The 89,526-nt window shown below is 47.5% G+C and carries 90 protein-coding genes, 3 tRNA genes, 1 pseudogene and 1 CRISPR repeat array (1 of these 95 cut by a window edge); of the genes and pseudogenes, 42 read left to right on the top strand and 52 right to left on the bottom strand.

Annotated features, from left to right (window positions below; genetic code table 11):
• A pseudogene (locus QFX30_RS03430) lies at positions 1-214 on the top strand (citryl-CoA lyase); the annotation flags it as partial.
• A 206-nt stretch (positions 215-420) separates the two neighbouring features.
• Here the strand turns inward: QFX30_RS03430 and QFX30_RS03425 are convergent.
• The 5 genes from QFX30_RS03425 to QFX30_RS03405 form a co-directional block, all read right to left on the bottom strand.
• Positions 421-1,332 carry a PhoU domain-containing protein gene (locus QFX30_RS03425; protein ID WP_300488222.1) on the bottom strand — a complete coding sequence of 304 codons (912 nt, stop codon included), beginning with the start codon at positions 1,330-1,332 and terminating at the stop codon, positions 421-423.
• Positions 1,322-1,936: a hypothetical protein gene (locus QFX30_RS03420; RefSeq protein WP_300488219.1), complete on the bottom strand. Its 615-nt coding sequence runs from the start codon at positions 1,934-1,936 to the stop codon at positions 1,322-1,324. The genes QFX30_RS03425 and QFX30_RS03420 overlap by 11 nt, the downstream gene beginning before the upstream one ends.
• A gap of 111 nt (positions 1,937-2,047) precedes the next feature.
• Positions 2,048-2,845 carry a metallophosphoesterase gene (locus QFX30_RS03415; RefSeq protein ID WP_300488216.1) on the bottom strand — a complete coding sequence of 266 codons (798 nt, stop codon included), beginning with the start codon at positions 2,843-2,845 and terminating at the stop codon, positions 2,048-2,050.
• Between the two features lie 26 nt (positions 2,846-2,871).
• Positions 2,872-2,944 (bottom strand) — tRNA-Thr (locus QFX30_RS03410).
• Between the two features lie 36 nt (positions 2,945-2,980).
• A tRNA-Leu gene (locus tag QFX30_RS03405) sits at positions 2,981-3,063 on the bottom strand.
• A 105-nt stretch (positions 3,064-3,168) separates the two neighbouring features.
• Here QFX30_RS03405 and QFX30_RS03400 point away from each other — a divergent pair.
• From QFX30_RS03400 to QFX30_RS03380, 5 genes are all read left to right on the top strand, one after another.
• The gene (locus QFX30_RS03400) at positions 3,169-3,339 is read left to right on the top strand and encodes a 4Fe-4S binding protein (protein WP_300488213.1); all 171 of its coding nucleotides are present in this window, start codon (positions 3,169-3,171) and stop codon (positions 3,337-3,339) included.
• Entirely contained in the window at positions 3,329-4,486 is a 1,158-nt protein-coding gene (locus tag QFX30_RS03395; protein ID WP_300488210.1) for an NAD(P)/FAD-dependent oxidoreductase, read from the top strand. Before QFX30_RS03400 ends, QFX30_RS03395 begins: the two co-directional genes overlap by 11 nt.
• Before the next feature lie 37 nt (positions 4,487-4,523).
• Complete coding sequence (locus QFX30_RS03390; protein ID WP_300488207.1) at positions 4,524-7,025, top strand: STT3 domain-containing protein; 2,502 nt, start codon at positions 4,524-4,526, stop codon at positions 7,023-7,025.
• A gap of 117 nt (positions 7,026-7,142) precedes the next feature.
• A complete protein-coding gene (locus QFX30_RS03385) occupies positions 7,143-7,274 on the top strand; it encodes a HEAT repeat domain-containing protein (protein WP_300488204.1) in 132 nt (43 codons plus the stop codon).
• Positions 7,275-7,277: 3 nt separating this feature from the next.
• Complete coding sequence (locus tag QFX30_RS03380; protein ID WP_300488263.1) at positions 7,278-8,411, top strand: HEAT repeat domain-containing protein; 1,134 nt, start codon at positions 7,278-7,280, stop codon at positions 8,409-8,411.
• A gap of 3 nt (positions 8,412-8,414) precedes the next feature.
• Here the strand turns inward: QFX30_RS03380 and QFX30_RS03375 are convergent, their stop codons facing one another.
• The 7 genes from QFX30_RS03375 to cdhA are packed head-to-tail and all read right to left on the bottom strand — an operon-like array spanning position 8,415 to position 16,472.
• Complete coding sequence (locus tag QFX30_RS03375; RefSeq protein ID WP_300488260.1) at positions 8,415-8,876, bottom strand: 4Fe-4S dicluster domain-containing protein; 462 nt, start codon at positions 8,874-8,876, stop codon at positions 8,415-8,417.
• Positions 8,877-8,895: 19 nt separating this feature from the next.
• The gene (acsC, locus tag QFX30_RS03370) at positions 8,896-10,272 is read right to left on the bottom strand and encodes an acetyl-CoA decarbonylase/synthase complex subunit gamma (RefSeq protein WP_300488201.1); all 1,377 of its coding nucleotides are present in this window, start codon (positions 10,270-10,272) and stop codon (positions 8,896-8,898) included.
• Positions 10,273-10,284: 12 nt separating this feature from the next.
• Positions 10,285-11,439, bottom strand: coding sequence for a CO dehydrogenase/acetyl-CoA synthase subunit delta (gene cdhD, locus QFX30_RS03365; RefSeq protein WP_300488198.1), 1,155 nt, complete (start codon positions 11,437-11,439; stop codon positions 10,285-10,287).
• Between the two features lie 10 nt (positions 11,440-11,449).
• Positions 11,450-12,196, bottom strand: coding sequence for an AAA family ATPase (locus tag QFX30_RS03360; RefSeq protein ID WP_300488195.1), 747 nt, complete (start codon positions 12,194-12,196; stop codon positions 11,450-11,452).
• Positions 12,197-12,213: 17 nt separating this feature from the next.
• Positions 12,214-13,596, bottom strand: a complete 1,383-nt coding sequence (gene cdhC / locus QFX30_RS03355; protein ID WP_300488192.1) for a CO dehydrogenase/CO-methylating acetyl-CoA synthase complex subunit beta — start codon at positions 13,594-13,596, stop codon at positions 12,214-12,216.
• A gap of 18 nt (positions 13,597-13,614) precedes the next feature.
• Entirely contained in the window at positions 13,615-14,136 is a 522-nt protein-coding gene (gene cdhB / locus QFX30_RS03350) for a CO dehydrogenase/acetyl-CoA synthase complex subunit epsilon (protein WP_300488189.1), read from the bottom strand.
• Positions 14,133-16,472, bottom strand: a complete 2,340-nt coding sequence (gene cdhA, locus QFX30_RS03345) for a CO dehydrogenase/acetyl-CoA synthase complex subunit alpha (RefSeq protein ID WP_300488186.1) — start codon at positions 16,470-16,472, stop codon at positions 14,133-14,135. The genes cdhB and cdhA overlap by 4 nt, the downstream gene beginning before the upstream one ends.
• 352 nt (positions 16,473-16,824) lie before the next feature.
• Here cdhA and cbiM point away from each other — a divergent pair, with 352 nt between their 5' ends.
• From cbiM to QFX30_RS03325, 4 genes are read left to right on the top strand one after another with little or no spacing between them, the layout of a single operon-like run.
• Positions 16,825-17,475, top strand: coding sequence for a cobalt transporter CbiM (gene cbiM / locus QFX30_RS03340; protein ID WP_300488183.1), 651 nt, complete (start codon positions 16,825-16,827; stop codon positions 17,473-17,475).
• Positions 17,472-17,783, top strand: coding sequence for a PDGLE domain-containing protein (locus QFX30_RS03335; RefSeq protein ID WP_300488180.1), 312 nt, complete (start codon positions 17,472-17,474; stop codon positions 17,781-17,783). Before cbiM ends, QFX30_RS03335 begins: the two co-directional genes overlap by 4 nt.
• Positions 17,784-17,812: 29 nt before the next feature.
• Positions 17,813-18,607 carry a cobalt ECF transporter T component CbiQ gene (gene cbiQ / locus QFX30_RS03330; protein WP_300488176.1) on the top strand — a complete coding sequence of 265 codons (795 nt, stop codon included), beginning with the start codon at positions 17,813-17,815 and terminating at the stop codon, positions 18,605-18,607.
• Positions 18,604-19,539: an ATP-binding cassette domain-containing protein gene (locus tag QFX30_RS03325; protein ID WP_300488173.1), complete on the top strand. Its 936-nt coding sequence runs from the start codon at positions 18,604-18,606 to the stop codon at positions 19,537-19,539. Before cbiQ ends, QFX30_RS03325 begins: the two co-directional genes overlap by 4 nt.
• 19 nt (positions 19,540-19,558) lie before the next feature.
• Here QFX30_RS03325 and QFX30_RS03320 read toward each other — a convergent pair whose 3' ends face one another.
• A complete protein-coding gene (locus QFX30_RS03320) occupies positions 19,559-20,638 on the bottom strand; it encodes a type II secretion system F family protein (protein WP_300488170.1) in 1,080 nt (359 codons plus the stop codon).
• Positions 20,639-20,649: 11 nt separating this feature from the next.
• Entirely contained in the window at positions 20,650-22,221 is a 1,572-nt protein-coding gene (locus QFX30_RS03315; protein ID WP_300488167.1) for an ATPase, T2SS/T4P/T4SS family, read from the bottom strand.
• A 41-nt stretch (positions 22,222-22,262) separates the two neighbouring features.
• Here QFX30_RS03315 and QFX30_RS03310 point away from each other — a divergent pair, with 41 nt between their 5' ends.
• Positions 22,263-23,189: a 50S ribosomal protein L11 methyltransferase gene (locus QFX30_RS03310; RefSeq protein WP_300488165.1), complete on the top strand. Its 927-nt coding sequence runs from the start codon at positions 22,263-22,265 to the stop codon at positions 23,187-23,189.
• Between the two features lie 77 nt (positions 23,190-23,266).
• Here QFX30_RS03310 and QFX30_RS03305 read toward each other — a convergent pair whose 3' ends face one another.
• The 5 genes from QFX30_RS03305 to pth2 are packed head-to-tail and all read right to left on the bottom strand — an operon-like array spanning position 23,267 to position 26,012.
• Positions 23,267-24,502 (bottom strand): tripartite tricarboxylate transporter permease, encoded by a 1,236-nt coding sequence (locus QFX30_RS03305; protein ID WP_300488258.1) that lies wholly within the window; start codon positions 24,500-24,502, stop codon positions 23,267-23,269.
• Positions 24,503-24,524: 22 nt separating this feature from the next.
• The gene (locus tag QFX30_RS03300) at positions 24,525-24,794 is read right to left on the bottom strand and encodes an elongation factor 1-beta (RefSeq protein ID WP_300488162.1); all 270 of its coding nucleotides are present in this window, start codon (positions 24,792-24,794) and stop codon (positions 24,525-24,527) included.
• A 47-nt stretch (positions 24,795-24,841) separates the two neighbouring features.
• Entirely contained in the window at positions 24,842-25,003 is a 162-nt protein-coding gene (locus QFX30_RS03295) for a zinc finger domain-containing protein (protein WP_300488159.1), read from the bottom strand.
• Positions 25,004-25,654 carry a delta 1-pyrroline-5-carboxylate synthetase gene (locus QFX30_RS03290; RefSeq protein WP_300488156.1) on the bottom strand — a complete coding sequence of 217 codons (651 nt, stop codon included), beginning with the start codon at positions 25,652-25,654 and terminating at the stop codon, positions 25,004-25,006.
• Between the two features lie 19 nt (positions 25,655-25,673).
• Positions 25,674-26,012, bottom strand: coding sequence for an aminoacyl-tRNA hydrolase (gene pth2 / locus QFX30_RS03285; protein ID WP_300488154.1), 339 nt, complete (start codon positions 26,010-26,012; stop codon positions 25,674-25,676).
• 253 nt (positions 26,013-26,265) lie between these two features.
• Here pth2 and hmtA2 point away from each other — a divergent pair, with 253 nt between their 5' ends.
• Both hmtA2 and QFX30_RS03275 read left to right on the top strand, forming a co-directional pair.
• Positions 26,266-26,472: a histone HmtA2 gene (gene hmtA2, locus QFX30_RS03280; RefSeq protein ID WP_013295109.1), complete on the top strand. Its 207-nt coding sequence runs from the start codon at positions 26,266-26,268 to the stop codon at positions 26,470-26,472.
• 176 nt (positions 26,473-26,648) lie between these two features.
• Positions 26,649-28,424, top strand: a complete 1,776-nt coding sequence (locus QFX30_RS03275) for a ribosome biogenesis/translation initiation ATPase RLI (protein ID WP_300488151.1) — start codon at positions 26,649-26,651, stop codon at positions 28,422-28,424.
• A 247-nt stretch (positions 28,425-28,671) separates the two neighbouring features.
• Here QFX30_RS03275 and QFX30_RS03270 read toward each other — a convergent pair whose 3' ends face one another.
• From QFX30_RS03270 to QFX30_RS03260, 3 genes are all read right to left on the bottom strand, one after another.
• Positions 28,672-29,829, bottom strand: coding sequence for a pyridoxal phosphate-dependent aminotransferase (locus QFX30_RS03270; RefSeq protein WP_300488148.1), 1,158 nt, complete (start codon positions 29,827-29,829; stop codon positions 28,672-28,674).
• Positions 29,830-30,093: 264 nt separating this feature from the next.
• Positions 30,094-30,798: a DNA repair and recombination protein RadB gene (gene radB / locus QFX30_RS03265; protein ID WP_300488145.1), complete on the bottom strand. Its 705-nt coding sequence runs from the start codon at positions 30,796-30,798 to the stop codon at positions 30,094-30,096.
• Positions 30,795-31,418, bottom strand: coding sequence for an L-threonylcarbamoyladenylate synthase (locus QFX30_RS03260; protein ID WP_300488142.1), 624 nt, complete (start codon positions 31,416-31,418; stop codon positions 30,795-30,797). Before QFX30_RS03260 ends, radB begins: the two co-directional genes overlap by 4 nt.
• A 52-nt stretch (positions 31,419-31,470) precedes the next feature.
• Between QFX30_RS03260 and pgsA the strand changes: the two genes are divergently transcribed.
• From pgsA to QFX30_RS03240, 4 genes are read left to right on the top strand one after another with little or no spacing between them, the layout of a single operon-like run.
• Positions 31,471-32,040: an archaetidylinositol phosphate synthase gene (pgsA, locus tag QFX30_RS03255; protein ID WP_300488139.1), complete on the top strand. Its 570-nt coding sequence runs from the start codon at positions 31,471-31,473 to the stop codon at positions 32,038-32,040.
• Positions 32,041-32,085: 45 nt separating this feature from the next.
• Positions 32,086-32,319: a DUF357 domain-containing protein gene (locus QFX30_RS03250; protein WP_300488136.1), complete on the top strand. Its 234-nt coding sequence runs from the start codon at positions 32,086-32,088 to the stop codon at positions 32,317-32,319.
• Positions 32,320-32,329: 10 nt separating this feature from the next.
• Positions 32,330-32,983 (top strand): TIGR00153 family protein, encoded by a 654-nt coding sequence (locus tag QFX30_RS03245; protein WP_300488131.1) that lies wholly within the window; start codon positions 32,330-32,332, stop codon positions 32,981-32,983.
• Positions 32,983-33,642 (top strand): DUF434 domain-containing protein, encoded by a 660-nt coding sequence (locus tag QFX30_RS03240; protein ID WP_300488128.1) that lies wholly within the window; start codon positions 32,983-32,985, stop codon positions 33,640-33,642. Before QFX30_RS03245 ends, QFX30_RS03240 begins: the two co-directional genes overlap by 1 nt.
• A gap of 115 nt (positions 33,643-33,757) precedes the next feature.
• Here the strand turns inward: QFX30_RS03240 and fbp are convergent, their stop codons facing one another.
• From fbp to QFX30_RS03180, 12 genes are all read right to left on the bottom strand, one after another.
• Positions 33,758-34,855 (bottom strand): fructose-1,6-bisphosphate aldolase/phosphatase, encoded by a 1,098-nt coding sequence (gene fbp / locus QFX30_RS03235; protein WP_300488125.1) that lies wholly within the window; start codon positions 34,853-34,855, stop codon positions 33,758-33,760.
• A gap of 98 nt (positions 34,856-34,953) precedes the next feature.
• Positions 34,954-36,096: a tRNA uracil 4-sulfurtransferase ThiI gene (thiI, locus tag QFX30_RS03230; protein WP_300488122.1), complete on the bottom strand. Its 1,143-nt coding sequence runs from the start codon at positions 36,094-36,096 to the stop codon at positions 34,954-34,956.
• Between the two features lie 25 nt (positions 36,097-36,121).
• Positions 36,122-37,366, bottom strand: a complete 1,245-nt coding sequence (locus QFX30_RS03225) for a methanogenesis marker 16 metalloprotein (RefSeq protein ID WP_300488119.1) — start codon at positions 37,364-37,366, stop codon at positions 36,122-36,124.
• Between the two features lie 43 nt (positions 37,367-37,409).
• Positions 37,410-40,106 carry an alanine--tRNA ligase gene (gene alaS / locus QFX30_RS03220; protein WP_300488116.1) on the bottom strand — a complete coding sequence of 899 codons (2,697 nt, stop codon included), beginning with the start codon at positions 40,104-40,106 and terminating at the stop codon, positions 37,410-37,412.
• 85 nt (positions 40,107-40,191) lie between these two features.
• Entirely contained in the window at positions 40,192-40,500 is a 309-nt protein-coding gene (rpl12p, locus tag QFX30_RS03215; RefSeq protein ID WP_300488114.1) for a 50S ribosomal protein P1, read from the bottom strand.
• A 50-nt stretch (positions 40,501-40,550) separates the two neighbouring features.
• On the bottom strand, positions 40,551-41,570 hold the full coding sequence (locus QFX30_RS03210) for a 50S ribosomal protein L10 (RefSeq protein ID WP_300488112.1): 1,020 nt from the start codon (positions 41,568-41,570) through the stop codon (positions 40,551-40,553).
• On the bottom strand, positions 41,571-42,209 hold the full coding sequence (locus tag QFX30_RS03205; protein WP_300488257.1) for a 50S ribosomal protein L1: 639 nt from the start codon (positions 42,207-42,209) through the stop codon (positions 41,571-41,573). It lies immediately after the preceding gene.
• A gap of 78 nt (positions 42,210-42,287) precedes the next feature.
• Entirely contained in the window at positions 42,288-42,770 is a 483-nt protein-coding gene (locus QFX30_RS03200; RefSeq protein WP_300488109.1) for a 50S ribosomal protein L11, read from the bottom strand.
• Positions 42,770-43,249: a transcription elongation factor Spt5 gene (locus QFX30_RS03195; RefSeq protein WP_300488106.1), complete on the bottom strand. Its 480-nt coding sequence runs from the start codon at positions 43,247-43,249 to the stop codon at positions 42,770-42,772. Before QFX30_RS03195 ends, QFX30_RS03200 begins: the two co-directional genes overlap by 1 nt.
• Before the next feature lie 52 nt (positions 43,250-43,301).
• Positions 43,302-43,481, bottom strand: a complete 180-nt coding sequence (locus tag QFX30_RS03190; protein WP_160323217.1) for a protein translocase SEC61 complex subunit gamma — start codon at positions 43,479-43,481, stop codon at positions 43,302-43,304.
• A 122-nt stretch (positions 43,482-43,603) separates the two neighbouring features.
• On the bottom strand, positions 43,604-44,749 hold the full coding sequence (gene ftsZ / locus QFX30_RS03185; protein ID WP_300488103.1) for a cell division protein FtsZ: 1,146 nt from the start codon (positions 44,747-44,749) through the stop codon (positions 43,604-43,606).
• Positions 44,750-44,979: 230 nt separating this feature from the next.
• Positions 44,980-45,540, bottom strand: coding sequence for a pyruvate kinase alpha/beta domain-containing protein (locus QFX30_RS03180; RefSeq protein WP_300488101.1), 561 nt, complete (start codon positions 45,538-45,540; stop codon positions 44,980-44,982).
• Positions 45,541-45,832: 292 nt separating this feature from the next.
• Between QFX30_RS03180 and comA the strand changes: the two genes are divergently transcribed.
• From comA to QFX30_RS03120, 12 genes are all read left to right on the top strand, one after another.
• Positions 45,833-46,609: a phosphosulfolactate synthase gene (gene comA / locus QFX30_RS03175; protein ID WP_300488098.1), complete on the top strand. Its 777-nt coding sequence runs from the start codon at positions 45,833-45,835 to the stop codon at positions 46,607-46,609.
• Entirely contained in the window at positions 46,609-47,391 is a 783-nt protein-coding gene (locus QFX30_RS03170) for an ATP-binding cassette domain-containing protein (RefSeq protein WP_300488094.1), read from the top strand. Before comA ends, QFX30_RS03170 begins: the two co-directional genes overlap by 1 nt.
• Before the next feature lie 30 nt (positions 47,392-47,421).
• Positions 47,422-48,123: a GTP-binding protein gene (locus QFX30_RS03165; RefSeq protein ID WP_300488092.1), complete on the top strand. Its 702-nt coding sequence runs from the start codon at positions 47,422-47,424 to the stop codon at positions 48,121-48,123.
• A 17-nt stretch (positions 48,124-48,140) separates the two neighbouring features.
• A complete protein-coding gene (locus QFX30_RS03160; RefSeq protein WP_300488089.1) occupies positions 48,141-48,818 on the top strand; it encodes a (Fe-S)-binding protein in 678 nt (225 codons plus the stop codon).
• A 58-nt stretch (positions 48,819-48,876) separates the two neighbouring features.
• The gene (locus QFX30_RS03155) at positions 48,877-49,731 is read left to right on the top strand and encodes a coenzyme F420-0:L-glutamate ligase (protein WP_300488087.1); all 855 of its coding nucleotides are present in this window, start codon (positions 48,877-48,879) and stop codon (positions 49,729-49,731) included.
• Positions 49,732-49,842: 111 nt separating this feature from the next.
• The gene (tfe, locus tag QFX30_RS03150) at positions 49,843-50,379 is read left to right on the top strand and encodes a transcription factor E (RefSeq protein WP_300488084.1); all 537 of its coding nucleotides are present in this window, start codon (positions 49,843-49,845) and stop codon (positions 50,377-50,379) included.
• 32 nt (positions 50,380-50,411) lie between these two features.
• The gene (locus QFX30_RS03145) at positions 50,412-50,897 is read left to right on the top strand and encodes a TIGR00295 family protein (protein ID WP_300488083.1); all 486 of its coding nucleotides are present in this window, start codon (positions 50,412-50,414) and stop codon (positions 50,895-50,897) included.
• Between the two features lie 115 nt (positions 50,898-51,012).
• Positions 51,013-52,458 carry a glutamate synthase-related protein gene (locus QFX30_RS03140; RefSeq protein ID WP_300488081.1) on the top strand — a complete coding sequence of 482 codons (1,446 nt, stop codon included), beginning with the start codon at positions 51,013-51,015 and terminating at the stop codon, positions 52,456-52,458.
• A 39-nt stretch (positions 52,459-52,497) separates the two neighbouring features.
• Entirely contained in the window at positions 52,498-53,415 is a 918-nt protein-coding gene (locus QFX30_RS03135; RefSeq protein ID WP_300488078.1) for a DUF5591 domain-containing protein, read from the top strand.
• 131 nt (positions 53,416-53,546) lie between these two features.
• Positions 53,547-53,840: a metal-sulfur cluster assembly factor gene (locus QFX30_RS03130; RefSeq protein ID WP_300488076.1), complete on the top strand. Its 294-nt coding sequence runs from the start codon at positions 53,547-53,549 to the stop codon at positions 53,838-53,840.
• A gap of 10 nt (positions 53,841-53,850) precedes the next feature.
• A complete protein-coding gene (locus tag QFX30_RS03125; protein WP_300488073.1) occupies positions 53,851-54,423 on the top strand; it encodes an adenylate kinase in 573 nt (190 codons plus the stop codon).
• Positions 54,424-54,513: 90 nt separating this feature from the next.
• Positions 54,514-54,587 (top strand) — tRNA-Ile (locus QFX30_RS03120).
• 7 nt (positions 54,588-54,594) lie between these two features.
• Here QFX30_RS03120 and trpD read toward each other — a convergent pair.
• Genes trpD through trpE form a run of 7 tightly spaced genes read right to left on the bottom strand, consistent with a single transcriptional unit; the run spans position 54,595 to position 61,224 of the window.
• Positions 54,595-55,647, bottom strand: a complete 1,053-nt coding sequence (trpD, locus tag QFX30_RS03115) for an anthranilate phosphoribosyltransferase (RefSeq protein WP_300488070.1) — start codon at positions 55,645-55,647, stop codon at positions 54,595-54,597.
• On the bottom strand, positions 55,644-56,441 hold the full coding sequence (trpA, locus tag QFX30_RS03110) for a tryptophan synthase subunit alpha (RefSeq protein ID WP_300488069.1): 798 nt from the start codon (positions 56,439-56,441) through the stop codon (positions 55,644-55,646). The genes trpD and trpA overlap by 4 nt, the downstream gene beginning before the upstream one ends.
• Before the next feature lie 53 nt (positions 56,442-56,494).
• Positions 56,495-57,676, bottom strand: coding sequence for a tryptophan synthase subunit beta (trpB, locus tag QFX30_RS03105; RefSeq protein WP_300488067.1), 1,182 nt, complete (start codon positions 57,674-57,676; stop codon positions 56,495-56,497).
• A 10-nt stretch (positions 57,677-57,686) separates the two neighbouring features.
• Positions 57,687-58,367, bottom strand: a complete 681-nt coding sequence (locus QFX30_RS03100; protein WP_300488064.1) for a phosphoribosylanthranilate isomerase — start codon at positions 58,365-58,367, stop codon at positions 57,687-57,689.
• Positions 58,368-58,394: 27 nt separating this feature from the next.
• The gene (locus QFX30_RS03095) at positions 58,395-59,219 is read right to left on the bottom strand and encodes an indole-3-glycerol-phosphate synthase (RefSeq protein ID WP_300488061.1); all 825 of its coding nucleotides are present in this window, start codon (positions 59,217-59,219) and stop codon (positions 58,395-58,397) included.
• Between the two features lie 4 nt (positions 59,220-59,223).
• Complete coding sequence (locus QFX30_RS03090; protein WP_300488058.1) at positions 59,224-59,805, bottom strand: aminodeoxychorismate/anthranilate synthase component II; 582 nt, start codon at positions 59,803-59,805, stop codon at positions 59,224-59,226.
• 6 nt (positions 59,806-59,811) lie between these two features.
• Positions 59,812-61,224 (bottom strand): anthranilate synthase component I, encoded by a 1,413-nt coding sequence (gene trpE / locus QFX30_RS03085; protein ID WP_300488055.1) that lies wholly within the window; start codon positions 61,222-61,224, stop codon positions 59,812-59,814.
• A gap of 97 nt (positions 61,225-61,321) precedes the next feature.
• On the opposite strand from trpE, the gene QFX30_RS03080 reads away from it, so the two are divergent.
• Positions 61,322-61,825, top strand: a complete 504-nt coding sequence (locus QFX30_RS03080) for an amino acid-binding protein (protein ID WP_300488052.1) — start codon at positions 61,322-61,324, stop codon at positions 61,823-61,825.
• 69 nt (positions 61,826-61,894) lie between these two features.
• On the opposite strand, the gene QFX30_RS03075 is transcribed toward QFX30_RS03080, so the two are convergent.
• Positions 61,895-62,143 (bottom strand): HypC/HybG/HupF family hydrogenase formation chaperone, encoded by a 249-nt coding sequence (locus QFX30_RS03075; protein WP_013295068.1) that lies wholly within the window; start codon positions 62,141-62,143, stop codon positions 61,895-61,897.
• 126 nt (positions 62,144-62,269) lie between these two features.
• Between QFX30_RS03075 and QFX30_RS03070 the strand changes: the two genes are divergently transcribed.
• Positions 62,270-63,553 (top strand): NAD(P)/FAD-dependent oxidoreductase, encoded by a 1,284-nt coding sequence (locus QFX30_RS03070; RefSeq protein WP_300488049.1) that lies wholly within the window; start codon positions 62,270-62,272, stop codon positions 63,551-63,553.
• Positions 63,554-63,601: 48 nt separating this feature from the next.
• Here the strand turns inward: QFX30_RS03070 and QFX30_RS03065 are convergent, their stop codons facing one another.
• Positions 63,602-64,651 carry a glycosyltransferase gene (locus QFX30_RS03065; RefSeq protein WP_300488046.1) on the bottom strand — a complete coding sequence of 350 codons (1,050 nt, stop codon included), beginning with the start codon at positions 64,649-64,651 and terminating at the stop codon, positions 63,602-63,604.
• A 98-nt stretch (positions 64,652-64,749) separates the two neighbouring features.
• On the opposite strand from QFX30_RS03065, the gene QFX30_RS03060 reads away from it, so the two are divergent.
• Positions 64,750-66,426 (top strand): AarF/ABC1/UbiB kinase family protein, encoded by a 1,677-nt coding sequence (locus QFX30_RS03060; protein WP_300488043.1) that lies wholly within the window; start codon positions 64,750-64,752, stop codon positions 66,424-66,426.
• Positions 66,427-66,431: 5 nt separating this feature from the next.
• On the opposite strand, the gene QFX30_RS03055 is transcribed toward QFX30_RS03060, so the two are convergent.
• From QFX30_RS03055 to QFX30_RS03045, 3 genes are read right to left on the bottom strand one after another with little or no spacing between them, the layout of a single operon-like run.
• Entirely contained in the window at positions 66,432-67,316 is an 885-nt protein-coding gene (locus tag QFX30_RS03055; protein WP_300488254.1) for a hypothetical protein, read from the bottom strand.
• Positions 67,317-67,343: 27 nt separating this feature from the next.
• On the bottom strand, positions 67,344-68,498 hold the full coding sequence (locus QFX30_RS03050; RefSeq protein ID WP_300488041.1) for a radical SAM protein: 1,155 nt from the start codon (positions 68,496-68,498) through the stop codon (positions 67,344-67,346).
• Between the two features lie 12 nt (positions 68,499-68,510).
• Positions 68,511-69,572, bottom strand: a complete 1,062-nt coding sequence (locus QFX30_RS03045) for an mRNA surveillance protein pelota (RefSeq protein ID WP_300488038.1) — start codon at positions 69,570-69,572, stop codon at positions 68,511-68,513.
• A 111-nt stretch (positions 69,573-69,683) separates the two neighbouring features.
• Here QFX30_RS03045 and QFX30_RS03040 point away from each other — a divergent pair, with 111 nt between their 5' ends.
• The 6 genes from QFX30_RS03040 to QFX30_RS03015 all read left to right on the top strand — a co-directional run bounded on the left by QFX30_RS03040 (position 69,684) and on the right by QFX30_RS03015 (position 81,258).
• Entirely contained in the window at positions 69,684-70,034 is a 351-nt protein-coding gene (locus tag QFX30_RS03040; RefSeq protein ID WP_300488035.1) for a hypothetical protein, read from the top strand.
• Positions 70,035-70,038: 4 nt separating this feature from the next.
• Positions 70,039-71,349, top strand: a complete 1,311-nt coding sequence (locus QFX30_RS03035) for a prephenate dehydrogenase (protein WP_300488032.1) — start codon at positions 70,039-70,041, stop codon at positions 71,347-71,349.
• Positions 71,350-71,549: 200 nt separating this feature from the next.
• The gene (locus QFX30_RS03030; RefSeq protein WP_300488029.1) at positions 71,550-73,739 is read left to right on the top strand and encodes a CDC48 family AAA ATPase; all 2,190 of its coding nucleotides are present in this window, start codon (positions 71,550-71,552) and stop codon (positions 73,737-73,739) included.
• A gap of 258 nt (positions 73,740-73,997) precedes the next feature.
• Positions 73,998-76,704: a CRISPR direct-repeat array (repeat unit 30 nt; unit sequence ATTTCAATCCCATTTTGGTCTGATTTTAAC).
• 628 nt (positions 76,705-77,332) lie between these two features.
• Positions 77,333-78,586: an adenosylhomocysteinase gene (gene ahcY / locus QFX30_RS03025; RefSeq protein WP_300488026.1), complete on the top strand. Its 1,254-nt coding sequence runs from the start codon at positions 77,333-77,335 to the stop codon at positions 78,584-78,586.
• Complete coding sequence (locus QFX30_RS03020; protein ID WP_367186125.1) at positions 78,561-79,217, top strand: DUF2119 family protein; 657 nt, start codon at positions 78,561-78,563, stop codon at positions 79,215-79,217. The genes ahcY and QFX30_RS03020 overlap by 26 nt, the downstream gene beginning before the upstream one ends.
• Before the next feature lie 76 nt (positions 79,218-79,293).
• A complete protein-coding gene (locus QFX30_RS03015; protein WP_300488023.1) occupies positions 79,294-81,258 on the top strand; it encodes an IGHMBP2 family helicase in 1,965 nt (654 codons plus the stop codon).
• Positions 81,259-81,323: 65 nt separating this feature from the next.
• On the opposite strand, the gene fen is transcribed toward QFX30_RS03015, so the two are convergent.
• From fen to QFX30_RS02985, 6 genes are all read right to left on the bottom strand, one after another.
• The gene (fen, locus tag QFX30_RS03010) at positions 81,324-82,310 is read right to left on the bottom strand and encodes a flap endonuclease-1 (protein ID WP_300488020.1); all 987 of its coding nucleotides are present in this window, start codon (positions 82,308-82,310) and stop codon (positions 81,324-81,326) included.
• 10 nt (positions 82,311-82,320) lie between these two features.
• Positions 82,321-82,863 (bottom strand): chorismate pyruvate-lyase family protein, encoded by a 543-nt coding sequence (locus QFX30_RS03005; RefSeq protein ID WP_300488017.1) that lies wholly within the window; start codon positions 82,861-82,863, stop codon positions 82,321-82,323.
• A gap of 37 nt (positions 82,864-82,900) precedes the next feature.
• A complete protein-coding gene (hacA, locus tag QFX30_RS03000; RefSeq protein WP_300488014.1) occupies positions 82,901-84,157 on the bottom strand; it encodes a homoaconitase large subunit in 1,257 nt (418 codons plus the stop codon).
• Between the two features lie 68 nt (positions 84,158-84,225).
• On the bottom strand, positions 84,226-85,401 hold the full coding sequence (locus QFX30_RS02995; RefSeq protein WP_300488011.1) for a homocitrate synthase family protein: 1,176 nt from the start codon (positions 85,399-85,401) through the stop codon (positions 84,226-84,228).
• A gap of 298 nt (positions 85,402-85,699) precedes the next feature.
• Entirely contained in the window at positions 85,700-86,233 is a 534-nt protein-coding gene (gene cyaB, locus QFX30_RS02990) for a class IV adenylate cyclase (protein WP_300488008.1), read from the bottom strand.
• A 3-nt stretch (positions 86,234-86,236) separates the two neighbouring features.
• Positions 86,237-86,632: a hypothetical protein gene (locus QFX30_RS02985; RefSeq protein ID WP_300488005.1), complete on the bottom strand. Its 396-nt coding sequence runs from the start codon at positions 86,630-86,632 to the stop codon at positions 86,237-86,239.
• Between the two features lie 258 nt (positions 86,633-86,890).
• On the opposite strand from QFX30_RS02985, the gene QFX30_RS02980 reads away from it, so the two are divergent.
• The 4 genes in view from QFX30_RS02980 to topA are tightly spaced (at most 17 nt apart) and all read left to right on the top strand, a layout consistent with a single transcriptional unit that may run on beyond the window.
• Positions 86,891-87,436 (top strand): TATA-box-binding protein, encoded by a 546-nt coding sequence (locus QFX30_RS02980; RefSeq protein ID WP_300488002.1) that lies wholly within the window; start codon positions 86,891-86,893, stop codon positions 87,434-87,436.
• A gap of 11 nt (positions 87,437-87,447) precedes the next feature.
• Positions 87,448-88,923 carry a phosphoserine phosphatase SerB gene (gene serB / locus QFX30_RS02975; protein ID WP_300487999.1) on the top strand — a complete coding sequence of 492 codons (1,476 nt, stop codon included), beginning with the start codon at positions 87,448-87,450 and terminating at the stop codon, positions 88,921-88,923.
• A 10-nt stretch (positions 88,924-88,933) separates the two neighbouring features.
• On the top strand, positions 88,934-89,089 hold the full coding sequence (locus tag QFX30_RS02970; protein WP_171770388.1) for a hypothetical protein: 156 nt from the start codon (positions 88,934-88,936) through the stop codon (positions 89,087-89,089).
• Between the two features lie 17 nt (positions 89,090-89,106).
• Positions 89,107-89,526: the start of a DNA topoisomerase I gene (gene topA / locus QFX30_RS02965; RefSeq protein WP_300487997.1), read on the top strand. It continues 1,716 nt past the right edge of the window; only the first 420 of its 2,136 coding nucleotides appear in the window; it begins with the start codon at positions 89,107-89,109; its stop codon lies beyond the right edge, outside the window.

Raw genomic sequence — 89,526 nt, 5'->3', positions numbered from 1 at the left:
AGGTGCCGGGGTTTTCATGATAGGACGGCTCCCCGGACTCATATCCCACGTATACGAGGAGAAGGTGCGTGAACCAGCCTTCAGAAAATTCTTCGACATCGAAGAAATACACTACGACGGCGAGGAGAAAAGAATATTGGAGACAGATTACGCATCCCTTGAAGGGGCAGAAATATGCAGGACGATGAATACAAAAGAACCCGGAAGAGAGTAGAGGAACTTAAGGGATACGCCTATTGTATAGAAAAACTTACCTTTCCTCCTACTTCTTTCCAAGTCCGCAGCTGGTGCTACTGAATAACAGTTCTGAGTAATATGAATCATAGCATATAGGCATCCATTCAGTGTCTTTACAAGTTATATGCTTCTGAGTATGGGAAGAGAGGAAAATAAGGGAATACAAAGAAATAAATTAATAAATCACATACCCTCCCTCTCACGCCTCCTGAAACGCTCAGGTGTTGTTGTTCTCGGTATATTCCTGTAATACTCCCCTGCGGTATCGAATATCTCAATTGAAATATCTGCTATTCTCTCAAAGGTCTTCACAACCCTTGAAAGGGATATGTAGTAGGTTGAGCGTTCCTTGTCCTCAAATGGTGTTTCGGCCATCTGTGTGGCCACACAGTTAAGGGCGTTCTTCTGGACCCTGTGAATATCGTCCTCAAGGGACATGAGTTTTGCCTTGAGTTCAAGTTTCTCGTTGAGGAATGCATCCATTGCTGTATTCACCATCTCAACAGCAATTGAAAACATCTCTCGGAGGTACTCCATCATCGCGGGGTCAACCTCATAGGACTCCTTAACTGCGAAGTTGGCTATTATTGCAGAGTGATCACCTATCCTTTCAAGGTCATAGGCAATCTCTGTGAATGCCATTGTCTTGCTGAATTCCGAGTAGGGATTCATTGCTATGGCTGTATCAACAGAGGACCTCACCTTCTCGTGCATGGTGTTTGTTATGTAGTCCATCTTCAGGGCCTCATTTGCAAGGTCCTCATCGTATTCCTCAAGGGACCTGAATGACTTCCTGAGCTGCTTGCAGACATGCTGTGCCATGTCCCTGAGTATCTCCTTGATGAAAAAGCTCCCTGCGTATTCCCTGGATGTAACCTCCTCCCCAAAGAGCTCCGGGAATTCCTCAAATTTCTTTATATCCACAATGTAGGCCCTTCTCACAACACCCTCCTTTATTAAGGGCTGGAGGAGTTTGGTAACATACCGTCTTGTTATTCCAAGCCTTTCTGCAATCTCATCCTGTGTGGATGGGTTCTCATAGAGTATAACATCTATGATTGACTTGAGTGTTGCATTTTTTGTTTTATTTTTCATTCTCCAACGACACCTCATCTTCCATTACAATGACAACAGATTCCCTGAGTATGGATACCGTCATGTAGAGGAGTGTAACTATGACCAGCACGGTTATCAGGATGTCGAACTCATAAAAAATCGACCTGTAGACCATTACCACGGGTGACTGAATATCCACAAGGCCCCTCAGGAGGACAATGAGGCCCATAAGTAATAGAACATGTCCATATGATTTCTTTATGGTCTCAGGTTGCAGGAGGGGGTATATACCCATAACCATGAGCCCCACCCCTATTGACCTGAAGAGGTTCCAGTCGGTTGCCTCCTCAAGGAGATAGAATATATACTGGGGTTTCCACTGGAAATTTCCAAGGAGGTATATGGCCTCAATTACAACTATTATAATGAGGGGTATTGCAAATACCACTCTGCTCTCAACCCTCTCTGTCTTAACATTCTTGAGGGGTTCCCTGAGGTAGTGGGAGAGAAGCTGATACAGCATTGAACCAAGAACAGCCCCCATGACAGTTCCGCCTACTCCCAGCTTTGATGTTGTGAATGCCACTATTCCTGAGATTATCCCTGCCATAAGTATATCAAATGCCTTGGTCAACGCTGCCACCTGCAATTCTTAATGACCAAATAAGATCATATTATGCATATTTGTTTTCTCTATTAGAGAACATTATGCGTGATGATATATATTAATCTTTTTTAAAAATGAAATTAGAGATTAAAGGGAGCCTTCTGGATGTACATATGAACATATCATGTATTCCTCATCCTCAACCTTAACAGAATAACTGGCCATTTCCCTCTTAGAACCATTCTCAGTGTTTATAAGGTCAACGGAGATCCTATCATCATTGATCCTCAGCTGGTTATGGGAGGGGAACGTCTCACCCCTCAGCTTCCTTGTTGTGGCTGTCCCTGAATTCAGTGTAACCATCCTTTCAATCATCCAGACATTGGGCACATGCTTGTGTCCATTGAGCACAAAGTCAACACCATATGAATTGAGGAGTCTGAGGAGATCGCCTGAATCCAGCAGTATGTTCCTCTCACGACCAGTGTTTGGTATGGGTAGCAGGTGGTGGTGGAAAGTAACTATCTTGCATAGGTGATCGGGAACCCTCTCAAGTTCCCTTGCAAGCCATTCAAGCTGATCCATCCCTATCTGACCATCATTTATGTCGGGTTCAGATGAATCAAGACCTATAACAGCAAATTCTGAGTCATGATGGACAAACTTCCTCTTACCTATCATCTTCTCAAAGTGCACCAGCCCAACGTTCCTTGCGTCGTGGTTACCCGGAATTATATATGTTGATGTGATTGAGCGCAGCTCATCTGCAAATGCAGCCGCAAGTTCATACTCGTGGGCATAACCCTCCGTGGTGAGGTCACCTGAAACAACTATTATGTCAGGATTCTCCTCCTGAAGCTGTACCAGAAGATTCTCCATGAGTTTGCTGGAGAAATTCTTTTCACCAAAATGTATGTCCGAAATCTGAGCAATTTTCTTCTCCATTAAAACACCTTAAAAATCAATGAAAAAGCCTTAGGGGGGATTCGAACCCCCGACCTATGCCTTACCAAGGCATCGCTCTACCACCTGAGCCACTAAGGCAACCAATTTCAATTTCAGAACAGCTAAAAACTCTAGTGCAGGGGAAGGGATTCGAACCCTCGAAGGCCTGCGCCAGAGGATCTTAAGTCCTCCCCCTTTGGCCGCTCGGGCACCCCTGCATGGTAATTGATTAGTAGTAAAAAGTCATATATTAATTTAACGGTGGCCATTATCATCACCAATAATTAATTAATAGGGTGTCCATAAATCTAGTGGGTGATTCATTGAAACACGATCCATCAAGGTGTATGCACTGCGGTGCCTGTGTGAATGTCTGTCCATCAGGTGCCCTGGAACTGGAGGATACCCTCCTTATAGGGGATGGGTGCCGGGAGTGTCTTGCCTGTGCTGCAGTCTGCCCTGTGGATGCAATGGGGTGTGAGGATGAAGTATGACCTTGTTGTCGTCGGGGGTCGTGTGGCAGGCTCCATAGCCGCATACCAGGCAGCAAAAAATGGTCTGCAGGTCCTTCTGCTCGAAGGAAACCCTGAAATAGGGACCCCCGTACAGTGCGCCGGTGGAGTGAGTGACAGTTTCTTTAAATCGACAGACATAAAACCCCTCCCTGAGTTCACATGTACAAGAATAACCGCTGCTACAATCAATGGACCATACGGTGCAAGCATAACCACCGGAAACCCGATTATAAGGGGTTACATCATCGAAAGGAAGATTTTTGATAAATATCTAGCTCTGCGTGCCGCTGAAGCCGGGGCGGATGTACTTGCAGGGTCCCGGGTAAAAGATCTAATGTTCCATGAGGGATCAGTCTCCGGTGTTAAATTCAGGGGTCCTGATGGAACCTGTGAGGTTAAATCAGGTATTGTAATTGCAGCAGACGGCATTCAGTCATGTGTTGGCCGGATGGCGGGGCTTAATACACGTTTCAGACCGGGAGAACTGTGCTCCTGTGCCCAGTATGAGGTCACCGGTTTCGATGTGGACGATGAAACCATGGAATTCTATTTCGGGAGTGTTTTTGCTCCATCAGGTTACCTCTGGGTCTTCCCAAAGGGTGATGGGCGGGCGAATGTTGGTGTGGGTGTAAGGAGAACAAGATGCTCTGATAATGGTCCGCTACACTACCTTAACAGGTTCATCTCCAGGGCAGGATGTAGCAGGCTGGAGTTCAATGCAGGTGCTGTACCCGTTGGCGGCCCCATCAGAAAGACATACACAGACGGCCTGCTTGTCGTCGGTGACGCAGCCGGTCAGGTCGATCCTCTCACAGGTGGTGGTATACACGTTGCAGCAGAGTGCGCGACGATAGCCGCGGATGTAGCGACTGACGCGATTGAATCACAGAGAACCGATGCCGCCTTCCTCTCAAAGTATGAAGACACATGGCGTGAGCAGATAGGTAAAAACCTTGATAGATCACTTAAATTTAGAAAAGTACTTGAAAGTTTAAGTGATGATGAACTGGATACACTAATAGGATCCTTTGATGGAAAAGATTTAAATTCCATCTCAAAAATATCACTTCTTAAAATACTAAGGCATTATCCTAAAATTCTAAAGATGCTCAAAAATATACTATAACCCTCCTGACTCTATTAAAAAATTTCCAGGTGATTCTTTGTTAAATGATGTCCAGAAGAGAAGACTCTATCTGTTAATCATAGCAGTTGTTGCATTCACAGTACGGCTCATACCCAGCAGAACATATTCACTGGCTGGTAACGACGCCTATGTACATCATGACCTGGTAATGAGAATAGTAAGCCAGGGTCCCACTATAATAGGCCATGATATACCTTCTCTTATGGGATTAAAAGCATATGGATACCCTCCCTTATACCATATGATTGGTGCGGCCCTTTACATGTTATTCAAAACAGAGCTTGTTTTTTTCCTCCTGGGGCCCCTTCTTGGAACCCTGGCTGTTATTGTAATGTACATGGTCGCCAATGAAGTATTTTCGAATGAGGAGATTGCTCTTCTTTCAGCATTCCTATTTTCAATGGTTCCCTCCTTTGTTACAAGAACATCAATCTTTATACCGGAATCCATGGGGCTACTTCTAACCACTGGAATCCTTTACATGATTATCAAATACATCAAAACCGTCCCTGGTTACCCGGATATTGATAAATTTGAACTTGGAGGATTTCTGAACCTTTTCAGGGGTGAATTAAAGTATATAATGTGGGCTTTACTATTATTTGGCATTTATATATTCACCCACCGAGGGTGGATTTTTCTCGCAATTGGCATTATCATCCTTCTTGCAACGTTCCTCATCCCTTCATTCAAAAAAAGACCAGTTGAATTCGGATTAGTATTTATCCTGGTAGCACTTGGAATTCTTGAATTCATAATTTTCGCTGAGAGGTTCCAGGCAGTTCCAGTTACAATACTGGGATTCCCAAAATGGATGGGTGTTCTTCAGCTGGTACTTGGACTTTACGCCGCATCCATGCTTTTGAGATCAAAGAATCCCATTCATAAATTTCTTATAATATGGGCTGCCCTATTCATGATAATAGGCACCTATTCCTTCAGGTTCAGGGATCCCTATGCAGCAATACCCCTATCTCTAATAGCAGGGTATGCTTTCAGCGAAGTTAAAATGAAACTGGACAACTCAGAAAGCCTTAAATATTATCCCCTCTTTAGATGGAACATTGGCCCGCTCATAAAGAAAGTGGTCTTTATATTCCTGATTTTAACACCTGTGATTCAGGGAGCTGCCATCGGATATGCCAGTGTAGTTACACCAACAGTCCAGCAAAACGCCGCCTTTAAATGGATAAACACAAATACACCTTCAGATGCTGTTTTCTTATCAACACTTGAAGATTCATATCTCCTAATTGGAAATACTCATCGAAGAGATGTGCTCCTCGAAAACACAGTTTATAAGGGTTTCATGGGGGATGCCCCTTCCATTGTAGAGAACATGGCAGTTAAAAATGATGTGTCCGCAATATTTGAATCTTCGCTGCCATCTGAAGCATGTTACCTGATCGAAAAGAACAACATAAGCTATGTTTACATGTCAGATGCAATGCACAAGAAGGGTCTTGGACTATACGTACCCTTTAACCCGCATTTCAAGACATGCTTTGTTTCAGGGGATGTTTCAATTTACAAGTACATAAAAAATCCTGAAATTCAATCAAACAGTTCAAAAATAGTGGTGAGCGGGAAGCACAGTGAAATCGTGAATTTCATTGAAAAGTTCTGGAACGGATACTCATACTCTGAAGCTGGTGGAATGAGCTACACTGATCCAGCAGAGGACCTCGAATTTGGAAGCCTCTTCAAGGGATCATATGATAGCAACGCCATGATTGCAGCCCTTTACATTGAACTCGGAAATATGAAAAGTGAAGAAAAACTTTCCACAAGGGGAGAATATCTCCTGAGATGGCTCAGTTACAAACAGATGGATAACGGCTCCTTCCCAGGAGGAATGCCCCCCTCTGAATACACTCTTTCCACACTACAGACCATATATCCCCTCATGAATCTCAAATCAGACGAAAGCCAGAAGATAGTTAAGAGAGGCTTGAAATTCGTCGACTCACAGGTAAATGGAGACGAAATAAACATCTCACCAGGTAAAAAATCATCCGTTTTTATTGGAACAGACTATCTCAAACTTAAAACAGAAGCCCAGGTTGCAGGTATGTACCCTTCAGGTAAAAGGGAAGTTATTTATTCCGTGATCAACAAGCAGGGCTACGATGGGGCATGGAGTCCCCGAGCATATGAAAACATTGGAATTCTTAAGGGGCTGGCACTCTACTATACCTCCACAAATGATTCAAAAACCCTTGATTCGATGAAAAAGGGTGCTAAATGGTTAAAGGACCATCAGAACCCTGATGGTTCATTCCAGGGGGACGGAAACGACAATATATACTGTATCAGCCACTACTCCGATGCTGCACTGATTTACAGCCTCACAGGTGAAAACAATTCAATGCAAAAAACCATTGAATACGTAATGAACAAAGGTGTTAAAAACGACCCCACCCCCCTCCGTTCATTCCTCACATTTATATGGGACATGAGGTTCATCTATGGAAGTGATCGTGCCCTGGGCATGGCCGAGCAACTTTTAAATGGTTAGCAAAAAATCATAAAAATTAAATACTCATTTTTTTATAAATTATCATAAGGGGGGTCTATCATTGTATTTACGGAAAATGTAGAGAGTCTCCTTCAAGAGGGGGATATTCAAAGTCTCATGGAGGCTCTTGAAAGTGAGGATTACACCGTAAGGCTGGATGCTGCCCGAGCCCTTGAAGAACTGTCAGATGAACGATCAGTTCCCGCCCTGATTGATGCACTCAGATATGAGAAATGGCAGAGGGACTAACCAATACTTGGTGGTGTTAGGGCTGCTGCAGCCAGAGCACTGGGAAATATAGGTGATTCAAGAGCAATTGAACCACTGATAAATTCCCTTGAGGATCCCGATATTGATGTGAGAATCAGTGCACTGAGATCACTTGCTTCTTTAAGGAATGAAAGGTCAGCCGATGCTGTCGAAGGATGTTTAAATGACCCCCTTGAGGATATAAGAAAAAATGCCCTCATCACCCTTGCAGAGGTGGACCCCAAAAGGGGAGTTGACCATGCATTAGCTGCACTTAATGACAGGTCATGGGTCGTGAGAAAGGCCGCTGCAAGGGTAATCAGAAGTCTGGGTGATGAAAGGTGTATTGAGGTCCTTATTGATAAACTCAACGACCCTGATCTGGAGGTCCGGCGCCAGATTGTCCTTGCAGTTGTGAGACTTGGTGAAGCAGCAGTTGAACCCCTTCTTGAAAAACTTTCTGATCCCTCATGGCAGACAAGGGCTGTCATTGTTGAAGCTCTAGGGGAGATAGGATCAAAAAGGGCTGTTCCCCACCTCAAAAGGATGGTCTCAGGAAGAAAAAGGGATGAAAACAGATATGTTCGAGGAAAGGTTGCAGAGGCCCTGGGGCTTATAGGAGATCCAGATGCCCTTGAATCACTCATAGAGGCCCTCAATGATCCCTACCTTTTTGTTAGAAGAAAGGCCCGCGCAGCGATAGACTTGATCGATGTGGAATCATACCTCAAGAGATTCGATAATGGGGAGATAAGCTTCAGGTACCCCATTTTCTGGGACCTCCTGGAGGTTAAGGATGGTGAAAAACTCATTACAGGTTCATGTAAGGAACATGGGCTTAAAATGTCCATTAAGAGAAAGGAAGCCTCTGGAGTAACTGCTGAAGAATTTTCAGATATCTTAATTGACGTTCTGAACATGAGGGGTCTTTTTAACGTCACAAGGAGCACGGTTACCGTGGACAGCGAACATGGATACATGGTAACCGGTGAAACAAAGAAAGACAGGATAGTGACATTCATCTTCAAAAAGAAGGGTTACATATATTACATATACTTCAGGGGCCCCCTTGAAAACATCACTGGCTCCTACAAATATATAAGGGTGCTGATAAACACCCTTCACGTGGAAATCTAGTGCCTAAACCTTGCCCCTGTAGATTTTCATTGTCTCCTCAAGGACCTCGCTGAACTCCCTGTGATCCCTGAGATCAGCAAGGTCATCCACAGATACCAGTTTAAGGACATTCTCCTTACATGCATCCACGCATGCAGGCAGTAGACAGTCGGCATCCATGCATAGCGTGCACTTTTCTGCTGATTTCTTTTCAGAGTCAAGGACTATCATTCCAGCTGGGCAGGCAACCATACACAGCTTGCAGAGTATGCATGCGTCCTCATCAATCACAAGCACCTCATCGTCCTCCCTTATGGCGCCAACAGGGCATATCCTTGCGCATGGGGCCTTCTCAGGATGACACTGAAGACAGAATACCGGCATCCTGTCGGCCTTCCTGACCCTTGCAACTCCATGGGTCTTTTTGCATGCATTTATGCAGTCATCGCAGCCACTGCACCTTGCAGGGTCAATGACCATCAGCATCTTCACCGGACCACCCCCTCTACTCCGATGCAAGTTTCTCAAGGTATTCAGGTAGTCCTGAGGAGTCCCTTGGCCCCACAAGCACCTTCCATCCGGTATCGTCCTCTATTTCACCACTAGCAGGTGCCGCAAGTCCGGGAATGATGAGAACCTTATCCTTCACCCTCTCCTCTATACCACTATCCTTTATAAGTTCAGCCACTGCGGTTCCTGTGAGCTGTCCTCCAGCAAGTGATACGTCCACAGCCCTTCCCTCTGTGTCAAGCACAAGGAGATATGCGGTCACATCACCAGACTTGAGGTCACCCTCCACTGTGTAGTATGTGAGTGAGAAGTTTGTTGTGAGTATCACAGGGGAATTTTCATCAACATCTCCAAACTCATATATTCCTGGATCAACAGTCTGTGGCTTCCTTGGATCAGTGTAGAGTCCCTGCCTGAGGGTGAGTATGGGCATAAGCTCCCAGATATCTGTTCCTCCTATTATAAGAATGTCAGCGTAGCGGTTCATGAGTGTGGCTGCAACAGTGGCCTCCTTTATGTTATCCTCAACCGGATCCCCTCCCGAAAGCCTTGAGAGTGCTGGTATGCCCATGATGGGGAAGCGGAAGTCCTCATCCCTTTCCTCAACTGCAAGGCGCCTTATCATGACAAAGTTGTCTATGGTGTCACCTATCCCCTCACCTGTGAATGTGCCAGGGTCCAGGATAATTTCAGTAAGGCCCATTGCCCTCAGTCTTCTTGTGAGCCTCTTCATCTCCTCAAGGTCCCCCGGTGAAAAAAGCACCAGGGGGCAGTCATATGAAATGGAAAGTTCAGCCATCTCCTGGAGGTTGTCCTTTGTAGCCGCGTACATGAGGGGCCTCTGATCCCCCAGGACCTCAAGGGCAGCCCTCATTGCCTCTGGATCGAAGGTGCATAGGACAACAGGAAAGTTGAGTTCACTGATTGCTCCTGCTGCCTCTGCAAATTTTTCAGGGCTTCCCGATTTGTTCCTGAGCGCTATGGCATCCAGGGTCAGTTCCTCACCGGTACGCTCGAATTTCAGATTCCTGATATCACTGGCCCTTTTCATGATCTCATCTGATGGTAGGTCATCTGGAAGATCAACCGCGAGGGCTGTGGGGTTGTAGTATGTGAGTTCAAACCTGTAGAGGACCTCATCACCCCCCACCACCACCTGGTTTTTTTCTGGGCCAAAGGTTATCTCTCTCACAGCTGGGGCCAGGAGGTCCTCGAGCTTCTGTCTTTCATCCCCACTGAGCTGCGGGCAGTCATCCAGTGTGAGTTCCTTTTCTATGAGTTTTGTGGCGAAGGCCATGCATGATGACTCATCACATTTACCACAGTTTGTTTTTGGAAGTAACCTGTATACATCCATGGCAGTTACCTGCAATTTAACCCCTCCTCAATATTCCAGTTCAGTTATCCATTCCCGGAGATCAGGTGTTTCGGCAGTCATGTATTCCCTTGTGAAGGTTTCCCCTATCTCCCGCAGAAGCCTCACAGATGTTGGGTGGAGCATCATGAATATATCCACACCTGAGAGCATCATTGTAAGTCCGGTTACTATCTCCCACAGAGGGCCCCTGTAGTCTGTGGGTCCCCATTCATCCTTCTTCATCCAGGCCTCCCTTGAACCCCACGCGTTGGTTGTTCCAGAGGACATTGGCATCTGCAGATCGGCATCGCCCTTGAGGGCCGCGAGCCTTGTCCTTGTGATGACGTCTATTGAAAATTCTATACCATATCCCAGTGCACAGGTCGTTGGGTCCATCACTATGTCCTCTCTGCTAAGGCCTTCCTTCATGAGGTAACGGTTGAGGGTTTTCTGCATGTTTACGTCTGTTATGGCCCATGATAGGACCGCGTGGTTGTGGTCAAGGGCTGCCCTTGCAACCTTTCTGTAGTCAAGGTCCAGGTTTGCTGATGCCAGAAGACACCTTTCGCCCTCAGCAGCCTCAGCAGCCTTTTCAAGTACCAGTGGATCCTTTTCAGGGTCCCCTGAGCCCCCGATTACCAGGGGGACATCAACGGCCTGGAGGACTTCCTCGATGTCATTGGCAGCCTCCCTTGGTGACTTGTCCATTACCTTGGGTCCTGTTCCGATGAGGTGTATTGTGACCATGTTGGCACCATAGTCCTTTACCGCCTTCCTGGCCCAGTCCCCCGGGTCCTCCATGACGTCGCTGAAGTGCTCCCTGATAGGCCTTGGAAGACCCGGCATGGGTATGTCAAAGACGTCGAATGTCACCACCGGTGGGTTTGGCTGGGGTTCCTCAAACCTGTAGAGGGCCTTCTGACCACCAAGGTAAACAGATTTCCTTGTACCCTCACCCAGTTTCACCTGGGCAACCTCACCTGGGTATGTCTTTACCGGTGGTTCAAATTCCTCCTCAGGGAGTGCCTCAACTGCCTCCCTAACCTCCACTGTTTTCTGGATGGCCTGCTGAACCACAGGCATCAGGTAGAGTTCAAGTTCGTCAACATCCATCCTGAACTCATTTATTTCGATGGATTCCGTATTCTGAAGTAATTTCAGAAGTTCCGTTAATTTATCCATAAGCACACCTCTATAGACTTAAAATTTTATCGGCAACCTTTTTTATGGCCCTGAATGCTGCTGAGTCTTCAGGCAGCTCATATAGTGACCTGCCCTCCATGTCATACCTGGAAACAAGGGGATCCTCTGGTATAACGCCTATGACCTCAAGGTCCTCGTCTATTTCAAGTTTCTCAAGGTCCCCTTCATGGACCCTGTTAAGAACCAAGAATACCTTCCTGAATTTTATCTCAAGTTCCCGTGATAGTTCAAGTATCCTTCTTGCTGTCAGAATCCCTCTCTTTGAGGGGTCGGTTACAACTATCATAACGTCAACGTTCTGGGTTGTCCTTCTGCTGAGGTGCTCAAGGCCCGCCTCGGTATCTATCACTATGTAGTCGTAGTTCTCTGCTATATTCTCGATTATCCTCCTCAGCATGGTGTTAACTGCGCAGTAGCACCCACTGCCCTCGGGGCGGCCCATGACGAGCAGGTCAAAATCATCGGTCTCGGTTATTGACTCCATTATCCTGTAGTCTAGGATATCCCACTTGTTGGCTGATGGGGGGATTCTACCCGCTGCTGTGTCCCTCTTAAGCTGTTCCCTCACCTCACCAACCGTCCCGCTTACGGGAACACCGAGGGCCTCTGGAAGGTTTGAATCAGGGTCAGCGTCTATTGCAAGAACATCCGCACCTGTAGCTGCGAGTATCCTTACAAGGGACGCTGAAACCATGGTCTTTCCTGTTCCGCCCTTGCCGCTTACTGCTATTATCACATGACCACTCAGGTTGATTATTTGCGCTTTATTATTACCTTCTCAGCGTAGATCTTTGCGTTTTTGAGGACTATTCTGAATCCGCCCGCTGCTGGAAGGCTGATCTCAGGGGATGTCATTACAGGTATTCCTTCGGTGATGGGGGCCTCCTCAGCGTAGGTTTCCTCTTTCTCAACGACTTCAGCTTCCTCAACTTCTGCTGGTGCCCTTTCAAGTACAGGGTGCCCCTTCTCCTTAAGGAACCTTCTCAGTTCCTTTATTGATGTTGCATCTTCCTCTGTGGCTATTTTATCCCGCAGGTCCTCAGGGATGAATTCAATCACCGATTCCTTGAGTTCCTTTGGCATCCAGATTACTCTTGAGTATCCACCATCCGCCTGCAGGAACTTTGGTGAGCGCATGTACTCAAGGCTGAGGCCCGAGAACCCTTCAACCTGTTTTCCGCCTGAACACTGTCCCGCCATTGCAGAGAATGGTATTCCAAGTGGGGTTTCTCCTCTGAAGTCCCTGTTCACGATGCCTATGCCGTCCAGTTCTGGTATGTAGAATGCCACCGCCTCGAAGCAGCCACATGATGTGTGTGGATACCCGAAAACACTGTGGAGGTAAACCCTCTCTGTTGTACCCTGTGAGTTCTCTGCCACTGCAGCGTTAACATTCTCATATTCTCCCTTCTCCGGGTCAATTACATCACCCTTTTGAATTTCGAATATTGGGCCGTCTGGGTCCATCTTGTATGCTGCACGGCAGTCAAACCAGTTTATGGCTCCACAGAGGGCTGTCCTGTCCGGTGTGACCACACATACATGTGTTGGGGCGAAGGACTGGCACATGAGGCACCCGTAGAACACGTCAACGTCCTCGTCTGAGAGCTCCCTTGCCCTTGAATCCCTTATCTCATACTTTTCCCTGGCTGTTTCAAGGAATTCTTTAACAGCGTCCTCATCAGTCATGATTGTCACTGATATGGATTCGATTATGGGGAACTCCTCCCTGAATAGAACCGACAGTGCCTTCCCAAGGTGTTCCAGTCTGAAGCCAGCGTCCTTTGCCTCTGTGCTTACACGGCACCATATCTGGTCCCTCTGGTTGAGGTGCATGAAGCCCTGGACGTAGTTGCAGAGTTCATGGAGCCTCCGCTCTATAACGCTTTCAAGTTCCTCCTCGAGTTCGCTTCCTGCTATCTCCACGTTTATGGCGAATGGATAGATCTGGCCCTGTTCCATTTCACTTATCTCGGGCCCTATGACCTCCACCTTTCCATCCTCAACGCTATCCTTAACCTGGACCAGTTCGGCTCCGATGGATTTGGGCCCGGCAAGTTCAACGAACATGTTTGCTGATCTTATCCGCTCCCCCTCGTGCATGGGACTTACATCAACGGGTATGTCTTCAAACATTGAATTCCTCCATTATCATCAGTCAGTATACATCTTCTCAAGGTACCTGAACCATTCATCATCATCCATGTTGGGAAATGATGCGTCTGCATTTGAGTGGAATGTCTTGCATATTGTGAGTGTCCTTATATGCGGTGCGAAGTGCTTCAGGGTTGATAGGCCCTGGGATGCTATGTAATAGATGCACCCTATGAATATGACGAGGTCATGCTGACCCTCACCCCTGAGACCCTCCCAGTTTGGGTCCTTCAGGAGGTTGGTTATCTCCACTATGCCATGGGGTTCTGATTCAACACCCGCCTCCTTCAGCGCCCTGTAGGTATCGGCAGTGGACACCACCGGGAGGTCCCAGTGCCTGATGATTTTAACTGTGTGTTCAAGTACTGGCTGGCGCTTTGCAAGGGGACCCACAACCATTAATGGCCTCTTGGCCTTTTTTATCATCATAACTGCTGTTTCAGGTGTTACCAGCATTGCCTGTTTAGGCCCTGCTATAACAGTTGGCTGCCATGGTATTATACGGTCATTCACACCGATCACCTCTCAAGGAGTGAGGGTTCCTTTGGAAGCTTCTTTGGCTTCCAGTTCTTTTCCTCCAGTATCTTCATGATGTCCCTCTTGTAGACTATGGGGATGTCCTTCTCTGTCCTTATGAACCTGTCGATGTCATCTGGAATTGTGCCAAAGTACTTTTTGTGGAGATCTATGTAGTTGCTGAGTTTCATCTGGCGACCCTTGGGTGTGTCTGTTGGCCTTATGCAGAGTTTAGCCACCATCACCGTTGCCTCCTCCCTGTTCTCTGCTGCATAGAGGAGGTGTTCTGGAGCTGGCTCCCCATCAATGACCTCACCTGTTCTGAGGTCGTTCAGTTTCCACTTATCCTCGTCATCTGCCCTTCCAAGGAACAGTCTGCGGTACTTTGATCCGTGGGGTCCCAGGACGACGGGTATTCCCCACCTGTTAACACCTGTTGCTATGGCTGCCGCCTTCTGGGAGTAGGCACCCCATGCGACGCCACATGCCCCTACACGGTTAAGTATGTAATCTGCTATCTCCTCAAAGTTCCCCTCAAGTGGTTTCTGTGCGAATATGTTGGCTATCTTTATGGCGGCCCCTGATATGTGGGCGTTTGATACGCAGGAGCCCATGTTAACAAGTCCCTTTGCATCGAACTGTCCGCCGTATTTTTCATAGAGTGTCTTTCCATCCTCGTCCCTGTATTCCCCGATGGACATTGCTCCACATCCCGTTGTGACCACGATGTAGTTCCTCTCAAGGAACTCCTTTGCCATGAGGGCAACATCCTTTCCACCCTCAGGGTAGTTTGAGCACCCCACAAAGGCCACCACACCGGGTATGTCCCCGAGGACTATGGGCGCACCAACCCTTCTTATCTCCACATCCTGGGCAGGGCCACGCCCGGCCCTTATCTTGTATTTTTCGTCCTTTACGCGCCTTTCACCGGCCTTTGTCACCATGGAGACTATTGGTATGTTCCTTTCACACTCCTGTTCGCAGCGTCCGCATGTGTAGCAGAGCTCCTCAAGTGCCATCTCCTCAAGTTTGCTCAGATCGCCCTCAGCTGCGCTCTTAACTGCATCCATGACAGGTAGGCTGTTGGGGCAGACCCTCTGGCACCAGCCGCAGTCTGTGCACTCTGATGCCATCTGGATTATCTCATCAACCTCTGGTAATTTTTTGAGGGATTTTCTGAGTGGTGCCAGTTTCATTGCAGTTTTAACTGCCACCTCACCAACCTTCTCTGGGTCGAGGATCAGTGCCCCCTCTATGTTACCGTTTATGAGGTCGTTCACGATTTTGTCGGGGTCCTCATCTGTCAGATCAGTAAGTCCAAGGCACATCTTATCGGTTGTTGCAATCACCGCTGACCTGTTTTTGAGGGCCTCCTCCAGCACGTCTGTCCTCACGCACTGCTCGTCCACCACTATCACATCGGCAACACCACTTCTTATGAATCGGAGCTGTTTTGAGAGGGGCCCGACGACCTTGGCAGCCTCGCTGTACCTTGTAACATCTATTGCTGCACAGCATATACCGCATACCTCAATTTCGTCTTCGAGTTCCCTTTCGGTGACGTAGTCCACTATATCTGCTCCAGGAAGGACGTTGTGACCTATGCAGAGTATCACGGGCTTCTCGCTGTCTATAGTGCCGAATCCCAGTTCAACAAGGGGTGCGTCCTCATCACCCTTCGGGAGGTCTAGGGCAACGATCTGGGCGATATCAGCAACCTCCCTTACAAGGTCATCCATGAGCCCAGCATGGAATGCCTTTGATTCAAAGTCCCTGCTGTCGCCCTCCTGTCCTGTGTGGCAGGCTGAGAGAAGGTGGGAAGTCTGTTCCTCGGCGTAGTCCATAACTTCCCTGAGGTCGCCCAGGGTTCGGGGCCTTCTTCCCATGACTGTCCTTGTTATGGGTGCCTCTATATCCACGTTCATGCCGAGGTCTATTTCATAGTCCTCTCCCAGTTTCTCTATGAGGTGATCCACAAGGTGCCTTGCGTGTCCCGCATGGGCGGCGGTCCCTATGAGGCATGCGAGAAGTACTATGCGTGCCTGCTGGGTGGCTGCATCTATACCACATGCTCCCTTCTTACCGAGGAGGTCACATTTACCGTAGGTGCAGAGGCAGCACATGTCACAGAAAGGTGCATAGAATGGTTCATATCTTTCAAGGAGCTTCATGTCCCATGACCTGAGGTCGGTCACATGGGGGCGGGGTTTTGGACCCCTAACCTCTTCCTCCTGAGGTTTTTCCTCACTTATAATTTCTCCTATGGATATCTGGATATTTTTAAGATCCCAGAAATCCCCTTTAAGGTTTTTGGCTTTTTTTGATTCGGGTGCCACATCCATCACCAGTATTACTAAATGCAGACTGACAATTATTAATGATTTATAATGATGGTTTTCATTTTATAAAATCAATATATAAATTTTGTGTATTTGGCCGTGGCACATAAAAACCGTGACATTTTTAATAAAGATGCTCTCCATGATTGGAGCTGTAATGGGCTGAATTTCAGATTATGCCCATGAAAATGTCCTATCAATGCAAAACCCACTTTATGAGGCCAGAAAACCGGAGTGTGTTATTACCACAATATAAATGAAGCAGAGATAGTGTAATACCCATGCCAATCTTTATATTATATGAGTCCTTGATATAATGACTGAATTAATATAAATAATAAGGAGGCGAAGAATCTTGCATATTCCAGATGGTTTCATACCATTCCCACAGTACGTTGTGTACTGGATAATAACCCTTGTAGCCCTCTACTTCAGCATGCAGTGGGCCAGAAGGGACCTTAAAGAAAGACAGATACCACTGTTTGCAGTTCTTGCAGCTGGAATATTCGCAATACAGGCGATGAACATACCGATACCCTGGGGTACCAGCGGTCACATGGTCGGAGCGGCCCTCGTTGCAATAGTCTTTGCAAGTCCATGGGCAGCTGTCCTTTTACTCTCAATTGTACTGATACTTCAGGGACTCATATTCGGTGATGGTGGTCTAACTGCGCTTGGTGCGAATATCTTCAACATGGGCATAATCGGAGGATTCACAGGTTACTACCTGTTCAGGGCACTCAGATCAGCCGGGGAAATTCCTGCAGTCGCAGTGGCATCATGGGCCTCAATATTCCTTGCCGCCATTGCCTGCGCCATAGAGATGTGGATAGCAGGTACCTTCCCGCTTGTGGAGGGACTCTGGATGATGGGGCTCTACCACGCAGTAATAGGTCTCATAGAAGCTACGATAACAGTGGTTGTTGTCCTTGCAATTGAAAACAGCCGCCCCGACCTTTTCAAGTTCAGTGAGTGGGGTGAGAAGAAGGGGGTTGCATCAAAATGAATGCCCGTGATAAAAAATTCATGACAGGGGGCATCCTGATTGCCCTCATAATAGCCATTCTGGCACCATTCCTTGCATCAGAAAACCCTGACGGACTTGAAAGCACAGCCGAGAAGGTGATGCCCAACCCTGAAACTGAACCGGTGGTTGAATCGCCGATGCCAGACTACACCATTCCTGTGCTTGGTGAAAGCAAGGTTGGCAGTTCCATAGCAATGTTTCTGGGCACTGTCATTGTGCTGGGTCTCGCCTATGGCGTTGGAGTCATACTGCGTATAAGGGAAACAGAACCTGATGAGGGGAAATAAACCCCTCATTAAATTTGTGGGGAAGCTGAATGGAAGACCTCATAAACATAGAGAGGGAAAGCCTCAAGGAAAGTTCAATACACAGCCTTGATGGGCGTGTAAAGCTTATAATAACATTTATCATAATCATCTTTGCGGTTGCCACACAGAGTATTACAACACTCATCCTCATGGAGATCTACCTTATCATCCTCATATTCCTCTCAAATGTGTCACCATCCTATGCCATTAAAAGGCTCATCCTCATACTCCCATTCGGTGGATTCATAGCACTCTTCCAGCCATTCATAAGGCCAGGGGACGTGATATGGGCAGGGCCGTTTGGAATTGACATAACCCTTCACGGAATCATCTTCGGGGCACTGCTTCTCGGAAAGGTGACTGTGAGTGTGACCGCAGTTATACTTCTCTCCTCAACAACGTCAATGCAGGAACTTGTTGGCTCAGCAAGGAGAATCGGTGTCCCCTCCGACTTTGCAATGCTCTTAAACCTCACCGTCAGGTACCTCTTCTTCTTCTATGATGAACTTGAAAGAATAAGGAATGCCCAGAAAACCCGCTGCTTTGATATCTGGAACAAAAACGTGCCCTACCAGTGGAGGCTGAGGAAAGTGGGTGAAACCATCGCCATGATGTTCCTCAGGGCATATGAACAGGGTGAAAGGGTTTATCTCAGCATGCTGAGCCGTGGCTACACACCTGAAAGCAGGATGTACACAGCAGCCTCCAAAATAGGAAGAAGAGAAGTGCTCTTTGTGGCCGCTAATATCATGGTAATTGTGGTTCTTCACATCACCCAGACACTACTGCCGGTGATGAAATGATTCAGGTGAAGAACCTCACCTACACCTACCCCGATGGAACCACAGCCCTCAAAAATATTAACATGGAAATAGGGAGAGGTGAAAGGGTTGCCGTCATAGGTCCCAACGGGGCAGGTAAATCAACACTCTTTCTGCACCTCAACGGGATACTCAGGCCATCCGCTGGTGAAATAATAATCGATGGAGAGAAAATCAATTACAGCAAATCTGAACTTATCAGGATAAGACAGAAGGTGGGTATAGTTTTCCAGAACCCCGATGATCAGCTCTTCTCCCCAACAGTGAGGGATGATGTTGCCTTTGGCCCCATGAACCTTGGACTCAGTGAAGATGAGGTCAATGAAAGGGTCAGGGAGTCACTTGAAAGGGTGGGTATGTCCGGCTATGAGGAAAGGGCACCCCACCATCTGAGCGGCGGTGAGAAGAAGAGGGTGGCCATTGCAGGGATCCTTGCCATGAAGCCTAAAATAATGGTCCTTGACGAGCCCACAACAGGACTGGACCCTGAAACCGCCGATGGGATAATCGACATACTCCTTGAACTGAGCAGGGAAGGCATAACAGTTATAATATCCTCCCACGACGTTGAAATCCTCAGCCAGTTCGCTGAGAAGATCTTTGTTCTAAACAGCGGAGAACTGATAGCCGAGGGAACACCCAGTGAAATCTTTAGAGAACCTGAAATAATAAGAAGGGCCAGTTTAAGGCTTCCCAGGACCGCTGAACTCATGAACCGCCTCAGAATGGCTGGCTTTGATGTTGATGTTAAACTGACTGTGGAGGAAGCATACCACGAACTCCTGCACCTTCTAGGTGCCGATGCATACCACAGGCTGCTTCACTTTCTGGGTGAAAAAAAACAGCACAAACTCATCCACCTCCTTGGGAATGAGAAGTACCATGAACTTCTACATGTGCTCCGGGAGCGATGAATGCTGTATCACCGTACATCTAAAGTTTTGGCTCAAGCCTCTTGATCATGAAGGCCATGAACCCCACCATCATCGGAAAGAGGAAGAGGTATATCAGTATAATGGCTATTGGTGGAAGGACTGACCCCATAACAGTGGACGCTGCCAGGAGCATTACAAGGAATATAACGGGTCCCAGAATAGCAAGGAACATGTAGATCATGGTGAAGGAGTTGAGCTTCTGGGAATAATCCTTGAGCTTCATTCTCATCTCATATGCAATATCATCTGCAATAACATTAAGTGTCTTGGATAGATCACCACCACTGTTGAGGGTCCTCGTGATCTGATATACGGCCCTCTTGAGGCCATCGGATTCTATGCGGTTACTCATCTCAATAAGGGCGCTCTCAGTGGTCTCACCATACTTGATCTCCTCAAGTGTCCTTGCGAACTCCTCAGAAAGTGCCCCGTAGCCGGACATTGCAACTGAACGCATACTATCATGGAGTCCAAGCCCTGATTTGAGTTCAGTGGCCATCTGACGGAGTGCAAAAGGCAGCTCCCTGGAAGCCTCGCTTGAACGTTTTCCCTTCTGAAGATTCGGGAGGAATATGATGATTATGGACATAAATAGAACGGCCAGCATCATTGCAAGGCCTATCTCGATCCCAAATCCAAGGATGACCATCACAACCAGCAGTACCGCCCCTGAGCCCCCGCCAAGTATCATTATGAGTTTGGGGTCGAGCTGCTCCTTCTCTTCCTCCTTCAGTATCTCCTCAAGGGACGCCCTCTGAAAGCTTTCACGGGTTGCTCTGTCCTCCCCTCTCTCTTCGAGCCTCTTATCTGCCTCTATAAGCCCCTTGAATACCTCTATCTCCTCAGGGGTCATCTTCATCCTGCTTATAACCCTCGCTGACCCCCTCCTTGAGAGAAAACCTGACCTGGGTTTTCCAGGTTCTCTCTTCAGGATCCCCCCTGGTTTTCCAATTGGGGGAGCCTTTGGCTTTATCTCACCTATCTTCTTAACGGGCTTCTGAACGCCCTCACCCACCTTCTTCGTGGATGTGAGGGTGAGTCCCCCAAGTTTATCGAATATATCCCTGATTGAGACCATTGTATCTGCCCTCAGAGTATGCTGTCAAGAACACCGTCCGGGTCCCGGTAGTACTCATTTATGTAGTGTCCCACCTCATCTATGGACCTTATGTTCTCATCGGCCAGGTATTCAAGGACGAGTCTTCTCCTTTCGATCTCCTCCTCTATCTCATTTATGCTTATGGCTCTGAGTTCAGCTATCTCCCTGAGGGTCTGACTGGCTATTCCAACGTATTCCACCTTATCTGTTACGCTGTTCCACTCAAAGACCCTGTTGAGCTGAACATTGCCCTCCTCCATGCCCACAACCTCGGCAACCTCTGTTATCCTCCTTATGGAACCCCCTTCGGGCCGGTACATCCTGTTCTGCATGATTATAAAGTCGAGGGCGGGTATCATTATCCTCGGCACGTTCATGGGGGGGTTTATGAGACGGGTTATTGTTTCCCTGGCTGTGTTCGCGTGAAGCGTTCCAAACCCACTGTGTCCCGTGTTGAGGGCTGTGAAGAGTGTTATCGCCTCTCCACCCCTGACCTCCCCGACGATCACCCTGTCGGGCCTCTGACGGAGGGAGTTCTTAACCAGAGTGTCCATGTCCAGTTCACCCTTACCCTCTATGTTTGGTGGTCTTGTCTCCATCCTCAGGACGTGGGTGTGGGGTAGCTGAAGTTCCAGTGTATCCTCAATTGTTATGATACGCTCGGTTGGGGGTACAAATGCTGATATTGTGTTAAGGGTCGTTGTTTTACCTGAACCTGTACCCCCAGCGACTATGGCGTTGCATGGCTTCACCCCAAGCCCATCAGTGCAGACCCACAGGAAGGCTGCAAGATGAGAGGACATGGTCTTGAAGTTGATGAGGTCAACAACTGTGAAGGGGTCCTTCCTGAATTTTCGTATGGTGAGTGTCGACCCGTCTGGAGATACAGGTGGTATGGTTGCATTGATCCTTGAGCCGTCAGGCAGCCTTGCATCCAGTATGGGTGTCTGCTGGTCTATACGCCTGTTCACCTGCCTTGCAATGAGGTCGATGATGGCCTTTATATCATCATCATTCTTGAAGACCACGTTGGTTATCATCATACCCATCTTCCTGTGGTAAACAAAGACGGGTTTGTTGACACCGATTACCATTATCTCCTCTAGGTCATCATCCTTGATGAGTGGGTCAAGTTCCCCGTATCCCAGCATCTCCTGGGAGATCTGCTTGGCAAGCTTATCGACATTACGAACCCCCTTCATCCTGAGAAATTCCTTAACCTCCGACATGAAGGTGGATTCATCTATCCTGAAATCCTCGCCCTTAGATACCGCAACCTCAACAAGTTTTTCACGGATCTCGTTGAGGAGTTCCCTTTCCTTCTCAGAGAACTTTGGAAGGGATACCTTGTATTTGGGTATGAGGTCTCCCTCGATGATTTCAACATCCTTTATATCGGGACCACGGGGTGCGGGCTTCGGTGCTGGCTTTTCAAGCACCTTTTCAACCTTGAATTCCGATTCCGCAGGTCTCTCCCTTTTTTCTTCCCTTGGAGTCGCTTCCTCATCCGCTGCGAATTCTCCGAGAATCTCCCTCAGAATCTCCTTCCTCTTGTCCCTCATGTTACTCATCTTTTAATATGTGGAGGATAATATTTAAGTGTATGTCAGCAAGGTGTCCCGTCTGTGGGGAGGTTTTTCGCGCACATAACAAGCATGAACTGGAAGGGTATTATGATCCCTGTGAGGGCTGTATAAACCCTGGCTTCAGGAAGTTCAGGCCCATAATGGAACAGGTGACTGAATCGGCACTTGAAGAATGTGAATGTGGCAGAAGGCACCTTGATTCTGTAATGGCACAGGTATCCATGATCCTTATAGAGAATGGGGTCATCCCAAAAAATTCCAGGTTGAGGGACGCCGGTGTTCCGCTCATAACTCCCGCATTTCCCCTTAAATCGGCCCCCTTCCTGCCCGCGGACTCACTTGTTCTCCTAACACCCGGTGCCAGTGTGGAGGCTGCAGAGCTGATAATAAACGATGTGCCTGAGGTTAAGGGTGTCATAAGGGGTGATCCCTCAGTGACACCGGGGGTTATTGATTCATACAGGATTCCAGAGGTATACGATCTTCTTGCAGGCTGTGATATGAGGTGTGACATCATAGAGACTCCTGCAGGTTCAATGTCCATATACAGGAGGCAGAGCAGGCTTCACATAGAATTTTCAGGGCGTAAAAACAAAAAAATAGAGTTTGCTGCCAGGGAAATCCTATCAATTCGTCCAGAGACTGTTCTGGACGCCACCTGCGGCCCCGGCACCCTGGGAATATTTGCACTGATGGCAGGTGCAGATAGGGTTGTCTTCAATGACATCTGGAGGGATGCATGTGAGATGACACACCTGAACCTTCAGATCAATGGCTTCAGGAAGGAAAGATTCAGAATATACTCTGAGGATATCAGAAAACTGCCTGAAATACTGGATGAAAAATTTGACCTATGTATTGTGGATCCATTTCCTGGTGTGGATGTAAAGGAGTTCCTTGATGCTGCAGGAAAACTGGCAGAGAGGATCCTGCTGATTCAGTGACCCTCAGAGACATGGAATCTCCAGAATCTGGTTGTTTTTAGGCCCATTTTTAACTGATATTATCAGATGATTGAAACTTAAATTCCCATGTAAATAACCACTGCAGGAAGCACAAGTACCCCCATGAGATGGGACTTACTTATACTTGCACAGTGGGGGATGATCCCAAAGGCAGTGGATGTAAGGAGCGCCACTGAAATGAACAGCAGATTTGCGCCCTCCATGATGGCGAAAAAGAAGATGGATGCCACAATAAAGAGCATTACACAGGCCGATACCCTTCTGTAGTTGATACCTGAGAGGCTAGATGCAAGATGATCGCCCAGCTTTATGGAGGCTACTGCAGCGGCAGAGACCGCAAGGAGAGACGCTGATATGAAGAGCATGAGATGGGCCATGGTGACATCCTGAACAATCTCTGAAATGTAGACCGCAATGCCGCTTCTGGGGTTTCCTATGAGGTAGAGTGTGAGGAGCGAGAAGAGGGCGTCTGATGTGTTCAGACCTGAAATTGCCATGATGAAATCCTCAGGTGCATCCTCACCCCCTGAACCTGTGAGGGAGGCTGCTATCATCCCGCCCTGGGCCGGTCCAAATCCCGGGAGAAACCCCAGTAAAACAGATGCCAGCCCACCTGCAGACACCGACCTCAAGGTGTTCATGCTGAACTCTGTGAAATGAACTCTGCCCTGTTCAGGAATATCTGATGCTGAATTTAAACTGTAAAGGAGGGTGCTGAGTCCAAAAAACCCTGTAAAAAGTGTCATGAGCCCAAGACCCGGTGATATGGGCGTCTGAAACATGAGCCAGCCCATTGCACCTGAGAAGAGAAAAAGCGCCGAAGCCCAGATTAAGGCCTCAAAATTTCTGCTGAGTTTTATTATCATGTAAACAGATACCAGAATTAAAATTAACCATATATGGGGTCTGAGGAAATCGTATAGTGGTGGTAAAATCAGGAAGAGTGATGGTAGGAGGATTATTGTGATGAGGATCCCTCCAACACCACCAACCGTGGCCGCCCTTATGGCCTCCCCTGCCCTACCTTCAAGCACCAGCCTGTGAGAGGGGAGGACAGAGATGGCTGTTCCCTCATCGGGTACCCCAAGAAGCGCTGATGGTATGAACTCAAGAAGGGCGTGTGCCACTGAAAGTGATAATAAAAAAACAGCGAGGAATTCCTCAGATACACGAATGTGGGTTGATGATGCGAAAATGAATGCTCCCACAGTATTAACATGGATGCCGGGAATTAGGCCCGTTAATATGCCAGTGATGATTCCAAGAAAACAGGCAAAAAGGATATCTGTTATCCCAATCACCCGGGAAGGGGAGCTACATTAACCTTCTCACATCTGTTACCTCTATGTTGCTGACACCATCAATACCCGCGAGGCTCTCCTCAGCAGCTTCGGTTCCGCCCTCGGCATCGCCCACAACAACCATCACATTGAGGGCAACGAGGCCAAATGCTATGGGCTCCTCATCTATTTTGTGAAGCTCAGTACCTTCGGGTATCCTTGATTCAATTTCCTTCTTGAGTGCCTCAAGGTCCACCTCTGGACTTTCAGGCATAACCTTTATGGTAGCCACTACATCTCCCATGAAATACCTCCACATAGAATTGGGTAATACTAATTTATATATTTTTCCTATGGTCCCTCGAATCCACAGCTACAGCGATATGTGTGTCCGAAAGTCCTGCACTTCTGGCACCTGTAGATCATCTCACCGCACATGGGGCATTCGAATTTCACATAGGTTTCAACTAGAGGTATCTCCTGTTTACAGGATGTGCATTCTATCTTTGTCATCTAATCACCTCTTATAACTGTACATATAACTTCTGAAGCACCTGCCCTTAAAATGGACAGCACCCTTTCGGGAAACTTCCCGTTTGCAACATAACAATCAGTTTTCAGTTTAATGAGAAGTTCAGGTAGTGCTTCGTCCACTGATGTCTCACCAAAAGATAGTAAGTTTTTAGCACTTATCTCATTTATAAGTTTAGCATCACTGGCAGGTGGCCTCTCAGTATATATACCATCTACATCTGTTGCTATTAAAAGTTTCGCCCCGAGCATGTGTGCTATTATGAGTGAGAGGGAATCCGAGGTCACCCTCCATGAGTGTTCCACAGGATCAGTAAAACAGAGGAGTTCAGATGGCAGGATTACAGGTGTCAGACCACTCCCGGCTGCCTCCCTGCACTCCCCAAGTGTCCTCACTGGAACAGCAGATTCACATAGATCAGAAAGCAGTCTTCCAGTAATATCCATGCAGAGTATCGCTGAATCATGGGCTGCGCTTTCAGAAAATCCTAGAATCCGGTCATAGTACCTCACTCTATCTGCAAAATCTCCCCCACCGCACACAACAGCTGTGCCCGTTCCCTCAAGGCTTTTAAGAAGTTCTGCTGCGTGTTTGGGAAATAGGCTACCCCCTATCTTAACAACCCAGTCCATAATATCACCTATTTCAGCCTCAGAGAAGTTTGAGGTCGCCTGTTATTTTATCTATCTTCTCATCCTCATCGGGCCCTATGCCCAGGCATGTGATGGTGCCTGCAGGTATCTGGGTATGACCGGCGTCCCTCACAAGATAGTATGAGATTCCAGACTCCTTCACAGATTCGTATATCTCCAGGAGCTCATCAAGGCTCTTAACTGAAACTATAACCTTCTTTGAACCATCAATTTCCCATCTTCTGATTTTATCAGGATCTGTTTTTTTGAATGAACCAATAGAAGCATGACAGGCCTGGGCTGCTATTTTACCCTTTCCCATCTTCAGATCAGACCTCACTATTATGACCTGTTTCATTTTCCCACCATCCGGGTCTATATTGGTTTATACTAATAACTGTTTCCAGCGCTAAAAAAATGAAAAGTCATCAGTGTCCATCTCATGCGCACCTCAACTGGAGGTGCCCCTCCAAACCAGAAGGTTGGTGCCAGTGTTACAGTGAAAATCTGCAAGGCTGGGAAGTAGAGAATCATGATATGGATGGAAAATAATGCCGAAAAATCGATAAATTTAAATAGTATTTGGTTAAATATAGAATTGAGGTGATATTATGGCCGAATTACCAATAGCACCAGTTGGGAGAATAATAAAAAATGCCGGTGCCCAGAGAATAAGCGATGACGCAAGGGAAACACTTGCAAAAATTCTGGAAGATAAAGGCGAAGAAATAGCAGCAGAAGCTGTTAAACTAGCAAAACACGCCGGCAGAAAAACTGTTAAAGCATCAGACATAGAACTGGCCGTTAAAAAGCTATAGATGGCCATTCTATTTTTATTTTAAAAGTCAAATTTCTGTATCCTTCCAAAGATTTCTCTGTAACCATTGACTGTTTATTACCCTTCCCATACTGAATTTCTGAGAATGATTTATTTATTACCATAATACCATAATCAACCAACCTGAATTTTCATCCTCAACTAATGGTGATAGAATTGACCAGAATTTCAATACTCGATCATGATAGATGCCAGCCAAAGAAATGCAACTACGTATGCATAGATTACTGTCCTGGAGTTAGAATGGATGAGGATACCATAACCATTGATGAGAAAACAAAGAAACCCCTCATATCTGAGGAACTGTGTTCCGGTTGTGGTATATGTACAAAAAGGTGTCCATTCAAAGCCATAAGCGTTATAAATCTTCCCGAGGCACTCGAAGACCCGGTTCACAGGTACGGACAGAACATGTTTGAACTCTTCGGCCTTCCCACCGTGACAGAGGGGGATGTGATCGGCCTGATAGGTCCAAACGGTATCGGGAAGTCAACAATCATAAGGATACTGTCGGGTGAACTCAGGCCAAACCTTGGCAACTTCCAGGACCCACCAGACTGGGATGAAATTATAAACCACTTCAGGGGATCCCAGCTGCAGAATTACTTCCGGAACCTCAGTGAAGGAAAGGTAACAGTTGTGCACAAACCCCAGATGGTGGATAAGATCCCAAAGTACGTTAAGGGAAAGGTTGAGGATCTTCTCCTGAGTATAGGCTCGAAGAGAACAGATGAAGTAGTTGAAACCCTCGAGATTGGGGAGATAATGGGTCGTGAGATATCAAACCTCAGTGGAGGTGAACTCCAGAGCGTGGCAATTGCAGCTGCAGCTCTACGTGAAGCAGATTTCTATTACTTCGATGAACCCACCTCATGGCTGGATGTGAGGCAGAGACTCAATGCAATAAGGGTCATAAGGTCCCTTGCAGAGGCAGGGAAATCCGTTATGGTGATAGAGCACGACATGGCCGCCCTTGATGCAATGTCAGACTATGTCCACATACTATACGGTAAACCCGGAGGATATGGTGTTGTATCCAACCGCCGCGGTGTCCGGGTGGGGATCAACACCTACATCAGGGGTTTCCTCAGGGAAGAGAACGTGAGATTCCGTGATCATGAAATAGAATTCAAGGTGAAACCCCCACGAGCCGAGGAGGAGGGCGAAGTCCTCGTGGAGTACTCAAAGATGACAAAGTCCCATCCAGCATTCAGTCTTCACGTTGAGGAGGGTACAGTATACCTCAACGAGGTTGTTACTGCCTTTGGACCAAACGGTATAGGTAAAACAACCTTTGCAAGGATCCTTGCAGGTGTTGAAAAACCGGATGAGGGCAAGGTCAAGAGGAAGATAAAGATATCCTACAAACCCCAGTATCTTTCATCGAATTATAGTGGTACCGTGGAGGAATTCCTGTATGAAAATGCACCCTCATATGGATCGAAGCTATTCAAAAGCGAGATCATGAGGCCATTCAATCTTGAGGAAATACTTGACAAAGCAGTTAATGAGCTGAGTGGTGGTGAGCTGCAGCGCCTTGCAGTGGCAGTTGCACTCTCCCGGGATGCGGAACTTTATGTTCTGGACGAACCAACAGCTTTCCTAGATGTTGAACAGCGTCTGCTTGCAGCCAAGGCCATAAGAAGGATAATTGAAAGCAGGAATGCGTCTGCCATGATAATTGACCATGACATAATCTTCATTGACTACATATCCGACAGGGCCATGGTCTTCAGTGGTAAACCGGGAGTTGAAGGACGCGCAGGAAGCCCCACAGAACTCAGGGAAGCTATGAATACATTCCTAAGGGAAACAGGGATAACATTCAGGAGGGATAAGGAAACAAAAAGGCCGCGTGTCAACAAGCCTGGAAGTTTCCTTGACAGGCAGCAGAAGGAGATGGGGGAATACTATTACCTGAAAACAGAATAGTAGATGAAAATCCCCCTTTCAAAATTACCATAAGAGATATCAACTAACACCTTCCATTCCTCATTTTCCCCATGAAAAACCTCTAGTCATCTATGAGTTAATCTAAGTAAAAGAGAAAAGTGAATTATCCGCCAAATCAAAGCCTCAAAAAAACCAGTTCATAAGAATAAAAACCATACTAACGAACAGTCCCGCCAATAAAAGCCCCAAAAAAGGGGGGCAGATTAAAAAACTAAAAATTGTGGAATTATGATGGTCTCAGGAACTCCATCACATCCACAAAGTTCTCAGCGAATATCTCGACCTGTTCAGTGGGTATAGAGAAACTGAGACGTATGTACCTGTCCCCGAATATTTTGCTTGTATAGGCGCCCTGCCTTACAAAGATCTTCCTCTTAAGAAGGTAGTCTGTAAGGTCAACTGGGTTAACCCCGGTTTCATGTATATCTATGGCCATCATATTACCATTTGAGGGGTAAACCGGGAGAAATGCCCCTTCAACCTCTTCAACAGCATCCTTGATGATCCTCTGGTTCCTGAAGGTCACATCCCGTATCCTGTCAACCCACCTGTCCTTTGATTTGAGGGCTGCGATTGCACCTGCCTGGGACACAACATTTGTACCGAGGTCATTTATAACGATGCTCTTCACTGACTCAACAATATCCTCAGTTGCAACAATTGCACCTATCCTGAGACCTGCCATCCCGCATATCTTGGAAAAGCTGTACACTGTAACTGTATTGTCGGGGGCGTAATCAGCCGCAAGGTGGTGTTCCCGTGCAAAGTCCCTGTAGGTTATATCGTGCAGAAGGTAAACATCATGGTCCACTGCGATGTCTGCAAATGCCTTTATCTCCTCCAGTGTATATGATGATCCCAGTGGATTCAGGGGGTCAATGAGTGAAATCATGCGGGTGTTGCTGTCCATATTCTCAAGTACAAGGTCAGGTGTCAGTTTATATCCACATTCACTGCTGTATATTGGGACCGACGTGACACTGCATGCGAATCTGCTTGCAAAGTTGTCAATTATCAGGTAACCGGGATCACATGTTATGGCATTGTCCTCAGGGTTGAGAATATCATTCATGCATAGATACAGGGACTCTGTACCTCCAGCAGTTATGAGGGCCTCAAATCCATCCCCCAGTCCCAGATCCTTCAGTACAAGTTCCTTGAGTTCCGGGAAACCCTCAGGGGGAGGATACTTGCAGTAACTACCCTCATTTATGCAATCAATCATGGCTTCCGCTATTTCAGAGTGATCATGAAGATGGTTGGTGTTCTGACCCATCCATATCATTTCTTTGTCCTTGAAGACATAGTTAAAAAACTCATTTGAAGTTTTAAAGCCGTTTGGCGGCACTTTTGCGGCTTTAGCATATTTTTTAGGAGAAATCATTTTATCACATCAGCACCAGAGTATACTAATGAAAGAGAAGAAGGCTTCTCTTATCTACCCGAGGCTGAACCTCAACCATAGGCCACACTATTACCGTGTTCTATATCATATTAAACAAACCACTTAATAAACTTTGTTCAGCACAAGAGATTCTGTAATAAAATTCAGGACCCATATCCTACCTTAAGGCGCAGATTAACCCCCCGGCGCCCCGCCAGACTATTAATAGAAGACCTATCCTGGAAAAATTAAAATCTCTCAAGCTCAGACAATACCCTCAGGAACTATCCTGAAACTGGTCCTCAAACCTTCGGGCCTGTTTCTGTGCCTTCTGAGTATAGCAACCCTCTCACCTGGCCTATCACCCATTTCAAGTTCAACAATTGTTTTGGACCAGTACCTCAGGAGGGTCCCGCCAACGGGACTCACCCTCTCCACCCCATCATCTCCCCTCAGGGAATATATTTGGTTGGTTATAACCGCTGCAAGGTCAAATCTTCTTGCCATCTGCAGAAGAAGGAAAAGCTGTCTTCCAAGATCAACATTGAAATTAGATCCGTTACCCTCCTTTAGACGGTATAGGGCCACTGCGGAATCAAGTACAACAAGGTCAACTGACTCCCCATGGTTTTTTAGGACATTCAGTGTTCTTTGAATGGCCTCACCCTGCTCTGTGAAGCTAGATGGTTCAAAAACTATTATATTATCGGCAACTCTTTCAAATGAAGATCCTGAAACCTGTCTTATTCTTTCAACAGAAATTCCGCCCTCAGTATCTATAAAAACTGTCTTTTTATCTCTCTTTGAGGTTTCAACTGCAAGTTTAATTGCGATGTTGGTTTTGCCAGAAGCTGGAGGCCCATAGAACTGGGTAATGGTCCTCCTCTCAACACCCCCTCCAAGTATGGAGTCAATGGATGAGCCAGTGGTGAGCCTTTCGTTTTCACCTAGCTCCATAAGGGTCCTCATCCTATACACCTGAAAATCCTGTGGATAACTTCAGGGTCCCCCCTACCTATCCTTAGAACAGCGGGTGGTTCAACTGTAAGATCAACAACCGTGGATGGTTCAGTGCTATCACATTCGCCTGCATCAAGCATGAGGTCAACATCCAGATCCCCAATTATATCATGGGGGTTCCCTGATGGTTGCCTACCTGATATATTGGCACTCGTGGCAGTCACAGGAAACTTTGCTGATATCCTCCTGCATACCTCATCATCAGGAACCCTTATACCCACCTTTGATGATCCTCCTGTGAGAATATCCGGCACCAGCTTCTTCTTCTCAAGTAAAACCGTGTAGGGGCCCGGTAATATCCTCCTGATTATCTCCATGGCCTGTTCTGATGGTTTTGAGAACCTTGGTATCTCAGACACCTTTGAGACACATATGGATACCGGTTTATCAGGGGCCCTTCCCTTTATCCTGAAGAGCTTCTTTACTGACTCCCCGTCAAGTGCATTGACACCGAGACCATAGATGGTATCTGTGGGATATATCACTGCCCCACCCCTCTCCATAACAGCTATAGCCTCATCAATCACCTTTTGTGAGAGGTTTTCTTTTCTTATTTTCCGGATTATCATTGAACCACCAGATCATGATCAATTTATATATGTAATCAATATAAATGAGTTCATGTTGAATCAATTCAGACCGGCACTCAGAAGGTTCATAGACCCCATCGCTGAGAAGATTACGATACCGGCAAATTATATAACGTTCACTGGTTTCCTGGTTGCATGTGCCTCGGCCGCATACTATGCCACAGGGAATATTATTAACGGTGCCCTGCTTCTTGCATTAAGTGGATTCATAGACGTCCTTGATGGGGCTGTTGCAAGGAGGAGGTTCAAACCCACCAGATTTGGTGGTTTCCTGGATTCAACCCTTGACAGGCTCTCAGACGGTATAATCATTACTGGTATAACGGCAGGGGGGTTCACAGGGATTCTCACAGGTATGCTGGCCCTCCACTCCAGCCTCATGGTCAGTTATGTTAGGGCAAGGGCCGAGTCCGAGGGCCTCGAATGCGCTGTAGGTATTGCTGAAAGGGCTGAGCGGCTCATAATACTCATTGGAGGATCCCTTGCCGGATACTTCCTTGGCTTATGGTATATGGACGCCGCCATGATAATTCTGGTCTTTGCAGGTTACTTCACGGTGATCCAGAGGATGATGTACGTCAGGAGGCAGATGAAAACATAATATGCCTCAGGAATTCCCTGATTAAGAGATTGATGAGGTGTTTAAATGGAATGCAGGGAACGCATAGAAAAGGACCTTGATCTTCTTGAGAAAAATTTAATGGAAATGGAATCCATAGAATTCAAAGGGGAAGAGAGGGCCATCATTGAGAGGGCACTGAACTACAGGGACGACTCCATCTACTACCTAGAGAAGGGGGATTACATCACATCCTTCGGGTGCATAACCTACGCCCATGGCCTTCTGGATGGCCTAAGAATGCTTCATGGAATTATATGATGGAGATAAAATGAAGTTTTTCATGAAAGAGGGCAAGGTTGAGAAGTATGGGCGCATGCACCTTGATAAGGTCATGGAATGCTACCTGAAGCTGGAGGAGCTTATGGAGGCATTTTACAGTGGTGACGGCAGAGGTGTATCCAGACTCGCAAAGGAGATAGCGTTTAGTGAGCATGAGGCCGATGAGATAAGAAGGAAAATGGAACTTGAATTCTATGAGGGGGCCTTCCTCCCCTTTGACAGAGAGGACCGTATAATGCTCGTTGAGAGCATAGACAAGGTCGCTGACGTCATTGAATCAACCGCATTCACCGTATCCCTCGGAAGGGTTTCCTTCCCCGCAGGGTTCAGGGAGGACTTCCAGAGGATGATGGATGTCACAGGAAAGACAGTTCACGCCCTTAAGGAGTGCGTGGAACTCCTTGAAAGGGACCTCGGGGAGGCCATGAGTAAGGTCCATGAAATTGAGGGCCTTGAAGATGAGGTGGATACAATTGAGAGGAAAATCATAACGGACCTCTACTCCGCCTACAGGGAGAAGGAGATGGGTGTCATAAAATTCATGGACATGAAGGAAATCACCCGGAAGATCGGGAACATTTCCGACAGGGCCGAGGATGCTTCTGACCGTGCCCTCATAATAATAGCCAAGAGAAGAGGCTGATGACCCTTAAAATGGCCGTTGAGGACCTCAGGTACCTCCTCAACAGGGGCTACCGTAAGCGTGTTGCACTGAATTTCGTTGCAAACCACTATCTTCTAGGGAAGAGGGAAAGAAATTACCTTGCAAGGTACGTATTCTCAGATGAAACCAGAAAGAGAAGACTTTCCAGACTGGTAAGTCCAGATTCCCTCAGGGGTTCAACTGTCCACATCGATGGCTACAATGTACTCATAGGTACAGAGAGCGTTCTTGGAGGTTCGGGATTTTTCATTGCCCAGGATGGGTTTCTGCGGGATTTAAGGGGTGTATCAGGGAGTTACAGGATGGGTGAAGTAACCCTGAGGGCCCTAGATGCCATAATGGATTTCCTATCAGATTCAGGTGTTAAAGAGGTGTTTTTCTACTTTGACAAGAACATCAGCCACAGTGGTAGACTGAGGCATATCGTTGAGGAACTCATGAATTCCAGAAAACTCGAGGGACGTGCTATTCTCTCATCATGCGTTGACAGAAGGCTTAAGGAAAGTGGGGGTGTTGTGGCGACAGCTGACGGTGCTGTGATCGACTCTGTGGAGATGGTGATTGACATTCCCCATGAGATACTCAAGAGAATCAACAAGAAGAATCCACATAATGAATGTGACAGGAAAGACAAGTAATTGAAAGTACTTCAAGCAATCAGCATTATGACATCATTGAGTACCGTGAAAGAACTTACTGAGCAGGAGGAATTTAAAGTCTTCACTAAAAAATGAAGATGTGGGAAAATTCCACTTACTCTATATCCTCAAATCTGTCTCCGAGTTTTTCAAGCACACCTGGAAGGGATGTGTACTCCATTTCATCTGATGGGAGCCTGTGGGGTTCGAATGGCCCGTGTCTTCTCATGTACTCTGCAATTTCAGATGCAAGCTGCCTTGAGCGGTCAAATGCTGGGTCATCAAACATGTCAATTGGGCCTACGAGTTTGCAGTCTGCGACCTGGAATCCCAGCCCTATGACCCTTGGAGGTCCGTCGAACCTGACAGGTGTTGCATCCCTCTGGGCAACAGGCATCAGTGGCCCGTTGTGTGATCCCCTCATCCAGCCACCAACAAGGTGGGGGAATGCAAAGGGCTCAACGACTTCCCCTGCTGCAGGGAATCCTGACTGTGCCCTCACAATTGCAACAGGGTCATCCTTTCCTATGTATTTGCCTGCCATGAGATTCAGTCTCTCTGTGCTCACAGAGGCTGCTATTTCTCCGTCGTCCCTTCTGTGTATCTTCTTTATCACGTAGCGGCTGATTGAACCGAGGAGTGCAAGGAGGTCGTACATCTCTTCAGGGCATGCCATTGTAACCTTCCTGTGTTCAACAACATCAAAGACCTCGAATTCGTATCCGTTGTGAAGTGTTGGATCGATAACAAGGCCGGCGGTGTTGAATGGGTCTGCAAACATTCTGAATAGGGGCAGGTTAAAGGCTCCAGGTTCTGTCTTGTCGCAGCAGAAAATTATAACAGGATCGCTTGGCCTCTCCTTAAATTCCATTTCAGCGCATCCAGGACCCATACCCTTGATGTTTCCTGAGAAGGTGTCTGAGAGGAGGTCCTGTCCTGCACCGTAAAGTTTTAAGCTTCTGGCCACTTCTGTGGCTTCCCTGAAGGCATTCCATGCTGTCTGGTGAACCTCCTCATTTTCTTCACCGTTCCTGTGGGTCATTATGAGGTCAATGTCATCTCCACAGTTGGTAATATAATAATCCTCAAGGATTCCAGTATCCCTGGCTTCTGCCAGTACCTCGTCGCACTTCTTCTTTAATGTCTCATGTGCGACTGCATGACCCGCTACGCTTCCAACGTCTGCTTTAATTACACTAATGGTTGTTTTCATATATTACACCTCCAGAAGATAGTGAGTTAATTAAGTGGATTCATTTATATAAAAAATGGGATGTGATTATTTAAAAAGTTATCCACAAATCTTCAGGGTCATTCAAGGCTTTCTGTTTCTGAAGCCGATCTGAAAATCCTCTCAATTTCATCTTCAAAGTGGATTTTTTCTGAGAGTTCCCTGATTGATGAGGGATCCGCTGCTGTTGAAGGATGGTGGGGTACAGCGCTGCATCCACCATCAGGTATAACAGAGATGTCATAGGTGCCTATCCTCTTTGCAATGGCCTCTATCTCCACCTTGTCCATGCCTATGAGGGGGCTGAGGACGGGCATCCTCACGGCAATCCTTGTGGCGAGGATGTTTGGAAGGGTCTGGGATGCCACCTGCCCAAGGCTGCTCCCATCCACTATTGCAAGCGCCCCCTCCTCCTCTGCAACCATCTCGGCGAGACGGTACATTCCAGCCTTACATAGGACGCATGTCATATTCTCAGGGGCTTCTCTCCTGCATTTTTCAAGGTAACTCCCATACCTGAAAATTCTGAGTTTGAATTCAACTCCGGCAGAATACTCCGCAAGTTTTGAAGCGATTTTCTCAACCTTATCAAGGGACTCGGGAGCTGTGAATGGTGAGTTATCGGTGTGGACCGCCACCACCTGGCATCCCCTCTTCATGAGGAGATAGGTGGCAACAGGTGAGTCTATTCCTCCAGATAAAAGGGCAACAACCTTACCCTGGGTGCCTGCAGGCAAGCCTCCCGGGCCCTGAATGACCCTGTGGTAGATGTATGTCCTGTCATCCCTTATTTCAAGGTGGATCTCAAGGTCAGGGTTTCCAAGGTCCACCGGGGCTCCGATCTCCCTGACCACAACTGAACCTGCAAAGGCTGCCATCTCCTGGCTTGTGAAGTCATGCTGCCCAACCCTTCTGCATCTTATGGCGAATGGTGTTCTCTCTGTGATGAGGCCCTCCAGTTTCAGTTCACCCACATATTCCCGGAGAGCCCCCTCTATAACATCAAAATCGGTTTCCACAGTCACGGCGGGTGAAAATGATACCACCCCAAAGATCCTTGAAAGTTTATCAAGGGCCTCATCCATGTTATCAGGGAATACGAATATTCTTCCATGCCTGATTTCTGCTCTGCAACTGAAAGCTGCCCTTATGTTGTGGAGGAGTTTTTTTTCAAATCTTCTTCTAACAGCAGGTCCCTTAATTGCAACCTCACCGTATCTCACAAGTATAACATCATATTCAAGAATACTAACACCCCCCTATGAGGAAATCGCCCTTTTCTATGAGTTCTTTGAGTTCACGGGCGAGTCTTGATGCCCTCACCCTGTCTGACTGTCTGCATACGATGGGTACTATCCTATCACCAATCCTGACCTCACCTGTATCCATCTCATACGCCCCGTAGGGACATGAGAAGGCGCATACACCGCAGCCAAAACATTTATGAAGGTCCACTCCATGGTCTATTGCATGGGTTGGGCACCTCTCTGCTGCCAGGCATGGGAGGCAGTCAGCACACCTTTCAGGGTTATAGGTGGGTCTCTCGTCACCACTCCATGTATCCGCATATGTAAGATTATGTATTATCTTTGATCGATCCCTCACGTCTGCAACTGGTAGCCCTATATCTGAATTAAGAACCAGAAGTCTCTCAAAGACCCTCTCAGATGTCACAGGCAGCGGAACTGCGATGGTGTTGAATATCTCGGGTCCTGCGGCTGTCCTGAATCCCCCAATGTAATCAGGTTTCATATCATGCAGGTCCCCGCTCAGCATGAGATTTGGTCTTTCAGGACTGCTCCTTGTACCCTCACCCAGCACGAAGCCCCTGGCACCATTTAAGAGTACCCTTGTTCCCCTCCTGATGGCCTCCATGCCGGGATCATTTTCAATGGGATTGATGTCACCGCAGCCTGAAAATGAGAGGCCCCCGCAGTGGGGTGGCATTTCAAATGCATTGAATATGGATCTTACAGGTTTATCGGATGGATTTACAAGGGCTGTGTAGTTTCTGAATGCCATCCTTGTCCCTATTATCCTCGCTGTTTCAATATCCTTCAGGGTAACTGTGGATTCAATGGAAGTTCCATCCTCTGACTTTACAGTCACATCAACCTCAGATCCGATGAGAAGGTCCCTGAGAAGAAATCCACCACCATATTCCGGGTCCCTGACGCTTCTGGCTGTCCCATAAATGAAGATGTCCACTGAACCCAGGTTTTCATTTGGACATGGGCCAGGATACGCGGGTATGCCATTCAGTTCAGCTGAAACAGCCTTCCTGAATGAACCAGGTTCAGATACCCTGAAATGCATGACCGCTGCTGTCCCGGACATTACCCCGCAGGTGGCCGCTGTTACCACGTCGACCTCATCTGCAGATGGGGCCTCATCGTTGAGGACCAGCTCCTTGAGTTCCCCGGCTGTTAAAACCGTTGCTTCACCATCCAGTATCCTCTCATTTATTTCTGAGATGGTCCTCCTCAAATTCATCACCAGACAACGACAAGAACCGTTATTTTACAGATCCTCAAATTCATCCCCCGAAGGATTCAAGTGAGGATCTTGCCTCCTCAAGGGCCTCATGGATTTTATCCTTTCCTTTACCGGCTCCCTGTGCAAGGTGGGGCTTTCCGCCACCTCCACCTCCAAGGACCCTTGCAGCTGATGCTATAACCTCATTTATCCTTAAACCCTTTTTGACAGCGTCATCAGAGGCTGCACCAACTATGTGGCCCTCCAAATTTGCAAGGACAACTGCGTCGGCTGATTCTGTGAGTTCAAGGGCCATATTCTTCATCTCATCCATGTCAGCCTCAACTGTGTCTATGATGACCCTCAGGCCGTTGAGGTCCTCCACCCTATCCCTTACCTCCAGGATTTTGAGTGAAGCCATTTCCTCCTTGAGGCGTGAAACCTCATTTCTGAGGGCCTTCCACTCTGTGAAGAATCTCTCAGAGGTGCGTGGAAGCTGTGATGGTGTTACTTTGAATACATCTGCACTTTCCCTCAGTATATCCCGGTTTTTCTGCATGAGTTCAATGGCCGATGCCCCTGCAGAGAATTCTATCCTTTCAACACCATCCTGTATGCGTTCGGTTCGGTTGATCATTATAAGGCCTATGTCCCCGGTTCTCTTAACATGGGTACCGGCACATGCCTGCACATCCACACCTGGAATCTCAACGACCCTTATCATGGAACCGGGCACAACACCCCCCTGGTAGAGTATGAATCCGTACCTTTTCTCTGCAATGTCCCTGTCCATCCATCTGACATCAAGGGGGATGTTTTTCATGACGTATTCGTTGGCCAGCCTCTCGATCTCATCAAGTTCCTCTTGCTTTATCCTCCTGTAATGTGAGAGGTCTATCCTTGAACTCTTAACACCCTTCTGGGCCCCTGCCTGCCATATGTGGTCTCCAAGGACCCTCCTTGCAGATGCAACTATGAGGTGGGTTGCTGTATGGTTTCTTGTAAGCTGAAGTCTTCTATCTGAATCAATCCGGCCCCTTACAGTTTCCCCTGGTTTGAGACAGATTTCATCGTCTGTCCTGTGGAGTACCACATTACCTATCTTCTCTGCATGCTTTATCCGAATCCTGCAGCCGTCTGATTCAATGTATCCTGTGTCAGATGGCTGACCTCCTCCTTCAGGGTAAAATAGTGTCCTATCAAGTATGACGCCGTCCTCATATACCCCCAGCAAACTGGCTTCAAATTCCAGGTCATCGGGTTGTTCATAGAAGAGGAGCTCTGTGTGGGGGTAATCAAGATGGATGTCCTCCTCTGGGGTTTCAGTTTCAGCCTCATTCATCTCTGCCACGAGGGTGTAGAAGTTGTCCGGGATTTTAACGCTGAAGCCTGATTCCTCTGCTATCTCCTTTATGGTTTCAGGAGGGATTCCATGGGAGTCATATAGTTTTATGAGGATTTCAAGGGGCATTTCGCTCTTATTATCCTTCCTGAGATATTTTATGGTCTTCTCCACAATCCTCCGGCCCCTTTTCACGGTCTTTGCATACCTGTGTTCCTCAAGGTCTATGATGCTGAGTATGTGTTCATGGTGCTCCCTTATCTCAGGGTAGTGGCCCTCAAGGAACTCCACCTGGATATTCATTATATCCTTCAGGGACTCCTTCATGCCAAGTTCCTTCATGAGCCTAAGCGTCCTCCGGATTATGAGCCTCGCAAGGTAGCCCTCCTTGACATTTGAGGGTATGACACCATCTGCAAGCATGAAGGCAAGACAGCGCGTATGATCTGCTATGGCATAAATAGACTCCATAGGGGCTGTTGCACGTTCAAGTTCAGTGGCTGAGATTCCAAGTTTATCAGCAACCCTTTTTCGAAGTTCCCTGAGATCAGCATAGGTTTCTATATCCATCATCCCGGCTACACGGGCATTTTCTGCCAGTATCTCCTCGTTGACCTCCACGCCTGTCAGTTCAATCAGCTTCTCAATTACCGGGCCAAAACATGCATCGTAGGCTGTTGGTGTCCCCTGGGATATCCAGGCAAATCTCTCAAGCCCATAGCCTGTGTCAACTATTTTGAGGGGGATCTCCTCCCTCCCACCATCCGGGAGGGTGCGGTACTGTATAAAAACGAGGGTCGCCAGCTCGACGCCACGGACACAGACCTCATAGCAGGGCCCCTCGTTTCCACCGCCCTGCCACCAGGATTCTATGAAGGTTATCTCAGATGGATCAATGCCTATATGAGTCAGGAATTCGTGGCAGTACTTTACTGTCTCCTCTTCCCAGTAAACTGTGTTATTCTCAGAGTTGAATGCATGGTGTCCGCCCATGGTGAAGCATGTGAGGTGTCTCCCTGTTCTTCCAACGTTATCAACGTCGTTGAGTCTTATTGACGGCTGTGCAACAACAAGAGGGTTTGCAGGTGGCTTCACAAGACCAGATGTCACCCATGGCTGAAAGTTGTATATGGATGCTCCCACAAGGAAGACATCGTCCCGCCAGCGCTTTGCAAGTACAGGATATCTTCTGATGGGTTCATGGCCCCTTTCAGCGAAGAACTCTATGAATTCATCCTGTATCTCGTACAGGTCATAGCTCCTCGAGGTTGCAGGATTTCCTATAAAATCGTATTCATCACAGGGGGCATCTCCACATGTGCTGCGTTCCCTTATTGACCAGAAGGTATTCCCACAGGACTCGCATTCATATTTTCTGTAACCCAGTTCTTCAAGCTGACGAGACATGGTAATCATTGAAAACAGTTTTTATAAATAGAATCAGAATCAGGAAAAATAAATTTTTTGCCATTGGTTATGGAAGAGAAAAATAGGAAAGAGTTTAACCGAAGAGTGCGCCAAGACCGGCTGCTGCTTCCTCTTCAGCTTCCTCTTCTTCCTCTTCTTCTTCCTCTTCTTCTTCAGCCTCTTCGGCTGCTGCTGCAGGTGCTGTGGCTGCTGCAGGTGCTGCGGCTACAGCTGTTGTTTCCATTGCTTCTTCAATGTCCACATCTTCAAGGGCTGCTATTAGAGCCTTGACCCTTGCATCATCCACCTCAGCGCCTGCCGCTTCAAGGACGCTTTTAACGTTTTCTTCGTTGATCTCCTTACCGGTTGTGTGCAGTAACATTGCTGCATATATGTATTCCATATGATCACCTCAAATTTTTATTTTTTAGGTTAACTATGCCAGTAAAGCGTTTATCCGAAGAGTGCGCCAAGACCAGCGGCTGCATCCTCTTCTTCCTCTTCTTCCTCTTCTTCCTCTTCTTCCTCTTCCTCTTCAACCTCTTCCTCTTTCTCTTCAGGGGCGGGTGCTGCTGCCCTTGAAGACAATTTATCCCTCAGTTCATCATCAACTGCTTCACCATTAACATCTGCAACTGCAGAGGCCAGTGCAAGCATCTGGGCGTAGGCCTTTGCAAGCAGTAAATCAGTTGTCTCTGAGGTGAGGATCGATGCATTGTATGCAAGGTTGAAGGACTTCGAAGCAGCCTTCTGAATAATCGCAGGCATTGTTTCGCGTGTGTATATAACTGCGTTAACTGATAGGTTAAATGCCTGTGAAAATGCTTTCTGAATGTCAGATAAGGTTTTTTCCTCATCTATAGTCAGGATGTCTGCTGTGTAGACTGTCTGATTTTCATATGCTGCCCTAAGGTCTATTCCAACCTCAAGTGGCTGTATATCCAGCCTTGTTAATATTCCTGCCACCTTGGGGGGTATTTCCTCCCCGGCCTTCACCACAACGTGGTCATTTGAAACCACGATCTTTCCCTTCTCGATCTTGGCGGGGATGCCTATCTGCTGAAGTTCCCCCAGGATTGGGCCAGGGGCAAAGCCTGTATCACCCTTTGGAACAACTATATCTGCCGGAGCTATAGCCCCTGGCTTGGCAGGGGCAGGGGTTTTACTGTCTTCAAGAATTTTGAAGAGTTTGAATGGGTTCATATCAGTGAATATGAGTGCAGGCTGGCCCTCCATATAATCAGAGAGGGATTCGACGTTTTCAAGTTCTTTGCCAGCTTTTTTCAGGGCAAGGCTGATCAGTGTCTTCTTTGACATTCTGATGAGTGCACTGTCACGGAGTGTCTGGCGCATCTTCTGTAGCTGTCTTGCAGGTATATCTGCAAGGTTAGCTATACCAACCACTTCATGACTTTTGATGAGGTCCTGGAGCTCCTGAACCTCCTTCTTCTTCCATTCAGCCACATGAGCCATTTAAATCACCCTCACTACTGGGCCCATGGTCGTCTTAACGTACATGGACTTAAGCTGGTTTCTGCCCTTCTCAAGTTTGCGGTCAATTGTCTGCAGAACCGCCTCTATGTTCTCGGCAAGTTTCTCATCATCCATATCCTCTGTGCCAACCACGGTGTGAATCACAGGCTGGTCCTTGATTCTCACCTTGACAGTGTCCCTGAGCCTCTTGAGTATGGGCTCCGGGTTTACTGTTGCTGGCACCGGCTTTGGCATTTTCTTTCTGGGTCCAAGAACCGGTCCAAGGAACCGTCCCACTAGGGGCATCATATCTGCCTGGGCCACAAAGAATTCGTAGCTATTGGCAAGTTTTTTTGCTTTCTTTCGGTTTTTGCCAAGTTCTTCAAGTTCATCCTTGGTTATCACAAGGTCGGCTCCAGCGTTCTTAGCCTGGAGAGCCAGTTCCCCATCGGCTATCACAGCGATTTTAACATCCTTACCGCGGCCGTTGGGTAGAGAAACTTCCTCGTCAAACCTGTTCTCTGGTTTGTTGATGTCAAGATCCTTGATGTTAAGAATAACATCCATGGACTGTGTGAAGTTTCTCGGCCTTGAAAGTTCCTTGGCCTTCTTCACCGCTTCCACAATCTCCTGTTGCATTTCTGAATCCTCCATGAACTTCAAAAAATAAGTTCATATGATGGGGTTAGTTATGTGATTCTCAAGATTTATAAATTTTTATGATGTGAGGAGGTCATCATAGACTCCCTGATCAACTTCCCTCTGAACCTCCCTGGGATCCTTGCCGTTCACTGTTATACCCATACTCACACAGGTACCCATGATCTCCTTGACTGCGCTTTTGTAGTCATTTGAAAGGAGGGCATCGAACTTCATCCTTGCTATCTTCAGCACCTGATCCATGGAGATGTCTGCTATCTTATCCATGCCAGGGTCCTGTGAACCCTTCTCAATCTTCAGTTCATCCATGATCAGGGCAGATGTTGGTGGCGTACCAACCTCAACCTCAAAGTCCCGTGTGTCGGTATCAACTATGATCTTAACCGGGACCTTCATTCCCTCAAAATCCGCGGTCTTGCGGTTTATCTCCTCAACAACCTGCATCATGTTAATTCCAAGCGGACCAATCGCAGGACCCAGTGGCGGTCCTGGAGTGGCTTTTCCACCATCAATAAGAATTTCAACGGTTTCTTTAGCCATTAATCAGCCTCCTTTTGTATTATTCTAATCTGATCACCTTTAACTGTTACAGGAATGGGCACTGCAGCCTCTATGAGTTCAAGCACAACTTCCTCTCTGGATTCATCTATACGGATAACCTTTGCCCTTTCACCCTTGAATGGGCCTGAAATCAGCTCAACGATGCTGCCCTTCTTAATGGATGATATTATGGGTTCAGGTTTGAGGAACCTCTTAACCTCCTCGAATTCTATCTCTGCTTCGCCCGCGGTTTTCCCCTCAACAACACCCCTCAGGTGGGGAACCCGTATGGTGGGGTTTCTCATGTCGATCTTCGAGGAGGACTCAACAAGGATGTAGCCCCTGAGGGACTCTGGAACAAGAATCGCGTTTATCTCAATACCACTATCCCTTACCTTCCTGGCCAGCATCCTTGCAACATTCTTCTCCTGACCCACAGAGGTCTTAAGGGCATAGATGGAATTTTTACTATCTTCCATTAAGAACACAACCTCATATATATAATTCACTGTGACTTTAAGTGAGAGTTAATCATCCTCCCAGTAACTGGGCAATTATGCTTATTATGAACCCTATCACACCTATCAATATTATACCAATACCCGTCACCTTTGACACGTTTAGGTATTCTTCCCTTGTGGGTTTCTTTGATACCTTCAATACCCTCTTTGACTGCTTGATAAAATTCAGAACAGAATCCCTGTATTTCATGATTTATCCCCGCTAATTTATAATGATTAAAAACAAGGATGATGATCGGGATGAGTAATGGAGTAATCTATTCTTCAAGATTTATAAATGTTTTCATTGATGTGGGGGTGTGTGGAAGAATATCAGAATACTCCATCTATGAATTCTTCCAGGACAGACTCATCCACAGAGTCCTTCTCCCGCTGTTTTTCCTCGAAGAACTCCTTTTCTGCAGATCCATGTGATCCGTATATGTAAGGTGACCTCACACCAGCAACAACAATCGTTGTTCTTATAACGTTCTGCAGTTCATCCTGAATTTGCGCACCCCATATTATGTTTGCATCGGGATCCAGTTCCTCGGCAACAACCTCAACTATCCTTTCGGCCTCCTGAAGTGTCAGGTCGGAGCTTCCAGAGATATTGATAAGTGCACCCTTTGCATTGGATATGTCCAGATCAAGCAGCGGGCTGTTAAGAGCCTCGTAAACTGATTCCAGGGCCCTGTCACCTGCCTCGGCTTCACCCATTCCAATCATTGCCATTCCTGAACCCTTCATTATGCTCCTCACATCAGCGAAGTCGAGGCTCACAAGACCCGGCCTGGTTATGAGTTCAGTTATCCCCTTAACGGCCCTTCCAAGGATTTCATCTGCAACCATGAATGCCTTGTTGAGGGGAAGGTTGGGTGCAACCTCGAGAAGCTTGTCATTGGGGATCACTATGACGGTATCGGCAGCACTCTGAAGTTTCTCCAAGCCTCTTTCAGCGTTTTCCCTTCTTTTAAGGCCCTCTGCACTGAAGGGCATGGTTGCAACTGCTATTGTTAATGCGCCGGCCTTTTTGGCCAGCTTGGATATCACAGGTGCTGATCCGGTTCCTGTGCCTCCCCCAAGACCGCAGGTCACAAAGACCATGTCAGCCCCTTCAAGCTCCCTTCGGATATCATCCTCGCTTTCCTCGGCACATTCCTCTCCAACCTCAGGGACACCGCCCGCGCCAAGACCACCACATACATTCCTTCCTATCAGAAGCTTTCGGTCTGCAACCGTGTAGAAAAGGTCCTGGGCATCTGTGTTAATGGCTATTGTTTCAGCGCCCTCAACCCCTATTTCACTGAGCCTTGTGACGGTGTTGTTACCCGCCCCACCGGTCCCAACAACGTATATCTTTGCCCTGCTCTTTTCGATTATTTCCCGAAGTTCCTGGTCGATTTCTGAATTCATTGAGATGGAAGATGGCTTTTCTCTTTTCTCAGATTCCCTTATGGCATCGTTAATGAATTTCAATTACTACCCCCACATTTATCTATGAAATATGATATTGTGATAATACATATTTAAAAGCAACGGTTTAAGTAGCACCAATGAACCCATGGCTCCCTATAAAAATTAAAAATCAGTTTCTGTGACCTCTGAAAATACCGGTACAATCTCGGGGCAAAATGAATTTAGGGTATGGTCACCGGGCCATGAAAATCATGAATCCAACAACCGCTCATATCATCCAGGTGACGGGACTATGGTCTTGGCATCGCAATGATTTCATGAATTCTCAGGTCAAATACGCTGTTCATATGTGCCGGTGTGATTACCATGGCCGTGTCAGCCCCCCATGCAGTGCCGCCTATGGCTATGACCTCCCTATCAACAGGTATGAGGCCGGCGTCGGCTGCCATTATCGATATCTCAACACATACCTTGAAGCCCTGTGAAACCATCCTGAGGGTTTCGGCCATCACCTCAACAGGTGTGACTCCGCCGAATTTATTTGATATCCCCCTTCCAACACCGCTGAGGGCATGTGAACCTGCATATACACTGACACCCCTTTCAATTAGTTTCTCCTTCATCCCGGGTTCAAGTTCAAGTTTGCCTTTCTCCCTGAAACCTGCATGGTGTGTTACAGAAACGATGTTTCCTTCAACCATCTCTGATAACCTGAGTGCTGTTTCACCGGATACCGAGGCTACCACAAAGTCCCTGATCCCCAGTTTATCTGCTCTTTCCTTAACAAGTTCAAGGACCCTTTCAGTGTTCTCCTTACCCGGGCTTTCAAAGTAACATATACTCTCCATCACATCTACCACCACCTATTAATTAAATTTAAGTATATACTTTAGATCCCAAATAGTAGAGGGATCAGATTGATATCCCATGAAACCTTAGTTATATTTAGATCCCAAATAGTAGAGGGATCAGATTGATATCCCATGAAACCTTAGTTATATTTAGATCCCAAATAGTAGAGGGATCAGATTGATATCCCATGAAACCTATTATAAGAAAAATTATTTATAAAGGTAGTAAACATATGAATTTAAATTAATATGCTGTTGGTGTTTATTCTGACTCAATCCAGAAGGTGATAAAATGAACGCCTTTGACTTTCTCACACCTCCAAGGCGTGGGAAACCCAGAAAAAATGGAATAACCATGGTCCTTGATAAGGGAATGGGCATTAAAACAGCCCATGACCTCATGGAGATTTCATCAGATTACGTTGATTTCATAAAGTTTGGATGGGGAACCCTCCCCCTCCACAGACGTGATGTCGTCATGGAAAAAATAGAGATGTACCGTTCATTCGATGTTGAGACCTATCCCGGGGGCACCCTATTTGAGATCGCCTACCTCAACGATAAAATTCAGGAATATTTTGATGAGGCAAGAAGCCTTGGTTTTGAAACACTGGAAATATCAAATGGAACCGTTGAGATTGAAACCGATGAAAAATGTGAACTTATAGAGAAGGCGGTCGACGAGGGGTTCCAGATCATATCAGAGGTTGGTAAAAAGGACCCTGTAAGGGACAGACTCCTCAGCCCCGAGGATCGTGTTGAACTTGTCAGGGCCGACCTCAAAGCTGGAGCCTGTATGGTGCTCATGGAGGCCCGGGAGAGCGGCCATAATATAGGTATATACGATGAGAATGGAAACGTAAAGGAGGAAGAATTCAACCACCTCCTCAATGAGCTCCCACAGGATAGGATAATATGGGAGGCCCCACAGAAAAACCAGCAGGTGTACTTCATACTGAAAATAGGACCAGAAGTTAACCTTGGAAACATACCCCCCGAAGAGATAACAGCCCTTGAAACCATAAGAAGAGGCTTGAGGGGAGATACTCTCGGAAAGGTGAATCTTTAATGATAGAGAAAATCACAGTAATCGGCGGTTATGACAAATACGGCGAGAAGGAACCGGTTGAGAAGGTTGAAATAAGAAAAGGTGAAATTTTTGGTGTGGTCGGCCCAACAGGAAGCGGTAAAAGCTCACTTATAGGTGATATTGAACAACTGGCCCAGAAGGACACCTTCTCCAAGAGAAAAATCCTGGTGAACGACAAAGAGCCAAGTTACGAGGACCGTACAAACCCTCGAAAGAAGATGGTGGCACAGCTATCCCAGAACATGAACTTCCTGGCGGATATGACAGTGGGGGAGTTTCTCAGCCTTCACGCCAAGTGCAGGGGTGCCAGTGAAAAATGTGTGGATCGCGTAATAGAACTTGCAAACACCCTCACCGGTGAACCCATCAAAAAGGAGCACGACCTCACAATACTGAGCGGGGGGCAGTCAAGGGCCCTCATGGTTGCAGATGTGGCCATAATAAGTGACTCTCCCATAGTGCTCATAGATGAAATCGAAAACGCCGGTATAAGGAAACACGATGCACTCAAGGTGCTGGCAGGACACGGTAAAATCGTCCTGGTTGTAACCCATGACCCTGTGCTTGCACTCATGACCGACAAGAGGATAGTGATGAAGCATGGTGGTATGCAGAAGATAGTTACAACAACCCCCCAGGAGAAGAAGATATCCCGTGAACTCAACAAGATAGATGAACTCATGCTCAGCCTCCGTGAGAAGGTGAGGAGGGGAGAGCTGGTTGAGAGCATAGATCTCACAGAGATAATAAAAGAAAGCTGAAAGCTGCACCAGTTACAGAAGGGAAAGGATATGAGAATGGTAATAGTTGCTGGAACGCCAGGATCCGGAAAAACAGCAGTCCTCATGCATACACTTAAGAGCCTCAAGGCGAGGGGATTCAATTCATCTGTGGTTAAAATAGACTGCCTATACACCGATGACGACAAGAAATTCGAAAAGATAGGGGTGCCCACACTTGTGGGCCTCTCAATGGATATGTGCCCGGACCACTACGCCATCTACAACATAGATGACATGATAAAATGGGCCGAGAAGAATGAATCAGACTTCCTTATCATCGAGACAGCAGGGTTGTGTCACAGGTGCGCCCCCTACACAAAGAACTGCCTGGGTGTCTGCGTTATAGACGCTACAAGCGGCCCCAACACCCCCCTCAAGGTTGGGCCCTTCCTTTCAACCGCAGATATTGCTGTGGTTACCAAGGGGGATATGATATCCCAGGCAGAGAGGGAAATATTCAGAGAGCGTATACTGGAGGTTAACCCATCGGCAAAGATAATAGAGGCAAATGGTCTCAGCGGACAGGGATGCATGGAACTTGCAGAGGAAATGATAGAGAGCAGAGAGGTTTCCCTTGAAAACGAGGAACTCCGTCACTCAGCACCCCTTGCAGTCTGCACCCTCTGTGTGGGTGAAACAAGGGTCAATAAGAAGCACCACAGGGGAATACTCAGAAGAATAGACGGCTTCCAGACCTATGAGGGAGAATGAAAAAGAGGGTCTTTCAGATGCCAGGAGACAGATCACTCAGAGAAAAGGTTACAGAACTTCTTCCCGGCTACAACTGCGGTATCTGCGGCTATGCAAGGTGCGATGAGTATGCCTCCGCACTCCTCAAGGGGCGGACAGAGATCGACAGATGCCACTTCATGTACCAGGAGCTTTTTACAGAAAACCTTCAGAAGCTCCAGGAGCTCCTCAAGGGGGAGGACCTTCTAGCCGAGGAGAAGAAGGTTGTGGGTGTCCTTGACGGTTACGAGGCAGATTTCATACTGAAGCCCCTCCCTCATGAGGGTTCATGCAGGGAGGTGCTCTTTCCATTTTCAAGGGCTGAACTTAAAAAAGGGGATATAATCCGTTACAGGCCCCTAGGGTGCCCCATAACCCACTTTGCAGAGATACTGGATGAGAACAACGGCCTTATAACGGTTCACATCGTGGGGCCATGTCACCGCCTTGGCAGAGAGGACTTTGAGTTCAGGGACATCGGGGTCTGCCTGGTGGGGGGCTTCGAGGGTATGATCGATGGGGAACTCCCCAACATCGGTGACACCGTGAGATTCCTCCCGGCCCACTGCATGATGCAGAAGGTCCACTCAGGGGTCGTGGTGCAGCTTGAAGGCAGGAGGGCCATCATAGAGGGTATAGACCTCAAGGTCTGGGCCCCGCCTGTGAAGGTCAGGTGAACCTGCCCATAAATTTCTGAATGGTCAATTGACAGGAGCATGCCTTTGAGGACAGAACATGCCCAGAGATAGATACACCACAGTACCTGTGAGGACGGACTACATAAAGCCTGGTGAGGGTTTATGGAAAATCGTGGAGATGGCAGGTGAACTGGTCATAGATGGGGATTTCCTTGTGGTCTCTGAAACCCCCATCTCGGTTGCCCAGGGAAACCTCATTGATGAATCAGAATTTGAAGCCTCCAGGACAGCCATCATTCTTGCAGACCTCTGGTCAAAGTACATCTGGGGCCATATTCTCGGACCCATTTTTGGAATAAAGGAAAGAACCCTGAGAAACCTCAGAAACCTCCCCCCCGAGGCAAGAAACCATAAGGAGGTTGTGCTCAGGTATTACGGCCTGAAACATGCCCTTAAACCGGCCTCAGAGGCTGGAATTGATTTGAGCAACGTCCCCGCCACATATGTTTCGCTTCTTCCTGAAAACCCGGAGGGTGCTGCAAAATCCATTGCAGAGGGGATTCTGAGTAAATTCGGTGTCGATGTCACCGTGGTTGTTATTGACACGGACGCAACCTACCGAATCCTTGGGAGGTATTTCACATCACTTCCCACAGCTGCACCGGGTATAATCTCAGATACCGGTTTCCTGGGTTACATTGCAGGAAGGTTTTCCAGAAAGAAATGGCCAACCCCCCTTGCCTCATCAAGGCCCGCTAACACGGAAGTGCTCCTTGAGGTGGCATCAGTCGCCGAGGAGTACCATGAAAGGCACAGTAGCAGAAAAACCGTTTATGATATGGCCAGTGAACTTGGATGTGAACCCGAAACAGTTACAGTTGAAATGCTTTCCTCACTGGATCATGTGCCGGCGGTTATTGTTAGACCCCCCACTGAAGTGAGGGACCCATGATTTTATAAAATTTTAAATAAGATTAGGCACATAAATTGAAGTGCACTCAAAAAATTTGATTGATTCAGCATACCCTGTATGCAGTTATTTCTTAAAGCTGGAGGATTTCAATTGATTGACAATCAGATGCTACAAGAGTTGATCCATGAGATTATCACTGAGGAGGAAGAGGAGGAGGCAGTGCCAGTTCTGGAATGCCTCATGAAGGGTAAGGTGACAGATGAGGAGATTTCAGAGAAAACCCAGCTTAAACTCAACATAGTCCGGAGGATACTCTACAAACTCTATGATGCGGGGGTTGCAAGCTACAAGAGAAGCAAGGACCCTGAAACACAGTGGTACACCTACACATGGAAATTTGAACCTGAAAAGGTTACAGAGATGATAAAGAGAAAGCACAGTGAAATAGTTAAAAAACTAAGGGAAGCACTGGACTTTGAGGAGAACAACATGTTCTTTGTATGTGTAAACGGTCACTACCGCTTCACCTTCGATGAGGCTGCTGAAGAGAATTTCACATGCCCTGAATGTGGCTCTAAAATGGAATTCATGGACAACTCTGAAATAATACAGCAGTTGAAGGATGAGCTGAGCCTCTACGAAAACAATGGTTTCGATAATGCACACACCCAGACTCTGAATTCATAAGAACAGCGAATTTTGATTAAAAGGGTGTTTTCTTGAGCATCCGTCTACTTAGAAGTGCTGGCTGTCCCGAATGGGTGGTGAAGCATTCACTGGCCGTTAGAAAAAAGGCTCTTGAACTGGCAGAAAACCTCCCTGTTAACATAGAACTTGTTGAAGAGGGTGCCCTTCTTCATGATATAGGCCGCTGCAGGACCAGTGGAGTTGATCATGCAGTTGAGGGGGCCCGTATCCTCAGAAAACTTGGTTACCCTGTGGAGGTCATCAGGATAGTTGAGAGGCATGTGGGCGCGGGGATACCTGATGACGAGGCTGATGCCCTGGGACTTCCGCCTGGAAACTACATGCCGGAGACCCTTGAAGAAAAGATCGTGGCCCATGCAGATAACCTCATAAATGGCTCAGATGAGGTTGGTATTGATTTTGTGATTAAAAAATGGTCTGATCGTCTTGGAAAGAATCATCCATCAATAGATCGTCTCAGACAACTTCATGAAGAACTCATGGAGATGTCACGATAGTAGGGACCTAGAGTAGCAAGCCACACATCCCCTCCGCACGTGTTTGCCAGACCATCACTATTAATTACATAAAGGCGTTATAACTTATTAAGAGCCAAGTGCAGCAGGGGTCGTTATGAAGGAACAGGACACGGAATGTTTATGCCCGGATTGCCCTAGTTATCCAGGACACGGAGAAGATGAGATACTATTCTGTGCCACCGGGAGCAGCAGATACGAGGTTAATGAAAGGGGATGTCTCTGCGCATCATGCCCTGTTTATCAGAAATATGGCCTCAGGGAACTCTATTTCTGTAACACAGAATCACTGAATGGTATCCGTATGAGGAGGAAAGATCGCTCCGAGAATCACAGGGACTACATGAACATAATCCATATCAAGGAAGCCGCAGGAACAGGTGAAGCGCCCCTGGAGTCAATGGGATCTCAAAAGAGGCTGCCTCTGGGACTCGATGACATACACTTTGTACCGGCACAGGTATCATCCATACCACTCAATGCAGAGGACCCTGTGAAAACAGGTGTTACCATAGGGAGGATGGCAGATAAACCCCTGAAACTGAGCTCCCCTGTAATGATAAGCGGTATGAGTTATGGTGCCGTATCAAAGAATACAAGGATGGCCATTGCATCCGCTGCAGCAAAACTGGGGATAGGCTTCAATTCAGGTGAGGGGGGTGTCCTTGAATATGAAATGGAGAAGGCTGGAGATTACCTCATAGTCCAGTATTCAACAGGTAGATTCGGTGTCACAGAGGATATACTTCAGAGGGCCGCCGCCATAGAGATAAGATTCGGTCAGGGGGCATACCCCGGTAAAGGAAGTTATCTGCCCCCTGAAAAAATCACAGATGATGTGGCAAGGGTTCGTGGGCTTAAAGAGGGTGAGGGCTCATATTCTCCTGCACATCACCCTGACATCAGAAACCCTGAGGAGCTCAGAGAGAAGGTATCATACCTTCGGGAACTCTCTGGAGGTTCTCCTGTTGGTGCCAAGATCGGATGTGGAAACGTTGAGGACGATGTGAAAGCCCTCCTTGATGCTGGTGTTGACTTCATAGGTCTCGATGGATTCGGAGGGGGTACAGGTGCTGTTAACCCACATATAAGGGACAGCACAGGTATACCAATCATTGCAGCCATACCCCGGGCCGCCAAGGTTATTGTCAACGAGGGCCTTGAGGGTAGAGTATCCCTGATTGCAGGGGGAGGCCTCAGGACAGGGGCTGATATGGCCAAATGCCTTGCCCTGGGGGCAGATGCAGTTTACATAGGTACTGCTGCCCTCATTGCCATGAACTGCCAGCAGCACAGGCTATGCCACACTGGCATGTGTCCAACTGGTATAACCACCCATGACCCTGCCCTTGTGAAGCACCTGGACACCAAGAAGGCTGCTGAGCGACTTGAAAACTATATAAGGGTCTCAACAGCCGAGATAGCTGATTTTGCAAGGATAACCGGAAAGGATGATATTAAAAAACTGAATCACGAGGACCTTATAGCCCTTAAAAAGGATGTGGCAGAACTCACAGGTCTGAGATGGTTGAATGGTCTTTAACCCACAGTAAGGAGTCATGATAAAATCATAACTGATAGGATGAAGATTATATGTTCAATTGAAGAATCACTCCACCGCCCCGAGGCTGTGAGGTGGCGCGAGAGAATGAAACTGATGAAGCCCCTCGGGGAGGTTGTTGTGGTGCTACCATGCAGCATGAAGAAGCCCTACTCCACCTCAAGGTCCCACAGGAAATTCATGAGGGTCACCAGGGGATTCCAGGAACTCATACTCACATCACCCTTCGGCATATGCCCCCGGGAGATGGAGAATACACATCCAATATCATCATATGATGTTTCAACCACAGGGGAATGGTCCCATGAGGAGATAAAACTTTCAGGAGAACTCCTAAGAGACTACGTGGGTGACCTTGATGTTATAGCCCATGTTGATGGGGGGTACCTTGAGGTCTGCGAGGAGTACCTTGACGCCTTCACCCCCACAGCCACCACCTCAAGGCCCACCTCTCCAGAGGCCATTCACAAACTTGGAAGAGAACTTAAAGGCTATGAAAAGATAGGGGCGCGGGAAAGGATGCTCCATATGCTGCGCTCGGTGGCGGTATACCAGTTCGGGGAGGGTGCAGATGTTATCATCCCCGATGACTGCAGGGTGAGGGGGAGATACCATAGGCGGATCCTCACGCAGGATGGTTCAGAGATAGGCACCTTGATGATGGACCGGGGGCTCATCTCACCATCCCTTGAGGGTGCGGCATCCATTTACAGCCTCGGCGTGAAATGGGTTGAGATAGATTTCAGCCTGGAGAGCAACACGCTATTTGCACCCGGTGTTGTGGACGCCGACAGGAAAATAATACCTGGCGATGAGGTTGTAATAGTCCATAAGGGGGATGTTGTGGGTGTTGGGAGGGCTGTCCTATGTGGGGAGGAGATGGTGAAGGCAGAGCGTGGTGTTGCTGTCAGGTTAAGGCGCAGAAAAAGTTTTAAATAGCCTTTATTTAATGATTTGATGGCTTGGAATTCTTTTTCCGGGTGGCTGATAATGGACATGTTTAAATAGGGTTAACTTAAAAATAGAGAATGATCACAGTGATTATCAAAATACCAGCTGAGGTAATAATAATGTCAGAAGAACTCTTGGAAAAGGTTAAGGAAGCTCTCAAAAAGGTTGCAGACCCACACATGGGTATAAGTATAGTGGAGATGGGTCTTGTTGAGAACATCGAAATCGAGGATAAGGGTGAAACCATTGCAAAGATAACGATCCGGCCCACAAACCCCGGCTGCATGAGCGCCGCCAGGATGGCCATGGATGCAAGAACTGTTGCAGAGGAGGTTGAGGGCATCGACCGGGCCGAGATAACCGTGGAAGGCCATATGATGGCAGATGCCATAAGTGAAATGGTAAATAAATGATATCAGTCTCATGCCGGGTTTCCCTGAAACCATTGCCATTGTGGGCGTGCCTGGTGTAGGAAAAACCACCATATGCAGGATTCTCTCTGAAAAACTGGATCATAACTTCATCAATTATGGAGAACTGATGCTTGAAGTTGCAGGGGAGAGAGGTCTTGCAGGTACAATGGAGGAACTTTTCAGCCTCCCCATGGATCAGCAGTACATCATCTGGCGTGAAGCCGCCCACAGAGTATCTGAAATGAAGTGGGTGCTCCTGGATCTCCACGGACTTGACAGGTCACCCATCGGTTACCTTCTTTCACTTCCAGTGGAGTTCATAACCCCTGATCTTATCATAATCCTTGAATCAGACCCCCTGGATATAATTAAAAGGAGGAGTGCGGACTCCAAAAGGAGAATACATGATACTCCCTCAAGTCTTATGGAGCACATGGAGTTACTTCGAACAGCAATGTTCGTATGCGCAACCCTCATGGGATCCATCGTCAGTGTGGTTGAAAACAGGACCCCTGAAGTGGCCGCCTCTGAAATCACTGAGATCATCAAGGCAGCGGAGGACGTAGAGATTTTAAGGGGTTGATGCTGGAAACCCTGAATTCCCAGACAGAAAAGCATATATATGAGGAATTCCAAAAGTTGGAATCACCCCACTGATTCTTAAATACTTCATGGGCCCGTGGCTCAGGTGGTTAGAGCGCACGGCTGATAACCGTGAGGCCCTGGGTTCGAATCCCAGCGGGCCCATTCACATTTACAGGTTATGAGTGAAGGATGCAAAGTCTTCCAGTAAACGGAGTGCAGCTCCAGATTCAACTGTTTCTCTTGCAGCTTCTGTTCCACCTTCAAGTGTATCCTCCATTTCTGCAAGGTATATAAGTGCCCCTGCATTTGCAAGGGCGATATCCAGGCGCGATTTCCTCTCAGGAGTATCATGCAGTCCCGCGAGGACATCCAGGAACATTCTGAGGTTTTCATCAACAGTTGATGCCGCCTTCAGGTGCTGTAGCTGCCCCACATCAACACCGAAATCCGATGGCATGAGCCTCTCGATTCCTATCTCATCGTCCTCAAGGAAACACACAAGGGTTGGGCCCACCGTGGATATCTCATCCATCGCAGGGTTCATGTTACCATCAAAGCCATGGACAACCATCGCCCTTTTCACACCAAGGTTTCTGAGGACCTCTGCAACTGGACCCACAAGATGGGGGTCGAAAACCCCCAGGAGCTGTACCTCTGCTGATGCAGGGGATGTTAGGGGTCCCAGTATGTTGAATACCGTCTTAAAGCCAAGTTCCCTCCTTACGGGTGCCACCCTGGCGGTTGCCCTGTGAAAGAGTGGTGCAAACATGAAGGCTATTCCCAGGGTTTCAAGGGACCTTCGTGCAGCTTCAGGTCCCAGCTCTATGTTGACACCCGCGGCCTCAAGTATATCTGCACCGCCACATGAACCTGTAACCGCCCTGTTACCATGTTTTGCCACCTTAACACCGGCTGCGGCGGCTATTATTGCCGCTGCGGTGCTCACATTGTAGGATTTGAACCTGTCACCCCCTGTTCCACATGCATCAACGACCCTCATGGATTCAGGAGTTTTAACCTTTACCGCCCTCTCCCTCATTGCCCTTGCAAAGCCCGTGATCTCCTCCACGGTCTCCCCCTTCATTGCAAGGGCTGTGAGTAATGCGGCAATCTGCACATCCCCCATTTCACCATCCATTATCATCTCCATTAAATCGTGGGCCTCATCCTCAGTCAGGTTCCTGAAGTCCATTATATCATTCATTATCCCCTCAAACCTCATCTGGACCCCCCTGCAGCGTTCTTCATTTTTCTGACCATTTCGTATATCTCCCGAAGCATCCTCTCCCTGTCATCAAGATTTTTGGATATCAGATCTATGATTGCGCTTCCAACTATAACACCATCAGCACCTGCGTCAGCAAGCATCCTCACATGTTCTGGCTGTGAAACACCAAAGCCAACCATCACAGGAAGGCTTCCTGCCCCCTTAACCCTCTCTATGAGTTCAAGTGTGCTCTCCTCAACCCTGGACCTTACACCGGTGACACCCATAACCGATACAAGGTAGTGGAACCCTGAGGAAACCTCTGAGATCATTTTGAGGCGCTGATTGTCTGTTGTGGGTGCAACTATGAAGATCTGATCAATACCATACTTTTCAGCCGCACTGAGGGCCTCGGCGGCCTCCTCCGGGGGAAGATCAGCCGCGAGGATGCCTGTAACACCTGACCCAGCGGCCCTCCTGTAGAATTCATCAACACCCATGCGGTATATCAGGTTGTAGTATACAAGAAGGCCCACCGGTACTGAGGTGAATTCTCTTATCCTCTCTATCAGCCTGAAGCAGTCATCGGTGGTCATCCCGGAATTTAAAGCCCTCAGATCAGCCTCCTGTACACTTGTGCCGTCTGCTATGGGATCAGAGAATGGGAAGCCTATTTCAAGGGCATCTGCACCGGCATCCACAAGTGTCCTTATGATTTCAATTGAGGTCTCCATGTCAGGGTCCCCTGCAACCACGAAGGGGACAAAGGCACATCCCTCAACCCTGCTGAACATTTCAGCGTAATTCATATAACTCCCCACTCCAGTACTATGTATATCTTTCTGAGTTACTCCAGCGTAATTCATACGTCCACCCCCAGAAGGCCTGCTGCAAGGAACATGTCCTTGTCTCCCCTTCCTGAAAGGTTAACTATAACAGTTTTTCCCCTGTTTTCAGGTTTTGAGGCGTATTTTTCAAGACATGCTATGGCATGGGCGCTTTCAAGCGCCGGCATTATACCCTCACATCTTGAGAGGAGTTTGAAGCCCCTGAGGGCCTCGGCGTCGGTTATGGGCTCATACCTTGCCCTTCCAGTCTCCATGAGGTATGCATGCTCCGGGCCAACCCCCGGATAGTCGAGGCCCGCAGAAACCGAGTGGGCCTCATTTATCTGTCCATCATCATCCTGGAGTACATATGAAAGTGAACCATGCAGTACACCCTCTGAACCGGCAGATAGGGTTGCCCCATGGTTTCCTGACTCTATACCTTCACCCCCTCCCTCTGCACCTATCAGTTCAACATCATCATCATCAAGGAAGGCCGAGAATATGCCTATGGCATTGCTACCTCCGCCAACGCAGGCTATTATGGTATCAGGGAGTTCACCCTCAATTTCAAGTATCTGTTCCCTGGCCTCCCTGCCTATGACGCTCTGGAAGTGCTTCACCATTGTGGGGTAGGGGTGGGGGCCCATGGTGGATCCTATCAGATAGTGGGTGTCCTCCACGCTGCTTATCCAGTCCCTCATGGCCTGGTTTATGGCGTCCTTAAGTGTCCTCGAACCTGAATCAACAGGTATGACCCTGGCACCTGAGATCTCCATCCTGAAGACGTTGAGTTTCTGTCTCTCAACATCCTCGGTTCCCATGTAGACATCAACTTCCATCCCGAAGAGGGCGCCTGCTGCTGCAGTTGCTATTCCATGCTGCCCTGCACCTGTCTCTGCTATCAGCCTCCTCTTACCCATATACCTCGCGAGGAGTGCCTGTCCTATTGTATTGTTTATTTTATGGGCCCCTGTATGCAGCATATCCTCCCTCTTGAGGTAGACATTGCATCCAAGTTTCTCTGAGAGGTTCCTGGCGTGGTATAGACCTGTTGGTCTTCCTGCGTACTCCCTCAGGTAGTGGTCCAGGTCCTCATTGAACCTCCTATCCTTACTGTAGTGGAGGAATGCCGCCTCAAGCTCCTCAAGTGCAGGTATGAGGAGTTCTGGCACGAATATTCCTCCATATTTACCGAATTTACCATCCATTATCATGATAAAACACCTATAATTTTTCAATTGCCCCTTTTCTGGAGGGGAGTCCCTCAATGTAGTCCATGAGTTCAGCCATCATCTCATGGTCCTTTACACCCGGCTCAGCCTCAATTCCTGAGTTGAAGTCCAGGCAGTCGAATTTCGATACATATTCCATGTTTTTCCTGACAAATTCCAGTGTAAGGCCCCCTGCAAGTGTAACCCTCAGGGAGGGATCCATTCCCCTTACAAGGGCCAGTAACTCAAGGCCATCTGAGGGGGGTATTATCTTCCCTGTGCCCCCTGTTTTTCCACCTGCAGCCGAGTCAAGGATCAGGCCGGATACTCCCTGAAATTCATGTCCGCAGATGTAGGAAGAAAGTGGGGGGATGGCGAGGGTCAGCTCCAGACTGTATCCCTCCTCATGGAGGGACTCATGGATTCTTCCAGCTGTTTCAGGACTTACAGAGTGAAGCTGTATCCTTTCTATACCTGTTTCATCTACGGCCTCCCTTATCCTACTGGTTTCTGATGTCTCAAGGACAATAACAGCCTTTTCATCCGGTATGATGGAGGAGAGTTCCGCCACATCCCCCAGTTCAAGGTGCCTTGGCGACCTTCGTGCATGTATGAATCCCAGTAAATCGGCCCCAAGTGAATCTGCGAGGACAACGTCCTCCTCCCTGGTGAGCCCACAGATCTTGATCTTCATCTGACTCATTCCTTCCCCATAGGTTGCTCATGCGAACTGTTCAAAGAATTCGTCCCCTGAGTACCTCTTTCTGCCGGGTCTACAGGATTTAACGGCTGCTATTATCTCATCAAGGAGTTCCCGTGGATCACTGGCCAGCATGAGGGAGGTGCCTATGAGGAGCGCGTCTGCCCCGCAGCCTGCAAGTATCTCAGCATCCTCAGGCCCCCTGACCCCGCTTTCTGATACCAGGAGCAGCTCATCGGGTACGAGGGGGGCCAGGGCCCTTGTGCGCCCAAGGTTAACCTCGAGTGTTTCCAGGTTTCTGTTGTTAACTCCTATGATCTCTGCCCCGGCCTCTATGGCCCTGTATATGTCGATTGCACTGTGACACTCCACCAGGGGCTCCATTGAAAGTTCCCTACAGGTTTCAATTCCTGATTCAAGGTCAGGAAAAACCCCGGTTATTAGGAGAACCGATGATGCCCCTGATGCCCTTGCCTGGTATATCTGGTACTCGTCCACCACGAAGTCCTTCATGAGGAGGGGTATACCATATTCTGAAGCCTCCCTGAGGAACTCTATGGATCCATGGAAGTACCTGTTCTCTGTGATAACAGAAACAGCGTCTGCGCCCTCCCTGTACACTTCCATCATCTCATGGAGGCCCCTCCCATAGGTTCTTCCTGAGGAAGGGGATGCCCTTTTATATTCACATATGAGCGATACACGGTTTCCTGTTAGTGCATCAGTGAAACTCAATGGTTCGTCCAGGAATGTGAGGTCATCCCTGAGCTCTTCAAGGGGCTTTTTTCTGGATAAATCTCTGATCTCAAGTTTTTTTGACCTTATTATCTCCTGGAGTATGGACATCTGATCACATCCTGAGGAAATTTTCAAGTATGTCCCTCCCATGGGGGGTTCCCGCTGATTCCGGGTGGAACTGTAAGCCGTAGACTGGGTACCTCCGGTGTCTTATGGCCATTATGGTGCCGTCAGGTGCAGATGCAGATACCAGGATGTCCTCAGGCACCCCATTACATTCACATCTCAGTGAATGGTACCTTGTGGCCCTGAAGGGATTTGGAACTCCCCTGAAGAGTTCTGATCCGTCATGGAAGACCTCACTGATCTTTCCATGAACAGGTTCCCCGTAACCAACAACACCACCAAAGTAATGGAATATCCCTTGGTGTCCAAGGCAGACCCCCAGTATGGGCCTATCAGTGAATTCACCTATCACCTCACTGCATATACCAAAATCTTCCCTCTTAAGGGGGTTGCCTGGACCCGGGGAGATTATTATCTTTTCAGGGTCAAGGTCTCTAACGTCATCAATGTTCACCTCATCGTTTCTCACAACCATTATATCTGCTGGATCCATTTCCATGAGGATCTCCCCTGCCATCTGGTAGAGGTTGTGGGTGAATGAGTCATAGTTATCTATTATCAGGATCAACTTTCTTCACCTGCCATCTCCATTGTAGGGCAGCTGAGCACCCATAAGGTGCTCAGTGTTAGCTGCCATTTCCATTGATTTTAGAAGGGCTCTCGCCTTATTCTGGCACTCCAGATATTCCATCTCCGGGATGGAGTCATGAACTATCCCTGCTCCTGCCTGGATTCTACCTGTTTTTCCCTGGCATACCATTGACCTTATGGTTATTGCGAAGTCCGCGTTTCCATTGAGTGAGAGGTAGCCGAGTGCACCTGCATAGGCATTTCTTGGAAAACCTTCAAGGGACTCTATTATCTCCATTGCCCTTATCTTTGGTGCTCCGCTCACGGTGCCTGCAGGAAAAACAGCCCCCAGTGCATCAATCGCGTCAATTCCATCCCTCAATTTACCGGTTACATGGGAGAGTATGTGCTGCACATGGGAGAACTTCTTTATGGTCATGTATTCAGGCACCTCCACCGAGCCGAACTCTGAGACCCGCCCTATATCGTTCCGGGCCAGGTCAACCAGCATGAGGTGCTCTGCAAGTTCCTTCTCATCAGATAAAAGATCAGAGGCTATCATCCTGTCCTCCTCTTCTGTCCTTCCTCTGGGACGTGTTCCCGCAATAGGGAAGGTTTCAACCCTTCTATCCTCAACTCTGACAAGCATCTCGGGGCTTGAGCCGATTATCTCCTGTTCACCCAGTTTAAGGTAGTACATGTATGGGGAGGGGTTGATCCTCCTGAGGGATTCATAGAATGAGAGCCTGTCTCCACTCAGCCTGTAATCTGTGGCATTGGAGAGCACTGCCTGAAATATTTCACCCTCCCTTATCCTCTCCTTGGCCTCAAGGACCATGTCCATGTACCTCCTTTTTGAGAGGAGTGTTCGTTTCCTCCTGTATCCAAGGGTCCCTGTGGGGACCTCCTCTCCAAGGAGGGGAGCTATATCAGGTAGTCTGTTGTCGTGACGGCTGATGTAGCTGCATTCCCCTGTCAGGTGGTTGAACATGATACCATCAAGGAAGAGTCCAAATTCAAAGTCAGGAAAATCACCTTCACTGAGGTGGATGGTGTCAAAGAATCTTGCGGCCTGATAGGATATGTAACCCACGAGACCCCCGCAGAATCCTCCAGAATTTTTTTCCATCTTCAGAAATCCCCTGAGGTCCTCAAATGGGTTTTTAGAATCAAACTCCTCCCTGGACTCACCATCATCAACCTCAATGACCCCTTCACGGGCCCTTATTATCATCTCAGGTTCAAATCCAATGAATGAGTACCTTGCAAGTCCAGTGTCACTTTCCATGGACTCCAGAAGGAATGAAGACTCATATTCAGAATAGATACTTTTGAATACTTCAAAGGGTTCTCTGAATTCCAGTTTTTCTTTTATGGGTTTTTCCAGGTTTATAATGCCAAAAACATTCACTCCCATGCATTCATATCACCTTAATTAATCCACAAAGTACTTATACATGAAAGTACTATTTAAATCTTGCCTGTATAATAATGTACATTGATGTGGTGTTGTTATGTGGAATCAGATAAAGCACAGATTCGAAAGATACCCGTCGAGAATGGATGTTGCAAGGAAGATCATAGAGCTGGGACTCAGAATAGACCCTGATGGAAAGGTCTACTGTGATGACGTTGAAATAAATGACGTTGCCCTTGCAAGGGCCATAGGTGTTGACAGGAGAACAGTAAGGGCAACAGCAGAAACCATCCTGGAGGATGAAAAACTCAGGGGGATATTCCAGAACCTCAGACCCGCAGGGGCACTCCTGAGGGACGCTGCAGCCGAACTTGACTTTGGTGTTGTGGAGATAGAGGCAGAAGCCCGTAACCCCGGGATACTTGCCGCTGCTGCAGAGCTGATATCCAATAGCGGTATAAGCATAAGGCAAGCCCATGCAGGGGACCCTGAACTGGATGAAAATCCGAAACTAACCATAATAACAGAAAAACCTATCCCCGGCAGTCTACTCAGGGAATTCCTGAAAATAGATGGTGTTAAAAGGGTGTCGATATACTGAAGGACTTCAGTACACCAAAGCAGCAAAGAATAAACCAGAACCTTTAAAATTAAATGGAATCCTGGAAATTCAAATTTCCAGGTTATCCTCCTCTTCAAGGGCCTTCAGAAGTTCATCCCAGGCCTCCAGGGACTCCCTGGCCGCCTCGTCAGACATGACCTCAATGGCGTAGCCTGAGTGAACAAGCACATACTTGCCCTCCTCAACGTCATCCACAAGATCAAGTTTCACCTGTTGCCTCACACCACCAAAGTCGACGGTGGCAACATTATCCTCACTGTCAATTTCAATAATCTGAGCAGGTGCTGCAATACACATTCAATAACCCTCTCCAAATTAATAGGATTAAAGTCAAAAAATTACACTGTCAGTAATTAGATAAAGATTTGTGACATATAAAGATTTGTGGGAAATAATCATTCAGAATTAATACAGGTGCGTCCTATGAAGTGTGTTGTGATAGGGGGAGGTCCCGCAGGAAGGGCCGCGGCCATGGAACTTGCAGCCCTTGAAAACGACGTTACAATCCTTGAAAGGAAATTCATCGGGGGAACATGCCTGAATGAGGGATGTATGGTTGTGTGTGGTCTGAACGACGTTGCAAGATTCCTGGATGAAGCCTGCAGGCTCAGGGATCTCGGTGTCGTTGACCTTGAATACTCTGCAGACTACAGTAGAATAGCAGCTGGTGTTAGGGAAACACTCAGCAGGATAAGGCATGTTACAGAAAGGGAGACACTTGATGCTGGTGTTGAGATAATATACGCCGACGCAGAGGTCTCAGAAGGTAGGGTAATCGCAGGGGATGATGAATTCCCCTATGACAGGCTCATAATAGCAACAGGGGCCAGGCCCAGCATCCCACCCATTGAAGGCGCTGAAAAAGCCATAACCTACAGGGATGTGCTGGATCTTGAGAGGATCCCGGAAAAACTCGTGATAATAGGTGGGGGTGTAATTGCAGCTGAATTTGCAGGCATATTCTCCTCCCTTGGATCAGATGTGACCGTGGTATCAAGAAGCGAGTTCCTTGGCAAACTTGACCCCCTCATCAGGGATTACGTTATGAGGAAACTTCTGAAAGACGTCAGAATCCTTGAGAATACATCCACCACCTCAATAGATGAGGATGGTACCGAAACATCAGCCGGCCGCATTGAGGGCCTCACCCTCCTTGCAACAGGTCAGAGGCCAAACTCAGAGTTCCTTGATGGGTTCGTTGAGCTCAGAGAAAACGGTGCAGTTAAGGTTAATGAACGTATGGAGACCTCAAGAAAACACGTATACGCGGCAGGCGACGTTACAGGTGGCCACGGAACAACACCCGTTGCAAGGATGGAGGGTGTGGTGGCAGGGCTCAATGCAGCGGGTGTTGAGAGGCGAATTGACTACCGCTACCTTCCCTACGCAATATCACTGGGGTACGATGTTGGCTTCATCGAAACCGGGGATTCTGAGGGTAGGGAGGCTGTTATACCGGGTCTTGCAGGTCCAGGTTCATTTTGGAGTGTTTCTGAGGGGAAAACAGGGTTAAATAAGGTTAGAATCCAGGATGATGGCACTGCAACTGCAGTGTACTCTGTTGCACCGGGTGCCAGGTTGATAATGCCCTATCTTTCACTGCTCATGCGAATGGGTGTTTCAATGTATGAATTTGAGGAATTCGTGGAGACACACCCCTCAACGGATGGTGTATACAAGCTCATGAGGTTCCTCTCAAGGTACTGACTTAACCGCCTCCTCAGATAAGATACCAATAGGGGGCTCACTTCAAACTCAAGACACTGATTTAACTGCCTCCTCCTCTATAATTTCAGCTATCCTATCTGCCGCCCCTATTACATCACCACTATAGGCCTCAGCGGCCCTCCTCATATCATCTGAAGCCTCAAGTGCCCTCAAAATAGCCCCATCTATACCATCAAGGTCGGTCTCCAGCACGGCCCCCCTGAAGACAGCACCCATGTTATGGTACCTTCCATACTTGACACCCCTCAGTGCCACCACCGGCACCCTCATTGCAATGGCCTCATGGACCATCACCCCATCATCAGAGAGCACCGCAAGGTCGGCGAGGCTGTAGAGGTCACTGACCCAGTCTATGTAGCCCAGGTTGATTATCCCCTCATGATCCACCATCCGCCCGTATTCCTCCCTGAGGGGGTGCCCCACAACTGTGATGTTTGCACTGACATCTGATTCTGCCATTTTAACCGCAGCCTCAGCCATCATCCTGAAGAGGGATGAACCTGAGGAGAAAACAATGGTTGGTTTATCAGGGTCAAATTCAGGGGGCATCCTTTGAATGGCCCTTTCAGGATCCCCCAGTGTTATATCAGGGCTGATGGGTGAATATACACTCTCAACACCCTCAACGTCCTTTCCGAACAGGTTGGACTCTGGAAGCGCCACGTTCCTGTTGAGGCGGGTGCAGACCCGTGCATCGGTTGGGGTTATGAGAACCCCCACAGCAGGCACTCCGGTAATTTTTGCGGCAAGGCAGCCCACCACCGCGCCCCCGCCTATCACGCCAACAACCACATCGGGTCTGATCTTCCTTATCAGCCTTCCTGTCTCGTAAACCGCCCTCAGGGTCCTGAAAGCAGCTTTCAGTAGTTTCAGTCTGCTTGCTGCGTGGCCTCCGGCCTGGGGTATCCTGACCCTGTGCCAGTCGATACCCCTCTTTTTGAGGAGTATCCCGGGGGCGCTGTGATCAAGTGCAAATTCGCATTCGAATCCTCTCTTCTCAAGTGCACTGGCTATGTTTAGTGCTGTTATTGCGTCTCCACCCATTCCCCGACCTGTTACAGTGAAAAGTGCCTTCATATGATCACCATGATTCAGTGAAAAACCCATGAAATGTAAAGGGAGATTCTATATCTGCAAAATAGGTTTAAATATTATACATTAAATAAGTGGTTAATATGAAGATACCCCCCTATAATAAAAGGCCAGACATGGGGCGCCTCAGGGAGATAGTAAGGGTAATGGGCAAGTACCACTTCGGGAACATACTTGAGGCCATAGGCCTCAAAAACAGGTTATTTGAAAGCCTCAAACTCTACATAAGGAGCCCTGAGGAGATCCATGAACCGGCCCCCGTACGCCTCAGACTCGTCCTCGAAGAGCTGGGGACGACCTTCATCAAACTGGGCCAGGTGTTGAGCACCAGAGCGGACCTAGTTGGCAGGGAAATAGCAGATGAACTGGCCAAACTTCAGGACGAGGCACCGCCGTTCCCCTTCAGGGACGTCAGGAGGGTTATCGAATCTGAACTTGGCATGCCACTGGAGGATATCTTTTCAGAATTCCAGGAGGAGCCCATTGCATCGGCATCCATAGGCCAGGTCCACAGGGCGCGTTTGAAAAGCGGAGAGGCTGTTGCCGTTAAGGTGCAGCGTCCGGGTATAGCCGCCACCGTAAAGAGTGATATTATACTCATGAAGTACCTTGCAAAGCTTGCAAATGACCGTATACCGGGTCTAGAGTACTACAATCTCCCGGGGATAGTGGCGGAATTTGAAAGGGCCATAAGGAAGGAACTGGACTACCATCAGGAGGCCAACAACGCTGAGAGATTCAGGACCATGTTCCTTGATGATGAAACCGTTTACGCCCCCTACGTCTACAGGGAATATTCCACCAGCAAGGTGCTGACCATGGAGTACGTTGAGGGGGTTAAACTCACAGAAATCCTTGAATCAGACATAAAATTCAATGCAAGGACAATAGCAGAGCGGGGTGCCCGTTGCTACTTCAAGCAGATATTCATACACGGCTTCTTCCACGCCGACCCCCACCCGGGCAATATACTGGTCCAGAAGGGTAATGTGCTCTGCTTCCTGGACTTCGGAATGATGGGTCACCTTGACCGTTCATTCAGGGATAAACTGGCTGAACTCTTCATTCTACTCATGAACTATGATGTGAATGGTATAGTGAACCAGCTTAGGTACATGAATATCCTCACAGAGGATACAGATCTTGAAGAGGTCAAGTACGATATAATAGACCTCCTTGATCGCTACTATGGTGCAGACGTTAAGAAGGTTGGGGAGATCCTCACAGAATTCACAATGCCTGAGATGATAATGAAGCACAGGATAAGGATCCCCCGGGACTTCGTACTCCTTGCAAGGGTTATGAGCATGGCAGAGGATCTTGGTGAGCGCCTGGATCCCAGATTCAATGGACTTGAAGTTGCATGGGAGATGACCTACAGTCTCATCAGAAAACGCCTGAACCCCCTGCGGAACCTGGAAGAGGTCCCCTCAACGCTAATAGAACTTGAACACATAGTGAACGATCTCCCACGCGGTATTATAAGGGCGCTCCAGCGGCTGGAGGAGGGCAAACTCAAGATGGAACTTGAGCACAGAAACCTCGATGAGATATCAAGGAGAATTGAAAGATCAACCAACAGGATATCAGTGGCGATGCTGGTATCAGCCCTTATAATCGGCTCATCACTGGTTACAATCCCAAAGGAGGCACTGATACTCCAGAAGTTCCCCTTCCTGGGGCTTTTTGGTTTTGCTGTGAGTTTCCTCATAGCCCTTGCACTCATAATTTCAATCATAAAGTCAAGGAGGATGACCTGATGGAATCAGGACTCCTGGAGCCGGGACGCATGGGGGTTGAAAAGTAGCCTCCTGAATCCCAGCGAAATCAGGAAGGGGTTCCTGATTCTGAAAGCCCTCCTACCGAGTATGATCCTCCTTAAAAGATCCCCGAGACCTCCGCCTGTCATGACATCCATATAAAGATCCCCAAGGGTGGGGTTCTCAATTTTAAGTCTCCTCTCAAGGAAGTCTGAGAGATTGCCCCTCCTTAAAATGGCCGTTACAAGGGGTGTCAGGAGAAAGAGCGCCAGGAGAAGCCAAGGCCCCCCTGAAATGTAGAATAATAGCCCAAGGGCAACTGCGAAGCTGTGGTTTCCAACCTCCCCCATCATTATCCTCCCCATGTAATCGAGTGGTGAGTATGCCAGTGCCACCACCATGATGAGAAGGGCAAAGTGGATTCCTGAACCCGTCATGACTGCTGCAGGGAGTGCCAGGAGGGACATGAGGACCGTCACGGTGCAGGCCACACCCGGCTGCATGTCGGCAATATTCAGTGGTTGTACCATGAGTGCCACAAGGAGTCCCCAGGCCCCCATGAAGGGGTAGGTGATGAGGAGGACTGCCAGTATACCCAATCCCCTTGAAAGCTGCCCCCACTCAATGGGAATGTTCATTATCCCTCTTCTTCCAGTAAGGTCATCAATAAAGGCCAGAGCCCCCATTACAGCAATAGGCACGTTAAATGGTGGGGATGTGAATATGGAGAGTGCTGCCCATGGAACAATACCTGCACCGCGGGGTGTGCCACCCCTCACATCAGTGTAGAGATTTGAATTTTTAAAGAGGGATATGATGGCCGCAGCAGCAGGTGTCAGTAGAAGCACGGCGACAGCCACTAAAGGCAGGGCCCAATCATAAATTAACATAACCAAGTTCTCACACCCCTTCTGTGATCATCCTATGAATCCCTCAGATGTCTGGACAATTACCCTTCTGAGGCCCCTGTCAAGCATCAGGTCACGAACCTCAAGCATTTCAGGAACCGAGGGTCTCTGTATATTTTTAAGCCTGAACTCGGGCCTGTAGTCAAGTAGGGTTACCTGGACGTCTGGACTGACAGAGGCTATCTCAGATGCCATTTCAGCAATCTCCCCTGTGGATATGAGTGCCCTGTTGTATGGGACTCCGAGGCCCATGAATATTCCATCATGCTCCTCAGATATGTATCTGAAGGCATTCCAGGAGTTTTCAAGGTATACCCTGGCTTTCTCAGGGTCGCTGAGCCCTGCTATCTTCATGAATGTCTCCAGCCTCCTACCCTTGAGGTCAATTCCTATCCGGTTCATGCCGGCCTCAACAAGTTCATCGATGTATCGCGGGGTGAGCACGGTACCATTTGTGTCCACGTGAATGTTGATTCCCCCATCAAGTTCCCTTATCCTCCTGACTGAACCGGAGAGCCATGACCTGTTAAGTGTGCATTCACCGCCAGAGAACGTCACGGTGCCTGTCCTGTAAATCGATTCAACGCCAAGCAGTATCATTGCGGTTTCTTCAGGGTCAAGCAAAGTGTCACCCGTGGTGAACGCCACCTGGCTGTTCTGGCACTGGGGACACCTCAGGTTGCATCCATGGGCGAAGCACACCACCTCAACGGGGCCATCCCCCTTTTCACTGAAGGGTGTCCCCACTCCCCCAGCAGTGTGGGGGCCGAAGTTGCTCACATACCTAAGTGGTGGTTCAGGTATGGTCTCTATGACCATCCCCTCCTCAAGGGGTGTTACACAGGACTGCACCGTCCTGCCATTTGCTGATACAGCGCAGGCCCAGCATCCGCCTGTACCGCATGGTGAGAATAATTCACCCTCACAGGGAATGTCACTTACCCTGATACCTGCAACCTCAAGGGCATCCCCCACGGTGCCAGTGGCCATGACATCTTCACTGTTTACTGTCACCCTGTACTCTGTATCATCCCTTCTCCCTGGAACAAGTGCTCCCTCAGGGCATACCATCTGGCAGGCCCCACACCCTGAACATTTTCCGCTGCACTGGAGCATCCTGCATCTCCCGCAGCCGGTGCATTTATCCTGGAGAATCCTGAACACCTGATACCCCCATCATGAAATCCTGAACCTCAATATACCTGCAAGTCCACCGAGGGATTCCAGCTGTTTGCCGCCCTCGTGTTCACTGCTTATGAGAACCACGGAACCCCCCATACTTTCAACGATATCAAGGTATCCCTCAATATCCTCTCTGCTTACAACCCTGTCAAGGACCAGCAGTCTCTCAACAGCCCCCATATTGATGGCTTCCAGCACCTTCTCCCTGCCATAGACCACGGTTTCAGGGTCCCTCGCCAGCCTCTCAAGGACCTCATTCACATTCCTTACCTCTGCTGCAACCCTGTTCTCTGATGAAACCCTCTCCACTGTGCCCTTCTTTAGAACCTCATATATTCCTGACCTTCCACCGGTCCCTGTATTCTCAACCACGGCCTTCCTTCCGATCTCAGGGTGCTTCTCAAGCAGGTATTCATGGAAGTCCGACTTGTAGAAGCCAGGACCTGCAATTATGATTGTCTCAAGTTCACCGTATTTTTTGAGGGCGTCCACTATACTCTCATAGAATTCAAGGCGCATTTTCCCACGGTCCCTCTGATGCATCCTCTTACCCGGGATGTGGCCTGTGATGGGGCCCTGGTAATCCACACCATACTGTCTTATGACTCCAATGTCTGCCACATCATCCTCAATCACAACTATCACGGCTCTGATATGCTTTGATGCCTCTACCGCCTCCTGAAGCCTCTTAAGTGTCCATCTGCTCCAGGAATCCTTTTTGATCCTGAGGGGGGTGTTGAGTTTAACCTCAAGGGTGTGGTGCGACCCGAGGGGGACCAGGTCCTCAGGGCCCCGCTCTATAACCCCTGTTGCTCTGAGTTTTCCTGTGTATATGTGGAAACTGACACCTTCCACCCTTATACCCAGATAGAAGGTTTTCTTAACTCCCCTGTCGCTTCTTATCTTCTCTCCGCTGGTATCCTGTATCCTCCTTGTTGTCCTTGCAGAAAGAAGGTCACCCTTCTCAATTATATGGGAGAGGTGCCAGAGGTCGTCAAGGGTTTCTGGTACGACTTCTATGACGCCGTTTTTCTCATCCTCATGTACTATCCTCATCTCTTCACCCTGAAATCAATTGGAAGATGATTCTATATGCTGAATGATCAATGATAATTATATATGAATGCTTTTATAAATTAAGACAGCTAAGGCGAGGAGTGTAATCTGATGGGTGACTATGATTCGGGCACTGCAATTTTTCTGAGCATCATCGTGGGCTTCATCATGCTATTCTTCATTGACGGCCTCTTTGTTTACACCTTCACGGGGTTCCTGGCAGCCTACCTCACAAGGGCTGAAAGGAGAAGTGCTGGTGGAGGGGGTGCCGCTTCACTCATCCTTGCGGTTATAAGTTTCTCATCAGGGATGGTATTCGGTCCTCGAATGCCTGGTAGGATTGCAGGTCTTGCCGCACCTGACATTTTCACCTTCACCACGGGTCTTGTGATCATCGGGGGCCTGAGCCTCCTGCTGGGTGGTATAGGGGGCTACATTGCTGTTAAAGCCTTCAGGGAGTAGGCTGATGGAAATGATTGTGAGCATCATAGGGGGTACTCGTGGGCTTGGATACTGGATAGCCAGGTTCCTGAAGGGGGAGGGCTTGAGGGTCATAATCACCGGAAGGGACCATGATGCTGGAATGGAAGCCGCATCAAGGATCGGTGTGGAATACTGTGCTGACAACGTCCAGGCGGCATCCCGTGCAGATGTGGTGGTTGTTTCTGTGCCCATAGATGTAACTGCAGATGTTATAAGGGAGGTCGCCCCCCATGTCAGGAAGGGGGGTCTCCTGATGGACGTCACATCTGTAAAGGAGGAGCCCGCCAGGGTCATGGAGGAGTCCATAGGGGATGGCGCCCACCATCTTCCAGCCCACCCCATGTTTGGGCCGAGGGTGTCCTCCCTTGAGGGGCAGGTTGTTGTCCTGACACCCACACAGGAAAACCCATGGGTTGATACCGTCATTGATTTCCTTGAGAAACGTAAGGCCCGTGTTATAGTAACTGACCCTGCAACCCATGACCGTATGATGAGTGTTGTGCAGGTGCTGACACACTTTGCCTACATAAGCATAGCATCCACCCTCGAGGTAGAGGGGGTCGATATAAGGGAGTCGAGGAAATTTGCAAGCCCCATATACAACCTCATGATAGACACCATTGCAAGGATAGTGGCCCAGAACCCATACCTGGCGTACTCCATCCAGACCCATAACCCCCATGGACAGGATATGCGTGACAGTTTCCTGAGGACTGCCTCTGAACTCAATGAGATGCTCAGTGATGGCAGGATGGATGAATTCGTATCAAGGATGGGTCTTGCAGCCAAGAACATCGATGATGTTGAGGCGTCCCTGGGGAGATCCGATAAGGCAATAGAGGCCCTCAATGAGGAACTTAAAATTCTGAAGGATTCTGTTGGAGAGGAAGTTGGTCTGAGGCACATCTATTCTGGTAAGGTGCACGTTGGGGTGCTTGAGTCGGTCACACCGGATTATGCGACCCTCAGGGAAGGTAAGAGGGTGCTCAGCTTCAAGATTTCCAACATAAGGGTTCTATCTGATGATGAACTTCAGAGGTGGAAGGCTGAGAACCTCCCCACACGTGTGTATGATATATCGGCTGTTTTTCCGGATACAGTGGACCCCGAGGTTATTGAGTACCTCACAGGGCTTCTTGATGGTGTTGCTGGCTCAGAGGTTGTTGATGTTTACAGTGGACCACAGATACCCGAGGGTCATGTGAGTTTAACCCTCAGGATTCGTGTATTCCAGCGGGAGGACTATGAGAGGGTCAGGGAAATCCTTGAGGGTATGGGGGCCAGGATAAGGTAGCAGCTGCCTGTCGGTTAAAGATGGCTGAAGTGGGCCAGCAGAGAAGTATTAATTGATTCTAATACTACTATATAAATGTACCGAAAACTTTATATATGATGACTTACTTCGATATTATAGTAACTTAAATTTACTAAAACATTCCGTTAAATTATAAATTTAACCGAAATCATAATAATCACATAAAAGAGGTGGGTTGTATGGCAGAAAAAGAAATAAAATTAAAGGTTGCAGAGGCCCTCGCCCAGCAGGACGTTGGTAGAGGAATAGCCCGTGTGGACCCCGCGTGTATGGAAAAACTGGGTCTCTCTGATGGGGACATAATCGAAATAGAGGGTAAAAAACTGACCGCTGCAACCGTCATATCATCACAGTCCGACATAGGCCTCGGAATCATAAGGATAGACGGATACCTCCGTAAAAATGCAGGGGCATCCATCGGCGAAGAGGTGACAGTGAGAAGGGCGGAGGTAAAGGACGCCCAGAAGGTCGTCCTGGCACCCGTTGACCAGGAAGTGATCATACGTGGAGACATAAGATCAGCATTCCTCAACAGAGTCCTCGTCAAGGGGGACATAATCGTATCAGGGATAAGGCAGCAGATATCCGGTGGGGGGCTCTTCGATGAGTTCTTCAGGGACTTCATGGACCTCTCACCCCTGGGGGAAATAAAACTCGCAGTCGTATCAACAAGCCCCGCAGGTGTGGTTAGGGTCACACCCACAACCCAGGTGGAAATGCAGTCAAAACCCGTTGACGTCAGCAAACTTGAGGGCGTAAAGAACCTCGTGGACGTCACCTACGAGGACATCGGAGGCCTCAAGGAGGAGGTCAAAAAGGTCAGAGAGATGATAGAGATCCCCCTCAAGAGGCCCGAACTCTTCGAGAGGCTCGGCATAACACCACCAAAGGGTGTCCTCATGCACGGGCCACCAGGTACAGGTAAGACACTCCTCGCCAAGGCAGTCGCCAACGAAAGCGACGCCCACTTCATAGCCATAAACGGTCCCGAAATAATGAGCAAATACGTTGGAGGATCAGAGGAGAGACTCAGAGAATTCTTCGAGGAAGCAGAGGAAAACGCGCCATCCATCATATTCATAGATGAAATAGATGCAATAGCACCCAAAAGGGAGGACGTCAGTGGCGAGGTTGAAAGGAGAATAGTTGCCCAGCTCCTCACCCTCATGGACGGCCTGAAAAGCAGGGGCCAGGTTGTGGTCATAGGTGCAACCAACAGACCAGACGCCCTCGACCCTGCGCTCAGAAGACCCGGAAGATTCGACCGTGAAATCGAAATAGGCGTCCCTGACAGGGAAGAGAGAAAGGAGATACTCCAGATACACACCAGGGGTATGCCGCTGGCAGAGGACGTTGACCTGGATGAACTCGCAGAGATAACCCACGGTTTTGTGGGCGCAGACCTGGAATCACTCTGTAAGGAATCCGCCATGAGAGTGCTGAGGAGGGTTCTCCCTGAGATAAAGGCCGATGAGGAGATACCCAAAGAGGTCCTCAAGAAGATGATAGTCACAAGGGCAGACTTCAAGGAAGCCCTGAAGGAGGTTCAGCCATCAGCACTCAGGGAGGTCCTCGTACAGGTGCCCAACGTCTCATGGGATGACATAGGTGGACTTGAAGATGCTAAACAGGAACTCAGGGAGGCCGTAGAGTGGCCCCTCAAGTACCCTGACAGGTTCAAGAAATTCGGCATAAAACCACCAAAGGGCATCCTCCTGCATGGATCACCAGGTACAGGTAAGACACTCCTCGCCAAGGCAGTCGCCAATGAGAGCCAGGCAAACTTCATAGCCGTGAAGGGACCTGAACTCCTCTCAAAATGGGTGGGCGAATCTGAGAAAGGTGTCCGTGAAGTCTTCAGAAAAGCCCGTCAGACAGCACCAACCGTGATCTTCTTTGATGAGATAGACTCAATAGCCTCAGTGAGAAGTGGAAGCACGGCAGACTCAGGTGTGACCCAGCGCGTTGTGAACCAGCTCCTCACAGAGATCGATGGACTTGAGGAACTGCAGGACGTTGCTGTGATAGCCGCAACCAACAGGCCAGACATCCTTGACCCTGCACTCCTCCGACCTGGAAGATTCGACAGACACGTCAAGGTAGAAGACCCCGACAGGGAGGCAAGGCTCGCCATATTCAAGGTGCACACCAAGGATATGCCGCTTGCAGATGACGTGAACCTTGAAAAACTGGCGGACAAGACAGAAGGATACGTTGGTGCCGACATTGAAGCCGTCTGCAGGGAGGCCGCCATGCTGACACTCAGAGAGAACATGGACGCAGAGGAGGTCCCGATGAAACACTTCCTTGAGGCCATGGAAAAGATAAAACCAAAGGGTGGCGTTGAGGAACAGGTTCAGTACCATTAACCTCTAAATTTTTTTAAATGAATTTACACATTTTTAATTTAAAAGAGATCTTTTTTTAAATTCAGGATAAATAAGCATTACAACCTCTTCGACTGTTTAAGGAAAAGACAAAGGGATGAGTCTGCCTATCATCCTCCCAATATCATACTCCAAAAAAAGAGAACGAGTAACAAAAACAATAGAATTAAAAATATACATCCTTGTATTTCCTTAGTCTCATCACTCACCAATCTAACCACCTTCTTATCCATACTTTAAATTTCAATCCCATTTTGGTCTGATTTTAACCTTGCGAGTTCGACTGCTTTTTCCATTTCTTCGTATTTCAATCCCATTTTGGTCTGATTTTAACCTATCTCTACTTCAATTGTCTTCATATTATCTCTCTCCTATATTTCAATCCCATTTTGGTCTGTTAACCCCCCTTGACACTAAAAGAGGCCGGGGGGCCCTAATCAATTTCAATCCCATTTTGGTCTGATTTTAACGAGGAATTCTATGAATTCCATGAGACCCATCGCTATTTCAATCCCATTTTGGTCTGATTTTAACAAGTTGTAAGTTGTAAGTTATCAGTGGGGGGGTTAGAATTTCAATCCCATTTTGGTCTGATTTTAACATCCTCCATCTGCTTAAATTTGAAGACGACCAGACCCTATTTCAATCCCATTTTGGTCTGATTTTAACTATGCCAGCTTTTGACAAAAAACGCCTTATTAGTTCATTTCAATCCCATTTTGGTCTGATTTTAACTCATTTGTCTACCAAAAAATACATACCAAACACCTGCAGATTTCAATCCCATTTTGGTCTGATTTTAACAAAAAAATGGAGGATGAGAAACATGACAGAAGTGTAATTTCAATCCCATTTTGGTCTGATTTTAACTTGTACATATTTCTAAAAAGTTTGATAAAGTAGTAGTTGTATTTCAATCCCATTTTGGTCTGATTTTAACAGACAAATACATCATAGACGAAATAATAAAACAATTTCAATCCCATTTTGGTCTGATTTTAACGTGTGACCAGTGAAGGCCTCCTAAGGGGCGCGTTTGATTTCAATCCCATTTTGGTCTGATTTTAACCCCATTCTCATTAGAGACATAGAGTTCCTTGCCCTCTACATTTCAATCCCATTTTGGTCTGATTTTAACAAATAAAAGGTGAATAGAATGTTTAAAGAAGCTATAAAATTTCAATCCCATTTTGGTCTGATTTTAACACAAGACAGACAAAATGAAAGAAGAAGCACTAAAACATTTCAATCCCATTTTGGTCTGATTTTAACACTGATACAGCAGAATTAGTGTCTGATAGTTTTAATTTCAATCCCATTTTGGTCTGATTTTAACAAAAAAGACAATAGGTGATAATATGGTAAAGGTAAGAGTATTTCAATCCCATTTTGGTCTGATTTTAACCCCAAACCCTCAACGAGAACAATATCAGATACAATATTTCAATCCCATTTTGGTCTGATTTTAACTCACATCAGACCCATCATCATCTGACACCATATCATCCACATTTCAATCCCATTTTGGTCTGATTTTAACGTACTTGATACAGTTCGCGTCCCAACTTCTAAAAGTATTTCAATCCCATTTTGGTCTGATTTTAACCTTCAACGCTTTTTAAGCGCGTTTCTAAGATGCTGTCATATTTCAATCCCATTTTGGTCTGATTTTAACGATTCTGGTATGAGGGGTGTTGTGTCCATCAATGCTCGTATTTCAATCCCATTTTGGTCTGATTTTAACTAACACAGGTCATTGTAGAGGAGTTATCGAGACTATAAAAGATTTCAATCCCATTTTGGTCTGATTTTAACTGTGCGTAACTATATTGATTTCCAATCTGATGCTGATGATTTCAATCCCATTTTGGTCTGATTTTAACAGAATGAAAAAAAGAAACATCAAACATAAAAAAAATATTTCAATCCCATTTTGGTCTGATTTTAACCTTATAAGGGCTGGATTGCCCGTTAAAGCTCCAATGAATTTCAATCCCATTTTGGTCTGATTTTAACAATACTGGAGAGAATAGAAGTAGGGATAGAAATAAATGAATTTCAATCCCATTTTGGTCTGATTTTAACAAGTCTCTTATCTACCCCGATAAGAGACTAAAAAAGCTAAAAATTTCAATCCCATTTTGGTCTGATTTTAACGAATAATGGCCTTAAGGAGTATGCAAAACTCCTTAATTTCAATCCCATTTTGGTCTGATTTTAACCCATCAGTGAAGAAGTAGGAATGATAACCCCCATTAGATTTCAATCCCATTTTGGTCTGATTTTAACCATTTTATACAGTTAACACCCTCATTCCCAGTAACAAAATTTCAATCCCATTTTGGTCTGATTTTAACTTTTGAATGTTTTGATATATATGTAACAGTTAAAAGTATTTCAATCCCATTTTGGTCTGATTTTAACTCAACCCCCGGATATTTCAAGGCAAATAAAGGATTTCAATCCCATTTTGGTCTGATTTTAACTCATTCTTTCACCTCCTTTATGTATATGTCTATGTGGATTTCAATCCCATTTTGGTCTGATTTTAACTCTCTTTTGGGCTTATCTGTTTTTTCTCTGCATAGTTGATTTCAATCCCATTTTGGTCTGATTTTAACACTTCAGGGTGGTTTCAGGTGAGGATTAACATTGATGATTTCAATCCCATTTTGGTCTGATTTTAACTAAAAACCCCTCCTGTTAATCAACCAATAAAAATTTCAATCCCATTTTGGTCTGATTTTAACCTATAAAACCTGAGGTTTTAATGAATGATAAGCCATTTCAATCCCATTTTGGTCTGATTTTAACATTTATGATGAGGCTGGAGAATTCCAGGGCCTTAAACATTTCAATCCCATTTTGGTCTGATTTTAACACAGCAAACTCTTCAACACCAACATCACAGAACTCAATTTCAATCCCATTTTGGTCTGATTTTAACAGGGCGGATTTTTTCTCTATTTGGCCTGTATCACTCTGAAATTTCTCCTCTCAGACTTATAAATTTGTCGATCCCCGATAATGCAGTTCATTTATATTGACAGACGACTTGCTTTTGGGCTTTATAATTAAAAAATAAAGATCATGAATAATTTAAAAAATTAAAATCAAAATTTTAGCGAGATAAAAAGTTAAAAATAAACTATAATGCCTTTTAATGATAAAAGAAGCTTAAAATAACATGTGGTTATTATAAAAGGCTAGCTGGAAAATGGTCAAAAACTTCTGAAGGATATCCCTTCAATGACCTTAAAAAATTATTTTATTGGATTAAAAGCTTTAAAAATATTTTTTAGTGTGATATGAACTTATTAGAATCACTAAAAATGTTTTATAATTTCAAAGAGTTTATTGGAATTTTCATTATTGAATCAAAATCTTTTAAATCTTTATAATCTAAAAAAACAAAATTTAAGCAATTATATGGATCATTAACAGCCTTCTGTGGTGGATCCGGAAGGCGAAAAGCAATAATGAAAAGTCACCAGAAGGCCTCCTCATAACTATTTTTAAGTGGTCACTCCAACTATTTATCTAAAGTCAATGAATTAAGTTAACCTGGTGATACCATGCCATATAATGTTAAAGACATATCACTTGCCCCACAGGGTAAAAAGAAGATCCAGTGGGTCCAAGAACACATGCCTGTACTTGAAAGGATCAAGAGGGACTTCTCAGAGGAAAAACCATTCGAGGGGATCACAGTAGCATCATGCCTCCATATAGAACCAAAAACCATAAACCTGGGACTCACCCTCCTTGCAGGCGGTGCAGAGGTTGCCATGACAGGATGCAACCCCCTATCAACCCAGGACGATGCAGCCGCCGCTGGAGCAAAAATGGGCCTTAACATGTACGCCTGGCGCGGTGAAACCAATGAGGAGTACTATGAAAACATACACCGTGTCCTGGACCATGAACCTGACATCCTCATAGACGACGGGGCAGACATGATATTCCTGGTGCACAGGGAAAGGAGGGAACTTCTTGATGGAATAATAGGTGCCTGTGAGGAGACAACAACAGGTATACACCGACTAAAGGCCATGGCAGCCGATGGTGCCCTCGAATTTCCCGTGATGGCCGTGAACGACGCCTACACAAAGTACCTATTCGACAACCGCTATGGAACCGGCCAGTCCACATTTGACTCCATAATGGGAACCACCAACATGCTCATAGCAGGCAAAACCGTTGTGGTGTGTGGCTATGGTTGGTGCGGACGCGGAATAGCCCTGAGGGCCCAGGGCCTTGGCGCGAATGTCATAGTAACCGAGGTTAACCCCATAAGGGCACTCGAGGCCCGTATGGATGGATTCAGGGTTATGAGGGTCTCAGAGGCCGTTAAACATGCAGATATACTGGTAACTGCAACAGGAAACACTGATGTGGTTGCGGGTGATGACTTCATGAACATGAAGGACGGCTGTGTGATGGCAAATGCAGGCCACTTCAACGTTGAAATAAACAGGGAGGACCTTGAAAGGTTATCAGGGGAGAAAAGACTGGTTAAGGAGGACATAGAGGTCTTCATCATGCCTGATGGGCGCAAATTATACCTCCTTGCCGAGGGGAGACTGGTGAACCTCGCCTCAGAGAGGGGTCAGGGCCACCCCGCAGAGATAATGGACATGAGCTTTGCAATGCAGGCACTATCAGCGAGACACCTCCTCACTGAAAAACCTGAACCCGGCGTCTACAGGGCCCCTGATGAGATAGACATTCGGGTTGCGGAGATGAAGCTGGAGGCCATGGGAATCCAGATTGATGAACTGACAGAGAAACAGAGAAGGTACCTTGAAAGCTGGGAAGAGGGTACATAGGAGGAAGAACTTGGGTTTCTTCAGGATGATAGATAAGGGTAAAGGTCCTGTAAGACTCTTTGTTGGTGGTGTGCATGGAAAGGAGGGCTTCACAGCTATAAGGGCCCTTAAGAGGCTTGGTTTCAATGTCATCAGGAGTGGAAAGCTGATAATATACAGCTGCAACCCAACAGAGTACCTGAGCACACTCGACCCCAATTATTACAGGAGCCAGCAGGGAAGAGAAATAATAGGACTCATAGAGAAGTACCAGCCATCAACATACCTGGAGGCCCACTGCTACAGGGAGGAGAGCTACAGCAGATTAACGGATCCCTCAAGGAGGAGCAGGGACGGTGTCCCTCCCCTCATAGAACTGGAGAAGGGTGTCCTAATAGGGTCGGTATCACCCCACATACGCAAGAAACTCTTCAGACGCGAGGACATCTGCCTGACCATTGAGATGCCCTGTTTAAGGGGACCAGAGGATGAAGTTGATAGTCTTGAGGTTTACGTGAATTTCCTGAAGACCGTTGCATCATCAGAGACCCGTGAAGAACTGGAGGAGCGTCTTAGCAAGAGATACCCAAAGCAGGTTGAAACCGCAAGGAGATACGCCAGGGAGTTCTTCGGGGAATACCCACCATTCTAGGTGAATCCTATAAAATCATGTTAATGAAGATAATGAGATACTACCGTAGGTAAAGTCTGGGGTGGATACTATCAGTGTGAAATCATATATAAAGAGGCTCATTAAACTTGTTGAGATGGAGAGGGAGGCAGAGATAAACGCCATGATGAACGAGATAAGGAGACTGTCCCCCCAGAAGCGTGAAAGGATAGGAAGGGCCATAAATGGCCTTAACGGTAAGGTAACCGGGCGTGAACTTGGATTTCATCTCGTGAAATACGGGAGGAGGGAACCCATAGATACCCAGATATCAGTGGGTGACCTTGTCCTGATAAGCCGTGGAAACCCCCTCAGAAGTGACCTCACAGGTACCGTGGCGGCGAAGGGTAAACGATTCATTGTGGTGGCACTTGAAAATGTCCCCCGCTGGGCCCTGAGGAACGTAAGGGTGGACCTCTACGCCAATGACATAACCTTCCAGAGGATGATAGACAACCTCAAGGGTGCAGGAAGGAATGTGTTCAGGGTTTTAAGGTTTCTACTTGGGAATGAAAAGCCATCTGGTCACCAGATTGTTGAATTTGAACCCGTGGACCCTGAACTCAACAGGTCCCAGAGGGAGGCTATAATGAGGGCCCTTGGATCAGATGACTTCTTCCTTATACATGGACCCTTCGGTACAGGGAAGACCCGTACACTCCATGAACTCATAAGGCAGGAGGTCAGGAGGGGTAACCGTGTCCTTGTGACGGCTGAGAGCAACGCTGCAGTTGATAACCTCCTTGAGGGAATCGCAGGTCATCTGAGGTGTGTCCGTCTTGGACACCCCCAGAGGGTCTCCAGGACCAACCTGCAGGAGACACTTGCATATAAACTTGAGAACCACCCCGACTACAGGAGGGTCCTCGAATACCAGGAGAGGGTTGACAGGCTCATTGAGGAGCGTGAAAGGCACCATAAACCCACCCCCCAGCTACGAAGGGGGCTCACAGACAGTCAGATAATGATCAACGCAGCAAAGAGGAGGGGCGCCCGGGGAATATCCCCCAACGTGATGATATCCATGGCCCGCTGGATAGAGGTCAACCAGCAGATAGATGAACTCCACAGGAAGATGCAGGAGGTTGAAGTTGAAATCGTTGAGAGGATAATCCGTAACAGCCAGGTTGTCCTTGCAACCAACTCATCTGCGGCCCTCGAGTACATAGATAATGTGAAGTTTGATGTTGCGATTGTCGATGAGGCATCCCAGGCCACAATTCCCAGTATACTCATACCACTCTCACGTGCACCAAGGTTCGTGCTGGCAGGGGACCATAGGCAGCTTCCACCGACCATACTGAACCCTGAGGCCTCTGAACTGGAGTTGACACTCTTTGAGGAGCTCATAGGGTCATACCCTGAGAATTCATGGATGTTGAACTGCCAGTACCGTATGAACCCTGCCATAATGGAGTTCCCGAACAGGGAGTTCTATGGGGGAAGGATAAGGGCCCACCCTTCCCTTGAGGAAATCTCAATACTGGATGTTATATCCTCTGAGATCCCTGACTCAATGCCGCACAGGAAAATTGCAGAAAGGGACCCTGTCCTCTTTATTGATACCTCGAAGGTTGGGAGGGGTGAGAGGAGGCTGAAGGGCTCAACATCAATCCAGAACCCCCTTGAGGCTGACCTTGCAGTTATAATCGCTGGTGCACTCATCAGGATGGGTGTGAAAGAAGAGGAGATCGGTATAATAACACCCTACGATGACCAGGTGGACCTGATATCCTCCATGACCCCTGTTGAGGTTAACAGTGTGGATGGTTTCCAGGGACGTGAGAGGGAGGTCATCATCATCTCAATGGTTAGAAGTAACAGTGAAGGTAACATAGGTTTCCTCAGGGATCTCAGGAGACTCAATGTTTCACTTACACGGGCAAGGCGCAAGCTCATAATAATAGGTGATACCGGTACCCTCTCATCACATCCATCCTACCGGAGGCTGATTGAATACTGCAGGGAAAAGGGATTCCTATATGAACCCTCCGCTGATGATCTGCGGGAGTGGAGTTCATGATTTTAGAGCCAGTCCAGTGACACTCCACTAGTACATATACCCACATCTAGTGGAGTCCATGATCCTTAGAACCAGTCCTCAAGGCTTTTCTGTGTGAATGAAGCACCTTCAATTTTTTTAAGGGCCGTCATTACCCTTTCCTCTGAGAAGCCATGCTCACCGCAGAGGAACTCTATGACCCCATCCCTATCAGGTTTCCTCCATCTGAGCTCATAGTCCCCAGTCACGTCGGGTTCAAGGAATATCCCCCTGAGGACGTGGGGGTCGCCTCCGATGTCCCCATCAACCTCATCAATTACACTGAATAGGTCACCCTTCTCCTTTATGAGTTTGAGTCCCCTCCTTGCACCTATCCCCTTTATTCCATCATTGAAGTCTGTGCCAACGAGGAGTGCTAGGTCCACGAGCTGTTCATGGGTGATTGAAAGATCCCTAAGGACAGATTCCAGTTCAATTATCTCTGGTTCCTCCAGTTTTCCGCTGAGTGTTAGGTTTCTAACGACCCTGGGGGCTCCGAAGAGGAGGCAGTCGTAGTCCTGGGATGCCACTGCCCAGGCATCACCCCTCCTGACAATGAATGATGCCTGTGCCTCCCCTTCTCCAGGTGCCTGGACGTATGGTATCCCTAGGAGTTCAAGGAGCCTTTTGGAGCTTTCAACTATATCCTGTGACATCCTTGAGGACCTCACAGCATACTTCCTTGCCCTCTCGATGTCACCCTCCTCAAGGGCCCTCTTCCATTCCATTTCAGATTTCTTCCGGGTTTCAATACGCCTTGTTACTGTTTCGCCCTTGAGGTGATGGGATTTCCCATCAAAGACATAGGCAACCCTTATATCCCTCTCCATAACTGCCGCTGTCCTGTAGAGTATTCCGCTGAGGTGGGATGTCACCCGCCCCTCTGAGTCCATGAGGGGTGTTCCATCCCTCTGTCTTATGCTTGAGAGGAACTGGTATATGCTGTTGGCTGCATCAACTGCAACGGTGCGTCCCCTGAGATCATCAAGACTTATCTTCTCTGCTGATATTATATCCTTTAATTTAACTCCCATGAAAACACCGTTACCGAAATTCTTCCCTGAACCAGTCAAATGGGAAGGTCTCCTTTATCCTTATGAGCACCTCGTCCTGGTGGATTATGTTGTAGGTCCTTGTGAGCATGGGGGAGTCTGTTTTGAATATTTCCCTAAGTTCTCTGCTGGGACTTTCTATGTCAAGGATCTCTATCTCCCTGCGGGATTCTATACTGTGCTTCTTCAGTATCCTTCCTATGGGTATATCCGCCCTTATGAGGTCCTCTCTGAATCCATCATCAAGCCTTGATAGTGGTATGTATGATACTGCGTGTATCAGGGGTTCATTATTCCCTATCACAACCACCCTGTGATTAACCATTTCACCGGGGGGTATCCTGAGTTTATCTGCGATTTCTGGAGTTGATGGTATGAATTCCTGTTTTATGGTCCTTATGGTTACTGTTCCCCTTAGGACGTCAAGTATCCTTGTTACCGAGCCGTCTGTTGATAGCAGTATCTTCTGGGTGTTTGAGAGCTTCCCTATTATCCTCTCAATGCGTTCAATCTCCTCCATGATATTGACATCCATTTCTTGCCTCCCTCATAATGCGGGTCTTCCCATTTTTCTATTCGGGTGCGCTGATCACCCCTTTAACTGCCGATTCCGCCACGACTGCAGGGTTGGCCAGGTATACCTTTGATGATGGGTCCCCCATCCTTCCCCTGAAGTTCCTGTTGGTTGTGGCTATGCTAACCTCTCCTGGAGCCAGGACCCCCATGTGGGCTCCGAGACAGGGCCCGCATCCTGGGTTGCAGACTATGGCCCCGGCCCTTATGAAGGCCTCTATTATACCATCCTTCAGTGCCCTTAAGTAGATCTCCCTTGAGGCGGGTGCAACTATGAACCTCACATCATCATGGATCCTTCTATCTCCAAGGACATCTGCTGCCATTTTGAGGTCCTCGTAGCGGCCGTTTGTGCATGAACCAAGGAATGCCTCGTCTATGTGGGTTCCCTCAACCCTGTGAACAGGTGTCACGTTATCCACGTCGTCGGGGCAGGCAACCTGTGGTTCGAGGTCGGAGACATCGAAGTGGTGGTCCTCCACGTACTGGCTGTCCCTATCTGAACGGTAAACCCTGAAGTCTCTCCCTGTCCTGGACTTTACATACTGGATTATCTCCCTGCTGGGCTCCATTATACCGTTTTTGGCCCCCATTTCAACTGCCATGTTGCAAATTGTCATCCTTCCGGCAACGTCCATTTCATCAACCGTGCTTCCAGTGAACTCCACAGCCCGGTATGTTGCACCATCAACACCGATTTCCCCTATGATTTTCAGTATAACATCCTTAGCTGTGGCGAAACCCTGCAGTTCACCTGTAACCTCTATGCGCATTGCCTCGGGCACCATGAACCATGTTTTTCCTGTGGCGAATACCATTGCCATGTCTGTGGCTCCCATTCCAGTTGCAAATGCCCCAAATGCCCCGTATGTGCATGTGTGCGAGTCTGCACCCACTATGACCATTCCTGGGCGTGCAAATCCTTTCTCAGGGAGGACCTGGTGGCATATTCCCTCAGCGTTCTTGAAGATATTATTTATCCCCTGCTCAGATGCGAATTCGGATGTTACCCTCTGGAACTCTGCTGCCCCGATTGTGTTGGGTGGTACGTTGTGGTCGAATACCATAACTATTCTTTCAGGGTCCCACACCCTCTGTGGGCCTCCCCTTGAGGCTATCTCCCTAAATGTACGGATTGTTGGGGGTGATGTGCCGTCGTGGGTCATTGCAAGGTCAACCCTTGCCTCTATTATCTCGCCGGGTGTGACCTCAGCTACTCCGGCTGCATCTGCAAGGATTTTCTCTGTGATATTCATTTCAATCACCTGAAAGCTATCTGGGATCTTTTAATCCCCTATGACCCCTCCATGTTCATATTAACCGATTAAAAGTCAACGGGCCCCCTCACAGACTTTACGATCTTGTAGAAGAGTTCATCGTTAATGTATTTCCCCTCCTCCCTGTTTTTCTTTACCTCCTCCACTATCCTGCATAGTTCCTCCCTTGTAACCTCTATACCGTACTCCTCAAGTTTTGCCTTGACTGCCCTGCACCCTGAGTGTTTGCCCAGGACTATCTTGCGCTGGTGTCCTATCATCTCAGGGAGGAACGGCTCATATGTGAGGGGTTCCTCTATCACAGCGTCCACGTGTATACCTGACTCGTGCCTGAAGACGTTCTTTCCAACTATGGGCTTATTTTCAGGCACCTTCATGCGTGTGTGCTTCTCAACGAGCCTTGAAAGCTCATAGAGTACGCTGATGTTGAATCCGAGGTCAATTTCATAGATTATCCTCAGGGCCATTATAAGCTCCTCGAGGGGGGTGTTCCCGGCCCTTTCACCTATACCGTTAACTGTGGTTGAAACTGCGGTTCCGCCTGCCAGGAGCCCTGCAATTGAATTTGAGAGTGCCATGCCAAAGTCATTGTGACAGTGCATTGCTATATCCACTTTTATATCCTTTCTGAGTTCCCTTACAAGGTAGTCCATTCCCTGGGGGCTTATGGCACCAACCGTATCTGCTATATGGACCCTGTCTGCCCCGTAGCTCTCAGCCTTCCTGTATATCTGCTTGAGGAAGTCCAGGTCAGTCCTTGTGGCGTCCTCTGCTGAGAATGCCAGGAAGAGGCCGTGGTCCTTGGCATATTCTATGGAGTTAAGGCATACGTTGAGTGCCTCCTCCCTTGTGAGTTTGAGTTTGTGTTTGAGGTGCAGGTCGGATGTTGCCATGAAGGTGATGACGCCATCAACGTCGCAGTCAATTGCGACGTCTATGTCCTCCTTCTTTGTCCTGCTCAGGGCAAGTATATCCGCGTTGAGGCCTTCATTGGCTATTGTCTTTACTGAAACCTTTTCCTGCTTTGATACGACTGGGAAACCACTTTCTATCTGGTGTATGCCCAGTTCATCGAGTTTTCTGGCTATTTCAAGTTTTTCATCGGTTCCAAGGCATACTCCGGGGGTCTGTTCCCCATCGCGGAGTGTTGTGTCATAAATAGTGATCTTATCAGGAAATTCTAATTCAGCTTCCTTATTGAAGGGACTGACGAAGTATTTCAAGGGATTACCACCTTAACTTGATTTATTAAAATGAAGACTCTAGCATTTATTTAAATTTGATATTTAAGTATAAAAGGTTTGAGAGTACAGCCGTCTTCCGGTCTGCATCTTTTAGCTGTTGGTGGTCATCTGTAGCTGGTGGGTGGCTGTGCGGGTTTTAACTACTGGTGCTTGTCCAGCGCTGTTCAGCTTTCATGTTCAAGTATCATTTAGTGGTACACTGAGTGGTATCCTTAAGGGGATTATTCAGCGATTTTTCATCTGTCTCTTAGATTCTGTTTATGGGCGCATAGCAGTTCTATTCAGATTCAGCCTCAAGAAGTTCAAGGTAGGATTTCCTCTCGAATCCCCCACTTACCCCCAGTTTTCTGTAGAGCTCAAATATCTCACTGAGGGCATCCCCGTAGTCACTGCCCTCAGGGAGGTCCCTCTCTATTTCAAGGTAGGTCCCAAGGCCCCTAACGGTGTCAATGGATAGGGTGAAATCTCCGAGTGAGTAGGTCCTCCTTTCCTTGAAAACCTCCCTCACCCTTCTAAATCCAAGGGAATCCAGTATCCCTGCTGCTGTTTCAGCATCCGCAACTTCAACCTCTAGTTCCTTCCTTGTCTTGCTCTTATCATCTATTTTTGGGCCTTTGTAGGTTATGAATGTCCTTTCTCCTGTTTTTCTTATTCTCAGCGCTTCGTCGGTCTCTGCAAAGTCTCTGTGGGGGGCATTGAAGTAGATATCACTCTGTTCCTCATCTGAAAGATGGCGCCCCCCAAGTGAAATTATGCGCTCGCTTACCTCACTCCCACTGGAAATTTTAGCTTTAACCTCAACCTCTATCAAATTCTACCACCCTTCAATACCAGTGGATACACCGGTATCCTCAAGTCCAGCGTATTCCCTTAAAAAATGTGCTGATTCATCCAGTTCATCAAGGAGGGCATCTATCATCCTATCAACACCTTCATATGGACCGAGAATATCGTCCCTTTCATCCAGGATGCTCCTTCTCTTCTGCAAGTCTCCCCTAACCTTGGGGTCCTTCATTCTTTTCAGGTACTGCCTTCTGATGATCCTCATGTCCATATGGAGATTGTACCTTATCCTCTTAAGGTTTTTTATATATCCTTCAACCTCCCTCAGAAGCTCGAGGGCCTCCTCTCTACTCGAGGGGTTTATTTCAAGTCCCTCAATCCCAAGTTCCTCAACCTGTTCCTTGTAGATTCTAGGATCGATAACCACATCATCCCCCCAGCAATGAACCCCCGGGTCCTAAAAAATCTGGTATATGCTATCACTATGAAAATCACATTATTTAAATTCTGGTATAATGAGGTGCATAATTTCTACGGGGAAATGCCAAAAAGTTATGAATGATTTTAATACACCACTTGTATTATTAAATATAATTTTATCTATAATAACTAGCTTTTTACGTCAATATTAATATAGGTGCATTTAAATTTATATGTAGTTTAAACTTCACCGGGAGGTATCTAGTTGACAGATGTGGATATCAAGATAGAAAATATTGTTGCTTCTGCAACCCTTGGGAAATCCATTGATCTTCAGAAAGTTGCTGAAGCCCTTGAAAACGTTGATTTTAACCGTGAACAGTTCCCTGGCCTTGTATACAAATTAAAGGAGCCTAAAACCGCTGCTCTAATCTTTGGATCAGGTAAACTGGTATGTACTGGCGCAAAATCCATTGAGGACTCCAAGAGGGCCATAAAACTCACAGTTGACATGATGAGGACCATGGATCCAGATATACCCGAGGAATTTGAGATAAAGATCCAGAACATTGTTGCCTCGGCAAACCTCGGGAAACCCCTGAACCTGGAGGCTGTTGCCCTGGGACTTGAGAACACTGAATATGAACCTGAACAGTTCCCTGGCCTTGTTTACAGGCTGGATGAACCCAAGGTTGTCCTGCTACTCTTCGGTTCAGGGAAGGTTGTGTGCACAGGCGCCAAGAGTGCTGAGGACGCTAAGCTTGGAGTTGAAAAGACCAAGGCAAGGCTTGCCGAGTTAGATCTGATTTAATGGTGATATTTTTGATTAAACTTGTAGTTTTCGATCTTGATAATGTCATTATTGATGGGGAAGCCATAGACGAGATAGGGAAAATCGCTGGAGTCGAGGAGGAAGTAAAGGAGATCACCGAAAAGGCCATGCAGGGTGATGTTGACTTCGAATCCTCCATAAGGGAGAGGGTGAAGCTCCTCAAGGGGACAGCGGTTGAGGATATAAAGGCGGTTGCAGAGGAATTGCCCCTCATGGAGGGTGCTGAGGAGACCATCAGAACTCTCAAGGAGAAGGGTTACCGGGTCGCGGTTATAAGTGGAAGTTTTGACCTGGTGGCCGAGCCCATCAGAAAAAAACTTGGTATTGATTATCTCTTCTGCAACAGGCTCCATGAGGAGGAGGGTGTGCTTACCGGTGAAGTGAGCGGACCTCTTGTGAAAAACTCAAAGTATGATGTTCTCTGTGAGATCCTCGATAAGGAGGGTATAAGCACCAAAGAATGTGTTGCTGTTGGCGATGGCGCCAACGACATATCCATGATACAGGCAGCCAGGTTGGGGATAGCATTCAATGCAAAACCCGCCCTCAGGAAGAAGGCTGACGCAGTGGTTGATGGGAAGGATCTCAGGAAAATATTGCCGATTATCGAGGAGATAGCTGAGGTGGATGAGAAGCTGGATAAGCTCGGCTACGATGAGGTAATAGACCTTAAAAATGAATACGAGGAGAAACTCTCAGGCCTGGCATCTGAAAGGGATGAACTGAATAAAAAGGCCCGTGAAATGAAGGAACTCCGGGATAAACTGAACAGTGAACTTCGTGAAACACTTAACAGAGCTGTTGAACTCAGGGACAGACGTAATGAGATAAATTCTAAGGTTGAGAAGAACAAGAAGCTCAGGGATAAGATAAATCAGGAGATAAAAAAGCTTGAGTGGTCCTCAGGTGGTCGTGACAGGATAAAGATAGAAAATGAAATCCGGAGAATAGATAAGATCATAGAAACAAGGGTACTTGATATTAACAAGGAGAATGAACTGGTCAAGACTGCCAATGAATTACGTAAGAAGCTCATGAAGATCCAGGAGGATGAGGAGACCAGGCAAAAAGCCCTTGAACTCAGGAAGAAATCAGAGGAATACCATGAGATGGTGGTCTCGCTTTCAGAGGAGGCCCAGAAGTATCATGAGGAAATGATTGAGTATTTCAGAAAGACAGATGAGATACGTAAGAAGGCTGATGAAGCCCATGAGAAGTTTCTTGAATTCAGGAGAATGGCCTCAGAGAAACATGAGGAATTCAAGTCAACTCTTGGCAAAATTAAGAGGATAAACAAACGTATCAACGCCCTCAGATCAGAAAAGAGAAACGCTAAAAGAAGGGTCACCCGTGAAAGGGATCTTGAGGAGAAGGAGAGGGCCCGTGAAATATATGAGAAATTCAAAGAGGGTAAGAAACTTACAAAGGATGAAATCCTTCTTCTTCAGAAGCATAGGATCGTTTAGGAGATCATATATGTGCGAAGGGAAGTCCTCAGACGAAGAGAAGATAGAAGTGTGCTTCATATGCCATAAGAAGTTTAACATAAACGCCGATGACTCAAGCCATTATCATTACGGTAAGTACCCGATGTGCAGTTACTGCAGTGACTTCTATGGATTTTACAGGTGACGATTCTGAGTGGTAAGATGCATGAAGTTATAATATGTGAGAAGCCCAAGTCATCAGAGAAGATCGCAGGAGCACTCTTTCCAGATGCAGAGAAAAAGAAGTACGGGAAGGTGTCCTACTGGGAATATTCTGAAGGCAATAAAAGGGTAACCATCATATCAGCGGTTGGGCACCTCTATTCACTTCGCCCGAGTAAACCCGGGGATGAGCACTTCTTTGACCTTGAATGGGCGCCCCTTCATGAGATTGATAAGAAGAAGAACTACGTTAAGGACTACCTCAATGTAATAAAAAAGTTCGCTGCCGGCGCTGACCGCTACATACATGCCTGTGACTATGACATAGAGGGTACACTCATCGGTTTCAATGCCATCAGGTATGGATGTGGCAGGAACGCCCTCAAGAAAACCGTGAGGATGAAGTTCTCAACCCTCACA

The sequence above is a fragment of the Methanothermobacter sp. genome, from assembly GCF_030055435.1.
Lineage (GTDB): Archaea > Methanobacteriota > Methanobacteria > Methanobacteriales > Methanothermobacteraceae > Methanothermobacter.
Note: the sequence above shows the minus strand (reverse complement) of the source record. Positions and strands in the feature narration are given on the sequence as shown.

Coding starts and splice junctions, on each gene's coding strand:
- QFX30_RS03425 (WP_300488222.1), bottom strand. CDS start 1,332: ATGAAAAATAAAACAAAAAATGCAACACTCAAGTCAATCATAGATGTT.
- QFX30_RS03415 (WP_300488216.1), bottom strand. CDS start 2,845: ATGGAGAAGAAAATTGCTCAGATTTCGGACATACATTTTGGTGAAAAG.
- QFX30_RS03395 (WP_300488210.1), top strand. CDS start 3,329: ATGAAGTATGACCTTGTTGTCGTCGGGGGTCGTGTGGCAGGCTCCATA.
- QFX30_RS03385 (WP_300488204.1), top strand. CDS start 7,143: ATGGAGGCTCTTGAAAGTGAGGATTACACCGTAAGGCTGGATGCTGCC.
- QFX30_RS03375 (WP_300488260.1), bottom strand. CDS start 8,876: ATGCTGATGGTCATTGACCCTGCAAGGTGCAGTGGCTGCGATGACTGC.
- cdhD (WP_300488198.1), bottom strand. CDS start 11,439: ATGGATAAATTAACGGAACTTCTGAAATTACTTCAGAATACGGAATCC.
- cdhC (WP_300488192.1), bottom strand. CDS start 13,596: ATGTTTGAAGACATACCCGTTGATGTAAGTCCCATGCACGAGGGGGAG.
- cdhA (WP_300488186.1), bottom strand. CDS start 16,472: ATGGATGTGGCACCCGAATCAAAAAAAGCCAAAAACCTTAAAGGGGAT.
- QFX30_RS03335 (WP_300488180.1), top strand. CDS start 17,472: ATGAATGCCCGTGATAAAAAATTCATGACAGGGGGCATCCTGATTGCC.
- cbiQ (WP_300488176.1), top strand. CDS start 17,813: ATGGAAGACCTCATAAACATAGAGAGGGAAAGCCTCAAGGAAAGTTCA.
- QFX30_RS03325 (WP_300488173.1), top strand. CDS start 18,604: ATGATTCAGGTGAAGAACCTCACCTACACCTACCCCGATGGAACCACA.
- QFX30_RS03320 (WP_300488170.1), bottom strand. CDS start 20,638: ATGGTCTCAATCAGGGATATATTCGATAAACTTGGGGGACTCACCCTC.
- QFX30_RS03315 (WP_300488167.1), bottom strand. CDS start 22,221: ATGAGGGACAAGAGGAAGGAGATTCTGAGGGAGATTCTCGGAGAATTC.
- QFX30_RS03310 (WP_300488165.1), top strand. CDS start 22,263: ATGTCAGCAAGGTGTCCCGTCTGTGGGGAGGTTTTTCGCGCACATAAC.
- QFX30_RS03300 (WP_300488162.1), bottom strand. CDS start 24,794: ATGGGAGATGTAGTGGCTACCATAAAGGTTATGCCTGAAAGTCCAGAG.
- QFX30_RS03295 (WP_300488159.1), bottom strand. CDS start 25,003: ATGACAAAGATAGAATGCACATCCTGTAAACAGGAGATACCTCTAGTT.
- QFX30_RS03290 (WP_300488156.1), bottom strand. CDS start 25,654: ATGGACTGGGTTGTTAAGATAGGGGGTAGCCTATTTCCCAAACACGCA.
- pth2 (WP_300488154.1), bottom strand. CDS start 26,012: ATGAAACAGGTCATAATAGTGAGGTCTGATCTGAAGATGGGAAAGGGT.
- hmtA2 (WP_013295109.1), top strand. CDS start 26,266: ATGGCCGAATTACCAATAGCACCAGTTGGGAGAATAATAAAAAATGCC.
- QFX30_RS03270 (WP_300488148.1), bottom strand. CDS start 29,829: ATGATTTCTCCTAAAAAATATGCTAAAGCCGCAAAAGTGCCGCCAAAC.
- radB (WP_300488145.1), bottom strand. CDS start 30,798: ATGAGGACCCTTATGGAGCTAGGTGAAAACGAAAGGCTCACCACTGGC.
- QFX30_RS03260 (WP_300488142.1), bottom strand. CDS start 31,418: ATGATAATCCGGAAAATAAGAAAAGAAAACCTCTCACAAAAGGTGATT.
- pgsA (WP_300488139.1), top strand. CDS start 31,471: ATGTTGAATCAATTCAGACCGGCACTCAGAAGGTTCATAGACCCCATC.
- QFX30_RS03250 (WP_300488136.1), top strand. CDS start 32,086: ATGGAATGCAGGGAACGCATAGAAAAGGACCTTGATCTTCTTGAGAAA.
- QFX30_RS03245 (WP_300488131.1), top strand. CDS start 32,330: ATGAAGTTTTTCATGAAAGAGGGCAAGGTTGAGAAGTATGGGCGCATG.
- QFX30_RS03240 (WP_300488128.1), top strand. CDS start 32,983: ATGACCCTTAAAATGGCCGTTGAGGACCTCAGGTACCTCCTCAACAGG.
- fbp (WP_300488125.1), bottom strand. CDS start 34,855: ATGAAAACAACCATTAGTGTAATTAAAGCAGACGTTGGAAGCGTAGCG.
- QFX30_RS03225 (WP_300488119.1), bottom strand. CDS start 37,366: ATGAATTTGAGGAGGACCATCTCAGAAATAAATGAGAGGATACTGGAT.
- alaS (WP_300488116.1), bottom strand. CDS start 40,106: ATGATTACCATGTCTCGTCAGCTTGAAGAACTGGGTTACAGAAAATAT.
- rpl12p (WP_300488114.1), bottom strand. CDS start 40,500: ATGGAATACATATATGCAGCAATGTTACTGCACACAACCGGTAAGGAG.
- QFX30_RS03210 (WP_300488112.1), bottom strand. CDS start 41,570: ATGGCTCATGTGGCTGAATGGAAGAAGAAGGAGGTTCAGGAGCTCCAG.
- QFX30_RS03205 (WP_300488257.1), bottom strand. CDS start 42,209: ATGCAACAGGAGATTGTGGAAGCGGTGAAGAAGGCCAAGGAACTTTCA.
- QFX30_RS03200 (WP_300488109.1), bottom strand. CDS start 42,770: ATGGCTAAAGAAACCGTTGAAATTCTTATTGATGGTGGAAAAGCCACT.
- QFX30_RS03195 (WP_300488106.1), bottom strand. CDS start 43,249: ATGGAAGATAGTAAAAATTCCATCTATGCCCTTAAGACCTCTGTGGGT.
- QFX30_RS03190 (WP_160323217.1), bottom strand. CDS start 43,481: ATGAAATACAGGGATTCTGTTCTGAATTTTATCAAGCAGTCAAAGAGG.
- comA (WP_300488098.1), top strand. CDS start 45,833: ATGAACGCCTTTGACTTTCTCACACCTCCAAGGCGTGGGAAACCCAGA.
- QFX30_RS03170 (WP_300488094.1), top strand. CDS start 46,609: ATGATAGAGAAAATCACAGTAATCGGCGGTTATGACAAATACGGCGAG.
- QFX30_RS03165 (WP_300488092.1), top strand. CDS start 47,422: ATGAGAATGGTAATAGTTGCTGGAACGCCAGGATCCGGAAAAACAGCA.
- QFX30_RS03160 (WP_300488089.1), top strand. CDS start 48,141: ATGCCAGGAGACAGATCACTCAGAGAAAAGGTTACAGAACTTCTTCCC.
- QFX30_RS03155 (WP_300488087.1), top strand. CDS start 48,877: ATGCCCAGAGATAGATACACCACAGTACCTGTGAGGACGGACTACATA.
- QFX30_RS03140 (WP_300488081.1), top strand. CDS start 51,013: ATGAAGGAACAGGACACGGAATGTTTATGCCCGGATTGCCCTAGTTAT.
- QFX30_RS03135 (WP_300488078.1), top strand. CDS start 52,498: ATGAAGATTATATGTTCAATTGAAGAATCACTCCACCGCCCCGAGGCT.
- QFX30_RS03130 (WP_300488076.1), top strand. CDS start 53,547: ATGTCAGAAGAACTCTTGGAAAAGGTTAAGGAAGCTCTCAAAAAGGTT.
- QFX30_RS03125 (WP_300488073.1), top strand. CDS start 53,851: ATGCCGGGTTTCCCTGAAACCATTGCCATTGTGGGCGTGCCTGGTGTA.
- trpD (WP_300488070.1), bottom strand. CDS start 55,647: ATGAGGTTTGAGGGGATAATGAATGATATAATGGACTTCAGGAACCTG.
- trpA (WP_300488069.1), bottom strand. CDS start 56,441: ATGAATTACGCTGAAATGTTCAGCAGGGTTGAGGGATGTGCCTTTGTC.
- trpB (WP_300488067.1), bottom strand. CDS start 57,676: ATGATAATGGATGGTAAATTCGGTAAATATGGAGGAATATTCGTGCCA.
- QFX30_RS03100 (WP_300488064.1), bottom strand. CDS start 58,367: ATGAAGATCAAGATCTGTGGGCTCACCAGGGAGGAGGACGTTGTCCTC.
- QFX30_RS03095 (WP_300488061.1), bottom strand. CDS start 59,219: ATGTCCATACTCCAGGAGATAATAAGGTCAAAAAAACTTGAGATCAGA.
- trpE (WP_300488055.1), bottom strand. CDS start 61,224: ATGGGAGTGAATGTTTTTGGCATTATAAACCTGGAAAAACCCATAAAA.
- QFX30_RS03080 (WP_300488052.1), top strand. CDS start 61,322: ATGTGGAATCAGATAAAGCACAGATTCGAAAGATACCCGTCGAGAATG.
- QFX30_RS03075 (WP_013295068.1), bottom strand. CDS start 62,143: ATGTGTATTGCAGCACCTGCTCAGATTATTGAAATTGACAGTGAGGAT.
- QFX30_RS03070 (WP_300488049.1), top strand. CDS start 62,270: ATGAAGTGTGTTGTGATAGGGGGAGGTCCCGCAGGAAGGGCCGCGGCC.
- QFX30_RS03065 (WP_300488046.1), bottom strand. CDS start 64,651: ATGAAGGCACTTTTCACTGTAACAGGTCGGGGAATGGGTGGAGACGCA.
- QFX30_RS03060 (WP_300488043.1), top strand. CDS start 64,750: ATGAAGATACCCCCCTATAATAAAAGGCCAGACATGGGGCGCCTCAGG.
- QFX30_RS03055 (WP_300488254.1), bottom strand. CDS start 67,316: ATGTTAATTTATGATTGGGCCCTGCCTTTAGTGGCTGTCGCCGTGCTT.
- QFX30_RS03045 (WP_300488038.1), bottom strand. CDS start 69,572: ATGAGGATAGTACATGAGGATGAGAAAAACGGCGTCATAGAAGTCGTA.
- QFX30_RS03040 (WP_300488035.1), top strand. CDS start 69,684: ATGGGTGACTATGATTCGGGCACTGCAATTTTTCTGAGCATCATCGTG.
- QFX30_RS03035 (WP_300488032.1), top strand. CDS start 70,039: ATGGAAATGATTGTGAGCATCATAGGGGGTACTCGTGGGCTTGGATAC.
- QFX30_RS03030 (WP_300488029.1), top strand. CDS start 71,550: ATGGCAGAAAAAGAAATAAAATTAAAGGTTGCAGAGGCCCTCGCCCAG.
- ahcY (WP_300488026.1), top strand. CDS start 77,333: ATGCCATATAATGTTAAAGACATATCACTTGCCCCACAGGGTAAAAAG.
- fen (WP_300488020.1), bottom strand. CDS start 82,310: ATGGGAGTTAAATTAAAGGATATAATATCAGCAGAGAAGATAAGTCTT.
- QFX30_RS03005 (WP_300488017.1), bottom strand. CDS start 82,863: ATGGATGTCAATATCATGGAGGAGATTGAACGCATTGAGAGGATAATA.
- hacA (WP_300488014.1), bottom strand. CDS start 84,157: ATGAATATCACAGAGAAAATCCTTGCAGATGCAGCCGGAGTAGCTGAG.
- QFX30_RS02970 (WP_171770388.1), top strand. CDS start 88,934: ATGTGCGAAGGGAAGTCCTCAGACGAAGAGAAGATAGAAGTGTGCTTC.